The sequence below is a fragment of the Paenibacillus macquariensis genome (assembly GCF_900156375.1).
GTDB lineage: Bacteria > Bacillota > Bacilli > Paenibacillales > Paenibacillaceae > Paenibacillus_AQ > Paenibacillus_AQ macquariensis.
The window spans coordinates 1-115343 of record NZ_FTNK01000012.1 but is presented as its reverse complement, the minus strand read 5'-3'; the positions used below and the strand labels follow the sequence as shown (position 1 = coordinate 115343).

The following is a 115343-nucleotide window of genomic DNA, read 5'->3' as shown; positions in this document are numbered from 1 at the left end:
TTAAATATTTGTGGGAACAGTACAGCGTGCTCTTTGCACTAATTGTGTTGATCATCTTTGCTTCTATCTTGAGCGAGCATTTCCTGAGTATTACCAATATTACGAACGTTCTAAGACAGGTTTCCATTGTAGGTATTCTATCTTTAGGTATGACGTTTGTTATTATATTGGGCGGAATCGACCTGTCGGTAGGCTCAGTATTAGCGATGTCAGGTACAGTTGTCATGGCATCGCAAGTGACTTATTCGACCTCTATTCCGGTTTCAATCGTGTTGGGTTTAATGTGTGGACTTATTATTGGCTTAATTAATGGACTAATGGTCACTTATGGAAAAATAACGGCGTTCATCGCCACACTTGCAATGATGACAATCGCCCGATCAATAGCTTTATTTTATGCAGATGCGGGCGCTATATCAGGACTGAATTCGACCTATGCCAAAATCGGCAACGCCTATGTATTTGGTATTCCCATCCCGGTTATTATTTTTGTGATTATGGTGTTCCTCTCGTATATCGTGCTTGAGAAGACGGTATATGGAAGACATGTATATGCAGTTGGTGGCAATGCGCAAGCAGCTCGTTTATCTGCCATTTCGGTGTTCCGTGTCACAATCATATCTTATATGATCTGTGGTTTTACAGCGGCTGTAGGCTCTATCATCGAGACATCCCGTTTAAACTCAATATCCACTTCAACCTCAGGGAATATGTATGAGCTGGATGCGATTGCTGCAGTTATTATCGGGGGCGCGAGTTTATCTGGAGGTAGAGGACGAATACTAGGTACCTTGTTTGGCGTCTTAATTCTGGGAGTGTTAAGCAATACTATGAATTTGCTCAATATTTCTCCTTACTTGCAGGGGGTGGTAAAAGGCCTGATTATCGTGGCGGCTGTCTTGCTTCAGAAACGTGATTAATTCCGGTTGAATTTATCGTACGTATACAAATTCGAATTTATTGGAGGGTCAGTTCATGTTGAAAAAAGTGAAACTATTTCCAGTGATCTTGCTTGTTGTTTGTACTGTAATCTTTTCCGGCTGTACGAGTCCGAGTACACCCGAGCCTGCTGAAACAGCCAAGAACACGCCAGTTGAGGGACAACAGGCTGCTAAAGGGGAGTATACCATTGGGATTTCTCTTCCTGCTGCTGATCACGGCTGGATGGGCGCACTGATTGCGAACGCCAAGGCTGAGGCGGAAAAACATACAAATGTGAAATACCTGCTCTACACGGCTAAAGACCCGGCGAAACAAACATCCGATATCGAAGATTTGATTACGAAAAAAGTCGATGCCGTAGTCATGCTACCAATGGAGTCCGCAGCTTTAACGCCTGCAGCTGAAAAACTAGCGAAAGCAAACATCCCATTAATCGTGCTTGACCGTGCAGTTAATACAGAAAGCTATCGTACTTATGTAGGCGGCGATAACTACGGCATCGGTTACGGCGACGCTAAATATTTGGTGGAAGAGCTTACTAAGAAAAAGGGTAAAGCGGAGGGGAAAGTGGTTGAGATCTCCGGTGTTCCATCCACAGTTACCGATTTGAGATCAAAGGGATTCCGTGATTACATTAAAGATTATCCGGGTGTACAGATTATAGCTACACAACCCGGTGATTTCACGAGAGAGAAATCGTTGAAAGCGATGGAGAACATTTTGCAAGCCAATAAAGAGATTGATGCTGTTTATTCTCAGGATGACGATATGACGATCGGTATCGTTCAAGCGATTCGTGATGCTAAGCGCGAAAAGGATATGTTCATTGTCAGCTCAGGCGGTATGAAAGAAGTGTATCAAATGATGAAAGAAAAGAGCTTACCGGAAGTCATTGTATCTTTAACTTACTCACCTACAATGGGTGGTACCGGCGTCAACATGGCGGTTAAAATATTGCAAAACGAAGGATTAGACGGTTTCTGGGAGAAATCGGTTCCTCATCATATTATTTTGGAAGCAACACCAATTACACCAGCCAATGTAGATCAATATCTAAAAGCAGACGCTAATTATTAAGCCATCGAAAGGAACGGTAGCTATGAAATTAGGGGTATTCACCGTATTGTTTAGTGATCGTCAATTGGAAGAGGCACTGGATACTGCGCAAGCAGCAGGATTGCAGGCCGTAGAAATTGGAACAGGAGGCTATGTGGGCAAGGCCCACTTAGCCCCTTCTGAACTTCTTCAAGATAAAGACGCGATTGAACGAATAAAACGGTTAACTACTGAGCGTGGTCTTACGATATCCGCTCTTAGCTGTCACGGTAATCCACTACATCCGAATAAGGAGAAGGCGGAGTCCGACCATAGAGATTTTCGGGATACGGTTAAGCTAGCTGCTCTTCTTGGAGTAGATACGGTCATTACTTTCTCTGGGTGTCCCGGAGACTCTGAGCACTCTTTATATCCTTCCTGGGTAACTTGTCCTTGGCCACCGGATTTTCTTCAAGTGTTGGAATGGCAATGGACGAACAAAGTCATTCCTTACTGGAGGGACCAATCCGACTACTGCCGTCAATACGGTGTTCGAGTTGCCATTGAAGCTCATCCTGGTTTTGTGGTGTACAATACGGAAACTGCACTGCGTTTACGCCGTGAAGCGGGAGATAATATCGGTGTAAACTTTGATCCTTCGCACCTATTCTGGCAAGGAATGGACCCCGTTGAGTGCATCAAAGTGCTCGGTAGTTCTATCTATCATATGCATGCCAAGGATACGAGTATAGATAGTAGAAATACCGCATTAAATGGTGTATTGGATGTCAAACCTTACTCGAATGAGTTGGAACGTTCATGGATTTTTCGAACAATCGGTTACGGTACTGATGAGAAGGTTTGGAAAAATATAATCAGCACGCTCCGTAAGGCCGGTTACGATGGTGTAATAAGTATCGAGCATGAGGATAGTCTGATGTCCGTGGAAGAAGGGTTGTCCAAGGCGGTTCATTTTCTGAACAAGATTATGATTGGCGATAAAGCAGGTGAGATGTGGTGGGCTTAAAAAAACCATTAAGAATTGGGATGGTCGGCTACAAATTCATGGGTACAGCCCATAGCCATGCTTACAAAGATATTGGCATGTTCTTCGATTTGGAGCATTCTGTTCAGATGAAAGCAATCTGCGGGCGAGATGAGAAGAGTGTGAAAGAAGCAGCGGAAAAGTTCGGCTGGAGTGAATATGAAACGGATTGGCGTTCCCTGATCATCAGAGACGATATTGACCTTATTGATGTGAATACGCCAAGCAATGCGCATAAGGAGATTATTATTGCTGCCGCTAAAGCAGGAAAGCATGTTTTTTGCGAAAAGCCACTCGCTTTAACGCTAGAGGATGCGAGGGAAATGCTAGAGGTTGCAGAGGAGAATGGTGTTGTTCACGCAGTATGCTTTAATTACCGCTATCTGCCTGCGGTACAATTAGCGAAGCAATTGATTGATGAAGGAAGAATTGGTGATATTCATCATTATCGCGCATCCTATTTGCAGGATTGGCTGGTTGACCCCAAATTCCCTCTTGCTTGGCGATTGCAGAAGGAGTATGCGGGCTCGGGCGCTCATGGTGATCTCAATGCACACTGTGTTGATCTTGCAAGGTATTTGATCGGGGATTTTGAGAAGGTGGTCGGTCAGCAGAAGACATTTGTCAACCAACGACCGATTCCCACATCGATGACAGGATTAACCGCTGTTGCGTCAGATGACTATGGGGATGTGACCGTAGATGATACGACTTCTTTTCTAGCACAGTTCAAAAACGGAGCTTTGGGTATATTTGAAGCCAGCAGATTTGCAACGGGATGGAAAAACGGCAATACGTTTGAAATTTACGGTAGCAAGGGTGCCATTCGCTTTAATCTGGAAAGGCTGAATGAGTTGGAAGTTTTTCTTCGGGAAGACGAACCCCATCTTCAAGGCTTTCGAACGATTTTGGCAACCGAAAGCGCGCATAAATACGCCGGTAATTGGTGGCCTCCGGGACATACTATTGGCTACGAGCATGCTTTTATCCATTTAATTTATGAAATTATTCAGAGCATGCGGGAAGGCAGTACAAGAACTTATCCTGACTTTTATGACGGCGTAAAATGCCAGCAAGTGCTTGAAGCTGTAGAGCAATCGATTCTCACTCAAGCTTGGGTGAACGTAGACAGCCTGTGAGTAGTTCAAAGCTATTTAAAAGAACCGCCAGGGAGAGCTCTCCTGGCGGTTCTTCTTCATCATACGACCGGTAGTGTGTAAATGACTAATGGCGATTGATCAGATAGGGAGTTGCCCTGTTATTATTAATCATCTTCAGGTATTACTACGCTGATAGGAGGAGGTACTGGACCAACAGAAGGCTCGAAAGCAACAACTTGTACCCCCGGAGAATGGAACTTCCATCGCATGCTTGGCATCCAGCGTTTTTCGGAGTAAAACAAGAAGCGATTATGAAGAGTGGTATAGTCGTAACCAGTCTTATGGGGGATGCTAATGTAGCAATCGAGAGAATCTACATTCCAATTAACGATTTTGTAGCCTTGTTTCTTAGCCATTTCATCTGTTCTTCGGTAATATCTCCATAAGGTGGGCGTATGAGCCTCGGGTTGTAACCAAAGATATAATGTATGATCGCATCCGTTGTTACAATCTGTTTCTGAAATTGTGACAAAGGTCTTGGTGTCATGCTTAATGCGTTAGCAGATTCTGCTGCAACTAGAAGAGCCATTGGGTTAGCTAATGTTTGGCTAAAGGAGTAAATTAAGGCTCTTCGTAAATCCGGAGGGAGAAGCCTAGTGATTTCACTAGGCTTTTTGTGTGCTGGTAATCGTGGCCTACTACAACAGGGGAAGGCTCTGAAGAAAGATATGTTGCGGCCTGACCAACTTTGGTTCTGGATTATTTTCTATGATATTGTAATAATGTAAACAGTTAAGCAAACAAAGAATTAAGTATATTAAATAATTGCCGTGTTGATAATAAAATGTATTAGTTTATGAGCAAACTCTTCAGGTTGGTCTTCTTGTACATACGTTAGTACGTTTTCTACAACCTCAAATTGTGCATCTGGAAAAATGGCGCGTACTCTTTTTCCCAACTCTATAGAGAATAATTTCTTATCATCAGCTCCCCAAATAACTAAAACAGGGTTATTGAAGAAAGAAAGTTTCTCAACTGCTTGATTGGTGAAATGTGGTGACCATCCTTTAACGACTTTTGTAAAGTCAGCTCGAGGGATACTTTTTGCTTCAGAAGAAGTTGCTACCACGTATGATTAATCATCGAATCAGGGAAATTCGTATCTTTTCCATTTATTATTTCTTGGGTAATCGCAGGAAAGCTATAGATTCGACATCTGTAAGATAGATCGTAGTCGAAGAATTAACTTGTTTGTCCTCTGAGTGAATTTTTCATATTTTTCATTACTTCTATCTAAGGTTTTGGACAATTCTTTATTGTGTGATGCATTTGGTTTATCAACGAAGAGAAAGAGACAGATTCAATGGCTAATGTAGAAGGGTTGTGATGATAGTCAACCCTTTTATCTATTTACAGGTATACGTAATAATTCTGGCACGGTCACGAAGATATAACCCTTCTTTCGAAGATTCTGAATGACTTCCGGTAGCGCTTGGATGGTGCCAGTTAGATCTGATCCGACACCTCCGCCTGCATGTTGAAGAATGATTGAACCACGACCTACAGAGGAGAGTATATTCTTCTTCACTTCATTTTTACGAAGTCCTTTCCAATCGAGAGAATCTACATTCCAGTTAACGATTTTGTAGCCTTGTTTCTTGGCCCATTTCAGCTGTTCTTCGGTAATATCTCCATAGGGAGGACGCATGAGCCTTGGGTTGTAACCAACGATATTGTGTATGATCGTATCCGTTGTTACAATCTGTTTCTGAAATTGTGATAAAGGTATCTTCGTGAATAGTGGGTGATCATAGGAATGGTTACCAATAGCATGACCTTCGCGTTTCATACGAGCGACGAGACCGGGGTATTCCTCTGCACGTTTACCAACAACAAAAAAAGTAGCTTTCACATGATATTTTGAGAGTATATTTAACACAGCTGGAGTGAACCGTGGATCTGGGACATCATCGAACGTAAGCGCAATTTTTTTGCTTCTAGGTCCTTTGGTAACAATCGTCTCTGGGAATTTACGATAAAGCTGTGATAACGATAGACCTTTGTTCTTTCGTTGATTTCGATGGTTAGAGTTCACTTCTTTAGCGTGCTGTTTAGATTGTTGTTTATGTAATATAGGATCGGATGCAAGGCATAACTTCGTTAATGTAGGAATAGACGTACCCTGTATCTCAGTATGAGCTTGGGGGATTACACCTAATATTAGAGAGAACATGAAACATAGGGCTATTTTCTTAAGCATTTAAGAGGGACTCCCTTCGAATCGAAACTGCGATGAACAATCCTTGTTGTTATTTCCGTAGTGTGTTGAAATTATGCTTGCAAAGTTTATAATAATGACAGATATGGAGAGTGCGAAGGGAGAAGATAGACGATGACGGATTTATTTACACCTTACGAACTTAAAGGGATGACATTGAAAAATAGAATTGTGATGCCGCCGATGTGCCAATACTCGGTTCATGCGGAAGATGGAATTCCGAATGCATGGCACAAAGTCCATTATATTAGTCGTGCTGTTGGAGGCGTAGGTCTCATTATTGTAGAAATGACTGGAGTAGAAGCTGAAGGACGTATTACATTTCAAGATACAGGGTTGTGGATTGATGAACAAATCCTTGCACATCAAGAGATTGTTCAAGATGTTCATCGTTATGGCACCAAGATTGGGATTCAGTTAGGACATGCGGGTAGAAAAGCTCAAGATGCACTTCCACCAGTTGCCCCTTCGGCTATACCCTTTGATGATCGCTCAAAAACCCCAAGAGCACTTACGACATTAGAAGTAAAAGAACAAGTTCAACATTTCCAAGATGCTGCTAGACGTGCTGTAGAAGCAGGGTACGACACGATAGAAATTCACGGCGCACATGGGTATTTGATCCATCAATTTCACTCGCCTCTTACGAATCAGAGAGAAGATGAATATGGAGTCGATCTGGCATTGTTCGGAGAAGAAGTTGTAAGAGCTGTGAAGGAAGTAACACCGGGAGATATGCCTATTATTATGCGTGTATCTGCAATGGAGTATGTTGAAGGTGGTTATGATCTAGCGTACTGCGCTAAAATATGTGAGCGATATCGAGATGCAGGCGTGGACTTATTTCATGTATCATCAGGTGGAGAGGGACCTATCGGATCGAATGGTGGACCCAATGCAGGGCAAGGATATCAAGTCGAATTAGCTGAAGATTTACGTTCATTACTATATGTTCCCGTGATTGCGGTTGGAAGATTGGATTCGTTCGAAGATGCTAATCAAGTGATTGAAGATCATAGAGCGGAATTGGTCGCTGTTGGACGAGGGATGCTGAAAGATCCTTACTGGGCATTACATGCTGCACAGGCATTAAATATCTCAGGGCAGATTCCTAAGCCGTATTTGAGGGGATTCTAGCAATTCCAATGTGAGGTGTGGGTATATAAAGATTTATCTCACTCAAAAAAAGAGCCTTAGAAGAGATTCTAAAGGCTATTTATCATATAAACTATTAACTGGCTTAAAGATTTGTAGTTATTTAAAGAAAGTATAGATTAGTATTTCGCCTTATAAACATAGCGATTCAAAACCTGGATTTACCATTTAAATGGTGTAGCAACCAAGTATCTGCAACATTATTTGGCTTGGTTCCGTTACTTAGATAGCAAGGAATATGAGAATACAACGTCGAACAAGAAAAATATGCTGGTAACCTTCTGCCTTTTTAATGTAAATGAAACTAATACTACTCTTCGCAAAACTTCTTTTTCAATCTAAACTAATGGGCAGATATTTCATTTATGATTACATTCTCTATTTAGGAGGGATTCGTTATGTCAATTAGTAAAAGGAAACTTATGATTTCAATTTCATTTGGTTTAAATGTTATTTTTATTGTGTGCTTATATTTGTTGTATCAAGAAAATACTGATATGAAAAAAGGAGTTATCCTTCAATATGCTATTCAGCAGAATGAAGTGCTTCTAGATTTAGAAACAGCAATTAACCATCAAGATGACAAAGTAGATTATGTTAATTCGCTAGTCGGAGCATATGCAAACATTTATCATAACTTTAATTTAACCAAAAAATATGCTTCTGTTGGTGGGTACGTGAAGATTCCTGATAATATAAATAAGTTCAATTCCCCTATGTCATCATCACCCGTAGGCTATTCTTTAAGTAACAGCGTAGCTGATGTGTCAAACGATGAAATGAAACGTAAATTTGAAATATATACCTCTTATGTTTCTCAAGTTGTAAATACACTGGATCTTCAAAATAAAATTATAGGCAAAAGTTTAAGAGAACAGTATAAAACATTAAACGAAGTTAGCGACTTAATCGATGAATTTAATTTAGAAAAGTAATAATTTATCATTACGAGTTCTAAAGGAACCTGACTGCTAGTTACCCTTTACCTTAATACATACAATAAATGAAACGTCACGGTAGAGAAAACCTCATCCGTAACGTTTTTTTGCTGTGCTGTGAAAAAGATCACTTATTTTCATAAATTCATAAGCTATCTTTAAGTAACTGGATTGTGGTTGATAGAGGAGGCTTATTCCCATGGGGAAAGTAATATCTAATGAACGTGTAAGCGAACAAGTGTATTTGTTGAAGGTAGAGAGCAACGATAACTGTCGTATGGGACAATTCTATATGTTACGTGCGTGGGGGAACTATCCGTTACTCTCACGTCCAATAAGTATATTCAACAAGAATGATGAAGGCTTAGAGTTTCTTATTCAAGTGGTTGGGGAAGGGACAGCTCTTCTAGCTGCCCTTCGTCCGGGAGACCCGGTTACTGTGGAAGGTCCATACGGGAATGGTTTTTCTGAGACACAAGGTAGAGTGGCATTGATTGGTGGTGGAATCGGCATTGCACCATTATATTACTGCGCGCAACAAATCCCGAATGCGGATATCTATCTAGGGTTCAGTAAGGAGCCTTATTTATTAGATCGATTCAGTTCTGTAGCGGGTAACCTTCATACTAATGTGGGGGGATATATCGTGGATGATGTTGATTTCCATCAGTACGATACGATTCTAACTTGTGGACCCCAAGGCATGATGAAAGCGGTCCAAACGAAACAACAATTAACAGGTTGCTCTGCACGAGTCTATGTCTCATTAGAGAATCGCATGGCTTGTGGCATCGGGGCTTGTTTAGTATGTAGCGTGTCTTGTATAGATTCTCGTAAAAAAGCTTGTACAGATGGGCCTGTGTTCGCAGCAGAGGAGGTTTTGTTCAATGATTGATTTAACATGTCGAGTAGGAAATATTGATTTTAAGAATCCGATCGTGATGGCATCTGGTACGTTTGGGTTTGGAAGAGAATACGGTCAGTTATATGATATTTCAAGGCTTGGTGGTATTAGTGGGAAAGGACTAACCTTACATCCCAAGGCGGGTAATGATGGACTAAGGGTATATGAGACGCCATCTGGCATGTTAAATAGTGTAGGGCTTGAGAATCCGGGCATTCCTTATTTCTTAGAACAAGAATGTGAGGATTGGGAGACGCTAGATACGGTTCGAATCGTTAACCTAGGTGGAAACAGTATAGATGAATATGTGCAGGGAGCTATATTAATTCAAGAAGATTATGATAGAAGACAAGCACTAGGTCGTAAAGCGGTAGATATGATTGAATTGAATATATCCTGTCCTAATGTAAAAGAAGGCGGAATAGCTTATGGTGTGAAGACATGCGCTGCACGTGAAGTAGTTCGTCAGGTGAGACAGGCTATCGCCCTTCCACTTACGGTTAAGTTATCCCCGGGAGCTGAGAATCTCGTAGAAATGGCCATGATGTGTGAATATGAAGGGGCAGATGCACTTTCTCTTATCAATACCATTTCAGGTATGAAAATAGATGTACATCGTCGTTCTAGCGTATTTCGTAACCTCTATGCAGGGCTGTCGGGTCCAGCGATCAAACCGATCGCATTACGAATGGTACATCAAGTGGCTCAACATGTGGCTATCCCCATTATGGGCATAGGTGGGATAGTCTGCACAACGGATGTCATTGAGTTCATCATGGCTGGCGCATCCGTAGTGCAGGTTGGAACTTATAACTTCATGAATCTTCGAGCTGGGGAAGATCTTATTGAGGGACTACAGCAATTCATGCAAGATGAGAATATAAAATCTTTGGACGAAATACGTGGAATATTATAGAATATTATATAGATCTTGCTGTAAAAGAAAGGCTGAAGAAGTATGCACGAATACAATCCAGAAGATATTGTAGTAACTGAAGTCCCAATCGGACGGGATATGATGTTAATCGTCACAGGAGGAACTGCACATATTGGTGCTGTGTCTACGGCATATGTAGGTCCGAGCGGTGAGATTGAAGTACAAACATCGGAGGTACCAGGGCATAAAGAACATACCATAAGTGAAGATTTAGCACTTAAAGCTGCACGGGTGCTCAATCGAACCGTAACCGTAGCGATGGGTATTCATTATGATAATATTTCGAAAGAAGAAATCATGGATATCATTGCAATCGTGAACGGTAAAATGGATGATTTTTTACGGCAAGGATCCAAACTTTGAGCTTGAATAAGGAAAAATATAAAAAAAATGAAACATTATTTTTTTTAATGCGTAAACCTTATTATAAAAAACAAACATTTTCCTAGGAGGAAACAAATTATGTCTATGTTCAAAAGATTACGCGATTTAACGATGTCAAATATTAATAGTATTATCGATAAAGCAGAAGATCCAATCAAAATGACAGACCAGTACATTAGAGATATGCATGAAGATCTTGAAGATGCTGAGAAAGCTGTAGCAGCACAAATCGCTATCGAAAAGAAATTCAAATCACTTTATGAAGAACAAGAAGCACTAGTGGCTAAGCGTGGTCAACAAGCAGCTACAGCTGCTCAAGCTCAGAACATCGATCTTGCTCGTCGTGCGTTGGAAGAGAAGAAAGCAGCCGAAGTGAAAATGGGCGAATACAAAACGAACTATGATCAGAATAAAGCAGCTGCTGACAACTTGCGTGGTAAGCTAGATGAAATGCGCAAGCAATTGACAGAGATGAAAAATAAGCGTGAAACTTTAGTAGCTCGTTACAATGCTGCTAAGGCACAGAATGAAATTAACAAAGCAATGACAGGATTCAGTACGGATTCTGCAGCAAGTGGACTTAAACGTATGGAAGATAAGATGATGCAAATGGAAGCGCAAGCTGAAGCAAGTAATGAATTAGCTTCAAGTGAGAAATCATTGGATGCTGAGTTCGAAAGCTTAAATAAAGATCAAGCGGTAGAAGATGAACTAGCTGCTCTTATGAAACAATTCGAAAAGAAATAATCTTCTAATCCATTGTGTGAATATGAGGTTTCAACAGGCGAAGGAGCCAATTTACTAAATAGGCCTCCTTCGCTTTTATATGATTAAAATAGGTCTGATGTGTAATTTGATGATATGGGGTGACGAGTTTAATGGATTTTGAGTATGTTCTAAGAGTATTAGTCTGGACAGGTGTAGGCTCAGTGTTATTGTTTGTTCTACTCTATGTAGACTCCTTATTTACGAAATACAAAGATTTCGAAGAGGTTAAAGCAGGAAATATGGCAGTTACAACACGGATGATGATGAAGCTACTAGCACAAGGATATATTCTATCAGTATCCATCTCTACCTCTAATGAACTATTAGAAGCGATCGTAGTGTCGATCATCTCGTTCCTTGTTCTTCTCGTATTGGAGAGTATCGTACGTGTATGCTTACGTGCATGGGCTAAACTCGATCTAGATTTAGGAACACAGCAAGGTAAACTAGGGTATGGCCTATTTGGTGGGATGCTTCACGTTGTAGGTGCTTTAATTATTACGTCATGTTTGTAAAAGAATACTATAGGTGAGGAGTCATAAATGATGAGTATGTTTAAACGAATTGGTAACTTATTTAATAAATCAGAACCTCCTATGAAGGAGAAAAGCATGTTAGGGCTTGCACCTGGTGATATATGTGAAGTATCGCTTGTGACATATGAAGTCGTGGGTAGAGTCCACAATCGAAGTCGTAATGCCGTTGTACTTACGTTACAGGATGGTCAGGACCTCGCTTATCTTCATATTGAAGAAAGAGAGACCTTGCAGTATGCGTTGTATAAACCTATTGATGGTAGGTTAGACAATCCTAACGAGGTTCCAAGTATTATTGATTTGGATGACAAATCTTATCATCTTGAGGAAGAATACGAAGGAAATGTGTTAGTGACTGGACGGGCACCATTTATGCAAGGTGGGGAGCAGCATGTATGGCAATATCAATCTGATGATAATTTTCTGCTTCGCATTGAATGGCAGAATGGGCGATTCATGATGTATGATGGAGAAAGTTTAATATCAGCAGATGTTAAAGTCATTCGCGCAAGCTAGGAGTGGATCATGTGAAGAAACGTTCAGTTCTTTCGATGAAATTATTGATTGTTCTTAGTTTACTTATATCTTTATTGAGTGGTTGTGGATCACCGGGCGATTTATCGAAATCCTATCCGCTTGAATCTGTGAATAAAGAGGGTACAGCAACCTCATACGTATATAGAGCTGTAGGGCAGACGGTACCGGAAGTAGCGAAAGACCTTACGGATGATCGTAAGCCGGATCAGATCTCGCCTGAAGATCCTGAACGAATGTTCCTTGTCTACGATAAAGAGTGGTATCACTTACAACAGGACCCAGTCAAAAAAGAAGATACACTTATCGAAGTGGATTCCAAAGAATATGTTCAGAAGAACTATGATTCAAGCTTCTTGCAAGGTTATATCGCAGCAAGTATCATTGGCAATCTGTTCGATTCCGTAGGTAGAAGCGGCGGTTCTTATCGTGGATATTCCAGCAAAGATGTCTATCAGCCGAAACAAGGTTCGTACCGTCAAGCAACGGTGAATGATAAGAAAATCTCTCCTCCATTAACCGTTGAGAAAAAAGGTGCGATTACCCGACGTGGAACGAGCAATAGTAGCACTACTAATGGTAAAGACGACACCATTTTCAGTCGAGGTGCGAACGATTCAACGACGAGTAAGGGTACCATTAAGCGAGGTAGTAGCGAAGGTGGATCGAGTATCTTCGGTTCTTCCAGCAGCTCCAGTAATTCCAAGAAGTCTATCAGTAAACCTAAGACCAGGTCTGGTTCAGGTAAGATAAGTAGGCGAAGTAAAAGAAGGTAAAGCGTGAAGGCGTTATTAACTATTCTATAGACAGTATACGAAGTGAGTTTTCGTATACTGTCTTTTTTATCTTTTCGTAAAATGATATGTTATATAAGACTTATATACCTATCGGAGGTTACAACATGACAGATTCTATATATAACTCTTCTAAATTTAAGCGAAAAGCACTTCAGGTAAGTGCCGCTCAATCCATGATTTCACAATACATAAACGCTGGTGCTATCGAGACGGTTACGCTGCAAGAGAGCCACGGAAGAACGTTAGCGCAAGAAATATCAGCGCCTCATCCGTATCCTCATTTTCGCCGCTCTGGCATGGATGGGTATGCGATTCGATCTGCAGATACAGATGGATGTAACAGTGATCAACCCATATGGCTCGAAGTGATCGATGAGATTCCTTGTGGTAAGGTATCCGACAAAAGAATTATGCCAGGTACAGCCTCACGTATTATGACAGGCGCACAAGTCCCAGAAGGGGCGGATGCAGTCGTTATGTTTGAAATGACAGAGGTACGCGTGGAAGAGGGAAGATCTGTTGTTGGACTGAAACGGTGTATCGAAATCGGGAAGAATATCACACCCATTGGACTGGAACTTCAGGCAGGAGAATTGATTCTTAGCCCAGGGATCAAGATTTCAGCTGGTGAAATATCGGTGTTAGCAACGTTTGGCATTCATCATGTGGCCGTATATCGGCAACCTCAGGTAGCTATTTTCTCAACAGGATCTGAGCTATTATCGGTAGATGAACCACTTCAACCAGGTAAAATTCGTAACAGCAATACGTGGATGTTAGCTTCTCAGGTCATCGAGGCAGGCGGAGAACCCGTTATTCTAGATGCCATTATGGATGATTTGTCTTTAGCACGAGAGAAGGTAGAAGAGGCACTGAATCAGTATGATATGGTCGTTACAAGTGGCGGTGTATCGGTTGGTGATTATGATATTATGGGTGACCTCGTACGTGGTGATAGTGTTGAGATGTTATATAACAAAGTTGCTATGCGCCCAGGTAGCGTGACGACAGCAGCAGTCAAAGATGGGAAGTTACTATTCGCTCTTTCTGGTAATCCAGGTGCTTGTTTCGTTGGGTGTGAATTATTCGTTGCACCAAGTATCAGAGGGATGATGGGCAATCAGAATCCTTATTTAGTGGAGTGGAGCGGGACGCTCGGAGCAGATTATTCTAAGATCAACAGCTTCACTCGTTATGTTCGGGGGAAAGTTGAGATCCGAGACGGTGTCGTATTTGCGATCCCAACCGGTATAGATGAATCAGGTGTGATGATAACCATTAAGGATAGTGATTGCTTAATTGTTGTGCCCCCAGCCCAAGAAGGATTGAAGAGTGGCGCTAAAGTTCGAATGTTGATGTTGAAATAGTGTTGTCTTTAAATTTATTGAGTAATCTCAAGCGATCAATACGCTTTGGATTACTCATTTTTTTGTCCGGAATTTGTTATTACTTTTCTCAGTAACTAAAAGACTGTTCACTAAAAAATGGAAAGTGGCACCAAAAGCGTAGGATTAAATGTTAAAGTATAGATGAGTTTGGAAAATGTTGGCTGAAAGGGATGAGATACATTAGTCCATTTTAAATCTGATCTTCAAAGGAGTCTATTCAGTGAAGCGTGTCATGAGTGCAGTTACTGCCTTTAGAAGGCTAATCATTGTTATATTCGGGATTTTATTGATTCCACAAGCGATGAATCTTATTCCATCCGACTATGGAGACAAAGCAAACATCAAACTCTTACAAGAGGATGGTCCCGTCACCACGTATGTAATCGATAAAAAAATGGATATGGATGGGGATGTATTTACGGTTGAGGATATCTACATTACGTCTAAACAGGTCGTTCTCTAGTATTCCATTAAGAAGCAAGATCGCAATGGTTGGTCATTTCCAAATACAGCTCTTACGCTAATTGATTCTAATGGAGAAGAACTGGTTTCCCATGGAGGAGGCAGCAGTGTAAGAGCGTGGGGTGAAAATTGCATCATGTATTTTGATAAAATGAAGGATCCTAATGGAGATTTGATCATTAAATATAAATGGTATGACAGAGAAGCGCTATTAAATATATCCTTGCCGAAGGAGGGTGAGGGACGATGAGAAGAAAGACTGTCATGCTCGTCGTGGAATGGTGTGTTGCTATTCTCTTTGTTTTCCTTTTCTTTAGTGGAGATAATTCGTATGTAGGTAGTTTTAGTGCTAAGCAGGCACATGAGCTCTCCGAACGAAGTTATCATTATGGACCTTCTAAAGTCCTGCGGGAAGTTCCCTTTGGTGATGATATCACTATTTATTTAGGGAAATACAAGAATTGGTTTTCTGCTGACACCGTGATTAGAAGGACTCTTGGATGGTATCCGGGTGGAGGGGTTAATGGTGTTGAGATTGATCATAGTAAGCCACTCACTTACAGCTACTCGATATCACAGCATGATAAGAAACTGAGGTTAGCACAGTTTTATGGATATGTGACCGATTCTGAGATCACAACAGTCGTGTTGAATACAGAGATTAAGGATGAAGGAAAGAGTGGGGAAGTAAAGACATCCTTAATGAGACAGGTCATCAAAGAAGACCGGATGTTCTTATTTCTGTGGAATGAAGAAGAGCTAAAGCAGACGTGGACATCGATACAAGGGTTAGATAGGGATGGAAAGGTTCGATATGAGAAGAAATTGAACTGAGAAGCATTTCAATTTAAGGAGATTAGAGGAGGGTTATTATTATGAACAAGAGGAATATCATTGTCATTCTATTTCCTGCATTAGTCATGGCTATTATATCTATAATTACTTCAACTCAGATGTTTGGTCTGTCTGACCTAGATGCTAAATCGCTAATTTTAGCTGGATTAGTATTAATATTTCCTGTCCTATTTGTCTTACAAGGAGTCCTATGCGCTGTTACCCGTTCGAAGGTCGTAATAACATTAGTCGTTTCCATAGTTACTTACATCCTAATTATGTTCGTATTCTTAAATAGTTCAGCATTCATATACCTAATCGTGTATTTAGTCATGTGGGCCATTGGATATTGGATAGGTAAATATATAATTAGATCGAAAGCAATTACTAATAATTAGACTATTAAATGCAATAGAAATAAAAGGATCTCCCTTATTCATTAGGAGATCCTTTTATTTCGTAGATCAATCAATAGCAACTTCTATTGTTTTTCTTTCATAAGGATCGGCATAGAAAATTTTGTTATCTACGATGTGAAGATAAAATGTTTTATCATCTCCGAGCTTTTGTGTTTCATGGTCAATGAGGTTGATTCGGTATAACTTCTTGCTGTATTCGGAGTGATTTGTGTAATATAACCAGTCACCATGCACGTTAATATCTCGAGCATTGTGATCTGAGATTTTAGTAAGTGACTTCCCGTCAGTGCCCATTGAGTATAGCTTAGTATTGTAATTGAAGAATAAAGTATTCACTTTAACATCAACACCAGAGATAGACCCCTCTAATATTTTCTTTTTGTTGTTTCCGTCAACGTCCATAACAAAAAGTTTGGACAAATAGATCGTGTAATAGATTTTCCCATCTACCACAGCGATACTAGATACTTCATTCTTCTCAAGTAATTGGTTTGATGTACCGTCTGTCTTCATGCGATATAGTGGCATAAACATAGATTTTCCTTTTGTGTAATAAATCCAGTCGCCAACAACAGACATTAAGCGTGGCCCTCCCAATCCTAATTCCATCACAATCGCTCGGTTAGTCCCGTTAATATCTGATTTATATATGGTGTTTCCACTTACATAGTATAGTTTTCCGTTAACAATATTTAGGTTAGTTACAAATACATCATCGTTTACTTTTTGCTTATCAGTTCCATCTAACTTCTCCTTATAAATTGATCCTTGGTCAAGTGGGTTATTGAAAAATATCCAATCTTCGTAACTCGCATTCAAGCCCCCATTGTTAAGGTTTCCGATAGAATTGCCTGGGATAGCAGGGGATTGAATCGGAGACTCATGAGTAACAATGGACACATTATTATTGCTGTAATTTAGGTTTGCACCAAATGCTTCGGAGAGAAATCGAAGGGGTACTAACGTCCTGCCGTCTTTTACAATGGGGGCGGTTGTAAGTGTGAACTGTCCTTGATTCTTCTGAACTATCTTGGAACCAATAGTTAATGTAATCTTGGTGCTGTCCTTGTTCAAGATCAACTTTTTGTTATTCCATGTGGTTATTGTGCCTCCGAGCTCATCTACTACAAATCGTAGAGGAACAAGAATGGTACCATGATCATTCATTGGCTTTACATCGAATGTGATCAGATGGTCATTTACAGAAACTGTGGTCAACTCGTTGTTAGTCGCATTAATGATGCTTGTACCTGAACCTAATAAGTAAAAAGAGGAAAGTAGAACCATGATCCATTTCTTCAATAGAGAGACCTTCTTTCAATAATTTATTATGTAATATATAAAACGTATAGATCCGAAATAAGTTGCATCTACTAGACTTCAGCTCATTTTTGATAATTTAAATCTAGCGAAAGGCTTACGTACTAGCATTTTCTATTAACGGACATAGGATAAGAGTGTTATCAAATCCAATATTGCTAGGAGAGGTTTAAATGAGAGTACTAAAATCTTCAACCATCAAAAAAGCGGTGCGTAGTGTAAAGAGAATTACAAGATCGACAGCATTGGTGATGTATAGAAAACAATTATCACGGTTTCATAAGACTAAAGCTGGAAATAGCATTATCATCACTCAGCGTAATGTAGTTATTGGTACAGATGATACTTGGTTTAATGCAGTGCAAATTGATAGAAATCCTAGTTGGGTTGTGGTGCCAGATGCAAGATACGTCTGGAGTTCGCGTGATCAGGGTGCAGAGGTTGCTGTTATCTCCAAACAGTTCAGTCTCTCATCAAGAAGAAGTGTTCGAAACGCAAGCCTTTTACTGTCTGTAGATAATTACGCTATCGTGCTTATCAATGGACAATTCGTTGTATATGATACTCCGCAGGCTACGCCGTCTTTCTTTAATCCTGGACGTACTTTTGATGTACGGCGCCTCTTGCGCAGAGGTGAGAACGATATCGTAATCATAGCATTTAACTTTGGTGGCCGTAGAACGGTTGATAATCCAGCGGGTGTCGCTGCAAGGCTCTCTATTCGCCAATCCTAGAATTCACCAAAAGAAAAAGGATAGAGCATCAGATTATTTCTGACGACTCTATCCTTTTTTTTGAGTAAATTTAAGAGGTAGCACACTAACTGGCGAATATTATCGTATATGCTAAAACTCTATGTGGACTCCGCCCGACGCTCAATCGCTTCAGACATCGTCTTATCGGTTAGATGTGCATATACTTCAGTCGTCTCAGTGGATGCATGACCTAATTGTTCTTTCGTCTTATAGATATCATTCTGCAGATAATAGTCAGTTGCAAATGAATGGCGTAATTTATGAACGGTAAGGAAGGGTTTTCCAAATCGTGTAGCGTATTTAATAATCATGGCCTGAACGGCACGTTTGGTCATTCGTTTGCCTTCTTGTTGCCCGTTAGGAACGGTGAGAAATAGAGCCTTTTCTTTCTTAGGTGCATGATATCGTACATGTCTAAGGCTAAGGTAGAGGGCTAAATCATCCTTTGCTTGTTCACGGAAATAGACGGGTGTTTTATAAGTTTCATCATTGTTACCCTTACGGAATATGTATATCATTTTGTTATTGAAATCTAGATCATCCATGTTAAGATTAATGACCTCAGAGACACGTAGACCTGAATTTAGTATGAGACTAGCGATACAAGCATCTCGTTCTTTGTTTAGTGCATAGGAGTACAATGCTTGTTTGTTCTTAGCTACGTCTAACCCATACCCTTCGAGAATATATCCTATGAACTCAAGCAATTCTTCATCTTCAAGGATTTTACCTTTTAGCTTGGCTGCGGTGTCTTTAGGTTTGTGAATCCGTTTCACTTCCACTTTGGCCATGATATTGCGCTTCAATAGTGGGTAAAATTCCTCATCTTCGGCAATCTGGCTTAGATAATGGAACAATGACCGTAGGGAAGATAGCTTACGAGAAATGGTGACTTTAGCGTTGGCACCTTCACGTCGAGTTGTCAGATAAAGTCTGTAACTCACGATATTCTCCATACGTAACATTTCCAGTTCCGTCAGAGTTATCTTTCTATTATGATCGGCTTCTGAGAGAAGTTCTCCTCGTAACCAATTGAAGAATGTCTCGTAATCTCGAACATATTCTAGTAACGTTGAAGGCGACAGATCAGGCAACTTATAATCCATGAACTGCTGCACGAACCAAGGCATGTCAAGAACCTTTTCATCTAGTCGTTTGCGATCGCTTATCTTTTGAACATTCACTGACATCACCCCTTGCTAGTTAGAACTCTAGTTACTATTTTACCATAGGAAAAGAGAGAAGTCTTAGTCGTATAAAGTATAGGTTCAAGGGCATATTGCGAGGAGGGACTAGAAAGTTATATAGTGTAAACATACAAGTATATGCCAATGGAGTGAACCTATGGAAATGAAGATGGAATTGGTGCAACCTGAGCGTAAGGAAATAATCGATCACTTAATGCAGTTCTATTTATATGACTTCACGAGCTACTTGGATATGGATGTCGCACCGAATGGGAAATTTCATCCTTATCCGGATTTGAATTCGTACTGGAATAACAGGGAAGGCAGATATGCCTATCTGATTACGGTTCACAATATACCGGCTGGATTCGCATTAATTGAACAACTTCAGAATTCTCTAGAGGGGGATTATTATATGACGGAATTTTTCATTATGAAAAAATATCGTCGAAGCGGGTTAGGCACGTGGGCAGCGAATGAGTTGTTCTCACGACACAGAGGAAATTGGAAAGTGACTCAAGTAAGTAATAACATCACGGCGCAAGCATTTTGGCAAAATGTAATTCGTGCTTACACCGGGGGTGATTTCAGACAAAAGACACGTTCAGACAACGGGCATCTCAGTCAGTATTTCAAATCTTAGTCCGCTTGAATGATAGGCTGCTGTGAAATTCAGCATACCATCGAAGTGGTTAAATAGAGGTACGAGCATATTTGGATTTTGATCGCATAACCTACAAGAAGCTTTATTTATGTGGGTCACGGGATACTAGACGAATTATGCTAAGGAGGTTACTAGATGGAGCAAAGGTTATTTGGACAGACAGGAATGAAAGTAAGTACGCTTGGCTTGGGTGGAGCTGCGTTTGGGCAAGAACAGGATTTCAATAAGGTGGAAAAGATATTGCACAATGCATTAGATGTAGGTCTGAATGTAATTGATACCGCCGAATGTTACGCACAAAGTGAAGAATTCATTGGCAAAGCACTTACTTCTCGTCGAGATGATTTCTATTTGTTTACGAAATGTGGACATGCAGCGGGGTTGGATTATCCCGATTGGGACCCGGTACTGTTAGAGAAAAGTATTGATCGTAGCTTAAAGAGATTAAATACGGAATATGTGGATGTTATCCACTTACATAGTTGTTCGGAAGAAGTATTACGTCAAGGTGCTGTCATAGAAGTGCTAGAACGTGCTAAGGCTCAAGGTAAAACAAGATTTATCGGTTACAGCGGTGACAGCACTGATGCTTTATATGCTGTGCAAATGGAGGTATTTGATAGCCTCATGATTTCTGTGAATATAGCAGATCAAGAGGCGATTGACGTCACCTTACCTGAGGCACAGAGACGTAACATGGGGATTATTGCAAAAAGACCCATTGCCAACGTAGCATGGAGGTATGATACATTACCTGAAACAGCGTATCCATATGCTTACTGGGAGCGCCTTCATGAATTGAATTATGATTTCCTTGACAATATGGAGGAAAGCGTTGACATAGCCCTTCGTTTCGCGCTAAGCACTCCTGGTATTGCTACAGCAATTGTAGGAACAAATCAACCGGATCGTTGGGTACAGAACGCAGAACTTCTCAAGAGGGGACCTCTCGCTCAAGATGTATACGAAGAGATTCGTGCGCGTTGGAAAGAGGTAGAACATGAAGATTGGGTTGGGAGAACGTAACTTAATACGAATAAAGAAAAGGTTGGCCTTTAAGTTTCTGAGGCCAACCTTTTTAGCGATTATATAGATAAAAAACATCATATGAAAAATTGAAATAGGAAGATTATTTATTGTTTAGATGTTTTGAATAGTGCCCTAGCTTTATCGAAATTTTTCTTCTGATCTTGGTTAGTAGAATCGGTGAATCCAAAAGTTACTTTTCCTTCTGCTGTTAAGATAATAATGTCTTTGGTTTTTCCAGTGCTTTCCTTGGATTGGATTAGAACATAGGATCCTTTTTGACCTTTATCTTCGAAAGGAATAGACTCAACGACTACTGGATTCACAAAACGGTTTTCCTCTTCGGTAATGAGGGACTGTGCCATTTGAAATAAGGGTTGCATATCAGGATAGACATCTTCTTGCACGAACTGTTTCTTTTTCTCAATATCTGTCCCATTTAAATAGACCGTTACATACTTCAAGGCTAATGTTTCATCTGAATTTAATTTCTTTGTTTTTTTCTTTTCCTCTTTGACTGGCTTTTTTGTCTCTTTGACTTCTTTTTCTGGTGTAGCTGCTGGAATCGTAGTTGGCTTGTCCACTTTAGATGTGTCTTTAACCTTAGTATCGTTAACCTGGGTCACCGTTTCGTCTGCCTTGTTAGAAGAACAACCGGCGATCAATAGTGTTGCGATAAATATAGATGATGCTACTTTAGTATAAGATTTCATATAGCCCTCCGTAAAACGTATTTTGACAAAAACTAGTCTATCAGAATTAGGAAAATATATCCATGATAGAATTCGACAATTTATACTACAGTTCAATGGATAGCTCTTATTAAACGCTGGAATGTAAATATCAAATGCCAACCTTTTTAACGACTATGTAGATAAAAAAACATCATGTGAAAAATTCATAACAGTAATACGAAGTTATATATGTAGTTACTCATTCTCAGAGATCGTCTTTCACATGTATCTATTCGCAACGTGTTTAGAAAAAAGGTATGCTAAATTCATCCGTCATTCTAGCTAATAAAAAAGTAGTCTCTCGACTACCAAGTGAGTAGTGCACTATTAATTTTATTTTCTTGATCACATTATCAATTTGTATGCCATATGTTGTCTCGCTAAGTTCAGGGGTTTGGGTTACCGTATCCACGTTGCTGTAATAAAGTACGAGGTATTGATGGGTCTGATAGATGATTGGTGCATGTGAACTGAGAACTTGTTGATTCTTCGTGAAATGTTCCTGACCAAGTTCCCTTTGATCGGTTGAATCAAATTCAAAAATCCGTATGACTTCTTCGTTATCAAGTAGGTAACTTATGGGTAGAATACCATCAAGTTCACTTTCAGCAGGTGACATTGTTTCAGTCAAATGAATCCCATTTGAGGTTATTGATTCAACAAGTGACAGATCACTTTGTTGCTTGGAACATGCACTTAGAACGATTACACTAATCATTAGAAGGATAATAGCTATTCGCTTCATAACAATTCATCACCTTTCTTAATCATTGTATAGTAACATATTTTTTAGGGATATGACATTAATTGACACTTGAAGGTAAGAACTCTATATTATATACCACATACAACAAGTTAAGGAGATAGATCATGGGGAAGTGCTGGTGGAACGGAACCATCTATACGATGGAACACGAAGGGCATACGGTAGAAGCGGTATATACTGAGCATGGCTTAATTGTAGCTACAGGCAGTAAAGAAGAAATCGAAGGAAGATTTCATGATCATATTGATGAAGTCGTTGATCTGCAAGGGGGTACGATGTTTCCGGGATTTGTGGATAGTCATATGCATCTAATCGGACATGGAGAAACCTTTCTTAAACTTGATCTTTCCATAATGAATAGTAGAGAAGAGGTGCTTCAAGCTGTCTCGAAGCGGGTTGCAGTGATGCCAAAAGGTTCTTGGATTATAGCCGAAGGATGGAATGAGAACCGTTGGGCGGATAAGAGTCCGATAACCAGACAACAATTAGATGAAGTTGCCCCTGATCATCCAGTCATGTTAAGAAGAATTTGTCGACATGTATTAGTGGTGAATGCACGAACCTTGGAAGCTGTACAAATAGAGGAGTCACAGATAATAGATGAAGGCGATGCAACTATGGACGCAACGGAGTATGGAACAACACACTATGGTATTTTTAAAGAGAATGCTCAAGATCTTATCCTTCATGCAGTTCCCGATGTGACGGAAGCATATCTACAAGAAGCGTTGAAATTGGCCATTCAACATGCTTGGAGTCAGGGCTTAGTCGGAGGTCATACCGAAGATTTAAGTTACTATGGGAGTTGCAAGAGAACGATAAATGCATTCAATCACGTTATTCATGTGAATTCTATGAAGTTCAGAGCACATTTACTTATACACCATATGGTTGTAGATGAGTGGAAGAACGATGAACTAGTAGCTACCATGAAATCGTCAATGCTGGAGTTTGGAGCGATGAAGATTTTTGCGGATGGGTCACTAGGAGGACGCACAGCTCTATTAAGCCATCATTACGCGGACGACCCTAAGACCAATGGAATAGCCATTCATACGGATGAGGAACTTAATGCGTTGGTTCAAAAATCAAGATTCTATGGAATGCCGATTGCAGTGCATGCCATAGGTGATTTAGCTGCAGAGAAGGTGCTAGATGTTATGGAACGTTATCCAACATCTGAAGGAACAAGAGATCGATTAATTCATGGACAAGTGTTAAGCCAGGATTCGCTTGAACGGATGAAGACTTTACCCGTCGTGATTGATATTCAACCCACATTCGTCGCATCGGATTACCCATGGGTGATGGAACGCGTAGGCGTAGGGACGGACATACATATGTACGCTTGGCAAACGATGCTTGATAATGGTCTCCACTGTGCAGGCGGATCGGATGCACCAATTGAACACGTATCACCGCTTCTGGGGATGTATACAGCTATAACTAGGACGAGTTGTGAAGACCCAACACAGACGGTCTATCAACCAGAAGAGCGTTTAAGTATGTTTGACGCCATTTCCTTGTACACTACAGGGAGTGCTTATGCGAGCGGTCATGAGCATGACCGGGGGCTTATACGGGAAGGTTATAGTGCGGATTTCACTGTACTGAAAAGAGATCCTTTTCTGAATACGTCGATTAGGTGGTTAGAAGAGGGGATAGCAATGACCGTAATCGATGAATCCATCGTGTATAAGCGGGATTAAGAGAATAAGAGCGTCAATTCTTTAAGAATTAGAACGAATCTAAATAACTGTGCATACGAAGTTAAAACGCCTTAGATTAAGCGACACCTGATCTAGGGCGTTTCTGTGGCACTGTAAATATAATTTCATCATATGAAAAATTCACAACAGTATTCTAAAAAATTATTATCTAGTTCATCTCCATACATCCATCATATTCTGGTATCTAGCTGAATAATAGAAATCATCTTCGATCCAAGTCCAAATAACAATAGGCAGACCCGATTTCATAAGAATGAATAAAGATAAAAACGATCACACCCCGAATATAAGAACGGGAAGTGATCGTCTTTTACAATGAGATGGAACCTATCAGTATAGCAACTTTATCTACTTCGTCTGTAAATGGAGTAATATTCTGTAGGTGATAATAGCGACTTCTGCGCGAGTCAGTTTACCCTTAGGATTAAAGTTCTGTTTAGTATCTCCCTTAAGGAAACCTTGACTAGTTACGAAGGCAATGGCTTCGAGAGCATTACTAGAAATACTCTTAGCATCTTTAAAAGTAATCTCTACTGTTTCTTTGGAATCCCCACGAAGTGAATTAGCAAGTAGAATGGCAGCTTGTTCGCGAGTTAGATTATTTCTTGCCCCTTGCTCCCCGATTCGGTCTGTCCAAGTTGAGGTAGAAGACAGTAGTCGATCAAGAATCGTGTTTAATTCAGCTTGATTGACTTGATCATTTGGCTTAAATGTATTTGTTGTCCCTTTTCCTGTGACTAGGAACTGAGAAGCTAAAATGTCGATTTCATGTTTAGCCCAATGATTGAGAATATCTGTGAAGCTCTTTGTTACTTCCGCCGTTGTAAAAGATCCCAAGGATGTAGTCGAGAATTGAATAGAAGTGGAAGTACTGTGGTTCAGAGTTCCCAAATGTGTCCAGACATTGCTCGAAGAGAGGGAGTAAGAACCCACTTTAAGAATATCAGTGTAGTTCGCTTTATCAAGATTTAGTGTGATCTTGATAGGTGTACTAAGCTTAGTTAATGTTTCATGAATGGTGAGGACGGGGGAAGTTAACTTAGCGGTTCCACCCTCAGGAGCTTTGATCGATTTACTAAGATCTGCTTTTGTAAAAGATAGAGATAGATTGAATCCATCTTTTGAACTGAAATTTGTGATTGTTTGATAAGGAATTGTAATTTCAAAATATTTACCAACGAGCACTAGATCTTTCTTAGTAGCTTGCAGTTGTGCTGCGACAGAGCCATCTATGTGAATTGTAAATGTATCATAGGTATCTACCAACACATCACTCATATCCAATGTTACTACCTTAGCATCTGCATTCTTGAGTTGATCAGTAATAACGGAGGAGGCTACGTTAAATACCCCAGTGTGTTTCCCATTCGTATCTGATTCAATCAAGGAGCCTTCTTTAAATTTCAGTGTCTTAGATGTGGGAGATGGTGTAGGTGTAGGTGAATAATTACTGCCGGTTGAACCTGAACCATCTGGATCTGGCTGCGATGGTGGAGTTACTTTAACAGTAACCGGCGACAATCCATATACCTGAATGGGTATATTATTAATATCCTGTAGGTCGATATTTGAAATGCTAGTTGTATAGTTTCCTTGTTGTGATCCAACGAATGTAAGTTGAACTAAAGAACCTTGTGTTCCGCCATTCGGAAGAGATACTTTATATTTCAATTGTTTCTTATTGGTTCCGACAACATCGGTGATGTCTAGTTGTGAGAAATCTGCATCCGTATAAACATCGTTGGTAACCGTGGAAGTAACTTTTTTCAAGGTGAGTTTAGAGTCGTAGGTCACGTTGAATGCTGCTGAATAGACATCTTCAGTAACAGCGTAATTTACGTTAACATCAAAGGATTCTCCAGTATTTACTTCAGTCTTAGATGCAGACAAGTTCACTTGACTACTGCTAGGGTCGAAGTTGTATTGGATGACTTTGGCTGGGTTCTCTTTGCCATTCGAAGTGGAATCATATGCGTATAAAGAATACGTATTGTTTCCCTCATGAAGTGGTACATCTATTTCGAAATAACCATCTTCATAAACCGTTCCATTAAATTGCTGCTGAACTCCCTCTGAGGTCTCAATAACGACACCTACAGCAATTAATTCTGACAAAGATTTATTTATATTATTCAATCTAAGGAATTCAAGAAATGTAAAATGTAAATCATTGATTATATATCCGGATATCGTACCTGTTTCTGGTTGAACTGTACTCGGAATAAGCTTAACGCTATCTAGGTCGATCTCAGGCGGACTAAGGTCAACGAAGAATGCAGACATAGATGTAGTTAATTCAGTATCTGTGTCCAAGAGAACAGGGACAATGACATAAAACCCTTCTATTAATGAAATATCTTTATTATTCTTTGAATCGTGGACTATACCATCCCATTTGAAATTGTAATAATTCACTTCGTGAGTTGATTGTACGGATGTAGAGTCATAAATAGTACCTACCATCTCTCCCGTTTCAGCGTTTTTTACGCGGAATGTGAATTCTTCTAGTGGTTTATTTACAGCAAATGAGATATCTGTTGTATCCAAGAAACCATCCCCATTTGGAGAAAAAATATATTCCGAAAAGTCGATATCTGTAATCTCATTGCGATCATATTTAGAACCTACAAAAACAGCGAATGGAACTCTTAGCTGATGCCCATTTCCTTTTTGTGTAAGAACAACTTGACCATCATATTCACCATCCGGGGTACCTGCCGAGACATCTAATTCAAGGTTGAACGTAGTTGCTCCTTGGTGAAGATTTATGGTACTCACATCAGGGGTAATGATGACGCCATCGTTATTGTACCAATCAACTGAAATATCGTACTGTTGGTCAGTATTACTAATGTTATCAACCGTGAAGAGTTTGGAGTCATGACTTCCTGCTTTTTGCTGACCAAATGAAGCACTGCTTGTATAATATGTTGCATTAGCATTGCCTTGAAGGTAACTTGGCAGTGGTTCTTCTACCTTAACGATAGCTTCTGCTGTTGAGCTTTCAACTAAACTAACGCGCCCAGCGCCTTGCACATTCACTGCGTAAGGAGCACCTTTGCGATTCTTTATAGGGACAGAGTTGTTGGCTAGTAGTGATTTCATCTGATCTGGATTTAAGTTCAGACCGTCTTTTGCTGTCTTCTCAAGCATTAAAGCTGCAGCTCCTGCAATATGAGGAGCTGCCATACTCGTACCCTGTAGATCTTCATATGCATCAGAATAGTCACCTGTATAAGAAGGAATAGAAGAACGGATACCAACACCTGGAGCAGATAAGTCTGGTTTAATAGAATAGGAAGGTAATGAAGGACCTCTTGAGCTGAAATCTCCCATTAGATCTTGTTCATTAATCATTGAAAATGTAATGTGAGTATTGCCTTTTGTTAGCTCATCCTTTAAATCTAGACCGTCTTTTTGAGTAATCGTATAGGTTGGAATGTAATCTTCTTCTGCTCCACCTAATTGAGCAGCGATTTCTCCAGTTGTATTATTATGAATAATAAGAGCCTTTGCCCCAGCTGCTTTAGCATTAATTGCCTTATCTGCAAAGCTGAGCGTTCCACGAGACACAAGAACGGTCTTACCCGTAACATTCAAATGCTTATAATCATCTTCCGAACCTAAATTAGCATACACCAGATCTAGATCTTGACCTGTTGGTGTTAACTCTGGTGCGTCAATTGCATGTTGTGCATAAATTCGATCTAACTTTGTAGAGTCGAAGACTGGTGTATGAACTGGAGGAGAGGAGGCACCTACAGAGATACCTAATTGAGAAGTAGAAGGACTTCCTACCGTGCCCGCGGTAGGTCCATCATTACCATTAGCTAGAACAACAGTAACACCTACAAGTGAAGCGTTATCTGCCGCTTTAGAAGTAGCGCTATATTGATTATTAAGAGTCGATCCAAGAGATAGATTGATTACATCCATTTCGTCACTTACGGATTTTTCGATAGCAGCAATAATATCTTCTGTTGTTCCTGAACCGTAAGGTCCGAGCACTCGATATACATAAAGATCAGCACCTGGGGCAACGCCTCTTACCCAACCTTTACCTGCGTCAGGATGTGCTGGATCACCTTGTCCTACAATTGTACCGGAGACGTGAGTTCCGTGAGAGGTATCATATGGGTTACCATTTTTGATTGGTTTCGTGTCATCTGGTAAGGTTTCCATAGGATCGCTATCCTCGTCTACAAAATCGTAACCACCTTTATATGCGTCTTTCAAGCTTGGATGATTGTAATCGATTCCAGTATCAATAACAGCAACTTTGACACCTTTACCGGTATAACCTGAGTCCCACATCTTATCTGCCCCAATGAAAGGCGCACTCACATTCATGGAAGGTGTGAACCCTTCTGACTGAACGATATCTAACGCATGATATTCATCGTTAGGATAAATGGATTTAACACCAGGAAGATCAAGTAATTGATCAACTTCATTTGAAGGAAGTGTGATGGAGTATCCATTAAATACTTTGGTATACTCGCGGTTAAATTGTGCGATCGATTTACTTTTGACCACAGATTTGAAATTTGAATGTTCCTTACGCAATATATTCGTATGACTAGCTAGACTGGATCTAGCAGATGAAGGAACCGTAGCTTCATAAACCGTTGTTGGATCTGATTCTAACTCAACGATAACCGTGATAGGCTCAGTACTATCGGTCGCTGGGACATAGTTCTGAGGAGTCTCAGAATTAGTTACTTCACGAAGTCCGAGAGAGTCAAGACCATTGAGCTTGAGATGGTTTATTTGATCACTTAAGTCTAATTTCCCAAGAGGTTTGAGTGTTGATTTAATGTGCGCCGTGGCTTGTGAAGTATCTTCCACATTGGCGGCATTCGAGATGTTTGGAAATCCAATGCCTAATACGAGCACTACACTTAGTAAGAATATGAAATAACTACGAATTAAACGTGCTTTGTTTCTCACAATAGAGCCCCCTTCATCATAAGTAATGTATTCGTCTTTATAACTTCACAAGATGTAATCTAGGACTGGCTAACCCTCCTTCATAACAAAATAGTTGTACAATCGATAAACATCTCTCTCATTTTACATTTAATAGGTTATTTTGATATATAGGGCTTTAAGACTGGTTATTCAACTTTTTTTAGTTGAAGTGGATGATAGAATCGTAACCGCTTTATAGGAAACTCTATTATATTAGTATGCTAGATAGAAGAATGAACAAGGGGATTTTATAGAATTACGAATAATGCGAGGAGGTGGCGAAGACGGTGTGGATATCATTAGGCAAGGAAGCAACCTATTCTGATAACACAACGTCTGGAATATTAAGGGGGATTGCGAATGATGGGGAATAGGATGAAGTATTCAAAATCTTGGTTAACAACATTCATAATATTTCTACTTATAACAGGATGCACGAACACAAAAGTAACTGGGTATCAACCTAATGTAAAACATACAACCTTAGGGGAATCGTTGAAGGAATACACCTATAAAGGATGGCAAGCCGCATTAGATGGTAATCTTTTAGCCTATTTAAGTGGAAATGGTCAGCAATTGACTGTGATGGATCTTGATAAGAATCAAGAACTAGTTCAGATTCAACTTCCATCTTATGAATGTGGATTCGATATTTCGGGTGATTATATCGTATGGTCTGATCTGAGGAATGAGAAGAAGAATATATCGGATTTAGGAAGTGTGGATATCGCAAATGCTGATATCTTCCTTTATGATTTGAAGACCGGACAACAACGACCGTTAACAGAAGATACGTCTTCACAAGTTAATCCAAAGATTTGGGGACATTACCTCGTGTGGATGGACAATAGGAATGATGCTGATAAAGATTATCCTTCAGACTGGCAAATCGCATTGTATGATCTTAATACGGATGAAATGAAAATCGTAACCAATGCACCAGGCGGACAAACGGACCCAGATATAAATGATGGATTCATCGTCTGGGAAGATGGTCGGAATGTTAAAACAAAGGGGATACGAGCAGGATCTAATCTTCCTGAGAATAATACGGACATATATTTGTATGATATTGCAAAAGGAAATACAATACCCATAGCAACAGGTCCGAAGAAAGAGGGACGACCACAGATATCTGGTAATCGAGTCGTATGGGAGGATTATAGTAAAGGTACGTACAGTGCTGATGTGTCCGTATATTATTTGGATACACAACAAAGTGGACGTATTACGAATCTGCAACAAGACCAAAGCGAGCCAGTCATTTATGGGGATTACATTGCTTGGATGGACGAGCGAAGAGGAACCTCAACGAATGATGTAATCGAGAATGGACAGAAGCCCAATTCAGATATTTATCTGTATGATTTGAATACGAAGACCGAAATGCTAATGACAGGTGACGAGCCGCAACTTCAACCTTTACTGTCTGATCATTGGCTCATATATACAACTTCAAGACAGGTGGATCCAGAGTTACATGCGGTACGTTACAAATAATAGGGATTTCGTAATATAGGAAAAACACCACTATGGAATTCCTTCCAATAGTGGTGTTTAAGAAATATCTATTTCGCCGATCCCGCTACCGACTTTTTTTCCTTATTAATCTCTACGTTGAAATACTCTTGTAATTCCGTGAGTTTTCTGGGATCTTCAAGAGAGGCCTTATTCAAAAGAAAACGTTCAAAGAGATTTTCCCACGTAAGAGGTATCTTTTGCAATGTCATCGAACGAATGGAGTTCTTAACCAATCTTCGTTCTTTCGCATTGGAGTATACATCTACGAACTGTTGTGTATGTGCGAAGTCTAACTTATCGAATATAGCTCGGAATACCTCAGAAGTCATCTTAGCGTCATCCAATGCACGATGTGCAGATCCTGAGGGAGCAATATTAAGGTCTAGTAGAGCGCCTTCGACACTAACATCATTTGTGATATTCTTATAGCGTACGAATCCCTTCAACAAATCGAAGTAGTTGGCTGACATCCAGAAAACGTCGTCCATCTTATGCATACGCGTATCATATATGATTCTTTTTAAATCCTCGCCACCCCAAGTAAAGAGTAGGAAGGATTCGCTACGATTTAACCAGTTCATAAAGTCAGTGATGACTTTTCGGAATCCAGCAGCTTGATCAATATCTTCCTGAGGAATTCCAGTTTTCTTCTTAATAAAGGAATTTAATTTTGAGAAATATACGGGTTTTATTAATGCTGAGAATTCATCCACATATCGCAATTGTGAGTCCAATCGGACAGCACCGATCTCGATCACTTCCATGGGTAGGTCGCTTGCAAACTTGCGACCATTGAATTCAATATCCAAAATAACATAATCCACAATGGTGCCTCCGTTCTGTAACTTGTTCTATTTTATCAGGGACAATTGGTAGTGTCTATGGTTAATCAGTTATAATCATGAATTGAATGAATAGTAGAAGGCGCTCTATAACTAATATCTTTAATTTAATATGCTCCATTAATTGCACTTGTAAAAGGATTGGATTTATGATACTTTAATAAAGTAACGAATGTAACCGGTTACACATGGAGATGATATATTTAATGACAACGATAAAAGATATAGCAAGAATAGCTGGCGTGTCCGTGGCTACCGTGTCACGAGTTATTAATGAATCAGGATATGTCAACGCGGATACACGTAAAAAGGTAGAAGAAGCAATTAAGTTAATGAATTATTCACCTAATGAAGTAGCTCGTTCTTTATACAAAAGAAAATCTAAATTAATCGGATTGCTGTTGCCTGATATAACTAATCCATTCTTTCCTCAATTAGCACGTGGCGTAGAAGATCGGTTACAAGAACATGGATATCGATTGATATTTGGGAATAGCGATGAGAATGAAGATAAAGAATTGGATTACATTCGCACTTTTGTACAAAATAATGTAATCGGTGTCATTTCTTCAACCAATTTCCCAGACAGCGATACTTACCTTAAATTGAAAATCCCAATCGTGTTCTTAGATCGTACTTCTAATGAAAGTCCTTCCGTATATGCAGATGGTAGAGAAGGCGGACGTATGGCTGCGCAAGAGATCATAGCGCGTGGAAGCAAACATATTACGATATTACAGGGCCCGGCACATATCAAACCTGCTCAAGATCGGTTTCAGGGTGCGGTAGAAGTACTTGAAGAATTGGGTATGTCATACCATGTGATTCAGACGTCATCCTTTTCCTATGCAGAAGCTGGACATTGGGCCACAATATTGTTTGAACAACATTTAGAAACAGATGGAGTTATTGCAAGTAACGATATCGTGGCGACGGCAGTACTTCAAGAAGCACATCGTTTAGGCAAGTCAGTTCCACAAGATGTGCAAATCATCGGATATGATGATATTCCGCTAAGTAGCTTATTGTCGCCTTCGCTATCTACTATTCGCCAACCAGCGTATGACATGGGTCGTGAAGCAGCGAGGTTACTTATTGAGCTAATTGAACAAGATAAGGTAGACGAGAAGATTATTCAATTACCTGTTAGCTTCGTAGAGCGGGAAACGACTAGGAGAAAGTAGTGGAATTACAATATATATATAATATGCTCAGAAAGGTTGATAACTATGGCTAAGATTTGTGTGATTGGAAGTAGTTCAATGGATTTAGTGGTGACTTCATCGAAGCGCCCTTCCGCTGGCGAGACGGTTCTTGGAGACAGCTTTGCAACAGTACCTGGAGGGAAGGGGGCGAATCAAGCGGTTGCAGCCGCTCGTCTTGGAGCTGAAGTGACCATGATCGGGTGCATAGGCGACGATTATTATGGTAAAGCTATGATGGATAATTTCAAATCCAATGGCATTCTTATCAATTATGTGGAACCGGTTACAGGTGTGGAAAGTGGTACGGCTCATATCATTCTAGCTGAAGGCGATAACAGTATTATTGTCGTCAAAGGTGCAAACGATCATGTTACTCCTGCTTTTGTAGAGAAAGCACTTGATACGATCCGTACTGCGGATATGGTCCTCATCCAGCAAGAAATACCAGAGGACACCGTTTCCTATGTAAGTGACATTTGCCGTGAATTCAATGTACCGATGTTGCTTAATCCCGCTCCTGCACGTCCAATCAGTAACTCAATTATAGAGAATGCCAGCTATTTAACGCCGAATGAACATGAATGTTCTGTCTTATTTACTGGAATGAGTACAACAGAAGCGCTACGGAAATATCCTAACAAGTTATTTATTACTGAAGGTAGCAATGGCGTACGCTTTTACGATGGAGAGCAAGAAGTTCTTGTTCCAGCTTATAAAGTAAATGCTATAGATACGACCGGCGCAGGAGATACTTTTAATGCAGCATTTGCAGTAGCCTTAGCTGAAGGAAAGTCATTGCAGGATAGTGTGAAGTTCGGTAATCGAGCTGCTTCTTTATCCGTTACCAAATTCGGTGCTCAAGGCGGCATGCCAACACGTGCAGAGGTAGAGGAGAGTCTCTAATTATGAAGAAACATGGGACATTGAACAGTCATATCTCCAAAATCCTTGCTGACTTAGGTCATACGGATACCATTGTCATTGCCGATGTTGGACTACCTGTTCCAGCAGGTGTTCTCAAGATTGATCTAGCACTTAAGCTTGGCGTTCCAAGCTTTCAAGATGTCGTAGATATGTTGGCAGAGGACATGGTTATTGAACAAATAATCGTGGCAAAGGAATTAGCTTCTGCCAATGAAGAAACATCGCGATATATAAACAATAAATTCAAGGAAATACTTATAGATGAGGTTTCACACGAGCAATTCAAATTACTAACCCACAATGCCAAAGTTATTATTCGTACGGGCGAGGCTAAACCATACGCGAACTGCATATTACAAGCCGGTGTCTTTTTCGGTTAATGAGGGGGTTCTACAATTATGCACATTACAATGCAAGGTATTCATAAATCCTTCGGTGCTAACCGTGTACTGATAGGAGTCGATTTCGATCTGCAAGCTGGTGAAGTTCATGCCCTGATGGGTGAGAATGGTGCTGGTAAATCGACGCTGATGAACATTCTGATTGGACTTCACCAACGTGATCAAGGAACCATTGTGATTGATGGTCAAGAAACATACTTCGCGAATCCGAAAGAGGCGGAACGAAGTGGCATCGCTTTTATCCATCAAGAACTGAATGTGTGGCCCGATATGACGGTTCTCGACAATCTGTTCATAGGTAAGGAACGCACATCTAAATTTGGAATATTGAATATGAGTGAGATGAGAGCATTAGCAAATGAGCAATTTAGTAAACTCTCTGTCACAATTCCTTTGAACCGTGATGCAGACGAATGTTCTGTTGGTGAGAAACAAATGATCGAGATAGCCAAAGCATTAATGACACATGCCAAAGTGATCGTGATGGACGAGCCTACGGCTGCCTTAACAGAGAGAGAGATACAGAAGTTGTTCGAAGTCATTGCCTCATTAAAAAAGGAAGGTGTCTCCATCGTCTATATTTCACATCGAATGGAAGAGATCTTTGCGATATGTGATCGCATCACCGTGATGCGTGATGGGAAGACAGTAGACACGAAGGCTATACCAGATACGAATTTTGATGATGTTGTTAAAAAGATGGTTGGTCGAGAAATTACGGACCGTTATCCTGAACGTAATTCAAATCCCGGAGAAATCGTGCTTGAAGTCAAGAACGCTTCGAAGAAGGGTCAATTCAAAGATGTTAATTTCTCAGTACGATCGGGTGAAATTGTTGGTTTCTCTGGCCTAATGGGATCAGGACGTACAGAAATTATGAGAACCTTATTCGGGTTAGATTCATTAGACAAGGGTGACATTTGGGTGCGTGGTAAACAAGTATCGATACGTAACCCTGATGATGCGATGAAAGCTGGGATTGGATTTGTTACGGAGGATCGGAAGGACGAAGGGTTAGTACTGGATTTCTCCATTCGAGACAATATGGTTCTTACGAACTTGTACAGTTTCGCACCCAAAGGATTAATCAACGCTAAGAAAGAGCAAGAATTTGTAGACGTGCTTATTCAACGTTTACAGATCAAGACACAGTCATCAGCAACGTTAGTTCGCAATCTATCTGGAGGTAATCAGCAGAAAGTAGTTATCGCGAAATGGATAGGTATTGGGTTAAGTGTCCTTATCTTGGATGAACCTACGCGTGGGGTTGATGTTGGAGCTAAGCGGGAAATATATCAACTCATGAACGAATTAACGGAACGTGGTGTCGCGATTATTATGGTATCTTCCGAGCTACCTGAAGTGTTAGGGATGAGTGATCGTATCATCGTCGTACATGAAGGAAAAATCACTGGAGATGTTTCGCAACAAGAAGCTACGCAAGAGAACATTATGACGTTAGCTACAGGGGGACAATAGTTATGACGACTATCAAAGACGAACAAATGAAAAAAGGCTTTCAAATCGGACAAATCACACAGAAACTCGGGCCATTACTAGGGCTGCTAATCTTGATTATCATCGTAACCGTATTAAATCCAAGTTTCTTGGAACCGCTTAATATATTGAACCTATTAAGACAGGTAGCCATTAATGCGCTGATCGCGTTCGGTATGACCTTTGTTATTTTGACAGGGGGGATCGATTTATCGGTAGGTTCGATTCTTGCACTATCTAGTGCGATTATGGCAAACCTTATGCTCTCGGGGTTAGATCCAATATTAGCGATTGTAATAGGCTGTTTGCTTGGTGGTGTTATGGGGATGGTCAACGGACTCATGATAACCAAGGGTAAAATGGCTCCATTTATCGCAACGTTAGCGACGATGACTATTTTCCGAGGATTAACGCTTGTCTATACGAATGGTAATCCAATTACAGGTCTAGGCGACAGCATGATGTTCCAATTGTTTGGGCGTGGTTATTTCTTAGGTATTCCAGTTCCTGCAATCACGATGATTATCGTATTCTTCGTCTTATGGGTAGTCTTGCACAAAACACCATTTGGTCGTAAAACATACGCAATTGGTGGTAATGAGAAAGCATCCATCATTTCAGGTATCAAAGTAGATCGTGTCAAAATCATGATTTATTCATTAATAGGTATGCTATCTGCGTTGGCTGGAGCAATCTTGACTTCAAGACTGAACTCCGCACAACCAACTGCCGGTACATCGTATGAGTTAGATGCCATTGCAGCAGTTGTATTAGGCGGCACGAGCTTAACTGGTGGGCGTGGACGTATTGTAGGTACATTAATAGGTGCGCTTATTATCGGAATATTGAACAACGGATTGAATTTACTCGGCGTATCGTCATTCTATCAAATGGTAGTTAAAGGTGTCGTTATCGCGATTGCTGTACTAATAGATCGTAAGAAAGCTGCATAAGAGGGGGATTCCAACATGAAGAAAGTTAACTTAATTCTGATTTCCATGCTTTTAGTACTGATGACAGGATGTTCATTAGAGCCACCCGAGTGGGCTAAGCCGAATAAAAGTGGTGATTTGAACAATATAAAAATTGGACTATCAATTTCTACGTTGAACAATCCCTTCTTTGTCTCATTGAAAGATGGCGTTGTGGCAGAAGCGAAGAAACAAGGAATGGAAGTTATCGTAATCGACGCGCAGAATGATTCTGCCAAACAAAGTAATGACGTAGAGGATTTAATGCAACAAGGAGTAAATGCGCTGTTAATCAATCCAACAGATTCATCTGCCATCTCTACGGCGGTTCAGACAGCCAATAGCTTGGGTATCCCTGTTATTGCATTAGATCGTTCCGCTGATAAAGGAAAAGTTGAAGCACTCGTTGCATCAGATAATGTTAAAGGTGGCACATTAGCAGCAGAGTATATTGTAGAACAACTTGGTAAAGATGCTAAAGTCATCGAGCTAGAAGGCGTGCCAGGTGCTTCAGCGACTCGTGAACGCGGTAAAGGATTCCACGAAATAGCGGACGCTCAGCTTAAGGTGATTGCGAAGCAGTCGGCAGATTTCGATCGAACCAAAGGCTTAACGGTTATGGAGAACCTATTACAAGGAAACCCAGGTGTACAAGCAGTCTTCGCTCACAATGATGAAATGGCACTGGGTGCGATTGAAGCTATTCAAAGTTCAGGTAAAAGAATAGCTGTTATTGGGTTCGATGGCAATATAGATGCACTGAATTCAATCAAAGCAGGTAAGTTAACAGCGACCGTGGCTCAACAACCTGAATTAATAGGACAACTATCCGTGCAAGCGGCTAAAGATGTCCTTCAAGGAAAAACAGTGGAGAAGTCCATTCCTGCGCCACTTAAGTTGGTTGTGAAAGAGTAACAGAGTCGGGAAGAGTTCCTTTAAATTCATCATCAAAAAGCACTGCGTTCGCCTTATGGGTGAGTGCAGTGCTTTTTAATGGATAATTTGGGATTTAACCTTGATCTTCTTTTGAGTGAATATGGTCTATGGCTTCCATCGTAACTTTGGACTCGCTTCTCATGCGCAGCTTGAATTCCCTAGGTGAGCACTGATTATGTCGTTTGAACAGTTTATAGAACTGAGCCATATTAGAGATGCCTACCTCGTAGCCAACTTCCATAATGCTAAGTTCACTTGTAAGTAATAACAGCTCGGATCTCTTGATTCGTTTGTAGTTGATATATTCCACGAAAGATATGCCCATGGTTTTCTTGAAATATTTGATAAAATAATGATAACTCAAATTAAGTAAAGCACATGCATCTTCGACACAGAGTTTGTCATTCAAATGTTCGTCTATATAATCAAGAACGGGTCTTAATCGACTTAATTCAGTTTCCCCTGCATAGTTCAGAACGTTACGACTATCGTTTCTTAATAGTAATAGGATCATTCTCTTGATCGTAGAGCTAACGGCGATTTCGTAACCTCTCATCCGTGTTTGAGATTCTTTAAAGATATCCATAATAAAAGAATAGGCTTCACGTTTGGCTGACTCGTTGTCGTCGAAAATATAATTTAGTATATCCAGCGGCTGAGTCAATTCCGAGAAGCAATATAAATAGGGCATGGTACTCTGGTCGAAATGTTTACTCAGATCAATTTGAAACACCACATAGTGCAATACATCTGAAAGTGGTTGATGAGAACGATGTGGCTGTGAAGCCCCCAACACGATAACGTCGCCCGGACCGAGAACAACGTAATTGTGCTTACTTTGCACACCTAAGTGACCTTCAATGACTGCAATGAATTCTACCTCTTTATGGTAATGCCATGGGTAGTTTTCCACAGCATTGCAGTAGTGAGGCTCTAAGGAGATCTCCCATATTTTTAGAAACAGTAACGGATTCTGATAAATAACTTCTTCATTGATAGCATCGGAATGCGTATCGAAATTGTTTTCGAATAAGGACATGAGCATTCCCTCCTTTTTGGAGTATAACACTTTTGAATATAAAATTGGCATGATTAAGTATTTCATTCACGCAATGAATTATCTATACTGAGAACAGTGTTAATACGAGAAGGAGTGTTCATACAAATGGTAAAAGTTACAGTATGGAATGAAAATCGTCATGAGAAAAAGAACTCGCTTGTAGGTGAAATATATCCAAATGGAATTCACGGTGCTATTGCAGGCTTTCTAACAGAAGCAGGGTATGAAGCTGGAACCGCTACGCTTGATGAACCAGAACATGGTTTAACAGATGAGGTATTACATAATACGGACGTATTAATCTGGTGGGGACACCTTGCCCACGGTGAAGTAACAGATGAAGTTGTCCAAAAAGTACAGCAGCGAGTGCTTGATGGAATGGGCTTGATTGTCCTTCACTCTGGTCATTTCTCTAAGATTTTCAAAGCATTAATGGGTACAAGTTGTGATTTGAAATGGCGTGAAGTGGGTGAAACGGAACGTCTTTGGGTTGTAGCGCCAAGTCATCCGATCGTGGAAGGCATTGGAGAATTCATCCAACTTGAGCAAGAAGAAATGTACGGAGAGCATTTTGATATTCCTGCACCAGACGAGCTTATCTTTACAAGTTGGTTTGAAGGAGGAGAAGTGTTCCGAAGCGGATGTACCTTCACACGTGGAAACGGCAAATTGTTTTATTTCAGACCGGGACATGAGACCTATCCAACATACTATAACAAAGACATTCAACGCGTCATTGTGAATGCCGTGAAATGGGCACAGCCAGTAGATCGCAAACGTCCGGTCTATGGGAATGCACAGCCATTAGAAACCATACAAGCTAAATAAACGAATATGCTAGATAGCCCGTATTATTAAGCAGCTCAAGCCGAAATATTGCTTGGGCTTTTTTGCTTTTCAGAGGGAGGATAAGTTCGTTCGGGTTGAACTAGCTGGACAGCCTCATACGCATTGGCATTGAGAGAAACCGAAGGATTTATCAAAATTGTGGCGAACCCGACCTCAGGAATCGTGATTGGTGCACAAATCGTTGGGTGAAGGTATGGAGGTATCTACATTCTGTCCTCAAACCCTACTTTGACTGGAAGGTTTTTTCATTTTAGAGTGGAATTTATATCTATAGTGAATAGTTGGAGGTGTGCTCGATGAAATAAAGTCTTCATGAATATCAGGTCTACGCGACGGAATACATTCTCACCCATTCGATTACGAGCAGCGTAAAATAACTCTTCTTCAAAGATCACGGGTTTACATAAGCCAGATTATATATTTTGAACCAAGAGAGGAGAAAATAATGAACACATTTGAAAACTTCAATTGGCTTAACAAAAGCCAGACTAATTACAACAATGGAGAATTAGTTATCTATGCACCAGAAAAAATTGATTTTTTCTGTAACAACGGTGCAATTGCAGAGGAAGGTATTACGCCTGAATCATTGCACAATGCACCATTTTATTATACAGAGGTTAATGGAGATTTTGTAATGCAGGTACAGGTCAGTCATGATTTTAAAGATACTTATGACTCAGCTTCAATTATGGTAATGAAAGATTTGAATGTATGGGCCAAAGCATGTTTTGAAAAAACAGATTTTGATACACATGCTGTGGTTAGTGTAGTTACCAATCATACGTCAGATGATGCAAATGGCTGTAATATTGATGGCAATGAGGCATGGCTTCAGGTGGCCAGAGTTGGAAATTCATTTGCTTTTCACTATTCAACAGATGCTGAGAATTTTTATATGATGCGTTTCTACAATTTGCCTGTAGATGAAACAATTAAAGTTGGATTAGTCGCACAAGCTCCGCAGGGAAAAGGTGGCGACAGGCATTATAAAAATTTCTCATTACAAAATAAAACAGTGAAAAATATCCGAATGGGAAAATGATTGTCTAATTATGTTCCCGAGAACGTAAGGTCATTAAAATCGCAAAGACATCAATGATTCGCAATGCTTTTCTATTGAATTGGGCAAATAGTGGGATGACGGGACATAATCCCATCGCTCTCGGTATCAGTTTTTAGGTTTTCATATAAATGAGCAGATTCATAATGGATACAACGATAAAGATTTAAAGATAACTGTCATTTTTTATAGCTGTAACGGCTATAAATGTGGCAGTTTTTTTGAGTTCTCAGCTGCTTACATGTGCCATGAGCGCGAAACGATGTCAGCCCCGAACGCTACCCTCCAACCTTGTTTTATGTTCTACCAGCAGCATTCCGCATGAGCGTAATACAGTCTATTGATAAGTTAGGGCAATACTATTCTGCAGTGCCATCATGACCAGGAATGCCTACAAGGATAATTATATCGAACGGAATTGGATCCATTGACAAACCAACTGTATTACAAGCATAATACATCTATAACGTATGAACCACTTAGTACACACACTATAAAAGAATGCGAGGTGCAGGATGAAAATGAATGAAGGCTGGACGGATGTCACTTTCAATGGCCGGGATCCGGTATATTTGCAGGTTGTCCGTCATTTCAAAGAACAACTTGCAACCGGTCGGCTAGAAGCCGGGCAGATCATTCCATCACGGAGGGAATTGGGGGCAATGCTAAAGATAAATCCTAATACGGCACAGAAAGCTTATAAAGAAATGGAGGAACAGCAATTGATCATAACCGAAGGGAATTCACCAAGTCGAATCACGCTTGACGATGATCTGCTTCGTAGTATTCGTTCTGAATTAATTAGCGATGCTGTTGATGCCTTTGTGGTATCGGTCCGTAAAATTGACGTTCCCGTAGAAGAACTTTTGGATATCGTAAAGCAGAAGTATCTTGAAAGTAACGAAACAGAGCGACAAGTTCAAGAAGGAGGAGACCAGGCATGATTGAGGTTGTAGACATACATAAGCGATATCGTGGTCGGTCTGTGTTAAACGGTGCCTCCTTCACTGTGGAAAAGGGACAAATAACATGTCTCATCGGCATTAACGGAGCGGGTAAGTCAACGATTCTAAAGGCAATTATGGGCTTAACACCTCTGAAATCAGGCACAATCCGGATTGACGGTCAACCCATGGATAAGAACCTATATGAAAGCATAGCATTTATCCCCGATCATCTAACGATGCCTCCTGGAATGAAGCTATCTGAGGGACTTCGGTTCATGCAAGACTTTTATCAGAGCTGGAATGCGAATAGAGCCGAAGAGCTTATGAAATTCTTTAGCTTGGATCAAACAGAGAGAATTGGAAATCTTTCGAAGGGAACAGCAGCTAAATTTAATCTGGTGCTTGGTCTTGCACAGGATACAGAGTATGTCTTAATGGATGAACCATTTTCGGGCATAGATATGTTCAGTCGAGGCCTGATTGCCGAGGTATTCTCTAGCCACTTGATCGAAGATCGCGGCGTACTTCTGACTACGCATGAAATTGGTGAGGTAGAGCATTTGATCGATCGAGCATTGCTGATGAAAGATGGATCCATCTGTCGTGACTTTCAATGTGAACAAATACGTAGCGAGGAAGGTAAGTCCATCGTTGACGTTATGAGGGAGGTGTACCAATCGTGAACAGATATTTAAAGCTTGTACATATGGAAGTTGATCGCTTTAAATACATATTAGCAGGCTTAATGAGTCTAACGCTGGTTTGTCAGTTTGGAGCTGTGATCTGGATGACTATGAGCGCCGTATCCTATCGAAAAAGTGGAGCTTGGAGGAATGGGGGTTCCATGGATTATAGTTATTCTTCTTCCCCAACCGGAAACTTGTCATTTACTGATGTGATGTCTACTACACAATCCATATTCATGATTCCAATCCTGCTTAGCATTGGTGTGCTTGCGATATACGTATTTCTAATTTGGTATCGCGATTGGTTTGGTAGAAATACATTTATTTATCGTTTGTTAATCCTACCAACTGCAAGACGACATATTTATTTCGCTAAATTAACGGCTATTCTTATTTTTATATTTGCACTTGTATCTTTTCAATTGGCCGTGTTACCTGTTGAAAAGTCAATTTTCAACCTGATCGTTCCTTCCGATCTGAGAGATCCTTCTTATTTCTCGGATATTATTTATTCGAATCCAGCGTTGGGTATGCTGATACCTTGGCATTTCGATTCGTTTCTCGTCTATTACGGAATAGGAATAATAGCAGTGATAGCAATATTTGCGGCCATTCTGATCGAAAGAAGTTATGGTCGTCTAGGCATTCTATATGCCATTCTATATTTAGGCATAAGTGTGATCTTACTCTTATTTCCTATGTTCGGTCTAGGATTGGATGATGTGAATGGATATTTATATCCTAATGAAATATATACAATCGAACTAGTTATGTGTGTAGTTGTTATGTCTGTGTCGGTATGGCTTGGTTGTCGACTTATTTCCAAAAAGATAACAGTGTAAGGAGGATGATCATGAGACGTTATTGGATTTCTATCGTATTAAGTGCTTTCATTATTGTTGGATTGGGTACGTATTATGTATATGGTGCAGTGGTAGATTTTCCGGGATATAAGATATCGAAAGTATCGGGAGATGTTAACGAGGGAAGCAAGATTAGTGTTCAAGGCAACTTTGCGAATGGAGGAAGATATCAGTTACTTATTGCTACGGCTGAGGGTAGCGATTATCCGAATAGGAGATCTGCTTATAGCCAATTCTTCTCAGGTACACGACCATGGATGAACGACCAGGCTGATATCCGTCAGATTCTCAATGATCACCGCTCTTTTATGAGAAGTAAAGGTAATATTAATAGCTTCTATAAAGATGATGAATGGATTATTTATGCGGATGCTGTATTCAATAATGCTTTTGGTGTCAAGTCGGAGATTGTTTTAAGTATTGACACTCTAAATCAGACTTCAGGTGTAGTTAAACATTATGAAACCATTGTGGAGGATCCAATGGACTATTCTCAAATATTTGTTGAGGATGTACAGTTGATTGGTGAGCAGATTCACATGTTTATAGGTCAACATTCGAAGACAAATCAGAATAAGGGGAATTCAAATAGTTCAAAGGTGGAGTATCATGATTATGTTGTAGATATGAACAGTGGAGCATTAATGAACAACATAAGCCTCGCATTAGGAGATAACACGAAGGACAATGTTGAGCTATTTGATCGGAGTATTATGAACACAATTTATTCTGCTCCTAGTGATCATGCTATATTAATAGTTTACGATGAACAAAAAAGAGTAAACGACTATATGGGGATAATTGATGAGCATCTCTACTCCTATGCGTATAAGACCGGTGTGTTAACGGATCTGTCAGATACAATGTTGAAAGCAGGAATCGATGATATCGGGGATATTCGTTTAGATGGTCATATTCTCACTATCCTGAATTATGAGGAAGACTTTATTAAATTATCACGTTACAACATAGATACAGAGAAGGTTACAAATGAAGACATCTCCTTATCTGCCCAGCAACTGGGTGCTGAGAAAATCATAATGGGCACAACGAAGAATAATAAGTTATATATTCTATTTTACAAAAATGATATACCCAAGGTTGCTGTATTAGATGCCACGAATGGAGCGATTCTATACACAGGTGAGGTTGTGTATGAAGGAGAGGCATCAGAAAGTAAGTGGACAATGAATACCGAGGGAAGACTGTATATGCAAATTGCTGATTAGAGCTCCTATATGTAATGTAAATCATTAAATCAACATCATAACGTACAGGCGAGGTAGATATTATGAGATCAACAGATTATTTTAATAGAACAGTAGAAGTATTAAGGCGGTTGGAAACGTATGGCTATCAAGTGGCGTATTATATCCTCCAAGATGAAGATCTAGCGATGGATGCAACGAAAATAGTCCTGTTAGCCTTAGCGCAGGAAGACACACTCTATAATCTACCCGTATCTGTACAACGTGATTTGATGAAAAGAAAGATTATGAAACAATCCATGTTGCTCAAATACGAAGTCCTAAGCGCATAGTGAGCAGAACTGGATAATAGCGAAATCGAAGCCTTTGGAGCACAACGCCAGAGGTTTTTTGATGGTTCAATTTAACGTAGTACAGGAAAGATATAACTTTTAACGAATATATATGTAAAAAATGATAATTTATCATATATTGGAGGTATCTTACTTGAAGTTAAAAGAACTTGTTGAGCAGTTAAGAATAGTATCCGTTCAGGGCGAGTTGGACGTTGATATCACGGGGATCACTATGAATTCACGCGAAGTGAAACAAGGTGATTTATTTGTATGTATAGCAGGTATCCCAGGACTTCAAGAAGATCGTCACCTATATATTGATCATGCGATAGAAGCGGGAGCCGTGGCTTTAATTGTCGAACGGGATATCGTCGCACAGGTCCCTACAATAAAAGTACCGAATGCTAGATTCGCATTAGCCATGTTGTCCACACATTTCTTCGGTTACCCAAGTCATAATCTGAAGTTAATAGGTGTTACAGGGACCAACGGAAAGACAACGACGAGTCACATGATTGAAGCGATCCTAGCTCATGCTAATTATCGGACAGGACTCATGGGTAATATCGGCACAAAGATAGGTAACACCATCGTCAAAAGTAACATAAATACACAAGAACCGCATAAGCTTCAAGCGAATTTAGCGAAAATGAAGAATTGTTCGACAGACTACTGTGTGATGGAAGTGACGTCACAAGGTTTAGATATGGGACGAGTTGTGGGATGTGATTTTCGAACAGCCGTCTTCACGAATTTAACAAATGACCATCTAGATTATCATGGGACGATGGACAAGTATCTGATGGCAAAAGGATCTCTATTCTCAAGAATGGGGAATTCATTCTCGTATGAACATTCCAAACATAAATTCGCTATTCTTAACGCAGATGATCCGGCATCTGAAGTATTTCATGGTCTAACAACCGCACAAGTGATTACATACGGTATTAACAAACAAGCTGACGTAATGGCTGAAGACATTCAACTAACGGTAAAAGGAACAACATTCAGACTCGTCTCCTTTGCGGGAACGGTAACGATAGAATGTAGCATGATAGGTGCCTTTAATGTCTATAATGCACTTGCTGCTATTGCAACGGCTCTAGCTGAACAAATCCCGCTTCATCTCATCCAACAAGCATTGTCTGAATTCAGGAATACGAGTGGGAGAATGGAGATTATTGAAGCCTCTCAGGACTTTATTGTCATTGTTGATTACGCCCATACACCAGATGCATTTAGCAACGCGTTGTCAACGCTTCGCGAACTTGCCGATCAGCGCGTGATAACGGTGTATAGCTGTGAAGATGATCATGATGAGGGAACCACATTTTCACGGATAAGGGATATCGCAGCTAAGCATAGTGATGTAGTAATCCTTTCGGCAGAACATTTATCTAAGGAAACCACGAATAGCATGACTCAGGAAATAGCAAACGGGCAGGGGATTTATGCTACATCGAATAATACAACATGCGAACTGATGCCAAATGGGCCACTAGCAATAAAAAGAGCCATTGAACTAGCAACAACAGGAGATATTGTGTTCATTGCAGGTCATGACTATAAGACAGAAGTTCAGCATATTTTAAAAGAATATCAGAACCGCCATTGGGAAGAAGTAGGGAATGTTGTTCGGACAGAGGACATCCCTATACGTGCTTAATAGATATAATTGGGAGACGATGTTATGCAAGAACTTGTTGGCTACTGTATAGCATGTAAACGAAAGATTTACTGTAATGATGGATTTATTAACGGGATAGTATTAGAGGATAAATCCTTAATATGTTTCGATTGTTCGGAGGAAGAACAATAATCGTATAAAATGATGTGGAATTGTCATGAATAGGGGTTAGAGATGGATATTCATTGGGGAACTTTATTGATTTCGATAGTTTTGTTTGGATTAGGTTTGGGACTGTTTATCCTGTTCCTTTATAGCCTTATCCGCTTAATAAGAAATAGGACTAAATCTGAACCATGAAACATAAGTATGTTTGTTTCTAGTACTACTTAATCGAGGCCTTGGGTGAATGATATTCATTCCTAGGCTTCTTTCTTTTCTCTTGTCTATGTAATCGTAATCCATCGAAAGGTCAGTTAACAAGGGTTATGGCGGCTTAAGTAAAGATTGGAATTATTGTTGAATGGATAACATTATATTGGGTCATGTGTTATTATATGGATGATGTTTTCGCCGAGGAGATGATACATTGTGTCAATTAAGAAACCACTTGGTTATGGATCACTTTCTTTAGGCCTTATATGTTTGGGAATTTTAATAAATTTGAAGTTTGCAAATGAATTAATTGTAAGTAATTATCTCTTTAATTTAATTGGACTAGATATATATTCAAACGTGTCGGATGGTTTTCACTATCCATTTTTAGCGGCCATACCATTTTGGGCAGCGGCAGTATGGGTTTCTAACAAGTATTACAACGATTTTGGAGCAACTCTTAGTAATAGGCTTGGTGAATTCTTATTTACTGTAAGTGTAATTGCTACGATACTTTACTTTGTACCTCCTATGCTGTGGAAATTTTTCAAGTGGATCTTAATAGTGTTGAACATTTGATGGTAATGAGATTCGCTTCAGGAATATGTGTTATTATATGGAAGATGAATTTGAGCATTTGGGGTGAAATAATTACTATGCAACAAATAACGTTTCCTAACAGTAAATTTAAGATCAGGTATCCTTCAGTGATTGTACCCATCATATCGTTTAGCATTATGTTGATATTACACATAAGGTTATTAGTCATATTAATGAAGAACGACAATATTTCTTGGAGCCTATTTTATATCGAATGTATTCCGCTTTTGATATTAGTAATTTGGCTGACACTCATGATCTTTAGGGCATTTATTAAACCGGCTGTTCTACATATAAATCCAGAATCATTATTCATTAATGGGCGTACAATTGAAGCTAAGCAGATTAAGATTGTCATGGTCATGGGATACTTCAAACCGATTCTAGGAATTAAACCAACCAACAAAAAAAATGTACCGACCCATTTGTGTTTTCGGTTCATGGAGGAAGAAGATAAGGGAATGAAAGAATTGAAGAGCTGGGCAGAGCTCAATCAGATTCCTTTTGTCCATAAACGTTTCGGTAGGTTATAACTTAAGATCAGAAAGGATTACGTCAATGACAAAGCAATATACAGAACTTCTAATTGAAGGTACTACGATAAATTTACGGCTCGCGCGGGAGTCTGATTTTCAGTCATACCATGCTTTTCTGTTGGAACCTGAGAGTAACCGCTTGACCGGGACACAAAGAGATTTCTCACAAGATGAAATATCCGATTGGATTAAGAACATTAGTAAGATACATGAGGATCGTGTTGACTTCATGATCATATCGAAAGATACGGATGAATTTTTGGGGGAAGTTGTATTAAGTGAAATTGATTCTATAAACCGAAATGCAAATATTCGTATAGCTATTGGAATGCAACAAAGTGGGAAAGGTTATGGCACGGAAGCTATGAATCTTATGCTTAGATATGGGTTTGAAACGTTGAACCTACATCGTATTGGTCTTGAAGTGTATGCATTTAATCCGAGAGCCATCCATGTTTATGAGAAAATTGGATTTCAGCGTGAGGGCGTTCAAAGAGATTGGCTGTATTCAGAAGGGAAGTTTCATGACTTGATTATGATGTCTATCCTCGAGAATGAGTTCCAACGCATATGTGAATAACGAATGTATGCCCATTTTGGGTAATTCAAAGTGCAAGGAGTGAGATCACTAACATGCAGCAAATGATGTTACAGAACACTAAATTTAAGATCCAATACCCTTCCGGGAATTCACAGATATTAGGCATTAGTATGTTGTTAATAATATCGATGACTTGGCTAATCCGACAGATTCAGAACGACTATACGCCTCAGAGCATTTTGTATCTTGGTGGTGCCCAGATACTTATATATACCATTGTGCTAATCATCTTTATCTATAGGAAATCTATGAAAACGACTCTCTTAATGATTAGTCGGGATTCCCTATTTATTAATGATCGCATTGTTGAAGCTAATGAAATCAAGATGCTAATGGTTACGGGGTATTTCAGACCCCTTCTAGGAATTAGACCAACCGACAAGAAATACGTTCCTACCAATTTGTGTTTTCGATTCCTTGAGGAAGAAGATCAGGGGATGAAAGAATTGAAGAACTGGGCAGAGCAGAATCAAATTCCTTTTCTCCAAAAAGGGTTCACAAGATGGATATAATGGCGAATTCTAGTTTAGAGATTTTACGATTTTAGATAGATTACGATAGGAGAGGACATATCAAGAATGGAACAGAAGATACTCCAAAGTAGTTCCTTCAAGATCGAAAATCCATCAGGTATCTTTGATTTCATATTCATTAGCTTCTATACTGCTCTGATATTGACTTGAACCTAGCCAGATTAAGAGCTTGATGGTGATGAAGAGTATACGAGGAAAGAAATACGTCTTAGGAATTAAACCTAAGAACAAGATGATGGTACCTATCTATTGGTGTTTTCAATTTCATTTGGATGAAGACAAGGGGATGGAAGAACTTACGGGTTGGGCGCAGTACAATCACATTCCTGTAATCTATAAAAAGAAGTTTGGTAGATGGTTCTAACGTTGACAAGGGAGGGCATTAAATGAACTTTAAAAAACCTCTTTTTAGTGCTGTTGTTGCCTCTGTCGGATGTATTATTCTTTGTCTTGTATTATTGTTCTGGAATCCGTATTCAAAGACACCAGCGAGAAATGATACCATACTAATTATTTCTATCATGTTAATATTACCGGCATGTCTAGGCATCATTGCTTCGTTACTGAGAAGTGCAATCTTAATGTTCATCGTATTGGTGTGGTCCTTGCCTTACGGTCTTTATTTATCTCTTGTAGTAATACCGAGTTTATGGAATTTGTTTGGTGTAGTCCTTATTCTATATCTTGTGTCAGCCATAAGAATGAGAAGAAGCTAGTCTAAAAGTGATCCTTGGATCATTTTTTTTGTATTTAGGGAACTGTTTCAATCCCTATATACTTTCATCTGTATACGTAGTTCTTACTTTCTTCTCATTTGAAGACAACACAATATTAGTTGAAGGTGTTCCATATTTCATGGATTCGTCGATAAATACCTCTAGACTCTCCACAGAATGCGTCGCTACTTTTGCAATATAGCTAATTGCCCCAGCGACCCGATAGCATTCCAATACGTCAGGATGATGATTACAAAAGTGTGCAAGAGCTTTGCAGTCCTTTGATTCAAATAATATAAGAGCTACGATGTTCCGACCTAATTGTTGTAGAGATACACTCGCATGATATCCTTCAATCGTATTATTATCTTCTAACTTTCTTACTCGTTCAATGACAGCTGGTGAAGACAAATGAACAATGTCAGCCAAATCTTTCATTGAAATCTTAGCATTCTTCTGTAATTCAGTTAATATTCTCTCATCAATCTTATCCATTCGTACACAACCTTTTTTTATTAAGAATACTAGATCAATCTCTTAAATAAGTAAAGTTAAACGGTAGTTTAATCGTTCCTAGCTTATGTTATTAGCCTTTATTTCTGTCTAATATAATAACAAAGGAGGGTGAATGATGAAAAAGATATTGCTATTATTAGCAGATGGATTTGAAGCTGCAGAAGCTAGTGTATTCACAGACGTTTTTGGTTGGAATAGGTGGGAAGGTGATGGAACTACAGAGGTAGTGACTGTAGGATTACGAGAACAAATAAAATGCACTTGGAACTTCACGATCATCCCTGAAAAGGTGGTATCAGATATAGATTTAGAAGAATTTGATGCTCTAGCTATCCCTGGTGGATTTGAAGAAGCTGGATTCTACAATGACGCCTTTGATGAAAGGTTTCTCGGCGTTATTAGGTACTTTCATGCTAGACAAAAACCGATTGCTAGTATTTGCGTAGCATCTTTAGCTTTGGGCAAAAGTGGGATATTACAAGATAGAAAGGCAACTACCTACAACGATCCAACGAGTCATCGACTAGATCAATTATCATCATTTGGTGTAAACGTTCAGAACGCTCCTATTGTGCACGACGGCCATATTATAACTTCATCAAATCCAGCGACTGGATTTGATGTTGCTTTTCTCTTACTTGAACAATTAACTTCACTCACAAACGTCAATCATGTGAAAGAATTAATGGGATTTGCAAATTAATATTGACTACTTGAACAAGAGTTTATATTGATGGGAAGCTAGTAATATAAGCTCTTGTTCGTTGTGGGTTCCTAAATTGATGATGCCTTCATTCTCTTTTATGATAATATTATCTATAATCTTGTAAGTAAGCTCACAGATAGGAGTGAACTCAGAAATGGCGATCATATATATGCTATGTGGCAAAGTAGGGAGCGGGAAGAGTACCTATGCCAAGACATTAAAAGAACGTCATCAAGCGATGATTTTATCCTGTGATGATTTAATGCTTTCGCTGTTTGAAGAAGAATTGGGCGATCAACATCAACGCATCCTTCGTAAGAGTAGTGCTTACCTATATCACCTTGCAGAGGAATTAGTATCTATAGGTGTAAATGTAGTTCTGGACTTTGGCTATTGGAGTAGGAAAGAAAGAACAGAAGTCAGACGACATTTTTCAAGTAAAGGAATAACGACTGAACTGCATTATATTAACACACCAGACATACAAATTCAGCAACAATTACATAGGAGAAATCAAGATATAGCCAATAGACAATCGACTGTATATCATATTGATGATGAGATGCGACAATATTTCGATTCTAAATTTGATGAACCCACGGAAGATGAGATATCTGCACGGATTACCTATATCGATGAACAGTAAAATAAATGGAGAATCACTACAGTCATTACCCTTATTGGTATTCCAGCATATTGTATATCATCTTAGAAGCCTCCTACCGCATTTTATCCAAGAATATGGTATATTAATGACTTAGGTAGCAGCCACCACTCAGCAAGAAAAAGGAGTATATATGATGAAAGTAACACCATATCGGATTGGCATTGTCGACATCGGTTCCAATTCCATTCGGTTGGTCATTTATGATACAACACCCGATGGAGGATACAAGATTATTAAGGAATGTAAACATTCCGCCCGTTTGAGTGCGAAGATTAATGAGCAGGGAAGTCTGGACAAGATAGAAATGTCTACTATTGTACCGATTCTCAAACAATTCAGACAGGTTTGTAACACCTTCGGAGTGGAAGAAATCCGTGCTGGAGCAACTGCAGCGATTCGTAATGCTACGAATTCTCAAGAAATCATCGAGTTCCTGTCACAGGAATCCACTATAGATATTACACTTGTTTCAGGGGAAGAAGAGGCATATTTCGGGTTTCTAGGTGTTATTAATTCCTTTGATATTGAGGATGGGTTCATTGTCGATATCGGCGGCGGCAGTACAGAAATCACGTTATTTGAGAACCGCATTTTCAAGAAAAGTGTGTCATTACCCTTTGGAGCAGTAAATACTAACGTTAAGTTTGGCAACGATGGGAATTGGAATGAAGAACAGATCCTTAAGCTACGTGAATATGTGCTTAGCATGCTTGAAGAGCATGAGTGGATGCAATCGAGATATCAGTTACCTTTATTTGGTCTAGGTGGAACGATACGCTCTCTCGGTAAAATAGACCAGAAAGACGCTCATTACTCTTTGCCAATCTCGCACGGATATACACTGACAACAGAAAGTGTAGATCAGCTCTATAACATACTCCCAAGCCTTCCTTTAGAGAAACGTAAACAAATTAACGGGTTATCCAAGAGTCGGGCCGATATTATTGTTTCTGGACTCATTATTGTCCATACGGTCTATCATTATATCCAAGCTAAACATTGTCTTATCAGTGGTGAAGGATTACGTGAAGGGATGTTACATGATCTCATCAATCCGGCACAGTCGGTTAAACCAAGTACGCTTGATTATAGTATCCAGACATTACTTACTTTTGAGGCTGAAGGTTCACGAGCGCATTTAGATCATGTCTATACACTATCCAATACGTTATACGAAACGTTGAGAAGCGATGGAGATAGCGAGGAGCATAAGAAGCTTCTGTACGTGTCTATTATGTTGTACCGGATTGGTGGTCACATCAACTACTATCAATACAATCGACATACACATTATTGGATCATGAATTCATCTATTCGTGGACTTACGCATAGGGAGATCATTCTTTGTGCCTTAATAGCCTCCTATAATACAAAAAGCCGGAAGCAGAAATTGTCCCTAGACCATCAGGACATATTACTTGCTTCCGACGAAGAATGGATCCATAAGTTAGGATCACTCGTACAATTGTGTATCGCTCTTGATCAAAGTGAGACGCAGGCTGTCAAAGAAATTCAGACTGAGATTCGAAATAAGACACTGTATCTCACCAGTCAGAGTGATGTTGAAACTTGGATCGAACAAGAGGAAATGGATAATGTAGCAAAAGTATTCAAAAGCTCTTGGGACCTCAAATTAAAGATTAATTTTTCTTCCATTTCTTAACCTTCATCGCTTCATACTGGCTCCTGAATGGAGCCTCTTTGTCGTCTGAGAACTCATAACTGCCGCTCGACTGTAGGAATCTAGATTTCACATTATCTTTAAGCGTTAATTGCAATATTTTGGAGACTAGATTCAGAATATTAGGATCATATACCGGACACATCAGTTCGATACGTCTGGTTAAGTTCCGAGTCATCCAATCCGCACTGGAGATCCATACCTCAGGCGTACCACCATTTTCGAAATAATAAATGCGTGAATGTTCCAGGAACCGGTCAACAATACTCCGTACCGTAATGTGTTCGCTTAAACCAGGTACACCAGGTCTTAGGCAACATACGCCACGCACAATGAGGTCTATATGAACTCCCGCTTGGGATGCTGCATACAACTCGTCAATCATTTCTTGATTCGATAAGGAATTCATCTTCGCAATGATACTAGCAGGTCTGCCAGCAGCTGCATGTTCAGCTTCTCTACGTATAAGTTTGAAGAGAGATTGACTCATATTGGAGGGAGCAACGGTAATCGCATCCCACTCATAATTGTTCGAGTAACCTGTCATCTGGTTGAATAACTCTGAAGCATCTATGCCGATGTCATGATTGGATGTGAATAGACTCAAATCCGTATACACTTTAGCGGTACTGTCATTGTAATTTCCTGTGCCTACATGAACGTAACGCTGTAAGCCATGGTCTTCTTGTCGCACGATGAGTGTAATTTTAGCGTGTGTTTTTAAACCGATGAGGCCATATACCACGTGGCAACCAGATTTCTCGAGCTTGCGTGCCCATGCGATATTACGTTCTTCATCAAATCTCGCTTTCAATTCCACCACAACGGTAACTTGTTTACCAGACTCTGCAGCAGTAGCTAAAGCTTGAATGAGCGGAGAGTTACCACTCACGCGATATAACGTCATCTTAATCGCCATGACATGCTCATCTTCAGAAGCTTGAATGATAAAGTCTGTCACAGCTTCGAATGATTCATAAGGATGATATACGAGTACGTCACGCTCTCTGAGTACCTCGAAGAAATCCTCATTCTCATCAAATTCCAAAGGATATACAGGTTCGATCGGGCTATTGCTTAAATGAGAGAACCCCTTCAGTGATCCTGCAAAACTATGGAGAAAGCTGAGGTCGAGTGGACCGTCAATTTCAATGATGAAGTCGGTAATTTCAAATTCCGATTGTAGCTGACTTAGAGCGTAAGGGTGGATTCCTTTTTCAACCTCTAAACAAACAGGTGAACCCCATCTACGCTTGCGTAATTCCTTCTCAATCTCTTCCAATAGATCTTCGGCGCCTTCTTCATTGATCGTAAGATCAGAGTTACGTGTGATGCGGAATTCATGAACAGCTATAGGTGAATAACCACTAAATAGTGTGTGAATATGCTGTTTGATCAGATCTTCGATAAATATAAATTGGCGCTTCTTACTGTTGCTACGATGAGGAAGGGCGATACAACGCGCTAAGTTAGACGGTATTTGTAAAATAGCGAAATAAGGCTCTTCCCCCTCATTTCCTACTCGGCTTAGCACCACAGACAAATAAACATATTGACTATGAACAAGTGGGAAAGGGCGGCTTTGATCCACGGCCATAGGTGTCAATACTGGGAAGATAATATCTTGATAATACTGATCCATAACTTCCTGTTGAACATCATTTAATTCGTCATACGTGGAAAAGACGATACCCTCTTTGGACAGTAGTTTAGATATATCTCGAAACGTACGATACTGTTCATTAATCATTTTGGATACTTTTTTCAAAAGACGTTTGTACAGTCCAATGGGTGTGTAGCCTGTGAAATCCTTTTTAGTGTAGCCAGCTCTAATCTGGTCTTGGATACCTGCTACACGAACACTCATGAATTCTTCTAGATTAGTAGAGACAATGGCTAAAAAGTGAGCCCGCTCTAAAAGTAAATTGTCTGTATCCTGAGCTTCCTGAAGGACACGCCAGTTAAATTCAAGCCAACTTAGATCACGGTTTAGATATACGGATGGTAAGGTGCGATTTAATACTGCTTTTTCGTCTGAGATCATAATTCCTCCACCATGCTTTGTTATTATCGTCTTTGTTCTTTATTAGCTTACATTATAATTGTAAACGCTGTGTAAAAATATTGAATAAAACATGAAATATTTAGTAGTTATAGTATAGATATTCACAATTAGTTTACATAATAATTATTACGTAAACTAAGGTGATGGTAAGAGATATTTTAATCATATGAATTTGTTAATTTATGTATGTATTATTTCGGATATATGATACAGTACATCTTGAGAAACCGGTTCCAAGATTCTAATCACATTTTCTCATTCATATAATCATGGTGTGAAAGTTTAAGCGTTTTAACTTATGTTTACAAACCGATTGAATAGAGCTGTAAAATTAATAAAACAAGTCGATTTATGGCATTACACCAAACATCCATGTTCTATACTATAAATATATTAACAATACATTAACAAGAGGGAGTCTATGATGAGAAAAAGATGGTTTGCAGGAATTTGTACTACCGCACTTTCATGCAGTTTGCTTGTAGGAGGTAACGGGGTTACATACGCCAATGCTGCAACGACTACAACGGATGCTTCACCAAACAAGCAGGTAAAGAACGTTATTCTGTTTATTACGGATGGTATGAGTCTATCTGATGTAAATCTGACTCGTTGGTATCAGGGTGGTAAACCTCTTACGATTGATAAGTATTTCAGTGGATTGGTTAGAACCTATTCGACAGATTCAATTACGACGGATTCAGCAGCAGGAGCTTCTGCTTACTCAACAGGGCATAAGATCAAGAGTGAAAGCGTAGCAATTCTTCCTGATAAAATAACGATGCCTTTTGTGGATGCTGTTAAGCCAGGCGACTTGAACAAACCGCTTCCTACGATTATGGATGCGGCTAGACTAGCAGGTAAAAGTACAGGAACTGTATTTACATGTGAATTAACGGATGCTACACCAGCAACTTTCTTAAGTCATGCCTATACCCGCGATAATGCAGATTCTATTTCAGAACAAATGGTGTATAGCGGTGTAGATGTTCTTCTCGGGGGTGGAGCGGGTTACCTAGTACCGGGTAAGGAAGATATCAATCGTAAAGATGGCGAAGATTTAACGAAAGTACTTAAATCCAATGGTTATGAATATGTCACTGATAAAGCAGGATTAATGAATTCGAAAACGAATAAAATATGGGGTCTATTCAATACTGAAGCATTAGATGCTGACTTTGATTTGAACCCTAAAGAGCAACCAAGTCTTGCTGAAATGACTAAAGTCGCTGTCGATAAATTGTCTCAGAATGAGAAGGGCTTCGTCTTGATGGTTGAAGCAAGTCAGATTGACTGGTATGGCCATGATAACGATCCAGTTGGGATTATCAGCGAAACATTGGCGTTTGATAAAGCTTTCAAAGAAGCGATTGATTTTGCCAAGAAAGATGGAAATACAGCTGTATTATCCGTCTCTGACCATGCCACAGGTGGACTGAATATGACTAACTACGACTCTGCTACAGATTTAGTATCTGTATTAAAGAAAGCGAAGCATACCAGCTATGGCATTGAGGGTATCATTAATGAGAAGAATTTCAAACAAGTCCTTGCTGAAAATTATGGACTTAGCGATTTGACGAAAGAAGAAGCTAAAGCCGTTCGAGAAGGATTGAAAGATAACCTCTCACCTGTCATTGGTAAAATAATTGGAGAAAAAATAGGTGTAACGTTCTCTACAGATGACCACACATCGGAAGAAATCGGATTATTCGCGTATCATCCAGCTAATTTCAAACCAACTGATTTCGCTCAAAGTGGCGTGATTCAGAACACGGATGTGAATAAATACATTCAAAATGTTACAGGACTTGATCTGACTTCGCTTGAGAATACACTGTTCGTATCAGGTCAAAAGTTCAAGGATAAAGGAGCTACGGTTACAATCGATAAGACAGATAAAACAAATCCTGTCGTACTCGTGAAAAAGGCTAGCCAAACACTTAAGCTACCGATTGATAAAAACCTAGCTATTGTGGACGGTAAAACCATCAAATTAAATGCTTTGACTGTCATGATCGAAGGCAAAATATGGGTATCACAGGAAGCAGTAGATTTGATTAAATAATGCACTAATGTCTAGAATGCTCATATGTTGTATACAATAGTCACTTATCTACAAAAAAACTGCCAGCGTGTTACCGATACTTCATCGGAATACGCTGGCAGTTGCTATATACTGATTTAACTTGTTGATCCTCTAATGTCCTTATCCTTGGGTAGAAAGATAGCTAGAAGCCCGAGTAAAGGTAGGTATGACGAGATATTCATTATAAAAGGAATGCTTGTGAAATCCGCAATATTCCCCATAACAGCAGATCCTAATCCACCTAGTCCAAAGGCTAAACCGAAGAATAATCCGGATATTAATCCGATTTTACCGGGTACAAGCTCTTGTGCATATACGACAATGATGGAGAACGCTGAGGAAAGTATGAAACCCGCGCATATACTTAGAACAGCTGCTAAACCCAATGACACATGGGGGAGAAGGATAGAGAATGGGGCTGTGCCTAAGATGGATAACCATATGATATTTCTCCGTCCGAATCGGTCAGATAAGGGACCCCCAAAGAAGGTGCCTACAGCCGCTGCGGCAAGGAAAGCGAATAGAAAGTATTGTGCTTGCTGTACTGTTACCCCATGCGTTTCGATTAAGAAAAATGTGTAATAGGACGTGATGCTAGACATGTATACATTTTTCGAAAATACGAGAAATACCAATATAACAATCGTCCATATTACATGGGCACGGCTTAATCCATGAGTACGAACTTCCGCAGATGCTTTGTTCTTCTTAGCAGGTCGAACATGAAGTGGGAGCTTGCCGTACCACTGTGCTACTCTGTATTGAATGGCAATCGCAATGACAGCCGCTATGGAGAACCAGATGACGCCAAACTGACCAATTTTTACGAATATGAGTGCGGTCATGATTGGTCCTAGTGCACTCCCGATATTCCCCCCAACTTGGAAAATTGATTGAGAAAGCCCTCGTTTGCCTCCACTCGCTAGGTATGCAACACGTGATGATTCGGGATGAAATACCGCTGATCCTATGCCGATCGAGATCACAGACAGTAATACAAATGCGAAATTCGGAGCTATGGACAACATGACGACACCCAACAGAGTGAAACAAACACCTAATGGCAGTATGTAAGGTCGGGGTTTGATGTCGGAGAACATACCAACAAGAGGTTGAAGAAGAGATGCCGTAATATTCATTGCGAAGGCAATCAGACCGATCTGGCCGAAGGTTAAGCTCATAGAATCTTTAAGAATTGGGAAGAGAGCAGAGACGGTTGACTGCATCGTGTCGTTCAAGAGATGAACAATACTGATCGCAAATAGTATCGGGTATACTGTATTTGCTGTTGATGCTATGGGTGACGATTGTGACTTGGAACTTGCCAAAAATAATAACCTCCTATGTATGATAACTGAATTATGAAAATCAAATTGCGATTTTACTATTACATTATTATGCTCAATTTGATTTAGTTTGTCACGAAGTATATAGAAAAATGTGGAACGAAACAAAATAATTATATATACTCTACATAAATAGCCCGGGCATAAATGATAACTAAGTTGTATAGATGAGGAGGTGAATTACGTGTCAGATCGCCATATTGACTATCCGATGGTGAAAATTCCAGGTGGAGAAATAGAGTTGAGAGACGATAGAACACAAAAGAAATGGAAGGCCGAAATAAGCCCCTTCCTTCTTGCGCCATATGCTGTGACTGCAGAACTATATCATGCGATTACAAAGAAATTTCCTTACTCAGATGATAGAAATCTCAAGCCGGTTGTGAATATATCTTGGCATGATGCGATTACCTTTTGTAATCTACTTTCTCAACAGGCGGGATTGAAAGCGTGTTATTCAATAGGTGCTGATGGTGAAGATATCATCTGTGATTGGGAATCAGATGGGTATCGCCTTCCTTCGGAAGCGGAGTGGCAGTATGCGTGTAAAGCGGGTACGACAGGATATAGATATGGAGAGATAGATAAGGTTGCCTGGTATAATCAGAATTCCGGAGGGAACAGCCATGAAGTCGGAGGGAAGGAACCGAATGCATGGGGGTTGTATGATATGTTAGGAAATGTGTGGGAATGGTGTTGGGATGTATATGATGAGAATGTATACGGAACATACCGAATCTTTCGCGGTGGTAGTTGGGCTGAAGAGGAAAGAGGGTGTGGGGCAACATGTCGTCGGCGAAGCCACCCAACATTTAGTATCGATGATCTTGGGTTTCGACTTGCTCAGACTTTAATAGTGAGGGATTACGCTGATTGTAAGGAAGCAACTGAATGAGAAATAATATAAACCCTCACAATAGATTGGTGCATTGTGGGGGTTTGTTGTTAGTGAAATGTGTGAAAATACAATGGGAATCATAATGTGGTAGCTTTTAGCGTGGTTTTGAGTCATTACATAATAACTACATAAGTAAATGAAATCACTCTAAAAGAGCTCTTGAAAAACAGCGTATAACATAAATTATACGCTGTTTCGATTGTGAGCTGTTTTTTAAATGAATCACGACCTAATACCGACAACTTCAGCGCACTATTTATTACTTTTAATGGAAAAATATCATTTTTGTTACTTTTGATGAGCTGAGGAAAATATTCGATGATAAACATAAAAACCTCTCAAAATTTAAGAGGTTTTTTATATGGTGTAAATATCCAATTGCTTATTATTATTCTATTTGCAGATCGACCGCAATGTGAGAGGGATCAATGAGAAGTGATGAATTGATTATCAAAAATGGGGGTCATAGAGTATGCTGGATAGCCATTATCTTCGCAGGAATATGTACGAACTTTTTTGAAGATAAAAGAAAGTTTATATTATTTATCACTTTTTCCAAGCATGTGGTCTTAAACATTCCAATTTTTCACTAAAGTTTAAATAGTTCACTATACTGACATCCATTGGCCATGATATGAATCATATTACATACGGTTAAGACATTAAAATTTAAAATAAAAGATTGGAGGATGAATTACATGGGAAAGCAGTTGATTAAACGAAGGTTTACTGTAATGGTAACTGTTTCTGCACTGATTTTTTCACTTTGTGCACCATTTCTCCAAAGGACTGTAAGCGCTTCATCTTACACTGCCACCGTAAACCCGGATAAGCAGTATCAAACCTGGGAAGGCTGGGGTACTTCATTAGCTTGGTTTGCGAACCGGGTCGGAGGCGCATCGGATACAACACGCAACTGGTATGCAGATCAATTATTTGATGTGAACCAAGGTTTAGGCTTTAATATTGTTCGTTACAATATCGGCGGCGGTGAAAATCCTCAGCATAATTTTTTGGAACTTCGTGCAGCCGTTCCGGGGTTTAAGGCGAGCCCAACGGCGGACTATGATTGGAGCAGCGATGCGAATCAACGTTGGATGCTGCAAGCCGCCAAAGCAAGAAACCAACCACAAGAATTTATCGCCGAAGCTTTTGCAAACTCGCCCCCTTGGTGGATGACGAATAGTGGCAGTGTTACAGGCCCAGTAGTACCATTAACGGATAACCTGAAAGGCGATATGTTCGATGATTTCGCGGATTATTTGACTACTGTCGTTCAACATTTTAAGGACAATGAAGGGATTACATTCAGAACACTTTCTCCGATCAACGAACCAGACGGGTTCTGGGTGTACAGCAACCGTCAAGAGGGAGCCTTCTACTCGCAGTACAGCAGAGGAACGATTATCCAACACGTACATGATGCATTAGTGCAAAAGGGTTTGCCGACAACCCAAAGCTCCGCGGATTCGAACGCCGTTTTTCTAGCGCGAGACACGATCAATGCCTATACAGATACAACGAAGTCTATGATAAGTCAGTACAATGTCCATACGTATTACGGGAACGATTCTGAGCGAAAACAAGTCTTCTATGCCGCGGGAAACAAACCGATTTGGATGGCTGAGCACGGCGATGGCGAAGCGAACGGGATCGAAATGTCGAGATCCATCGTATCGGACATCAAGTACATGAAAAACTCCGCTTGGGTTTATTGGCAAGCCGTAGAGGACAATGCCGCTCCCGGGTGGGGGATGATTGAGACCGATTTAAACGACGCAAATAACAACGCTTTTACTCCAAATATTAAACAAAAATTTTGGTCCATGGCCCAATGGAGCAAGTTCATTCGTCCAGGGTATAAAATCATCGATATAGAAGATGGCGATTCCATTGCGGCATACGATGAAGCTTCCCAAAAACTAGTCATCGTCACGGTTAACGATCGCAGCTCTTCTAACGATGTTACTTATGATCTGTCTAAATTCGGTGATATTAACGGGTCAGTAACGGCGTATCGCACAGTAGCTCCCTCCAATGGTGTAACGCCGGAAAATTTTGCAAATATCAATGTGGCATTGAACAACAAGTCGTTCCAGAATACAGTGCCTGCTTATTCTGTAACTACTTATGTAGTCGATGGTGCGAACCTTAAAGATCACATGTCCAGTGCAGCAATTGATACATCTGCATACTACAAAATTGTGAATAAAAATTCCGGGAAAGTAATGGATGTCAAGGGTGCCTATCTTGACGATAGCACGAGTGTCGTTCAATACGCAGATAACGGCGGAACCAATCAACAATGGCAATTTGTAGATATGGGCAGAGGCATTTATAAAATCAAAAACCATAATAGCGGTAAAATGCTAGAAATTCAAGGTGAATCCACGTCAGACGGAGGGCAGGCCGTCCAGTACCACGATACGGAATGGCGGGGTGTCAATCAAGAATGGAAGCTCATTGACGCAGGTGGAGGTTACTACTCCATTGTGAATATCAATAGCGATAAAGTACTTGATGTTAAAGGTGAATCTACTTCCAATTCGGCTTCAATTATCCAATACACCGGGCGTGGTTCGTCTAACCAGCTCTGGAAATTGGTGAAAGTGAATTAATAAGGTTAAAAGGAGACGCTATCCGAATTATCGGGATGGCGTCTTTGTGTTAATTAAATATAATCTATTGTGAATTCTCCGGGAAAACAACAACAATTATACCAACGTACGCTAATTGGTATACATAATAAATAATATGTAAACTATTATTCATGAAGGGATTCATTTGATATCTAATAAATGGGGCGAAATGAATATAAGTCGTATAAATGTCCAGTTATCATTATCCAATCTATGATAGAATGGGTTGTTGTATAGAAGTGGAGGTGGAGAAGGCGTGAATGATTATAGTGAAGACTACGAAGAAGCGCTGGACGCTTTTCTTATTTGGATGAAGGATGCAGGTTATACAACGTATACACAGAAATCTTATCTCAGTGACGTGAAAGAATTCTTGGATGCGCTTGGAGGTAAGTCACTTGAAGCTGTTAAGAAGTTTCATGTTGTTTCTTATTTATCTTCTGTCCGCGAACGCGGTGTGAGTGACGCGACACGTAACCGTAAGCATGCTTCGGTGTCTTGTTTTTTTAAAGCTTTGATTGAATTAGAACTACATAACGTAAATCCGGCATTAGATATTAAGAAATCTAAGACAGACAAGAACCGTGCGCCGATATATTTAGAGGAAGCTGAAATGTTAAGGTTTTTTAGTGCAGTAGAAGGAAAACATCGAGACCGAAATCTTGCTATTTTCTTATTAATGGCCTATATGGGGCTGCGGGTTGGAGAAGTTCATGCACTGAATTTAGGTGATTTCAATGCAGAACGCCGATCGCTGAGTGTATTCGGGAAAGGTCGTAAATGGCGTACTGTTCCTATCCCTGAAGTGGTATGTCCTATGTTAGAGCGGGCAGTTAATGAACGCCTTGAGCCTAAACGCAACAAAGAAGTGGCCATGTTCATATCGCAAAAAGGGCGCAGATTATCGATTCGTTCGATTCAGCAGGCAGCCTCAGATACCTTTGATCGATTTCAGAGTGATATCTCCCCATTGCAACGAACACTGTACTCCAGCCATAAGTTACGCCATTCCTTTGCGACCATGATACTACGTAAAGGCGCGGATATACGAACGGTTCAAGAACTACTGGGTCATTCCTCCATTCAGACAACAACCGTATATACGCATATTACGAGTCGTGAGAAAGAGGAAGCGATGTCGAGGTTGACATTAGATCTACCGTTATTTTCAGAAAATGGACAAGGTATTGATGAAAATAAAGATGAATTGATAAGTCAGCAGATATGAATCCAAACAATAGGTTAACATAATATTTATTATGTTAACCTATTGTTTGATTATCCATATAAAGTGATTATTTTATCTAGACCTTATTCAAATCCGCCTAATCAAAAATCTCTAAGGATCAAAATACCACTGAAATGGGATTAGTAATAGATGATAGAGAGGGAATATACCAATATAATTCTCTTGCTATCAAAATCAATATGCAATATATTAGTTTGATGGATACTAACAATAAGTTTCAAAAATTAAAGAGATCTACGCTGCGTGATCAGATTTATGATGCACTCAAGAGCGGGATCGTGACGTTACAGTTCACTCCAGGTCAGAAACTTAATGATGCGGAATTAGCTGTGCAATTCGGTGTGAGTAGAACACCAGTTCGAGAAGCTCTCAAACGCTTAGAAGATGAAGGGCTTATTCAGTCATTTGCGGGCTCCAATACCCGTGTAGCGCCGTTAAATGAGACTGAAGCGACACAAACACTAGTAATCGTTGCTGCGTTGCATGCACTCGTAGCTAGAACATCAGTTCCTATGCTAACAAATGAGCATATTTTGCGACTAGAAGCGACTAATCAACGGCTTCTACAAGCCTTAGAAATGAAAGATTCAGAACAAGCAATTAAAGAAGATGATGCTTTTCATGCTATATTCGTGCAGGCAACGGCTAATCCTGAAATTGAAGCTGTCTTGGAACGCATTACACCTAAGCTACGCCGAATTGAATTAGCTAGATTTAGTTCACAGTGTGAATTAAGCGCAGTCAGCGAACATGAAGCTATTATTATGGCTTGCCGTGAAGGTAATCCTGATGCCGTAGCAGCTCTGACAGAACAGAATTGGCTTAGCCTTGGACGATTGTTTTCATTATAATAGCTTTCGATCTTAATCCTTACCTATTATATGTAATAGCGATCACTTTTATCAGATTACCCGATGAGAATCAATCAAATTAAACAATAACATTCATACTAAAAAGGAGTTCATCATGCGATTTAACGTACAGTACTTATCTTTTTTTGTCATACAGGTGGAAAGCCGTGACGGTCAAGCTGTCAAGAGTTATAAGCACTTTCAAACACTGGATGAACAAGAATACGTCGATAGCGAGATCAGTAAGTTCCTCGATGGTGAATTCGCTCGAACGGCCAAACGTAAGGTGGAGAAGAATCCGAATAGTGAACAACCACCTACCAAAATCGGTCGCTTTATTGTAGAGCCAGGACATGATTTGGATAGTAATCCCAACTTTAATTTGTTCTTAAGACTTCGCACCACAGATAATAAAGAAGATTACAAAAATGCTTGTGACGATCTTCTACGAAGTTACTTGGATACCAGTGCTGTTCGTGGTGGGGCGTTGATTATCGTTCAAGCGGTATTAGCGACGCATTTGGATGATCCATTTATTTTTGTCTTCAAATGTGATTTCGAACAGAAAATTGCTCGAATTTCCGATGAGAAAAGCTTGGTAAGTCAAGTGGAGATGGCTATTAATGCCAAGAACATGAAATCGATTCAATATCCGTATATGCCGGAAGAGGGTATCGTGGAAGATTGGGAACTGAAAATCCATCAATCTTCACATGCGCGATATTTCGAGGATTTCTTGAAGTTCGTGACCTATGAGCAATCGATTCCAGAAATCGTGAACGAGCATGTTATGGAATTTGTTCAGACTTATGTAGAGAATAAATGGCCGGATTCAAGCCACGAGGAACGTCATCAGGAAGAGCGGGAGTTGGAACTTTGGGCTGCAAGTGACAAGCGTAATTTACAAGAGAAGTGGGAACCAGAGCAAGTGGTGGAAGCCGCGAAAAGTATTATCGAGATCAAGCCAGAGATTGAGATTAAATTCAAACTTGGAGAGACGTTCATCAAAGGTTTCCTAGCTGACTATGGAGATAAAATACATTTGACAAAGCTGCGCGACGGCTACGCTGTTATTATTGAGGGAGACGCGTTTACTTTTGATAAAAGTTACTCGCCTGTTGAATTACTACAACCTGAAAGCTTCCGCGCGGTCGCAGACCGGTTGCTTCAATCACAGAATGAAGTAGCGGATGATATAGAAGAGGAATAATCAGAACACATATCGCATACATTTAATTACATTAATTATATAGATTAAACTAAAGGTGGCATTCACAAGTTCGATCATTCTAAATTATATATTCAAATGGGACAGCAGCTGCAATATATAGGATTAGGATTGAAATTACTGACAACGCAACCCTAGTATGTTTAAGATAATTTTGTAAAAATGCTAGAATAGATGTATAATTATTTCTTGTATCTATTAAAATCATAATTTTTTAAAGGAGAAGATGAAGTAGTGGAAAGTGGCAGGCCGGGGTTAAATCTAGTATTAATCGCTATATTAATTGCATTAACAGCTTTTTTCGTAGCGGTGGAATTCGCAATGGTTCGTCTTCGTTCTAGTCGAGTGGATCAGATGATCAGTGAAGGCCGAAAAAATGCATTAGCTGTAAAAAAAGTAATTACCAATTTGGATGGTTATCTATCTGCTTGTCAATTGGGTATTACGATTACATCACTCGGATTAGGTTGGTTGGGTGAGCCCACAGTAGAGAGTATTCTACATCCTGTATTCGCAAAAATGCAGTTATCCCAAGGTTTAAATGATCTCATTTCTTTCATCATCGCATTCGTTGTTATTACGTACTTGCATGTTGTAGTAGGTGAATTGACACCTAAGACAATTGCTATCCGCAAGACGGAGACTATTGCATTATTAACTGCCCAACCTATCATATTGTTTGACAAAATAATGAGACCTTTTATTTGGACATTAAATGGCTCGGCCAATCAATTAGTTAGAATGTTCGGTATCAAACCTGCTTCAGAACATGAAGAAGCACATTCCGAAGAAGAGCTTCAGATCATTATTAATGAAAGTTACGAAAGCGGTAAGATCAATAAGAATGAACTTGGATATGTGAATCGTATCTTCGCTTTTGATAATATGCTTGCTAAAGATATACTCGTTCCACGTACAGATATGGTGTGTTTATATACAGATAAGACCCAACAGGAGAATATGGAGATCATAAAGAGAGAGCAGTATACTCGCTTTCCTGTAGCACACGAGAACAAAGATAATATTATAGGAATTATTAATACTAAGCGCTTCTTCTTAGCCTATGATGATAATCCTGACGTTGAAGTCTCAAGCCTAATGCAACCAGTCATGTCAGTACCAGAGACGGCTTCTGTGGATGCATTGTTGAAGAGAATGCAACGTGAAAGCACACATATTGCGATTCTAGTGGATGAATATGGTGGAACATCAGGGATGGTTACCATTGAAGATATATTGGAACAGATTGTCGGAGAGATTCGGGATGAATTCGATAGCGAAGAAGAGCAGGAAATCACAAAAGTCGGTGACAATCATATTATTGCTGACGGTAAGGCTTCCTTAACACTTATCAATAATCTACTCCCAACAGAGTTTGAAACTGAAGAGTGGGATTCTATTGGTGGATGGCTATATGGTCATCAATCGGAACTAGAAGAAGGCGATCAATGGCAACATGAGAATGTAACCTTTACCCTTCTAGAGAAAGATAAACACCGCTACTGTAAAGTTGAACTCTTGGTGGTATCTTAATAGTATGGATACGAAAGCAGCCCTTGTGGCTGCTTTTTTTGTTGCACGGATTTCTATTTATAGGTATAGGTTGATTAGTTATTGGAGAAGATAATATATTGGCTCTTATAAATTTGAACGCACATATTATTACCGTATTTTCTCAATTGACATAGCACATGATATTAGATAATAATAACAAGCGGCTTTTAAGATGCAATAATGCAATAAGGAGAGAGAACATGGATTTATTTCGTAAAAAATCAGCGGAAAGTTATATTGAAGAGGGACTTGCTGGAGATCAATCAACAAAACTAAAAAAAACACTAGGCGCTATGGATTTGACCATTCTAGGCGTTGGAGCCATTATAGGAACTGGGATATTTGTACTCACCGGCGTTGCGGCAGCTGAACATGCAGGACCTGGTCTTGTACTGTCTTTTATCATAGCAGCTATAGCGTGTGTGTTAGCAGCTCTTTGTTATTCTGAATTCGCATCATCTGTCCCTGTATCGGGAAGTGCATATGCGTATAGTTATACTGCTTTTGGTGAGATGATTGCCTGGATTCTGGGTTGGGATCTTGCACTAGAGTATGGTGTGTCAGGCGCAGCAGTGGCTAGTGGTTGGTCTGGTTATTTAAAAGGGTTATTAGATGGATTCGGCATCCAACTGCCTACCGCGATCTCTGGAGCCTTTAATATGACGGAAGGAACCTATATAGATCTTCCAGCCGTTGTAATCGTCCTCTTAATTACCTATATGTTAACTAGAGGAATTCAGGAAACGGCTCGATTCAATACGATTATGGTTGTGATCAAGATTGCAGTCATTTTACTATTTGTAGTTGTCGGAGTATTTTATGTGAAACCATCCAATTGGTCCCCATTCTTACCTTATGGGATGTCTGGCGTATTTAACGGTGCGGCAGCAGTATTTTTCGCCTATATTGGGTTTGATGCCCTATCTACTGCAGCGGAAGAAGTGAAAAATCCACAACGAGATTTACCAATTGGGATCATATCTTCGCTTGCAGTATGTACTGTTCTGTATATTGTTGTGGCTCTGGTTATTACAGGAATTGTTCCCTTTGGACTTCTTAATGTGACAGATCCTGTTGCCTTCGCACTTCGATTTGTTAACCAGAACTTGGTAGCAGGACTTGTCTCAGTAGGAGCAATTGCAGGTATGACCACGGTACTCTTAGTGTTATTGTATGGACAATCAAGGTTGTTATTTGCAATATCACGTGATGGAATGTTACCCAAGGTACTGTCTAACATTCATGTGAAGACGCAAGTTCCAGTCGTTGGTACATGGGTAACTGGCGTCCTAGTTGCCCTTCTAGCTGGACTAATGCCGCTGGAAAAGCTAGCGAGTCTTACAAGTATTGGAACGCTGTTCGCATTTGCAGTCGTTTCATTAGGTATCATCGTCATGAGGATTACAAGCCCGAACCTACCGAGAGGGTTTAGAGTTCCTTGGGTGCCCTTTATCCCATTGTTGAGTGCTGGAGCCTGTTTCTATTTAATGCTCAATATAGATAAAGAGACATGGCTGGGGTTTCTGTTATGGTTATTAATAGGCATCATAATATACTTCGCTTATGGTTACCGACATAGTAAGTTGAATAAGTAATACGAATAGCTAACGCAGAGTAGACCATGAACTTCAACGTTCATGGTCTTTTTTATATTTATAGAGATAAGAATTGTTTACATAGTGGTAGTAATTGGGATAACATAGTATATCTACATTTGATCCGAGTATCCCTGAGTTTAATCAGATTAGAGCTCAAGTGGGACAGATAAATGCTATTTATGATATCAAATACGAATATAACAACATCGAAATAATCAACGTTGAGAAAGATACAGCATCTTTAAAATTAACACAAACGTCTAGAAAAGTTGCGGGTCCGGAATTTGTAGATAACCAAATCGACTTGATCATGAATCTAAGTAAAATCAATGGGGAATGGAAAATGACGTTGATCCTATGGGTTTTTTATCTGATTAATATTTAACATAGTTAATAGATTTGAACTCTACTGTTCCTAGTTTAATTTGTTATTAATAATCGATTTCACATATTGTGATATAATGTTCACTTAGATTATACTTCATCTAATATCAGGTAAACACAGACTAGGGTTATTGATAGCGTACTTACTCTTAAGGATTTATAGGAAGCTCGTATGACGGAGGTAGAAATCATGAAGTCACATAAACATATATATCTAACCATAACCATTATATTAGGCTTGCTACTTACGGCTTGCTCGAATAATAAAAACGTAGTATTAGATGCTCAGCCGTTGCAACAAGCACAAGAGGATCCTACTGAACTGGGACAGACCTTGAATGTAGTCACTGTATCCACACCTGAAGAACAGGAACAAGAACAGTATCAGATTCAGACGCGATTACTTGGTTTCCATCTACTTAATGAGACGACAGGACTAGCATGGGGATTAACAAGAAATTCGTTTAGAATATATACTACCGAAGATCATGGAGGAAACTGGGTTAACATTTCTCCTGCAGCCAATGTACAATTCGCTTCTAGTCCTAAGTATGGAAAAGATGTGTTCTTCCTAGATAAGAATCACGGTTGGGTTGTTCGTAATGTGAAAGGGACGCAAGAAACGGTGGTACTTCGTACCAGTAATGGTGGTCTTCATTGGAAGATATCCTCTTTGCCTAAATCGGATGATATCAAAGGCATTTCTTTTACTTCTACTAAGCGTGGGTGGATTCTGACTTCATCAGATTCTTCTATGGGAAAAGAAGAGAAGTACTTGTACAGAACGGATGACGGTGGAGCAAATTGGACGAAAATTATGCAGAACACTGGCTCACGAAACGCATCTAAAGATACGCCGTTTGCTATTTCTTATCAAGGTAATGTAATGGATATGTCTTTTGTAGATTCTCTGCATGGTGTTGTTACCCTTCAAGACGAGGGAATGGCAACATTATATACGACAAAGGATGCCGGTAATTCATGGGTTTCTGCACCTAATCTCATTGATCGTAGCAAAATGGTTGTATGTCGATCATTGACTCTAGGGAATCCGCAGTTCACTCTGGAATCGAGTAATCATGGATTTATACCATTGGCTTGTACAGATGGCAATCGCACCAAATTGAATGGATACTTTACATCTGATAAAGGTGTGACGTGGAAATTCACTCCATTCGATCTAGGTTGGTCAACGGGGCCGAATCAAATGCTGAATCCAATCTTTATAAATCAACAAGAAGGCTGGTATCTTCAAGGATCAACGATTTATCACACGATGAATCAAGGGAAGAATTGGAATGCTTTGCCTGTTAGTAGAAATCTACAAGAATACATTGAAACGTACCCAAGTGTTGTCAAAATGGAATTCATCTCCTCTAAAACAGGCTGGATACTTTTAGAGAATAAGGAGACCAAGCGGTCACTGTTATTACAGACCTTGAATGGTGGTATGAGTTGGAAAGTGTTGTAATATAAGTATTCTTCAATAATAAAGCTAATTAATTTTAGCTTTTAGCATACTTTGTGAATTATATCACAATAATTAACTTATATTTATGGTATCTTTAATTTGTAAACAAGATTGATAAGACGATAGGAGTGGGAACGATGACAACTTTCAATTATGAAACAGACCTAACAAGTAAAAAATTACTCCAATTCTGCTATACATGTGAAGATGCACATTTATGTAATTCCGAAGAGAAATGCAAAGCTTGTTGGACAGAACAAGGAATGTTAGTAGAAGAAGATGAAATGAACGAGACGCAAGTATTATTACAACTGATCCATGCATAACGTATATACGAATAGGATACTGATAAGATGAGTAGCGCAAAGTGTAATTTAACCTTTGTAATGCTCATCTTTTTTTGTGTGTATAATTGTTATATAAACCTACGAATAAATGATCAATTTCTGAAGACGGATGCATATACTTGATAATGGAGAGCCCAATAGATAGGAACACGAAGTTATTATTTCACAAAAACCAACATCGACTTCCTCTCCGAGCCAATACTTTCGAAGCTTGTTAAGAAAGATATAACCTTGAGGTAGCCATTTCAGCGAGAAATATAAGCAAAGGTTGGCGATATATGAAGGGGGGAGAAGTATGGGGACTGACTCATTTTGGATGTTCGATTTCGTAGGTACGGTTATGCCGATCTTTATCATTGTGATCATGGGTATCTTGTTATTGAGTGTTGGAAAGGGTATATTACGGTGGAATAATAACAATAAACAACCTCAACTTACTGTGGGATCATCTATAGTGAGTAAGCGCAATGAAGTTAAACAACATCAGAATCATCAGAATGATCAGATATCAAGTTACACACGAACTTGTTATTATATAACTTTCGAGGTAGATAGTGGTGATCGAATAGAGTTCGTCGTCAATGGTGAGGAATATGGTCTATGTGCTGAAGGGGATACGGGGCAATTAACGTTTCAGGGAACCCGTTATATGGGATTTCAACGTAATCCCCGCTTCACAAGGCAGGAAAATGCACGTTCCCAGCGAAGAGGATATGAATAACTGCCGTGCCGCCTTAATATAAGGCGGCTTTATTTTGTAGCTGTAATTCTAGAGAAAGTATCTTTGTTTACGAAGAAAAGTATGATGAGTGAGTATATTGTCTGATTAATACTTGTTGAGGAAGATTAGAGGTTTCTTAAGATGCGTCCTAGATGTAATAATAAACATAGCGAATTTTAATTACTTAAAGGAGGTACATCATGTCATTTAAGAATAAGGTAGTCGTCATTACTGGTGCAGCTCAAGGAATCGGACAAGGTATCGCCCACATGTATGCATCAAGAGGAGCGCGAGTCACTATAGGTGATGTTGATGCTGATAAAGGGGCTGCAACGGCTGCAAACATTCGCCGAGAGGGTGGCACGGCGCTATTCGTTACCTGTGATGTAAGGTCAGAAGAAGAGATACAGAAGTTAATGGCTGCAACCGTTGAGGAATTCGGAACAATCGATATTCTGATTAATAATGCGGGGGTATCCCGCTTCAAGTCCCTTTTTGAATTAACCGTGGATGAATGGGATGATCTATTAAATACAAATGCTCGCAGTTGCTTCCTAGCGACACGTGAAGCGGCAAAGATCATGAAGAGTCAGGGAACCAGAGGTTCGATCGTGAACATCTCCTCAACTCGCTCCATGATGTCTGAACCGGACTCTGAGGCCTATGCAGCATCGAAGGGGGCTATCCTTGCTTTATCGCATGCAATGGCGATCTCACTTGGTAAAGACGGCATACGAGTGAACAGTATTAGCCCAGGTTGGATCGAGACCCATGACTATGATGCTCTAAGTACTATAGATCACGAACAGCATCCTTCTGGAAGAGTGGGGACACCAGAGGATGTCGCAAGAGCTTGTTTATATTTAACCGATCCAGACAACTCCTTCATTACAGGTACGAATGTTGTACTGGATGGTGGTATGACACGTAAAATGATGTATGAAGAATAGCCCACCATATATAGAGACTAAGACACCTCCCATTTCGCCGCAAGCAGCGGTTAAAGGGAGGTGTCTTTTTTTAAATATAAGAAAGTATATGTTTCACTCTTATACTAACGCTTATATTTCAACGTTAAACGTTGCTATAACGGCACAATCGTTTATGCCTGGAAAGGATAACTATTTACTTACGGTCTGATTATATTCCTGTATCTTGCTTGTAATCGCCTTAGCAGCGTCATTCAATGCCTCTCGAGGTGATTTACTGTTGTTAAGTACTTCTTCAATGGCCGTCTCTGTCAATTGACGCGCTTCAGGGAATACGCCCATGACTGCTCCTTGTGTGGAAAGACTTGGCTTCGTTTGATGAAGCTGGTCGACAGCTGTTTGGAATTGTGGATATTTAGCCAGATTGTCTTTGACATTCTGCTCATCGTAAGCTTTTTTAGTGATAGGGAAGTATCCTGTATTGATATGCCAGTTAGCTTGTGTCGTGGGTTGTGCCAGGTATTTGATAAATTCCCACGCACCTTGTTGTTCTTCCTGCGAACGATTATTCATTATCCATAAGCTAGCACCACCTACCACAACGCCGCCTTCATTTGAACCCTCAGGTTTAGGTAAGAAAGCAGTACCTACTTCGAATTTACCTTTTGTTGAACTAACGATCCCACGAAGAGAAGCTGTAGAATCAAGTGTCATCGCAATTTGTCCCGCAGCGAATGCTTTCTTGGTATCGTCCGTTTTACGACCAAGATTAATGATCGATTTATCATCTAGCATTTGCTTCCACCACGTTAGGGTTGAGACGGCCGCTTCACTATTTAACAAAGAGGACGTAGCAGGAGATGTTCGGCCATTCCCGTTGTCGATGAGTTCCTTTCCTTGATTAGCTAGCAACTGTTCCATAAACCATCCGTAGATGGCAAAGGATGCACCTGATTTACCTTCAGTCGTTAATGCCTTTGCAGCTTTTGCTACGCCTTCATATGTGGTTGGTGGATTCTCTGGATCTAGACCCGCTGCTTTGAAGGCATCTTTATTGTAATAAAGAATTGGATTGGACGTATTAAATGGCATCGAATACAACTGGTTATCAAATGTATAATAGTTCAAAATATTAGGTTCAAGAGAAGTCGTGTCATAATTTTCTTTGTCTATGAATGTTTGTATTGGCGTTACTGCTTTGGTATCAATCATGAAGCGACTGCCGATCTCGTAGACCTGCATTAACGTTGGGCTGCTCTCAGAATCCATAGCAGCTTTCAACTTGTTTAAACTCTCATCATAGGTTCCTTGAAAGACAGCTTCAACCTGAACAGCTTGTTGTGAGCTATTGAAATCAGATACAAGTTGGTCCAATGTCTTTCCGAGTTCGCCACTCATGGAATGCCACCAGACCACTTTAACCGGTTCATTTTTCTTTACCGATTCCACCACAGGTTCACTACCTGAGGTAGCCTTGGTTGTGTCACTAGATGCGTTATTACTGATCGTTGATCCACAAGCAGAAGTCAGCAACATCATCCATACGATAAATAGAAGTGCCATAGGTCGTCTACGCATTGCTTTTAAATTCATGGTTTCTTTGTTCTCTCCCTTTTGGATCTTTAATTTTATCTGAAATTAGACATGTCCCATAACGACAATGTTCTAATATCGGAACGAATGAAGAATAACCTGGATGGAGTTAATCGTTCTCTTAGCCCTTAAGTGCGCCAGCGGTAATACCTCGCACAAGCGGCTTTAGACCAAGAACAAGCAGTAATAGGGAAGGGATCAGGACGGTAACTACACCCGCTAAGACCAGATTCCATGACGTCATTTCTTCAAACTGTAGCATGCTGATCCCAATCTGGACGGTTCGCATTTCTTCTTTATTGGTAATGAGTAGCGGCCATAAATACATATTCCAATGGTTCAAGAATGAATATACGCCTAGCGTCGCGATCGCTGGTGTAGAAAGAGGTAGTACGAGTGAAAGAAAGATACGAATATGTCCGCAGCCATCTATACGTGCAGCTTCAAACAATTCACCTGGCAACTGTAAGAAGGATTGTCTTAATAGAAACGTACCAAATGCAGATGCGACAAAGGGGATGATCAGTCCTGTATAACTATCAAGTAGATTCCAATTCTTTATAGTCAGATAATTGGGAATCATGATTACCTCCCAAGGGATCATCATGGTAGCAAGGAACAAGGCGAACAAAAATGTTTTACCAGGAAAGCGAAGGAATGCAAAGGCATAAGCTGCCGTGCTTGCGGTTACGATCTGCCCAATCATAATCAGCGTGGATACTATGAAGCTGTTTCCAATGAAACGCATGACAGGAATGGTCTGAATGACATTCATATAATTATCCCAGTTAAGATGACTTGGTAACATTCTGGGTGGATAGGTTGCGGATTCCCCATTGGTCATGAATGAAGATGACAGTGTATACAACAAAGGGAATAAGATGAGACAAGAAGCTATAAGTAACACGAAATACAGCAGACCTTTGTTCATCCGATTCATGATCATTGATAATGCACCTTCTTCTCTAAGACCTTGAACTGAATCAACGTAAGAATCAGAACAATAAAGAACAGAATCAAGGCTTGTGCACTACCTGTCCCGAATCGATAATTCATAAATGCATCCTGATAAATATTGAACACCATGACGTTGGTGCTGTTCATAGGGCCTCCTTTTGTCAAAATATTGATCTGTCCGAATGACTGAAAAGCACCAATCATGGATACTACCGTGACAAAAAATATAGAAGGCGTAATTAAAGGGAGCGTTAATTTGAAGAAGGTCTTTAGAGGACCCGCTCCATCGATCTGAGCACTGTCATATATATCTTCTGACACGCCTTGCATCCCACTCAGTAATACAATGAATTGAAACCCAAGGTTCATCCACACGGTCATGAGTGCGACAGAGAAGAGCGCCCAGTTAGGGTCAGAGAGCCAATTAATGGGTGCGATATGTAATAGACTCAGGAAGTAATTCAGCGTTCCTAGTGTCGGATGGTATAGAACCATCCAGATGATGGAACCTGTACCTACAGAGATCGCCATGGGTAGTGAGAATATAAAACGAAATAGGTGTATTCCTCGTAATCGGGTCTGTGCCAGCCAAGCAAGGATGAGCGAGAGAATAATACCCGTTGGCACAGTTAAAAGGATGAAACTTAATGTAACGGTTATGCTTTTGTAAAAAAGTTCTGATGTAAGTAAGTCAGTGAAGTTACGAAGACCTACGTACTGTACGACACGGCCACGGGGGTCCGTTAAATTCATGCTCAAATACACCGATTTGAGCAGAGGATAGAAGAGGAAAATACTGAACAACAATAAAGATGGAGCAAGAAATACAAAGGCAAGTATGCGTTCTAACCATCGATTGGTATGCATGGAGCGGGTAGAGAATACAGGCAGGAAGGTCGTTCTTTTCAGCATGTGCTGGAGCGTTACATTTTTCTCCATAATCAGGTGTGCCTCGCTCTCTACTAGTCTTATATCTAAATAGAGCATAAGGCTTGGATATTTTGGCAATGTCATGATGATGTTAAATGACAATCAATTATTTTATTTGTCACCAACTGGGCGAATGTACATAAGATACTGTGAAGTTAGCAAGATTGTAAACAAGGAGGTGTATTAGATGCCAGCTGTTAAAGCGACTTCTGAAGACATTAAAGTGCTCGCACGTTTAATGAGAGCAGAAGCTGAAGAAGATGGAGAACTAGGTATGCTTATGGTAGGTAATGTTGGGGTGAACCGGATCTTAGGGGATTGTTTGGACTTCAATAATGTGCGTAATATTTCGGATATGGTATATCAAAGTCCAGGGGGATTCGAAGCTCCTCAAAAAGGATACTTCTATCAACGAGCTCGTGAAAAAGATATCCGACTTGCTGAAAGAGCTATACGTGGAGAACGTACTTGGCCTGCAAGCAATGCTCTTTGGTTCTTCAGACCCGTAGGGGATTGTCCGCCTACTTGGTACGACCAACAAAACACAGGAAGATTTAAAGCGCATTGCTTCTTTACTCCAACGTCCGCGGATTGTCCGACAGTCTATTAACAAAACCAAGCACTAAACCATTAAATTATTGTTTTTTAACATAAGGAGGAATTATTATTATGTCAATGCAACCTTTTCAACCGGTATCTTATCAAATTGGTAACGAACGTGGAGGGTTTGGTGGTGGTCAAATGAATCCAGGAATGGGTGGTGGTCAAATGAATCCAGGAATGGGAGGATCCTATATGATGCCGCCTCAAGTATCTGCAGGAAACCCAATGACACCACAAGGTAGTGTTATTCCAACCAATGCCCCTGTATTTGAGCAGTCTTATGTTGAGAATATTTTGCGCTTGAATCGTGGGAAAACAGGAACATTCTATATGACTTACGAGAATAATAAAGAATGGAATGCTAAGATCTTCAAAGGTATAGTAGAAGCAGCAGGTCGTGATCACATCATTATCAGTGAACCATCGGGTAAAAGAGTCATCTTGTTAACGATATATTTGGATTACATTACGTTTGATGAGGCAATTAATTATCAATACCCAGGTACACAAGGAAATCAAATTCAACCAAGACGCTAATATCGTATAGAGAAATGTCCCAAAGGGGTGCCATATCGTCGCAATTGACGAAGGCACCCCTTTTAGCGTTGTAAATCGCTGTTTACACATTAAAAGTCATTGTTTCTGTGAAATACAGTCATACCCTAGCGTTTGACTGTGTAATGTATAACTATATAATTAATTATATAGTTTAAATTCAGGATAACTGGGAGATGAGTCGCTTGGGAAAATGACGCTGTATTGTGTAGGTTTGATAATTCAACCGCATTACATTTTTGAAAAACGAAGGAGGTGTACCTATTCGTCAGTGAAGGATTACGATGAATAGGTTAAAGATTGGACCCATTACCGAGTAGTATAAGTTTAATTTGGGTTGTTGCTTTAATATTATTAAATGGTTTTTTCGTCTCAGCTGAATATGCGATGGTGAAAGCAAGAAGTAGTCGAATTGATACACTTGTAGCGGACGGACGTAGAGGTGCAATATTAGCTAGAAACATTACGAACAATCTTGAATCATACTTATCAGCATGCCAACTTGGAATTACATTAGCTTCATTAGGACTTGGATGGATTGGTGCACCGGCCATCGGTCGAATATTACAGCCACTAGTTAACTTACTTGGTTATAGTGAAGCCGTAGTACATGGTATTTCTGTGGCCATTGCATTTATCATTATTACAGTACTTCATATTGTATTAGGTGAATTAGCACCCAAGACGATAGCCCTGAGAAAGTCGAATTCAGTCACACTATTGTCAGCAGCACCGATCACATTATTCTATAAAATAATGTCGCCATTTATCTGGTTACTCAATGGATTAGCTCATCAAATATTGAAGTTTCTACACATCGAACCTGAGTCTGAACAAGATTCTGCACATACGGAGGAAGAAATACGAATCTTGATGAATGAAAGTAATAAAAGTGGATTGATCAATAATACAGAACTCGCACTTGTAAATAATATCTTCGGATTTGCGGAGACGACCGCACGCGAGATCATGATCCCTCGAACGGAAATGATCTGTCTATACAAACATGTTCCTAGAGAAGAGAACATTGAATTAGCATATGACGGGATGAGAACGCGTTATCCCCTATGTGATGGAGATAAAGATAACATTATCGGATTTATTCATATTAAAGACTTGTTAAGAACAAGCGAAATAGAATATCCGAACATTGTTCGCCCAATCATTACGGTACCAGAGTCTATCCATATCAGTGCATTGCTCAAATTGATGCAAAGAGGTAAGTCACAAATCGCCATATTAATTGATGAGTATGGTGGAACATCGGGACTTGTAACGATGGAAGACATCATGGAGGAGATCGTAGGCGAAATTCAAGACGAATTCGATGAAGAACGACCAGGGATTGAGAAGATAAGAGATGACGAATACTCTATTGATGGATTGATGTTAATCGATGAGATCAATGAACGTTTCGGACTTGAGATGGACACCAATGATTATGACACAATCGGTGGCTGGCTCTATTCAAGACTTGAAACGATTCCACCTCAGAAAGGTCAATCCTTGGAATTCGACAATCATATATATATCGTAGATGAAACGGATAACAAACGTATCTCCCGAATTCAATTAATTAAGAAGCTTCTTTTAGAAGAAGAAGGAGCGTAAGAATTCATAGTTAAATACTTATTTTTAATTATGTTGTATAAACATGTAACTTTCTCTCTTAATAGGCGTTTCTATTATATCCCAGGATAATATCTATATAACGAGAGGAAGTTTTATTTATGAAAAGAATCATGCCAAAGAAGTTTCTTACATTAACATTGTTAATGGCGCTAGTAAGTATGTTGTTCTCTATTCAAGTGAGTGCAGCGGATACGCAACAAGCGCTAGCGCCAGGTGCGCTAACGACAGCTCCACCAGTAACGGAGAGCATAGTGCCCAATGCTGTTAATTCTAGTTTTAAATACATTTATTATACTGATCTTGGAATAACTAATCCGAGTAGCTTGAAAGTGAGACTCAATGCGACTATTTCAGCTTATGAGATTGTGAACTCTATAGGTGCTAATGTTTCCTTAGAGCGCTATAATGGATCTATTTGGGTGCCTGTTTCGGGTACGGGTAGTTCACTATCTTCTGTCTCAACGGATTATTATAGTGGAAATGCTGAATATACGGTAACGTCAGGTTATTATTACCGTGGTAAAGGTGTTCTTTGGGTAAAGAAAGGGACTATAGGTGAAGAAACTACGCTTTACACGGGATCCGTTTTAGTTACGCAATAGAATATAATAAAGGGGAGTATCAGTTCACTGATACTCCCCTTTATTTATTACACTAGAAGTTTCTTTCATTTCTTCTTCAGAAGCACAGCAAACGTTACAGTCAATGTCATGTGTTAAGACCTTAATCGATCTAATAATAAAGCAACCGCGCCATGATGAGTTGGGCGGTTGCTTTATTATTAGAACAGATGAAGTTATTAAGAATTACCTACCTTGGAAGGCTCTCTGCCATCTTTAGAAGCTCTTCCTTCGTTACATTCCCATATATCCAAATTTTCATTCCATTATAAAGAAATTGAATATCATTAAAACGGCCAGGAGTATAGTATGCTTCAATGTCATTCTCTAATGTTAATATTTCTGTATCCTCTGAACCCGTAGAAGAGGATACTGTTGGATAAGCGAAAGAATGTATTATTATTCTCATCGTTTCATTATTATCCGTTTTATAGGTCATGGTAACATCATCAGACTTCTCTACGGGAGTTGTCGTGGGTAGCTCAGAACTTTTCAACTCAAATCGTTCAGGTATATTGTGTATGTTGGGATACGTAAAGGATATATAATTCTGCACTTCTTCAAGTGATAATACTTTGGACTGATACTCAGTCACACTTTCCAATATCGCTGAAGGGTTCTCCTCGGTTTCATTAAAATAACCAGGTGGTGGTGATGTCTTAGCTTTTTCCAAATTAGAGTGGTCAGTGGTTCCGAAAACAATATTGATAACGCCGTCGCCCCAGTCTTTAATGGTCGAGTACACAGGGGAACCAGCTTTTGTTATTGCGGGAGGATTGAAGATAATTGCGCCTGCAGTAACAGAGGCAGCAACGACAGCGGCAAGCTGAAAATGACGCTTTCTCTTTTTGAGCATATTCATTTTTTCAATCTTAACCTGGACCTTTTTCCATGATTCCTTTTTCGATTCCTCCGAAAAGAGGCTAGATGATGAAACTGAGTTATCAAAGGCATCATCAAACCATTGATCAAATCTTTCGTCGTTCATCTAGTACACCCCATTCTTTATGCATCATTTTTTTAATGTTCTCCCGCGCTCGGAATAGTCTTTGCTTAATGATATCTTCACGAAGATCTAAAAGTTCTGACATTTCCTTATAGGATAAACCTTGTTTCCAACGGTATTCAATTAATACGCGGAACTCTGGTTTTAAAGAATTGATATAGGTAAGTATAGAATCCTCCATCATTTTACTCTCAACGGAGTGCTCTACAGAGACTGGTGACTGCAATACTTCATCTATATATGTATAAACGCTGTCAATATCTAGTTGGTTACGGTGTTTTTTGTTTTTTCTTAAAAAATTTATGGAAGTATTCCGGGTAACTACTTTTAACCAAGCTTTAAGTTTGATCTCGTTCTCAAAGATAGGCTTCTTCGTAATTATTTTTATAAAAGCATCTTGAATAATATCTTCTGTAGTCGCATGGTCTTTAACGATACAATAGATCATGCCATAGACGTATTCATAATACTCATAATAGATTTTTTCTTGTAGTTCTTCACTAATTTGACTGAAGTCAGCTGCTACTAAAAGATTCAAATTGTTCGACATGATACTCCCCTCTCTAACAAAGACCTATCTAAAAGTAAAAGTGGTAATATTTTCTTAACTATTACATATTACATTATTTAAATGGGTGTGCCTATCTTAATTGATAGTTTGAATATGTGCTTACTTCTTTGGATAACGAAAAAATACATGGTATGATATACCTATTATTTCAAAAATCATCTAGGACTTAACGAAGTGAGGCTACTATAATTTTAGGAGGAACTTATGAACACTCAATATTCGGCATACGAAACCGACTTTCAGGGAGAAAAGGCAATATGGCTTAAGCATGGACGATTGGAAGTAGCTGTCTTACCTGAATTAGGTGGAAATCTGATTTTATTCCGAGATACTGATAAGGGCTACCAATTCTTACGTGAACCGAAAGCGAATGAAATGGAACATTTTAAAGCTAATCCTGGCATCTATGGGATTCCTATTTTGTTCCCTCCCAACCGCTTCGAAGATGGCAAGTTCCCATGGGAAGGGAAGGTATACCAGTTACCAATCAACGAGGAAGCGAATAACAACCATTTACATGGATATATGAATACCCTTCCATGGAATGTAGTGCACTTTTCTTCCGATTCCTATGAAAGTAAGGTCATACTTTCACAAACCGTGCGTGAAGGCCATTTATATAAGACGTATTTTCCATTTGAATTTACCATTACACTAACATATACCCTGAGTGAGGCTGGACTTCAACAACAAGTGAACGTGAAGAATGACGGTAAAGAACGCATGCCTAATTTAATTGCTTTTCACACAGCTATCAATGCACCATTTGTTACTGATAGCGTTGCAGCAGACTATCGTGTGAAGCTCACGATAGGTGAGAGAATAGAACTGAATGATCGTAGCTTGCCTACAGGTCATGTTCTACCGCTAAGTCCGGATGAAGAGCTAATGAAAGGTGAAGGTGTTAATCCATACTTTGATGGCTTGGATAACCACTATACATCACAGCCTCAGAATGGACGTAACATGATGGAACTTACACATACAAGAACTGGTGACAAGCTCATTTATGATGTAGGTACCTCCTATAAGTACTGGATGATCTGGAATAATGGAGCTTGTGGAGAGTTCTTCTGTCCTGAGCCACAAATGAACCTTGTGAATGCCCCTAACATTAAAGGGAGAGACGCAGAAGAGATTGGATTGATTGGAATTCAACCTGGTGAGAGCTGGGAAGAGTCGAGTCGCTTGTATTACATTCAGGGGTAATGACATAAAAAGATAGGTAGCGTAATAGCTACCTATCTTTTTTTAATGACTTCGTTAATCATGTCTATAATTGATGTCCACAAGTTTTACAGAAATGATCTGTTGACATAACGGAGCTTCCACATTGCGTACAATGTCGATTTGAATTGACATGTTGTGCATTTGAAGATCCCTGTCCACTAGGAGGGACAGTTCGTACCTTGACGACATGAAATTGTTGTCCGCAAAAAGGGCAGTATGTGGCGTCCGCTGGCAACATTTTACCGCATCCACATTCTTTCTGACTTTGAATCTGTTGGATTTTTCGCTGCATCAGTTCTAGTTCTTGTTCAAGATTTAGGATGACTTTTTGGAACTTCTGAATATCAGCAATCGGAATGGTGCTTTCTTTACGTGCTACGGATTGGTGAATGATACGACCAATAGCGGAATAGTTCTTATCTATTTCTTTTTCCTTCGTAGTCATTTGAATTTTTAGAGTAGCCGCTTCAACGGTATTTTGTGCTTTTTTGCTAACATCGGTAACACTTTGTTTCATTTTATTGAAGAAGTGTGACATCTTGTTCCTCCTTTTAGGGATGGTATATAGGGATCCCCTTGAACAACTTAAATACACGGTTCATAATTATATTGTATGGTCTTAGTCGGTCTTGTATGACCTTCGAAGTTTCCTTGATTTTCTTTGTATGACTAGAGTATAGGTGACATATAAGATGTCACTAATCCTTTGCTATAATCATGAGAGGAGGGGTAATAATGAAAAGAGTAGACCGATTAATGGCGATCATTATGGCATTACAGCAACAAGGCGAGACGGCTTCATCTTTGGCGAGCAAAATGGAGGTGTCCCGTCGGACTATTTTGCGAGATATTCAATCTTTATCTGAGATGGGTGTTCCTTTGTATGCGATAAGTGGTCCTCAGGGTGGATTTAGACTGATGGAGGGTTACCACCTTCCACCTCTTCAGCTTAATTCGCAAGAGGCTCTAACCGTATTGTTTGCGCTACAAGGCTTAATGGAGTATTCAGACACACCATTTAACAGCGAACGTTGGACAGTAAGAGACAAGATCAAGAATATCCTTCCTAAGAATATGATCGATCAGATTCATCCTTTGCTTCAAACATTGGAAATGAATGTTCCTACTCGGAATTATGTAACACCATATTTGTCACCCTTAATACTGCTAACAGCAGAGTCTAAGTGGATCTCTACACTTTACAAATCCATGAATCATCATAGAAGACTCATCCTTCAACCTCATAAAATATATGCTGCACACGGGTTCTGGTATTGTGAGGCTTATTCTCCTACACACGGTGAAATAAGGGTGTTTAGAGTAGATCGAATGGAGGAGGTTAAAGAAGAACAACCTCAAGAGATTCCACAGCATAAATCCCTACACGATCACGAACATAAGAAAGAACCAGTATCCATACATATTCGTGCTAAATTGACTTACAAAGGAATGCTTCAGGTCGAGCGGGACGAGCATATCGGAGAGTCTATTAGATCTATCGGTGAAGATGAATGGTTGGTTGAATGTGATCTACCAGATTCAGAGATCCCGTGGGCTATTCAATTGTTCTACACACTTGGAATGGATGCAGAAGTCATGGAACCTACGTCACTTAGAGACGGAATCCGTTCTAAATCAAGTGAAGTGTATGATCGATATAACCAATAGTCTAAAGAATAAGGAGATGGAAATAGATGAACATAGAAACGGATCATGACTATGAAATTATACATACCTATGAGGAGGCAACACAGCTTATTGAGCATGTTGGTATTCTTCCTCTTGCGTCACTGATACCTGGACACCCTTCTCTTTCAAGTGTGACTGAGCCCAGTCAATGGCATTCAGGTACAGACCAAGATCCTTGGTCGTGGAGAGTTCGATTCCCTGGGGATGGTTCAGCCGCTTATGGGAAAATGATCAAAAAGAAAGCAATTCTCGTATCACGAGAATGGTTTCCCTATATTCATAAAGTTCTGGGACTTCCAGATGTGCCAGATACTCGTTATAGGGAAGGGTTATTATCCAAAGCTGCATTAGATGTATTCCAATGTATCCAGCATAATGAAGGTATTGATACGCGCGAATTGCGTTCTCAAGCTGGTATGAAAGCCAAAGAAATGAAATCGACATTCGATAATGCTCTAATTGAATTACAGGGGAGTCTAGATATCGTTATCTCAGGAGTTAAGGAAAGAGTAAATGAGCTAGGGGAAGTAAATGGTTGGAATAGCACCTCTTATGAAACCGTAGAACATTGGATGGCATCTTCAAGTGTTATAGAACTTTCAATAAGTCGTGAAGAAGCAGCTTCTGTATTACAAGATAAACTTGCGAGCGTATGTAGTTCTGAGGCCTTTACATATCTTCAGAAACAATTTCATTTAAAATAATTTGATAAGGGGTTGAATTCATTGTTGACGTCTGAACAAATGAATCGTGCAAGAACGTTTGTCTATTCGAATGCTAGATTACTGGATCGCAAAAGGTATGAGTATCACTTCGAAGGCGGATCTGCGGAGGCTGTTGTTACAATATTACGTACGTATCAAAATCCAGATGGTGGATTTGGAAACGCATTGGAACCTGATATTCGGACAGCTATCAGTCAGCCTATTCCGACTGAAATGGCGCTTCTGATTATGGATGAAGTGGATGCATTCAATCTTGACATCCTTGAGGGGATTGTAACCTTTCTTAAGGGAATTACAATTCCTATAACAGGTGGAGTTCCACGAGCATTTTGTAGTCTAAATGCAGATCCCCATGCACCATGGTGGACAACAGAAGAAGATCATATAGGTTCAATGAATCCAACAGGATCCATATTAGGATTACTATATAAACAGTCTGTATTAACTTCTTTCTATAAGGAACCATGGTTCGAACAATCTGTTCAATTTGTTTGGGATAATATGACTAAGATCGATACCAAAGACTATCATGATCTGATTCAATGTATTACTTTCTTGGAAAATACACCTGATCGAGATCGAGCAGTTCCTATGTTACGCTGGTTAGATGAACAACTTCAGCAACATGGAACCATTGAATTGGATCCCGAAGCGGGTGGGTATGTCCATAAAGTATTGGACTTTGCACCAAGATCAAGCAGCTACTGTCGTAAATGGATATCTCCAGAAATCGTGACGCAACATTTGACCGCACTGGTTAATGAGCAAAGAGAAGATGGTGGATGGCCGATCAGATGGCCTGCACTTAGCCCCGGTAATGAAGCAGAGTGGAGAGGTTCCATAACGGTTGATCGAATGCTTACACTGCGAGAATAATAGCGAGAATACAAGAAGAGGCCAAGTTATCCCACGTAGGGTAACTTGGTCTCTTCTTGTGCTAAGTGAGTGAATAGTCACTACATTCTTCATTTTTATAGAGATTAATTTCATACTTCATCGGGAGGATACGAAGTGATCCTCCCGATGAAATTCTGGTATTCCCCCGCCTTAAGTCGGGGGAACGCTCCGTCAGAAGTCGGATTTCATAACCCGTCGCATGGCCGTTGTTACGACTTTCTAAACCATCTATATTTAACAAAGTACATAGGAGTTACCATATTTTGAGAGGGGATTAAATGGAATGGGATGGTTAACAAAGTGGTCATTTGCAAATAAAGCAGCTGTAGGATTACTGGTCGTTATGGCGCTTGTAGTTGGAGGGATAAGCTACACGACACTTCCAATGGAATTCATGCCTGAGGCTGATAACCCACAGGTGAGTGTTATGGTAATGGGACCAGGACAGAATGCCGGTTCCATGGAGAATAAGGTTACTAAACCAATTGAAAGTGCTGTAGGGTTAGTGAAGGGGAAGAAGGAGATACTCTCTACTTCGGGAGAAGGGTATGCGAAGATTGATATCTACTTTGATTCCAATACGAATATGAAAGAGGCCTCACAAGAGGTTCAAAAAGCATTGGATCCATTACAGTTACCTGAAGGTGTGATGAAACCATTCGTACTTCAATTAAACACTTCTATGATTCCAATTTCTCAAATCACAGTATCATTTGATGAAGGTTTGACCGAAAGTAATCTGGCCGTTGCAGAGACAACGATCCTCCATGAGTTGCAAAATATTAAAGGGGTCTCAAATGTTGGACTTTATGGTAGACCTGCCTCACAGATCAGTGTTAGTGCAGACCAGACCAAGATGGCTCAAAAGGGAGTCTCCTTCACGCAACTGATGAGTGTGCTCAAAGGTCGTAACGTAGAAGCTTCCGTAGGGGCACAAACGATTGGCGGACAAAATGGCAATTGAATGTTATATCACAAATTGACAGCATTGATACGTTGAATAAGCTGCCGGTAATGGAAGGTGTAACACTCCAAGATATAGCAACGATCGAGCTGAGGCAGGATCATGAAAGTATTAGTCGATCTAATGGTAAAGATGTGCTATTCGCAGTGGTGACTAAAGAAGCCAATGCAAATGCAGTAGATGTCGGTAATAAAGTGCAGGAAGTCGTTAATGATATTAATAACACGGTGAAGAATGCAGATGTAGCCGTCGTATTCAGTACTTCAGATATGGTCGTTGACTCGGTAAACAGTATGATGCGTGAAGTTCTCATGGGCGCATTGTTCGCGACGATCATCATTTTATTGTTCCTTCGTAATTTACGAGCGACGTTAGTTACAGTGATTTCTATTCCTTTATCCCTAGCAGTTACCTTGTATTTGTTGAAAGTATCTGGTGTGACCCTGAACATTATTACACTAGGGGGTGTCGCTGTTGCAGTAGGGCGTCTAGTGGATGATAGCATAGTCGTTATCGAGAATATTTACCGTCGAATGCAAAAAGAATCCTTCTCCGTTCAGATGGTGATTAGTGCAACGAAAGAAGTGGCTCAAGCCATTACATCATCTACGATTGCCACGGTTGCTGTATTCCTACCGATGGGGCTGTTAAGAGGCGGGTTACAGGCTTTCCTTCTACCGTTTGCCTTAACGATAACGTATTCACTCATTACATCTCTGGTCGTAGCACTGACGGTAGTTCCATTACTTAGTTCATGGTTACTACGGAGTTCTCGCCTTAAAGAAGAGAAATCTTCGAAAAAGTTCGGAATGTTTCTGGCATGGAACCTTCGTCATAAATGGGTAACTTTATCCCTAGCATTTTTCGTATTTGCCGCTTCGATTGCAGCTTATGTATATATGCCTAAGGGTGCTCTTGATGCATCCGATGCAGGTTATGTCGTGGTGAAATTGAAATATGCGAATGATGTACCGGTTAAAGAGGTTCTTGATAGTGGTAAAAAACTTGAAGATTATATGATGAAGCAAGATCAAGCCGATACGGTACTACTTCAATATGGAAATAGTGCTGAAGAAGCACAGTGGGGGAATGTTTCCTCGCTCGCAGAGGTTAACTACACAATTATGATGAAGGAAAACGCTGATGCGCAGGCGTTCATGGAAGCAGTTCGAGCACAAAAGAAAAATTATGACGGAGCGACTTTGACAGCAAATGAAACAGGAATCATGAGTTCAGGTTCCACAACCGAATATGTTGATATTGTGGGTGATGAATTCACAGCAATTTCGTCGGTAGCCAAAGAGCTAACGGCTAAGTTACAAACAGTGGATGGTGTAGAAAAGGTCACTAGCAGTGGTGATGATACAAAGCCAGAATTTGCTTTCAATGTTGATCCACTTGCAGCTAATGGTCAAGAAATTGCGATGCAAATTAGTGCGATGCTTAATCCCATGCCCATTGGTCAAATTGAACTAGATCATGTCTCAACATCAGTAGTATTGGAACCATCGGTTAAACCTACAACTGAGAAGGAACTAACTAGCCTGACGTTAATGACTGCTGGAGGAATGGTACCTCTATCCAAGCTTGCGACACTTGAAGTTCGGAATGAGCCGGCTATGATTTATCACAAAGAAGGTAAGAAGTACCTTCGTATTACGGCAGAAATAGATCCGAAGTTGGTATCGAAGATTGGTGCTAACATTCAAAAGGAAATAGACACAATCAAGGCTCCTGACGGTGTACTGATATTAGCGGGTGGTGCATCTGTCGACCAATCTGATGATTTTGGAGACTTGGGGATGACGGCATTGATATCGATCGGGTTGGTTTACCTAATCATGGTGCTTACGTTCAAGACTTTACGGGCTCCGCTTGCGATTATGTTCTCACTCCCGTTAGCAGCGATTGGCGCGATTGTTGGACTCCTCATCTCAGGCGTAACACCAGACTTCACAGCCTTGTTCGGTGCATTGATGCTCATCGGTATCGTAGTCACAAATGCGATAGTTCTCATTGACCGGATTAAACATAATGAGCAATATATGACGATTCGTGAAGCGATTATCGAAGCAGCATTAACACGGATGCGTCCGATATTAATGACCGCAATTGCGACAATCTGTGCTATGCTGCCACTTGTATTCGGGCATTCAGAAGAGGGTAGTATCGTCTCACAAAGTTTAGCGATTGTCGTTATCGGAGGGTTGACCGCCGCAACGATTCTGACTCTAATCGTGATACCCGTCATTTATGAACTATTCTACTTCCGTAAGTCGGCTAAACAGCGTATAGGGAAGGTTGATTCGGCAAACCATTCGATAAGTAGCCTCTAAATGTTCTCATAATACAAGTGATAGTTACGTTCAGACTCCAAGTTAAATAACGTGAATAAATAAAAAGGGAAAAGGCTGAGTTACTCCGTGTGGGAGAACTCAGCCTTTTCTTGTGCACGTCGGAGAAGGAATATTGCTAAAGAACCCTACCTCGAATCGATCTTTTGGTTTAAAGTGTGATTCTTATACTCCCGAGAAAATGCATGACAGAAGAGAAGGCTGCACCAATCATCGTGCCGCGGCTACCTAGCTTGGAAAATGTAATTTGAAGCTGCTGCTTGTGGTAGGGAAGTGTACGTTCAGCTACAACTTCATTCATGGATGTTGCTAACCATGGCTCAGCCTCTGACAGAGCTCCACCAATAATAATCAATTCCGGATTAAAGCTGTTAATTAAATTGGTAACGCCAACACCAAGGTATCTACCCATTTGCTCGAAATGGCGAATGGCCTCAATGTTCCCTTGTTTAGCACAACGTATCAGATCCTGTGTATTGTGTGCGGGTAGTTTAAACACGGACGTGTCATAGGTTTTCTCAGAGGCATACAATTCCCAACATCCTCGACTGCCACAACTGCAGGGTTTGCCATCTGCCTCAATACACATATGTCCCGTCTCACCGGCATATCCTCGAGCACCCTTGTATAACTTTCCGTCAATGATGATGCCTGAACCGATCCCTGAACCTGCACTGACGTATAGTAGATGACTCACATCTTGTGCCGCTCCAAAGTTCAATTCACCGACTGCCCCGGCATTCGCTTCATTATCAAGGGTCACGGGAATAGCAAAATAAGTCTCTAGTATCTGTTGAAGTTCAACCATCTCCCAACCAAGATTGGGCGCAAATAAAAGGATTCCTTGTTCATCAACCATGCCGGGCACACCGATGCCGATCCCTACTGTTCCATAAGGAGTAGAAGGAGCGACGGATATCAATTCAGCAATAAGGTCTTTCATTGTATCTAACACATAGGCTAGTCCATGGTGTTCCAATGTGAAATCACGTACGAGTATGATATCGCCTTTCAAATCGCATAGAACAGCAGATAACTGTTTAACACGCAGCTCAATCCCAATCACAGTGCCTGCCATATTGTTGAAATGCAGCATAAGCGGTTTACGACCACCACTAGATTGTCCAGGACCGACCTCAATGACAAGCTGTTGCTCACATAGTTCTGCAACAAGCGTAGACACGGTGGCTTTATTTAAGCCGGTCATGACCGATACGCTAGATCTTGATAGGGGGAAGTGCTTTCGAACGGTATGCAGCACTAGCGATTTGTTGATTTTTTTGACCAATGCCTGATCCCCGGTAACTTTCACAAACGACACATCCTTTTTAAACATTCGGTTAATAAGCTTTTAACATTATATCGTAAGTCTAGTATACACTAAATAAAATACTTTGTTTAACCAATATACAAAGTCGAAAAGTTATGATACGATACCGTTGTAAACGCTTGCGAATGTTCTAAATTTGAGGAGGATACATTACATGGCCTATTTTAATTCCGTTAGTAAGATTGCTTATGAAGGTAGTCGTTCCACTAATCCTTATGCATTTAAGTTTTATAATCCGCAAGAAATGGTAGCTGGTAAGTCGATGGAGGAGCATCTGCGTTTCGCTATGGCGTATTGGCATACCTTAACAGCTGGCGGATCAGATCCGTTTGGTAAAGAGACTGCAGTACGTGCTTGGGATTCATGGACTGGACTTGATTTGGCGAAGGCACGCGTGGAAGCGGCTTTTGAATTTTTAGAAAAAATGAACCTTCCTTATTTCTGTTTCCATGATATAGATATTGCACCAGAAGGAAGCAGTCTACGTGAGTTTTATAGCAACATAGATATCATTGTAGATCAAATCTCAGAGGGTATGAAATCAACAGGTAAGAAACTGCTGTGGAATACAGCAAATATGTTCTCTAATCCACGTTACATGCATGGTGCAGGCTCAACCTGTAATGCTGATGTATACGCACATGCCGCTGCGCAGATTAAAAAGGGCCTTGAAGTCGGCAAACAACTCGGTGCAGAGAATTATGTATTCTGGGGTGGGCGTGAAGGATATGAGACTTTACTAAATACCAATCTAGAGCTTGAAATGGATAACATGGCACGCCTGTTCACGATGGCTGTAGATTATGCGAAAGAAATCGGATTTGATGCTCAGTTCTTGATTGAACCGAAGCCGAAGGAGCCAACCAAACACCAGTATGATTTCGATGCGGCAACAACGATCTCATTCTTGCAAAAATATAAGTTGGACGGTCATTTCAAGCTTAATCTTGAAGCAAACCATGCAACACTTGCAGGACATACCTTTGAACATGAACTACGCGTTGCCCGTATAAACGGCATGTTAGGATCACTTGACGCTAATCAAGGCGATATGCTGCTTGGATGGGATACTGATGAGTTCCCTCTCAATATTTACGATTCAACACTAACACTCTATGAAGTGCTGAAGAACGGCGGTATGGGTCGAGGGGGTATTAACTTCGATGCGAAAGTGCGTCGTCAGTCTTTCGAACCAGAAGATTTGTTCTTAGCTCATATTGCAGGTATGGATACCTATGCCAAAGGTTTGAAAGTAGCGGCAAGATTGATCGAAGATCGTGTGTTCGATGATTTCATCGATCAGCGTTATAGTAGCTTTAATGAAGGCATCGGTGCAGAGGTGATCAATGGTAAAGCGACGCTCGCTTCACTTGCTGAATATGCTATGAATAACGATAATCCTCGCAGAAATGAATCAGGTCGTCAGGAAATGTTGAAGGGTATACTGAATCAATACATTCTAGCTGAGTAGGAGTGCACTATGAAATATGTCATTGGAATTGATTTAGGCACAAGTGCGGTGAAGACAGTACTGCTTAGTAAGGAAGGGAACATCGTCTGCGAGCAAGCACAGTCTTACCCCTTGAGTAGACCGGAAGCGGGATGGAGTGAGCAAGATCCGGAAGATTGGGTTCAGCAAACGCTGATCAGCTTACGCCAGCTTATGGATACATCCAATGTGAATCCTGCAGATGTAGAAGGTATTAGCTTCTCTGGACAAATGCATGGACTCGTGCTGATTGACGCTAGTGGGAATGTGATTCGCCAAGCGATACTTTGGAACGACACACGTACAACCGAGCAGTGTCGTACGATCGAGAAGACCCTTGGAGATAGACTTCTAAATATTGCATGTAACCGTGCGCTAGAGGGGTTCACGCTTCCCAAATTATTATGGGTGAAGGAACATGAACCTGAGTTGTTAGAGCAAGCGAGTCTATTCCTACTGCCTAAGGATTACTTGCGTTATCGTTTGACAGGAAATCTAGCGATGGATTATTCGGATGCAGCAGGAACACTGCTATTAGACGTACGGAATAAATGTTGGAGTTCAGAAATTGCAGAAGCCTTTGATTTACCACTGTCTCTGTGTCCATCACTAGTCGAGTCGTTCGAACAGACGGGTACACTGTTACCTACAGTTGCAGAATACACGAAGCTTCTACCTGAGACAAAGGTATTTGCTGGGGGTGCTGATAATGCTTGTGGTGCTATTGGTGCAGGCATTCTGAGTGAAGGCAAGACCATGTGTAGCATAGGAACTTCAGGTGTTATTCTCTCTTATGAGCAGCGCAAGGAGCTCAAGCTCGACGGTCGTGTTCATTTCTTCAATCACGGAGAACAAGATGCTTTTTACACAATGGGCGTGACTTTAGCTGCGGGACACAGCCTGACATGGTTCAAGGAGACATTCGCGAAGGATCTTAGCTTCGATGAATTACTTCAAGATATTCATTTAATCCCAGCAGGCAGCGGAGGGATATTGTTTACACCGTACATTAGCGGAGAACGTACACCTCATCCTGATGCTGATATTCGTGGTAGCTTGATTGGTATAGACGCTGGGCATACGCTATCGCATGCTGCTAGAGCTGTGCTTGAAGGTATTACTTTTTCACTACGAGAATCACTTGAAATCATGCGTCAATCAGGTAAGGATATTACTGAAATTGTAGCTATTGGCGGTGGGTCTCTTAACGAGACATGGCTGCAAATGCAGGCAGATATCTTCGAAGCACCTGTTGTAAAGCTAGAGAATGAACAGGGACCTGCGATGGGAGCAGCGATGCTAGCAGCCTATGGTTGTGGTTGGTTCTCGTCACTTCGTGCCTGTGCCGAAGCCTTCATTCGACCAGCACGAGTGTATAGTCCGAATCCGCAACAAGCTGAAGAATATCGCGGTCTGTTCTCACTCTATCGGCAGGTCTATGGGTTAACGTATGAATTGAACCGAAAGCTTGCGGTATATCGCAGATAAGGCGACGAGCCTTGATAAGTCTGAAATAATAGATGCCTTCCGCATGATTAGCGAAAGGCATCTATTTATTATATATTGCAGATTGTCTATTTCTTTTGTAAGGTATGGATATTCACACAAGTAGATTGAGAGGATCGTGAAATCCGAATAAGAGTTGGAGGCAACCGCTATGTGGCACCAGAATAATGTAGGCGTTGTACTTCCAACCAGTACATATGACAGTATAAGAAAAAGCTGAGTTACCCATTTGGGAGAGCTCAGCTTTTTAAATTGGAACAAATAGATAAGTCAGATTATATAGATGTCAAACATGCTATTAAATCGCAGGCATCACATTTCCACCATTAACGGGGATATATGCTCCTGTAATAAAGCTTGCTAGATCAGATGCAATAAATGCTACGACATTCGCTATTTCTTGATCACTACCTCGACGTCTCAAAGGTACGGTCTGTGAATAGCCTTCACTGACCTCCGTGTTGTTGAGTCTGTCATTCTCACTTATGGTCCATCCTGGAGCAATTTGATTGACAGTAATTTGATGTTCGCCAATTTCTTTAGCAAGCACACGATACACACCATCCATGCCTCTTTTACCAGCAACATAGGCTGATTGACCGGGAGCATTTTGCATCGAGCACTCCGTATTAATACCAATAACACGTCCAGCCTTACGATCGATCATTGAAGGAACGAACGCTTTTGCTAAGTAGACACTTTGCATAAGGCAAGAATCGATCTGACTCGTATAGTCTTCAATGGGTTGTTCAAGGATAGACTTCCATTCATATTGAACAACAGCATTGGCTACTACAATATCAACTGCATCGAAATGTTCGAGTATACGATCCTTCATGCTCATTACATCATCGAATTGGGTGACATCAGCTCGAACGATCATAGATTGTCTACCTATAGACTCAATCTCTTGTTTCAGTTCGTTAGCTTTACCTTCATTCCCATGATAATGAATAATAATATTTGCGCCACAATCTGCGAGCGTTCGTGCCATCACTCTACCTAGTTGTCCTGTTGCACCTGTGATTAGAGCTGTTTTTCCAGTTAAATCGACATTTAACATACCCGTTGCTCCTCTCCAAGTAGCAGATCATTGGGTCACTCTATTAGAATGCCCAGTTTCCATCGGTGAAGATTTGAACTTTAGCTCCATCGTGTGTTACCCCGTATATGTTCATCTCCGGCGATCCCATCATAAAGTCAACATGAGTTATGCTCTGATTCATTCCTTTGGCTGCAAGATCTTCAGAAGACATCGTCTTTCCGCCTTCAATGTTGAACGCATAAGAACTTCCAATAGCTAAATGACATGAGGCATTCTCATCGAACAAAGTCGTGTAATACAAAATATTACTTTGCGAAATAGGGGAGTGGAAGGGTACAAGAGCAACTTCTCCCAAATAATGAGAACCTTCATCCATGTTCACTAGGCGATCGAGTGTTTCATAACCTTCCTCAGCACTGAAATCAACGATACGTCCATTCTCGAAAGATATTGAGAAACGGTCAATAATATTTCCGCCATAGCTAAGAGGTTTGGTGCTCGTTACTTTACCATTAACACCATTCTTAAGTGGAGCCGTGAATACTTCTTCTGTAGGGATATTCGCTACGAAAGTAGTTCCTTGTTCATTCACGCTACCTGCTTGTGCCCAGATATGACCCACAGGTAATTCAACAGTTAGATCTGTCCCTGGTGCAACAAAGTGAAGACTATGGAATTTCTTATGATTGAGTTCATCTGATTTAACTTGCAATTTGTTGATGTGGTCATGCCAAGCTTGGATAGGGTCTGGTTGATCCGCACGTACTGCTGCAAAAATAGCGTCCCAGAGCATGTTTACCTGATCTTCAGGTGCTGCATCAGGGAATACTTTTGCCGCCCAATCTGGAGAAGGGGCCGCTAGTCCATTCCAGCTCACTTTATCCGCTTGTTGATATTGACGGTACTTGGCCATCGCTTGACCATAAGTACGTTGATGATTTGCGATCCGCTCAGGTGCAACACCTTTTAAGAGATCAGGACTTGAAGAAATAACCGTAAGGAATGCGGCACCATTCTCAGCCAGTTCAATCATTTCTCCTGCGAACCATGTTGGAGCTTCAAGAAAAGATTCGTCAGATGCATGTTCGTAACGCATCCGTGACACTGCCTCATCATTGTAAGTTACTTTTACGAGCTTAGCACCCGCTTCATAGGCTTTACGTACAATAAGTTGCACAAGTTGGGCTGAATCAATCATCGCGCTGATTACAAGTGTCTGTCCCGGTTGTACATTAACCCCAATTTGGACGGCTAAAGTAGCGTAATTATCTAATTTTTGTTCAAAATTAAGCATGATGTCATTCCTCCATTGTAGTTGATATATTAAATTGCCCAGTTTCCATTACGGAAAAGCGGTTCTTCCTGTCCATCTTCAGTAATGCCGTTAATGTCCATTTGTGCAGATCCAATCATGAAATCTACGTGCGTGATGCTCGTATTTAAGCCCCGTTCTAACAATTCTTCCTGTGTCATATCTTTGCCGCCCTCAAGACAGAAAGCATAAGCACTACCGATGGCTAAATGGTTCGATGCATTCTCATCAAACAACGTGTTGTAGTAGAGAATGTTCGATTCCGAGATAGGGGATTGATGAGGAACAAGTGCAACTTCACCAAGATAATGAGATCCTTCATCCATTGCGACAAGATGCTCAAGTGTCTCTTGACCTTGTTCAGCAGATACACTAATAATTCGTCCGTTCTCAAATGTAACTGAGAAGTTATCAATAATATTACCGCCATAACTAAGAGGCTTTGTGCTGCTTACCGTACCATTAACACCTGTTTTTAAAGGAGCTGTGAACACTTCTTCAGTTGGCATATTCGCCACGAAATGATGTCCTTGTTCATCTGTACTTTCGCCTGCTGCCCAGATATGGCCAACAGGTAGTTCAATGACCAAATCCGTACCTGGAGCTATATAGTGAAGTTTCTTGTACTTCTTGGCATTGAGATAGGACGATTTAGTAGACAAGTTCTCAAGATGTGTCTGCCATGCTTCCACAGGATTATCTTGATCTACACGAACGGTATGGAAGATAGCTTCCCATAGTTTTTGAACCTGTTCATTCTGAGGGAGGTCCGGGAATACTGCCGCAGCCCATTCTACCGATGGGACAGCTACTATACTCCAACTGAATTTATCTGACTGTACATATTCGCGATATTTCTTTAATGCTTGACCTCTTGTTTTTTGCGCAGTTGCGATTCTTTCCTGAGGAATACCCTTTAGAAGATCTGGATTCTCCGCTAGGACGCTTAGGACAGCTGCACCATTCTCAACGAGTTCAATAATTTCCCCTGCATACCATGTTGGAACAATTGTAAAAGCTTCATCAGCGGCTAATTCATACTGAAGACGAGTAACAATTTCATCGCTCCAGTTCACTTTCACGAGCTTAGCACCCGCTTCATAAGCTTGTTTTACAATTAATCTAACGAATTCAGCTGAAGAAATAGGGGCATTTACAACGAGTGTCTGTCCTGGGTGTACGTTAACGCCAATTCTAACTGCCAAATCGGCATATTTGATCAACTGTTGTTGAAAATCTGTCATATGTATTCCTCCAAATGTAATTAGTTTCTTTTATATTGTACTAAATTGGATAACATAATGAAAATGTACTTGTATCGATTGATTGAACAAAAGTTTATACGCCCATCTATAGTTCATTCTATATAGATCAAGAAGATGGTATACTATAAATATATTTAAGGTAAAAGGAGATCACAATTAATGAACGTACATATTGAACATGTCGATATGAAGAAAGATGAGGATGATCATTATATTGGTCATGCATCATTTCGTCTAGAGGATACAAAGGATTTATTCGAAGTTACGTTCCATAGTAAGAGAGGGACGAATTGGGACTACAGCATTAATTTCGCCAAGGAACCCGGAAACGAAGAAGAGTTGTTTAGAATAGATACGCTTCTTATCGAAGACGAGACATTATTCGACCATTTGTTAGATGCAGCGCTTGATACGATGTATCCAGCTGGTTCAGAAGTAGACGATTCAGAACACATTGATTCGTATTGATCCATAAATAACCCAGACACCACAAAACAACCGTGTATATGCACGGTTGTTTTGTTTGACAGTTAGCTGACCTTCGCTTTATAATACCTATGGGGGTATCCCCATTGTGGAATATTAGTCAGATAGGGGATAGAAATATGTGGTGGGTCAGTGTTGTTATCTTTATCGCAATCGTGGTAGCCATTCGAAACCTGTGGCCTTCAGAAGATTTACAAGAAATTCCTTGCGAGACTTTAAAGAACAATAATTCAACCATTAAGTTACTTGATATAAGGGATGCCCTAGATTTCCAAGCAGGTCATGTGCCTGGAAGTGTCAATATTTCGCTAGGGAGACTACCTTATGTAGCTAATTTAGATTTAGCGCATGATCATTCCGTTATTATAATGGGTAATAATGATAGAAGAAGTAAAAAAGCTGCTCGTATTTTAAAGAAAAAAGGATTTCAGCATATATACATCTGCATGAAACCAGTCACATCTTGCTACGATAATGAACATTCGATGTGCTCTTAGTACCGATAGGAGGAAGAACAAATGAACTATGATGAGACCATTACACGTCGCTTGAAAAGATTAGAAGGACAAATTCGCGGTGTGTTAAAAATGATGGATGAAGGGAAAGACTGTAAAGAAGTTGTCTCCCAATTATCTGCAGTTCGTAACGCGTCTGATACAGCCATAGCTTATATTGTTGCTACGAACCTTGAGCATTGTATATTGGAAGATATGGAAAAGGGAACGGATTCACGGGAACGGATTCAATCAGCTGTGCAGTTGCTTATTAAAAGTCGTTAATCATATTAATGATAAATGATGTGAATAATAAATTGGATGAAATTCCAACTTGAGAAGAGCAGGAGTCAACTGACCTCCTGTTTTTTATTTCTTTATCCAATACATATTTTTAAGGGGATGATCAATCATGAGAACTAAGTACATAGCAAGCTCTTCCTTGATCGTGATGGGAATTGGCTTTGTAATCACGTTATTTATGCCACAAAATATTGCTGTTCGATTACTCCAAGGTGGATTTGAAGCTGGGCTCGTTGGGGGATTCGCCGATTGGTTCGCTGTTACGGCCTTATTCCGTCATCCTATGGGTATTCCAATTCCTCACACATCTCTACTGCTGAATAACCGAGATAAAATCATTAACTCATTAATTTCCGCTATGGAAACCGAACTTTTAAATAAAGAGAGTATTAAACGTAAACTCAGTCAGACTAAAATATTTAAGGCACTTGCTAACGGTATTTTCAAACTCATTCGTAAACGTGAGCTAAGAAAGATGATGATTACGTCTGTTAAATCGGTCGTTGAGACGCTCCCTCTCGATAAGGTATCCACGTCACTTCAGTCGATTCTTGTAGGATATGTCAGAAACAAAGAATTAGACCCCATCGTAGCTCAGACTGCTGTATCCATTGTGGAAAGTAAATATGACGAGAAGGTATTAGATTATGCCCTGGCATATGGTAAGCAGTGGGCAATGAAACCGGACAGTGAAGTATTACTTGGCAATTTGGTACACGGTAAACTACAAGAGATACAGCTTGGAGGTATGAAAGGGTTCGCTGTTCAAGCTTTTCTAGGATTTATGAGTGAGGAGAAATTGGGTTCATTACTTACGGGTATGATGATTTCTTCTATTGATGATCTAGCCAAGCCAGATAGTGAATACAGAGAACGTATTCTACATGAAATAAGAATGCGACTAACTACGGCTGCTTTGAATCCGAGCGTTACACTTCAACTTAAATCATGGCTGGATACGAAGCTAACCAATCCAAGTACACAAGTATTCTTATTGAATCAGTTAGAAGAGTTGCGGGTTCAATTACTTAATAAATTAAATAGTGAATATGATAATGGTGGTCGACTCATCGTGAGCGGATTCCGGTGGATGACTACTACACTCAATAAACATGAACCACTGGTTCAGAAGTGGGAACAAAGCATCTTGACACTCATCGTAAATATCGTGGAGAATAATTACTATAGACTGGGTCTGTTGGTCAAAGACAATTTAGATCAAATGGATGACCAAACGCTTGTAAGAATGTTAGAGGATAAAGTGGGCAATGATTTACAATGGATTCGAGTCAATGGTGCCTTATGTGGATTTATTATCGGAATTATACTTACCGTGCTACATATGCTTGTGTAAGATATATTTGTACAGAAGAGGAGGGTCTATCAATGAAAAGATCAAAATTAGGTTCATCTGATTTGTTGGTCAGTGAAATTGGCCTTGGATGTATGTCACTTGGGACAGAGGAAGTATCCGCGATCCGACTCATTCATGAAGCGTTGGAGCGAGATGTTAACTTCCTGGATACTGCCGATCTATATGATGATGGACGTAATGAAGTTATCGTTGGAAAAGCCATCAAAGGCCGTCGTCATGATGTGATCCTAGCTACAAAGGTAGGAAATCGCCGAATTTCCGGTCAAGAGGGTACGACATGGGATCCTTCGAAGAAGTATATTATTTCGGCTGTGAAAGAGAGCTTAACTCGTCTTCGAACAGATTATATAGATCTGTATCAACTTCATGGTGGAACACTAGAAGATCCTATGGATGAGACGATTGAAGCCTTTGAAATGTTGAAACAAGAAGGTCTTATCCGCCATTATGGCATATCATCTATTCGTCAAAATGTTGTCAGAGAATATGTCTCACGTTCCAACATCGTCAGTGTGATGAGCCAATATAGCATTCTAGATCGTCGTCCAGAAGAAGAGATATTACCATCATTAGCTGCTAATGATATCAGTATGATTGTGCGTGGTCCTGTAGCCAAAGGTATTCTTTCCTCACGAGGCGATCAGAAAACAGAAAATGGTTATTTAGATCACAAGGCTGAAGAATTACAAAAGATACGTGGAGAATTGCAATCTCTTGTTCATGAGGATAGAAGCATGGCTCATATTGCGATTAGATATGTATTGTCTGATCCAAGCGTTGCTGTTACAATCCCTGGGGCTAGTTCACTAGATCAACTTCTGCACAATATTGCTGCTGGAGATGTAACCCCATTAACAGAAGAAGAAATAGCCATCATTCGTGATTTCAGTAAAGCCAATCATTACGCTGAACATCGCTAAAGTAGAAAGTTCGTTATTATAAGAAGCTTGCCTTGTGCAGGCTTTTTTTTATGTTGTCAGAACGACTAATAACCCGTAGACTATGTAAATAGTACTAGGCAGAGGTTGAGATCAATGGAATTAAATCATCAAGCCATACAAAAAGACAGTTTTATTCAAGGTGTAAAAGATTGTGTCCCGACGCTTCTCGGTTACTTAAGCATAGGGTTTGCCGCTGGTGTAGTAGGGAAAACATCGGGCATGAGTGTGAGTGAAATTGCATTAATGAGTGCTTTACTCTACGCGGGATCAGGTCAATTTATTGCTGCGGGTATGATCGCTGCAAGTTCACCTATTTCGGCTATTATTTTTACGATCTTCTTTATTAATTTACGACATCTTTTACTAAGTGCTGCGATTGCCCCACATTTCAAAGGATTATCTTCTTGGAAGAATTTAGTGATCGGTTCTCAATTAACGGATGAATCATTTGGAGTCGCCATGAATCATGTCGCGAGTGGGAAGACCATAGGATATCGTTGGATGCTTGGGCTTAACATGACAGCATATCTGAACTGGCTACTAGCTACGATAGCAGGAGGGTTACTTGGTAAGTGGATTCCACATCCGGAAGTGTACGGACTTGATTTTGCCTTACCTGCGATGTTTATTGGGTTACTTGTACTTCAACTTCATAGTAGTAAAAAGTTATGGGTTCCTATGATCGTAGCATTGAGCTCTGTATTGATCGTGATTGGTGCCAGTTATATTTTTACCGGAAGTATGGGTGTTATTATAGCCGCCGTTCTTAGTTCAACGATAGGAGCTGTCATTCAGAAATGGACATCAGATGGAACATCTTAATTATTATTATGGGTTCTGCACTAGTAACGTTAATTCCTCGCGTACTCCCATTAGTTGTACTCAGTCGATTCCAACTACCTAATGGACTAATTCGTTGGTTACAACATATCCCAGTTGCAGTCATGGCCGCGCTAATTGCTCAAGAACTGTTAATACAGAGGGGCATTTCGCATTCAATCAACTCGAATGGTTAGCTGCGCTACCTACGTTCGCAGTTGCCATCATCACACGTAGTCTACTTGGTACAGTGATCGTAGGGTTGGTATGTATGATGTTGCTTAGATGGTTATTCTAAGGGTGACGTGACAAAAAGAAATAAGACTGCCGATATGCAGTCTTATTTCTTTTTGTCATGTAGTTATCTTCTGATGCATCTAGACTTTAACTTTAATAACTGACATTATCAACAATGTTCACTTGCGGTTCGATCAAAGGGTCTTACATCAACGAGTTAAAGTGTATGTTAGCTCTTCAGTACCTTTGTTAAATAATTGTGTGTGTTTGAAAGTGAAGGTATCGCCATCCCGTTTCACAAATTGGAGTCCATCGCTAAGTGGCATGAAGACCGACTTATCCGCTTCATCAAAAAGTTTCTGATCTTCTTTGGACAGAAGCTCCTTGTATAATACAACGGGGGCATCAAGCTTTGAATCGATAAATAGTAGGGTTTGTGATTCATAAGGACGGATGAGCAGAATGCCATCCTTAGAAGAAGCATATTCTACCGTATATTCTTCATCTAGTTTACCTAACTTCTTCAAATCATATTTCTGTTCTACCGTACCGTTCGAACGTATAAGTAATAGATCAGAACCATTTAGCATGACGGTTAATCCATTTGCTTCATCGATACTTTCTACCTGACTTCCTCCGTAGTAGCTAACATGAGACTCTTTGACTAGTTTGCCGTTATAAATATACAGCTTATAAATATCATTACCAAGGTGTGGCTCACCATGATTATAGTTGACTTGTAAGACACTCGAGCTAATATCTACATGGATCACTGACATGTCCGCATATTCAATAGCTCTCACAGCTGACTGACCAATATTATGTGGCATCTGGGAACCGACAGCCGTATATACAATTCCATTATCTTTTCTTACCCAGTACCAGCCCTTAGCATCACCCGATAAGGCATGAAGAATCGGATAAGATACAGTAATCTTGTTAGTATTGTTTGATTTGATACTGCCACCTGACCAACTTAAAAGGTCGCGAAGGGGTAAGTTGATGTCACCATTCCGCTGTAACAATGGAGCAGACATCAGGCGCGATTTCCCATTAAGTGTTGCTGTCTTGCTACTGACTTTCCAACTTAATGTTCGGTTCGGTCCACTTACATTCAAATATCCGGTCTTCTGATCATAGGACCACACCAGGTCTCGAAACATTTCAGAAGCTTGTTTATAAGACAGATATGCAGTACCATTCTTGATGAAAAAATCATTACTTGTATGCTTAGTGTCATATTCCCAAGTGTTCGGTACGATCTCAACCGTAGGAATAGTCTTTGTTGTTGTAGTCGTGGGGGATACAACAGAGGTAGCTTGAGCATGTACTTGTCCCTGATTAGTCACTAGTACAGCAGTAATTGCAATGGTTATCAGCAGTGTTGTACTTATTCGGATCGATTTCCGCGTCTTCATAAGCTTGACAATCTCCTCCTTATTCTTTCTCGGTATTAAGACGCTAAATTCTGTTCGAATGTTCCAAAATATGTGAAAATAAAGGAATAGGCGAATTATCTTTCTGTGCTCAAATAGATTTCAAAATCGATAACGATGGTCTACATTTCACAACATCAGTGTTGACAAGAGGGTATGCACAATTTAAACTATATTAGTAGTTGATAAAGATTATCATTTTCAATGACATTCGTCATAACATTCATTATTTTCTTACATAGCATCGTAACTTAAGAGGAGGATCATTATATGGAATTAACACAATTGATTAAAGAGAGAAGATCTATTCAAATATTTGAGGAACGCGAGGTTTCGCTTGATCTTGTTAAGGAACTATTGGACACTGCTGTGTGGGTCCCTAACCATAGAATGACTCAACCTTGGAGATTTATCATTGTCCATGGAGAAGCACGTAAACGCATTGCCGAATTAAAAGGTAAACCTGGTGACGCTTCATTTAATGTGAATTACTACAATAAAATGATGGGTGTTCCCATGTTCATCGCAGTAGTTATTCAGGAAAACCCTGTATTGGGTATTCGTGAAGAGGATTATTCCTCTGCAAGTTGTATCATTCAGAATCTCAGCTTACTCGCTTGGGAACAAGGCTTAGGTATGATTTGGAAAAGTTACGGTCATATGCATGAAGCAGCGTACCGAAATGCTCTAGGAATTCAACCTGGCGAAAGAGTCGTGGGTAGTCTTCACGTAGGATACGCGAGTCAAGTTCCAAATGCGCAACCAAGAATTCCAGCAACCGATCGTATCACAGTAATTGATCAAGCATAAACTTACCTGATATATGATTTTTCAATTCTATTAGTCCTAATATGTCTTTTGATAAATTCGGTAAAATCATGAATTTGCAGGTTTATTGGGGTAAAGAAAGATTTACATTTCTCATAAATATCAATAATTAAGCCAAAGAACCTATGTAACCTATGAAAGCAATGAGTTTCATTCATCGCAATCATAGGTAGCATAGGTTTTTTATGGTGTTGCAAAGCTTATTTATCCAAAGAATAAGAATGAGTCCAACAGAACAATACTATCGCTATGGAATATTTGGAAAAGACATTTGAATGAATGGGGAAGTGATGATATGAGTCAAGCGGATTTCGATGCCGCGCGCAAGGCCGAAGCAATCTATCATAATGAGTTATATAGTGCGCATGAGATTTTAGAACCGGGAACATGGATGTCCAAGCCTAATCCTGTAGTTATGGAATTATTGGATCGTCTATTACTACATAAGGATCAATTAACCGTACTGGATCTCGGCTGTGGTGCTGGTCGTAACACGATTCCTATTGCAATGCGACTTCAAGAGACGGATAGTAAGGTATTTGGATTGGATTTACTCTCTGAAGCTGTAGATAAGCCCGTAAGTATGGCGTTACGGATATTATACAAGCTAAGGAGGTTGATATTGAACACGCTGACATATTTAAAGTAACTTATGACTATATTCTGGCGTGCGGTTGCCTCGAACATGTCTCCTCAGAGGTTGCGTTCATACAGGTGCTTGAACGAATGAAGCAAGGTACTCAAGTGGGTGGAATCAATTGTATTTCGATGAACACAGAAATTCAGGAAGTGGAGCGAGATACGGGACGAATGTTAGATACGTTGATCGAGCTCAATTTGCGGAAGGATAAGGCCTATTCTATACTTGAAGCCGTATATAAGGGCTGGAATGTACTTGAACAGAAGACCGTCATTCACTCGGTTGATGAGGATAAATATGATGTACCTACGCAGTTTCGTAGTCAGTCAATTACTTTTGCTGCTCAGAAGCTAAGAGCAACCTAATACTAGGTTTACGATAAGAATATATGACATCCGATTGGATAAATCCAGTCGGTTTTTTTAATGAAAAAACAATTATTTTAGTAGGATTCCCCCATGGATTGAGGTCCCTATGCAAGTTCATGGTATAATAAAACGATTATATTGTGAATTGAAATAAGGTTACTAAGAGACGTGAAGTAGTACGTCAAATTTAGCAGTGAATGACTTGAAAAGGGGCTGGGTATTTGAATGTCATACAGTTAGGACCATTGGTTCTAAATCTAGAATTACTGATATTTATATTGTCTGCTTTCACCGGTTATTTGGCCTTGAAATACCGCTTGAAGAAGGCAAGGGTTACAGTTGAAGGGAATATTAGCGATAAATTTGTGAACGCTCTCATCTTAGGTTTTGTGATATGGAAATGTAGCTTAATCCTATTTGATCCCATGTCAGTGATAAAGTACCCAATGTCACTGATTTACTTTAGTGGTGGAGATAGAGGGTTAGCGTTGGCCATCGTTATTTCAGTTATTTATCTATGGATTCGTACACGTAAAGACGGTACAGACATCATTTTGAATCTGGATGTCTTATTGGTTGGCTGGATGGCGAGCAGTAGTATGTGTCATCTCTTGCTCTTAGTGCTACATAAGGAAAATGTATTGTACCATGCACTCTACATAAGTCTGAATATCGTGCTCGTGTTATATTTTTATACTAGAAAAGTAGAGGCTGGGGATTCAAGTGTTCTAAGCCGTATTATGATCTGGTATAGCTTGGTTATGATCGGAATCTCATTCATTGAAAAGGATAGAACGTTGTTTGTATTCGGATCCACGAAGGAACAAATATTCTATGTAATCATGTTTATCTTAGTCTTATGGATTGATAACGTGATGGATAAGCAGAAGAGAAAGGAGAGTCATTGATGGAGAATACATCGGTTATTGTAGCGCTGATTGCCGGCATTCTATCTTTCCTTTCACCTTGTGTTTTTCCGCTGATTCCTGCGTATGTATCACATTTAACAGGTTCCTTCGTACAAGATAATCGAGTGAATGTCGAGAAAAAGTTACTTATGATGCGTTCAATAAGTTTTATTCTGGGATTTAGTGTGATATTCGTAGCGATGGGTGCATCGGCTAGTTTCATAGGTCAATTGTTTAACGGTAACAGAGATCTGGTTGGCAAAATCAGTGGATTATTGATTATCGTATTTGGTCTTCAAATGGCTGGTGTGCTGACATTACGTTTTCTTATGTTTGAGAAAAAGTGGGTTACGACTGATCATTCTAAAAAAGGAAATGTGAGTTCTTTTATATTAGGACTAGCCTTTGGTTCTGGATGGACACCCTGTGTCGGGTTAGCTTTATCCTCGATCTTACTGCTTGCCGGATCAACTGACACGCTATATAGCGGTATGTTCCTGTTGTTTGTATATTCTATCGGACTAGGAATTCCTTTTCTGATATTGTCCTTTATGATTACACGTTCCTTAGGGATATTGAAAAAGATAAATCGATGGCTACCTACACTTTCAATCCTGAATGGTTGGATTTTGGTCGTAATGGGATTGTTACTGTTCTCAGGTAATTTGCAAAAGATAAGCGCCTATTTGGCACAATTCAGCACATTTAGTTATTAAAAAGGAGTACACGATACGATGCGGAAAAATGGGATTGCGATCATCATACTACTGATTCTAGTCGTATGGGGAGTTTACGATTACACCAACAATAATGGACAACAAAATAAGCAAGGGAGTACTTCGGGGGCAAAAGTCGGCATTGCAAAGGGAAATATGGCACCCGATTTCAATTTGCTCTCTCTGGATGAGAAAGAAGTGAAACTTTCGGATTTCGTGGGTAAGAAAGTGATTTTGAACTTCTGGGCTACTTGGTGCCCTCCCTGTAGAGTGGAAATGCCACACATGGAGAAGGTCTTTAAGAATGATGGGGATAATGTGATCGTATTATCTGTGAATCTAACTCAAACGGAAAAAGGCGAAAGTGATGTTAGGGCGTTTGTTGAAGATTTCGGACTTACCTTTCCAGTAGTGATGGATACAAAGGGTGACGTCGCCAGTACCTATCAAATATCCGCATATCCGACGTCGTATTTTATTGATTCCCAAGGGATCATTCGGGAGATATTTAAAGGTGCAATTAATGATGAGATCATGGAAAAGGCACTATCCAAAATAAATTAAAAGTATGTAATGGCATAAGGGACCCGAAAGATAGATACTTTTATGAGAAGTACTTGTCTTTCGGGTATTTCATTAGGAATGGAAGATTCGTCTGGTTAAGTTACGATATCCTCGGATAAAGAATAAAGGAATGACATCCATAAAACCGTTAAGTTTATAAACAGTGATACTAATAAAGAATGACAAGACTATAGCACCTGCAATGTCTCCCGGATAATGAACACCAACGTAAATTCTAGAGATCCCCGTAACTACCGCTAAAAGTAGCATCCAAATCCCTAGCTTGCGCTTAACAAGTAAGACGCTAAAAGCAATGGAGAACGCCAAAGTAGCATGATCGCTTGGAAAGGAAGCATCGGGAGCATGTGGAATTAATTGAAGGACCTGGTGTTCGACGAAAGGTCTAGCGTGGTTAATCGTTGGAGAGATGACCATGCTCGCGATTAACAATGCAACGGATGCGGAGAAGAACGAATAGAAGACTAGCTTTTGATTAGATTCATTACCGGTAAACCACAGAAATACCATGGCAGCAAGCATAATCCATACGATATCTTGAGCAAATATCTCCATAAGATCATCAATCCAATCGAAATGTCCGGCAAGATGGTTAAAGAAATAGAACAACGAGTAGTTCATGTAGGTATACATCCTTTGTTTTTTCTTAACACTATAGCGAAGGTTTCTGAGATTTTGATGAGAGATAGATATACAATTTCAACCAAAGGGAGTATTCTCATTATTATTTCATTTAAGTTAGATATACTTAAAGGTGAAACCTAGAGTAATAGTGTCTTACCCTGAAGGAGTTAGGAGGAAGAACCATGAAGAAAGTTCTTATCGTTGAAGATGAACTGAATTTTTCCAGATTTCTTGAATTAGAGCTTAACCATGAATCTTATGAAGTCACTGTAGCTTATGATGGGCCGAGTGGGCTACATTTAGCACTTGAACAAGAGTGGGACATGATCTTGCTTGATGTCATGCTGCCTGGGATCAACGGAATAGAGGTCTGCAAGGAAATTAGGAACGTCAAAAAAACGCCCATCATTATGCTTACAGCCAGAAATAACGTGACGGATCGAATACTCGGTTTAGATTGTGGGGCAGACGATTACATTCCGAAGCCATTTGCGATTGAAGAATTATTTGCCCGCATGCGCGCAATTTTCCGAAGATACGAGGACAGCGAACAACGGGTATCCATTCTTACTTTTCATGATCTTGTACTTGATCTCAATGCTAGGATAATTGAACAATCTGGTGAAATGCTAGATCTTACGAAACGAGAGTTCGATTTACTTGTTTTTTTTATGCAAAATATTAATTTAGTTCTCTCTAGGGACACTTTATTGGATAAAGTATGGGGCTATAATACAGAAGTTGAATCTAACGTCGTCGATGTCTACGTTAGATATTTGAGAAATAAATTGAACGATTGCGGAGACGATAAGTATATTCATACCCTTCGAGGCATTGGATATGTGATGCGATCATGAGAGGTGGACTAACTAAAATAAACGCTCTTCCGATCAAGTGGCGGATAACGGTATGGACTTCTTTATGGATGTGTATTTTCTTACTTCTGTACAGTTCGGTTCAATACCTTGTTCTTGACCGATGGTCGCTTCTCGAAGAAGAGCATGCGATACAGAAAAGCATGGATGAAATTGTTGGGTATTATACAGATAATGATTCAAGAGATATAACTGCTAGTAGAGGCTTTCTGGAGAAAGCAAACCAGAAGGATCAATTGATACGTCTTGTAGATCGTGATGAAAATTCGTTATTAACGATTAGTGACAACTTGCCAGATCAATGGGTGTTACCGAAGAGCGTTAATACAATGACTTTGGAAAGCGTCTGGCATAACCAAGAGCATTTGCTTATCCTGAGAAATCCAATTCATATCGGTTCATTTACTGGAACGTTAGAAATGGTGCGTAATTTAGAAAATTATGAGAAGTTAAATCACATTCTACTTCTAGTGATGATTATCGGCGGGGTCTGCGGTATTGCCTTTAGTACTCTCGGAGGTGTCTTGTTAGGTAGACAATTCATAAAACCCATTGCTAAGTTATCTACAACCATGGGAAATATTCAACACAATGGGTTAGCCGAGAGAGTCGACTTCATTGACAATCAGGACGAGTTATCTAAGTTAAGTCATATGTTTAACGAGATGATGGATCGCTTAGAAGCTTCGTTCAAACAACAAAACCAATTTGTCGAAGATGCATCTCATGAATTAAGAACACCAATAGCGATCATCGAAGGACATCTGAAGTTACTCTCACGTTGGGGCAAAGATGACCCCGCCGTATTAAATGAATCTCTACAAGCTTCTCTAGAAGAATTAGCGAGGCTAACGAAGTTAACGCAAGACTTACTTGCTTCATCACATGTAGAAGCTATTGGCATAGAGAACGATCAAGCCGAACTTTCAGTAATATTAATGAAAGTTGTGAATGACTTTACTATCGTCCATCCGAATTTTATATTCGACGTGAACTATCACTCCTTATCTAATATCCATCTAGCGGTGTCCGCGAATCATTTAAAGCAAATCCTGATGATTGTCATCGATAATGCGATTAAGTATTCTGGGAATCAAAATACCATACGGATTGCTGGAGGAACATGGACAGATAATCAAGTGCAAATACAAATCGCAGATAGGGGGATTGGTATTTCGGAAGAACATATTCACCATGTATTTGATCGATTATATCGAGTCGATGAAGCAAGAAGCCGCAAAGTAGGTGGAAGTGGATTGGGACTTGCCATCGCCCGCCGTTTGGTTGAAGGTTATAGAGGACACATTCATCTCACGAGTGCATTACAACAGGGGACAGTCGTTACGATAACCTTACCAAGGAGTACTTAAGTGTACTTGTGATGGACACTCCCCTCTTCCTGACTTTGGTCTTGAGCCTTCATTTCTCACAGTATTCTCATAATGCGGAGGTATATTGGTAGAGTAGTGAAATATTACACTCAAACATATGAGAGAGGGGAAATGAAACTTGAATCAGAATACTTCATCGAAGATATCGAATGAATCCTTAAGTGTCCCACTTGGTGGACGGAAGTTATTAAACAAGGTACCGGAAGTGATGATCTTCTTCTGGATTATCAAAATTATGGCCACCACAGTGGGTGAGACAGCTGCAGACTTCTTGAACGACAATCTGAATTTAGGGTTAACTAATACGACCTTGATCATGAGTGCCCTCTTGTTGATTACACTTATTCTCCAGTTCAGGACAAGTACCTACGTACCTTGGATCTATTGGCTCACAGTCGTGTTAATCAGTGTTGTTGGTACGTTAATCACAGATAATCTTACCGATAACTTCGGTGTACCTCTGCAGGTATCTACAATGCTCTTCACGATCTTACTGGGGGTGTCCTTTGCAGCTTGGTATGCGAGTGAGAAGACATTGTCCATTCATTCAATCTTTACTTTCAAGAGAGAAGTATTTTACTGGTTGGCCATCCTATTTACCTTTGCTTTGGGTACTGCAGCTGGCGATCTTATCGCAGAGGGTCTGAATGTTGGATACTTGATCTCCATGCTCCTCTTTGCTGTACTCATCGGTTGCGTGACGCTCGCTCACTATATCTTCAAGCTGAATGCCGTGCTATCTTTTTGGATTGCTTACATCTTAACGCGTCCTTTTGGTGCTTCATTCGGGGATTTTTTATCTCAACCTCGTGATGCAGGGGGCCTTGAACTGGGAACGACAGGAACCAGTATCGTCTTTCTAATCATTATTGTGGGGTTGGTCATCTATCTAACCAAGATGAGAAAATTAGAAACGATGAACCTTGAAGAGCTTTGGAATGTAGATTGATGTTTCTTGAAAAAAATGTGTGACTACGATAAGCTGTGAATGGACTTTGTTCATTTAATCAGAGAAAGGAAGAGTAGTTATGCATCAAAAAACAGAAAAAGAGAAAATGATTGATGGCGAATTATATATTGCTGGAGACCCACAATTAACGCAAGACCGTGAGAATGCTAGAAGATTAACACGGTTGTATAATCTAACGATAGAAACAGAACATGACAGACGTGTTGAGCTTCTTAAAGAGTTGTTCGGTTCAACAGGTCCTAATCTTTATATTGAACCATCATTCCGTTGTGATTATGGCTATAATATTCATGTAGGCAACAATTTCTACGCGAATTTTAACTGTGTCATTCTAGACGTATGTGAAGTTCATATCGGGGATAATTGTTTCATTGCACCTGGGGTACATATCTTTACTGCGACGCATCCATTAAATCCATATGAGCGAATTAATGGGACCGAGTATGGTAAACCTGTGACGATTGGAAATAACGTATGGATTGGTGGAGGATCTATTATCAATCCTGGCGTTACCATTGGAGATAATGTCGTTATAGCTTCTGGTTCAGTGGTCACGAAAGATGTTCCTAATGATGTGGTCGTTGGAGGCAATCCGGCTCGATTCATTAAACACATTGATGTGAGCAATTCTGAATCTTAAACAATAAGATGTTGCAAACATAAAGTCATATTTCGGAAAATGTACGTTTGTATTCAGGCTGTATTTGTTGAAATTTAATAACAGGTATGATATCATACTTTCAAACTGATGATTGGAGTGAAAAGTATATGTAGGATTTCTTGCAACCAATGTAAATGAATAAAACACGGACTGCGATTTTTCGCATGTTTTATTTTTTATATGCAAGAAAGTTACTATATCTTTTCACTCAAACAATATATCCTAATCTAACTCTATCTTCATATGCAATGGGGAGGGTTGGATTATGTATTTATTTGAGCTACAAGAAAGTAACTTTCTTGTAGCTCTTATTTTTTTATACAGGAGGATATTTGTATGTCATTAATTAATGTTACTAACCTGACGTTTGCCTATGAGGGCAGTTACGATAATATATTTGAAAATGTAAGTTTTCAAATCGATACCGATTGGAAATTAGGTTTTACGGGAAGAAACGGTAGAGGTAAGACATCATTTCTCAATTTGTTGTTAGGTAAATATGAATACAGCGGAAATATATCTGCTCATGTTAGTTTTGAATATTTCCCTTTCCATGTAGAGAACAAGCAAAGTAATACGATTGATGTAATCAACGATATTTTCCCGGATTATATTCACTGGAAGCTCATGCGTGAACTTTCATTACTAAAGGTTTCTGATGATGTTTTATACAGATCTTTTGATTCATTGTCTAATGGAGAGCAAACGAAAGTATTACTGGCTGCATTATTTATAAAGGACAATAGTTTTCTGTTGATAGATGAACCTACCAACCATCTGGACATGACTGCAAGAAAACTTGTCAGTGATTATCTCAAGACCAAAAGTGGCTATATTCTGGTATCTCACGACAGATCATTCCTTGATAACTGCGTAGACCACACCCTTTCTATCAATAAGACCAACATAGAAATTCAAAAAGGTAATTTCTCCGCTTGGTGGGAAAATAAAATGAGGCAAGATAACTTTGAGCTTGCAGAGAATGAGAAACTTAGAAGAGATATAAACCGCTTGTCTGGTTCCGCTAAACGAACGGGTAACTGGTCGCATGAAGTGGAGAAATCCAAAAACGGAACAAGAAATTCCGGATCAAAAGTAGATAAAGGTTATATTGGGCATAAGGCTGCTAAAATGATGAAACGCTCTAAATCAATTGAACAAAGACAGCTAACTGCCATTGATGAAAAGTCTAAACTTCTTAAAAATATCGAAAACTCGGACAGCTTAGAGATTTCACAACTTGATTTTCATAAGAACTTACTTGCTGAACTAGATCATGTTTCTATTTATTATGGTGAGAAAATGGTGTGTGAAGATATAAGTTTTACAATTGAACAAGGAATGCGAATAGCACTTGCGGGTAAAAACGGATCAGGAAAATCTAGTATTATCAAACTTATTTGCGGCGAGGATTTAAATTACACAGGTAACTTCATGAAGGATAGTCAGTTGAAAATATCCTACGTATCACAAGACACATCTCATCTTCATGGGAATCTATCTGACTACGCTGCAAATAACGGGGTTGATGAAAGCCTATTTAAATCAATTTTAAGAAAACTTGATTTCTCTAGAGTTCAATTAGAGAAGGATATATCAGATTTTAGTGGAGGGCAAAAGAAGAAAGTATTAATTGCAAAAAGTCTTAGTGAGAATGTTCATTTACACATTTGGGATGAGCCGCTTAATTTTATTGATGTTATATCTCGCATGCAGATTGAAGAGTTACTACTTGAATACGAACCAACCATTCTTTTTGTGGAGCATGATAAAGAATTTTGTAACAATGTTGCAACTGAAATTATTGATCTCTAGTGTTAGAGTGTTATTGATCTGATATGTTCAAATATTATTGCAGCCTGCGGACTGTTGATGTGGAGCATCTTATACCTGAGAAGAACTCTAATAAGACATATAGGTGTCTAGTTAACTATGTTATGCTCTTGAAGTATAACAGTTCGCAAATTAAAGGAGCTACATCATGGCAGAACCATTGAAACATATGTACAATGAACAATTTTTAAGAGGATTTAGCTACAAGTTACACGATGTATATGATGCTTTTGATATAGATGGATTTATGGCTACAACGCTGGATGACACATGGGAAATACTTGAACTTAAAGCTCGAATGAGACGGATCACAACATCACTCGGGACATATCTTCCTTCTAGGTACGAAGATGCACTAGAGGTGTTGTTCAAGATTGATAAGTCATGTATCGGATTCCCGTATTTGTTCTTCCCTGATTTCATTGAGGTGTACGGCCAGGGTGAGGAGCATTGGGAAATTTCGATGATAGCAATAGAGAGATTCACTTCGAAGTCATCGGCAGAATTTGCGGTGAGACCCTTTCTACTTCGTGATCCCATCCGGATGATGTCCCAAATGTTGAAATGGGCCGAACATCCACAAGAGCATGTTCGTCGTCTTGCTAGCGAAGGGTGCCGGCCGCGTTTACCATGGGGACAGGCACTGCCAATGTTCAAACATGATCCATCGCCGATTCTGCCGGTGCTTGAGTTATTAAAGGCAGATCCATCACTGTACGTACGTAAAAGTGTTGCGAACAATCTAAATGACATCGTGAAGGATCATCCTTCCGTCGTGATCGATATTGCAAGACGCTGGAAAGGGAAGGACCTACATACGGACTGGATTGTGCGTCACGGGTGTCGAACCCTAATTCGTAAAGCAGATCCTGAAATTATGTCGTTGTTCGGATATGCTGAACCTACAGATGGAAGCCACTCTATAGCTACCTATGCATCAATTTCCGTTGCCACAAAGGTACTATCTATTGGGGGGGCATGTGAACTACAATATGAGCTTCACGTTCAGGATGGTGAACCGGCACATGTTCGCATCGAATACGCAATCGATTTTGTGAAGGCTAAGGGGAATACATCACGTAAATCTTTCCTCCTGTCAGACAAGACAGTTGTTGGAGGCACACGACTTCAAGGAATTCGTAAGCACAGTTGGAGGGATTTAACTACCCGCCGACACTATCCTGGAGAGCACCGAATTTCACTATTGGTCAACGGACGTGAAGTTGCTAACACGTTATTAGAGCTTACTGAATTTTAAATTGTAATGCGGTTATTCTGAAGTGTAGTTAATTGGAACCTCTATACGTAGAGGTTCTTTTTTTTGTTCAAGACATTCTAGATGTTGAAGGCGACACTAAAAAGAAGTAATTAAATCTATAAAACAGTTACAAAAGAACCCTCATTAAATGATATGCTCCCCTTATAGTAGACAGAAAAAAGCAAGCCGATTAATCTGTCTATTATGGAGGGGATTTTTTTATGGGCGAAATTAGGAAGACTTACGATGTTACATTTAAGAAAAAGGCAGTCAATCTCTATCTCAAAAAGGGAATGAGCTACAAGAGTGTAGGTAAAGAATTGGATATCGACCATTCCTTAGTCCGACGTTGGGTGAATCATTTTCAAGCGGAGGGAATGAAAGGACTGGAGGAGAAAAGAGGCAAAGCAATAGGCCCTGGAGTTGGTAGACCGAGAACTCGATCAGAAGATCCTGAGGTTAAGCTAAAGCGCCTTGAAGC

Annotated in this window: 115 protein-coding genes and 2 pseudogenes (1 of these 117 running past the window's edge); 92 read left to right on the top strand and 25 right to left on the bottom strand. The window is 40.0% G+C overall.

Annotated elements, in window-relative coordinates:
• The 5 genes from BW961_RS19895 to BW961_RS19875 form a co-directional block, all read left to right on the top strand.
• A protein-coding gene (locus tag BW961_RS19895) for an ABC transporter permease (protein ID WP_068586361.1) crosses the window boundary here: on the top strand, positions 1 to 920 show its 3' portion. Its footprint begins 55 nt before the window's first position; 920 of the gene's 975 nt are visible here — the last part of the coding sequence; the start codon falls outside the window, past its left edge; its stop codon occupies positions 918 to 920.
• Between the two features lie 55 nt (positions 921 to 975).
• Positions 976 to 2019: a substrate-binding domain-containing protein gene (locus tag BW961_RS19890; RefSeq protein WP_211269766.1), complete on the top strand. Its 1044-nt coding sequence runs from the start codon at positions 976 to 978 to the stop codon at positions 2017 to 2019.
• A gap of 22 nt (positions 2020 to 2041) precedes the next feature.
• The gene (locus tag BW961_RS19885; protein ID WP_068586363.1) at positions 2042 to 3004 is read left to right on the top strand and encodes a sugar phosphate isomerase/epimerase family protein; all 963 of its coding nucleotides are present in this window, start codon (positions 2042 to 2044) and stop codon (positions 3002 to 3004) included.
• 20 nt (positions 3005 to 3024) lie between these two features.
• Positions 3025 to 4161, top strand: a complete 1137-nt coding sequence (locus BW961_RS19880) for a Gfo/Idh/MocA family protein (RefSeq protein ID WP_068586661.1) — start codon at positions 3025 to 3027, stop codon at positions 4159 to 4161.
• A 212-nt stretch (positions 4162 to 4373) separates the two neighbouring features.
• On the top strand, positions 4374 to 4568 hold the full coding sequence (locus BW961_RS19875) for a hypothetical protein (protein ID WP_068586364.1): 195 nt from the start codon (positions 4374 to 4376) through the stop codon (positions 4566 to 4568).
• On the opposite strand, the gene BW961_RS31765 is transcribed toward BW961_RS19875, so the two are convergent.
• From BW961_RS31765 to BW961_RS19865, 3 genes are all read right to left on the bottom strand, one after another.
• The gene (locus BW961_RS31765; protein WP_326111187.1) at positions 4496 to 4669 is read right to left on the bottom strand and encodes a polysaccharide deacetylase family protein; all 174 of its coding nucleotides are present in this window, start codon (positions 4667 to 4669) and stop codon (positions 4496 to 4498) included. The genes BW961_RS19875 and BW961_RS31765 overlap by 73 nt on opposite strands.
• A 270-nt stretch (positions 4670 to 4939) precedes the next feature.
• Positions 4940 to 5251 (bottom strand): alpha/beta fold hydrolase, encoded by a 312-nt coding sequence (locus tag BW961_RS19870; RefSeq protein ID WP_068586366.1) that lies wholly within the window; start codon positions 5249 to 5251, stop codon positions 4940 to 4942.
• A 273-nt stretch (positions 5252 to 5524) separates the two neighbouring features.
• The gene (locus BW961_RS19865) at positions 5525 to 6382 is read right to left on the bottom strand and encodes a polysaccharide deacetylase family protein (protein ID WP_068586369.1); all 858 of its coding nucleotides are present in this window, start codon (positions 6380 to 6382) and stop codon (positions 5525 to 5527) included.
• Between the two features lie 132 nt (positions 6383 to 6514).
• On the opposite strand from BW961_RS19865, the gene BW961_RS19860 reads away from it, so the two are divergent.
• The 13 genes from BW961_RS19860 to BW961_RS19800 all read left to right on the top strand — a co-directional run bounded on the left by BW961_RS19860 (position 6515) and on the right by BW961_RS19800 (position 16435).
• Positions 6515 to 7537 carry an NADH:flavin oxidoreductase/NADH oxidase gene (locus tag BW961_RS19860; protein ID WP_068586372.1) on the top strand — a complete coding sequence of 341 codons (1023 nt, stop codon included), beginning with the start codon at positions 6515 to 6517 and terminating at the stop codon, positions 7535 to 7537.
• A 416-nt stretch (positions 7538 to 7953) separates the two neighbouring features.
• On the top strand, positions 7954 to 8490 hold the full coding sequence (locus BW961_RS19855) for a hypothetical protein (protein WP_068586377.1): 537 nt from the start codon (positions 7954 to 7956) through the stop codon (positions 8488 to 8490).
• 202 nt (positions 8491 to 8692) lie between these two features.
• Positions 8693 to 9388 carry a dihydroorotate dehydrogenase electron transfer subunit gene (locus BW961_RS19850; RefSeq protein WP_068586380.1) on the top strand — a complete coding sequence of 232 codons (696 nt, stop codon included), beginning with the start codon at positions 8693 to 8695 and terminating at the stop codon, positions 9386 to 9388.
• Positions 9381 to 10313 carry a dihydroorotate dehydrogenase gene (locus BW961_RS19845; RefSeq protein WP_068586383.1) on the top strand — a complete coding sequence of 311 codons (933 nt, stop codon included), beginning with the start codon at positions 9381 to 9383 and terminating at the stop codon, positions 10311 to 10313. The genes BW961_RS19850 and BW961_RS19845 overlap by 8 nt, the downstream gene beginning before the upstream one ends.
• Positions 10314 to 10355: 42 nt before the next feature.
• On the top strand, positions 10356 to 10697 hold the full coding sequence (gene lpdD / locus BW961_RS19840) for a prenylated flavin chaperone LpdD (RefSeq protein ID WP_068586386.1): 342 nt from the start codon (positions 10356 to 10358) through the stop codon (positions 10695 to 10697).
• A gap of 99 nt (positions 10698 to 10796) precedes the next feature.
• Positions 10797 to 11465, top strand: coding sequence for a PspA/IM30 family protein (locus BW961_RS19835; protein WP_068586390.1), 669 nt, complete (start codon positions 10797 to 10799; stop codon positions 11463 to 11465).
• A gap of 131 nt (positions 11466 to 11596) precedes the next feature.
• The gene (locus BW961_RS19830; protein ID WP_068586393.1) at positions 11597 to 12001 is read left to right on the top strand and encodes a DUF350 domain-containing protein; all 405 of its coding nucleotides are present in this window, start codon (positions 11597 to 11599) and stop codon (positions 11999 to 12001) included.
• Positions 12002 to 12031: 30 nt separating this feature from the next.
• Positions 12032 to 12538, top strand: a complete 507-nt coding sequence (locus BW961_RS19825; protein ID WP_068586396.1) for a DUF4178 domain-containing protein — start codon at positions 12032 to 12034, stop codon at positions 12536 to 12538.
• A gap of 11 nt (positions 12539 to 12549) precedes the next feature.
• Complete coding sequence (locus tag BW961_RS19820; protein ID WP_068586399.1) at positions 12550 to 13332, top strand: DUF4247 domain-containing protein; 783 nt, start codon at positions 12550 to 12552, stop codon at positions 13330 to 13332.
• A 125-nt stretch (positions 13333 to 13457) separates the two neighbouring features.
• A complete protein-coding gene (locus BW961_RS19815; protein WP_068586403.1) occupies positions 13458 to 14720 on the top strand; it encodes a molybdopterin molybdotransferase MoeA in 1263 nt (420 codons plus the stop codon).
• A gap of 241 nt (positions 14721 to 14961) precedes the next feature.
• Positions 14962 to 15204 carry a hypothetical protein gene (locus BW961_RS19810; protein WP_068586407.1) on the top strand — a complete coding sequence of 81 codons (243 nt, stop codon included), beginning with the start codon at positions 14962 to 14964 and terminating at the stop codon, positions 15202 to 15204.
• A 245-nt stretch (positions 15205 to 15449) separates the two neighbouring features.
• A complete protein-coding gene (locus BW961_RS19805) occupies positions 15450 to 16037 on the top strand; it encodes a hypothetical protein (RefSeq protein ID WP_068586411.1) in 588 nt (195 codons plus the stop codon).
• Positions 16038 to 16078: 41 nt separating this feature from the next.
• A complete protein-coding gene (locus tag BW961_RS19800) occupies positions 16079 to 16435 on the top strand; it encodes a hypothetical protein (protein WP_068586414.1) in 357 nt (118 codons plus the stop codon).
• Positions 16436 to 16501: 66 nt separating this feature from the next.
• Here the strand turns inward: BW961_RS19800 and BW961_RS19795 are convergent, their stop codons facing one another.
• The gene (locus tag BW961_RS19795; RefSeq protein ID WP_068586417.1) at positions 16502 to 17758 is read right to left on the bottom strand and encodes a DUF5050 domain-containing protein; all 1257 of its coding nucleotides are present in this window, start codon (positions 17756 to 17758) and stop codon (positions 16502 to 16504) included.
• Positions 17759 to 17949: 191 nt separating this feature from the next.
• On the opposite strand from BW961_RS19795, the gene BW961_RS19790 reads away from it, so the two are divergent.
• On the top strand, positions 17950 to 18510 hold the full coding sequence (locus tag BW961_RS19790) for a hypothetical protein (protein ID WP_068586421.1): 561 nt from the start codon (positions 17950 to 17952) through the stop codon (positions 18508 to 18510).
• Positions 18511 to 18629: 119 nt separating this feature from the next.
• On the opposite strand, the gene xerS is transcribed toward BW961_RS19790, so the two are convergent.
• Positions 18630 to 19715: a tyrosine recombinase XerS gene (gene xerS, locus BW961_RS19785; protein ID WP_068586424.1), complete on the bottom strand. Its 1086-nt coding sequence runs from the start codon at positions 19713 to 19715 to the stop codon at positions 18630 to 18632.
• Positions 19716 to 19875: 160 nt separating this feature from the next.
• On the opposite strand from xerS, the gene BW961_RS19780 reads away from it, so the two are divergent.
• Positions 19876 to 20361 (top strand): GNAT family N-acetyltransferase, encoded by a 486-nt coding sequence (locus BW961_RS19780; protein WP_068586426.1) that lies wholly within the window; start codon positions 19876 to 19878, stop codon positions 20359 to 20361.
• Positions 20362 to 20517: 156 nt separating this feature from the next.
• Positions 20518 to 21408 (top strand): aldo/keto reductase, encoded by an 891-nt coding sequence (locus BW961_RS19775; RefSeq protein ID WP_068586428.1) that lies wholly within the window; start codon positions 20518 to 20520, stop codon positions 21406 to 21408.
• A gap of 107 nt (positions 21409 to 21515) precedes the next feature.
• Here BW961_RS19775 and BW961_RS19770 read toward each other — a convergent pair whose 3' ends face one another.
• The gene (locus tag BW961_RS19770) at positions 21516 to 22121 is read right to left on the bottom strand and encodes a hypothetical protein (RefSeq protein ID WP_068586432.1); all 606 of its coding nucleotides are present in this window, start codon (positions 22119 to 22121) and stop codon (positions 21516 to 21518) included.
• A gap of 265 nt (positions 22122 to 22386) precedes the next feature.
• Positions 22387 to 22887: a hypothetical protein gene (locus BW961_RS19765; RefSeq protein ID WP_068586436.1), complete on the bottom strand. Its 501-nt coding sequence runs from the start codon at positions 22885 to 22887 to the stop codon at positions 22387 to 22389.
• Between the two features lie 125 nt (positions 22888 to 23012).
• Between BW961_RS19765 and BW961_RS19760 the strand changes: the two genes are divergently transcribed.
• Entirely contained in the window at positions 23013 to 24617 is a 1605-nt protein-coding gene (locus BW961_RS19760; RefSeq protein ID WP_068586439.1) for an amidohydrolase, read from the top strand.
• Between the two features lie 369 nt (positions 24618 to 24986).
• Here the strand turns inward: BW961_RS19760 and BW961_RS31605 are convergent, their stop codons facing one another.
• The gene (locus BW961_RS31605; RefSeq protein WP_068586441.1) at positions 24987 to 29588 is read right to left on the bottom strand and encodes a S8 family serine peptidase; all 4602 of its coding nucleotides are present in this window, start codon (positions 29586 to 29588) and stop codon (positions 24987 to 24989) included.
• 381 nt (positions 29589 to 29969) lie between these two features.
• Here BW961_RS31605 and BW961_RS19750 point away from each other — a divergent pair, with 381 nt between their 5' ends.
• Positions 29970 to 31109, top strand: a complete 1140-nt coding sequence (locus BW961_RS19750) for a TolB family protein (RefSeq protein ID WP_068586444.1) — start codon at positions 29970 to 29972, stop codon at positions 31107 to 31109.
• 68 nt (positions 31110 to 31177) lie between these two features.
• Here BW961_RS19750 and BW961_RS19745 read toward each other — a convergent pair whose 3' ends face one another.
• On the bottom strand, positions 31178 to 31954 hold the full coding sequence (locus BW961_RS19745; protein ID WP_068586447.1) for a 3'-5' exonuclease: 777 nt from the start codon (positions 31952 to 31954) through the stop codon (positions 31178 to 31180).
• 224 nt (positions 31955 to 32178) lie between these two features.
• On the opposite strand from BW961_RS19745, the gene BW961_RS19740 reads away from it, so the two are divergent.
• The 6 genes from BW961_RS19740 to rbsB are packed head-to-tail and all read left to right on the top strand — an operon-like array spanning position 32179 to position 37885.
• Positions 32179 to 33156, top strand: a complete 978-nt coding sequence (locus BW961_RS19740; protein ID WP_068586450.1) for a LacI family DNA-binding transcriptional regulator — start codon at positions 32179 to 32181, stop codon at positions 33154 to 33156.
• 45 nt (positions 33157 to 33201) lie between these two features.
• Positions 33202 to 34080 carry a ribokinase gene (gene rbsK, locus BW961_RS19735; RefSeq protein ID WP_068586453.1) on the top strand — a complete coding sequence of 293 codons (879 nt, stop codon included), beginning with the start codon at positions 33202 to 33204 and terminating at the stop codon, positions 34078 to 34080.
• Between the two features lie 2 nt (positions 34081 to 34082).
• Entirely contained in the window at positions 34083 to 34481 is a 399-nt protein-coding gene (gene rbsD / locus BW961_RS19730; protein WP_068586456.1) for a D-ribose pyranase, read from the top strand.
• An 18-nt stretch (positions 34482 to 34499) separates the two neighbouring features.
• Entirely contained in the window at positions 34500 to 35981 is a 1482-nt protein-coding gene (locus tag BW961_RS19725) for a sugar ABC transporter ATP-binding protein (RefSeq protein WP_068586459.1), read from the top strand.
• A gap of 2 nt (positions 35982 to 35983) precedes the next feature.
• Entirely contained in the window at positions 35984 to 36952 is a 969-nt protein-coding gene (locus tag BW961_RS19720) for an ABC transporter permease subunit (RefSeq protein ID WP_068586462.1), read from the top strand.
• Positions 36953 to 36967: 15 nt separating this feature from the next.
• The gene (gene rbsB, locus BW961_RS19715) at positions 36968 to 37885 is read left to right on the top strand and encodes a ribose ABC transporter substrate-binding protein RbsB (protein WP_068586467.1); all 918 of its coding nucleotides are present in this window, start codon (positions 36968 to 36970) and stop codon (positions 37883 to 37885) included.
• 94 nt (positions 37886 to 37979) lie between these two features.
• Here the strand turns inward: rbsB and BW961_RS19710 are convergent, their stop codons facing one another.
• Positions 37980 to 38945 (bottom strand): helix-turn-helix domain-containing protein, encoded by a 966-nt coding sequence (locus tag BW961_RS19710; RefSeq protein WP_068586470.1) that lies wholly within the window; start codon positions 38943 to 38945, stop codon positions 37980 to 37982.
• 126 nt (positions 38946 to 39071) lie between these two features.
• Here BW961_RS19710 and BW961_RS19705 point away from each other — a divergent pair, with 126 nt between their 5' ends.
• The 15 genes and pseudogenes from BW961_RS19705 (at position 39072) to BW961_RS19635 (ending at position 49905) form a co-directional block, all read left to right on the top strand.
• Positions 39072 to 39794, top strand: coding sequence for a ThuA domain-containing protein (locus BW961_RS19705; RefSeq protein WP_068586473.1), 723 nt, complete (start codon positions 39072 to 39074; stop codon positions 39792 to 39794).
• 120 nt (positions 39795 to 39914) lie between these two features.
• Positions 39915 to 40001: pseudogene (locus BW961_RS31600) on the top strand (hypothetical protein); the annotation flags it as partial.
• Positions 40002 to 40260: 259 nt separating this feature from the next.
• Positions 40261 to 40860, top strand: a complete 600-nt coding sequence (locus BW961_RS19695; RefSeq protein WP_068586476.1) for a DUF1349 domain-containing protein — start codon at positions 40261 to 40263, stop codon at positions 40858 to 40860.
• Positions 40861 to 41393: 533 nt separating this feature from the next.
• Positions 41394 to 41822 carry a GntR family transcriptional regulator gene (locus tag BW961_RS19690; RefSeq protein WP_244556005.1) on the top strand — a complete coding sequence of 143 codons (429 nt, stop codon included), beginning with the start codon at positions 41394 to 41396 and terminating at the stop codon, positions 41820 to 41822.
• Positions 41819 to 42508, top strand: coding sequence for an ABC transporter ATP-binding protein (locus BW961_RS19685; protein ID WP_068586483.1), 690 nt, complete (start codon positions 41819 to 41821; stop codon positions 42506 to 42508). The genes BW961_RS19690 and BW961_RS19685 overlap by 4 nt, the downstream gene beginning before the upstream one ends.
• Positions 42505 to 43353, top strand: coding sequence for a hypothetical protein (locus BW961_RS19680; protein ID WP_082867500.1), 849 nt, complete (start codon positions 42505 to 42507; stop codon positions 43351 to 43353). Before BW961_RS19685 ends, BW961_RS19680 begins: the two co-directional genes overlap by 4 nt.
• An 11-nt stretch (positions 43354 to 43364) precedes the next feature.
• Positions 43365 to 44603, top strand: coding sequence for a hypothetical protein (locus BW961_RS19675; RefSeq protein WP_068586490.1), 1239 nt, complete (start codon positions 43365 to 43367; stop codon positions 44601 to 44603).
• A gap of 62 nt (positions 44604 to 44665) precedes the next feature.
• A complete protein-coding gene (locus BW961_RS19670; protein ID WP_068586492.1) occupies positions 44666 to 44914 on the top strand; it encodes a hypothetical protein in 249 nt (82 codons plus the stop codon).
• Positions 44915 to 45068: 154 nt separating this feature from the next.
• Positions 45069 to 46583 carry a UDP-N-acetylmuramoyl-L-alanyl-D-glutamate--2,6-diaminopimelate ligase gene (locus BW961_RS19665; protein WP_068586495.1) on the top strand — a complete coding sequence of 505 codons (1515 nt, stop codon included), beginning with the start codon at positions 45069 to 45071 and terminating at the stop codon, positions 46581 to 46583.
• A 552-nt stretch (positions 46584 to 47135) separates the two neighbouring features.
• Positions 47136 to 47498 carry a hypothetical protein gene (locus BW961_RS19660; RefSeq protein WP_068586499.1) on the top strand — a complete coding sequence of 121 codons (363 nt, stop codon included), beginning with the start codon at positions 47136 to 47138 and terminating at the stop codon, positions 47496 to 47498.
• A 77-nt stretch (positions 47499 to 47575) separates the two neighbouring features.
• Positions 47576 to 48052, top strand: coding sequence for a hypothetical protein (locus BW961_RS29975; protein WP_156510142.1), 477 nt, complete (start codon positions 47576 to 47578; stop codon positions 48050 to 48052).
• A gap of 25 nt (positions 48053 to 48077) precedes the next feature.
• On the top strand, positions 48078 to 48635 hold the full coding sequence (locus tag BW961_RS19650; RefSeq protein ID WP_068586505.1) for a GNAT family N-acetyltransferase: 558 nt from the start codon (positions 48078 to 48080) through the stop codon (positions 48633 to 48635).
• A gap of 53 nt (positions 48636 to 48688) precedes the next feature.
• Positions 48689 to 49168, top strand: a complete 480-nt coding sequence (locus BW961_RS19645; protein WP_068586508.1) for a hypothetical protein — start codon at positions 48689 to 48691, stop codon at positions 49166 to 49168.
• A gap of 199 nt (positions 49169 to 49367) precedes the next feature.
• Positions 49368 to 49553 (top strand): hypothetical protein, encoded by a 186-nt coding sequence (locus BW961_RS19640; protein ID WP_068586511.1) that lies wholly within the window; start codon positions 49368 to 49370, stop codon positions 49551 to 49553.
• 22 nt (positions 49554 to 49575) lie between these two features.
• Positions 49576 to 49905: a hypothetical protein gene (locus BW961_RS19635; protein WP_068586514.1), complete on the top strand. Its 330-nt coding sequence runs from the start codon at positions 49576 to 49578 to the stop codon at positions 49903 to 49905.
• Positions 49906 to 49959: 54 nt separating this feature from the next.
• Here BW961_RS19635 and BW961_RS19630 read toward each other — a convergent pair whose 3' ends face one another.
• Positions 49960 to 50400, bottom strand: coding sequence for an Lrp/AsnC family transcriptional regulator (locus tag BW961_RS19630; protein WP_068586518.1), 441 nt, complete (start codon positions 50398 to 50400; stop codon positions 49960 to 49962).
• A 136-nt stretch (positions 50401 to 50536) separates the two neighbouring features.
• Between BW961_RS19630 and BW961_RS19625 the strand changes: the two genes are divergently transcribed.
• The 3 genes from BW961_RS19625 (at position 50537) to BW961_RS19615 (ending at position 53457) form a co-directional block, all read left to right on the top strand.
• Positions 50537 to 51124 (top strand): DJ-1/PfpI family protein, encoded by a 588-nt coding sequence (locus tag BW961_RS19625; protein WP_068586522.1) that lies wholly within the window; start codon positions 50537 to 50539, stop codon positions 51122 to 51124.
• A 157-nt stretch (positions 51125 to 51281) separates the two neighbouring features.
• Positions 51282 to 51773, top strand: coding sequence for a P-loop nucleotide/nucleoside kinase family protein (locus BW961_RS19620; protein ID WP_068586525.1), 492 nt, complete (start codon positions 51282 to 51284; stop codon positions 51771 to 51773).
• Between the two features lie 151 nt (positions 51774 to 51924).
• Complete coding sequence (locus BW961_RS19615) at positions 51925 to 53457, top strand: Ppx/GppA phosphatase family protein (RefSeq protein ID WP_082867501.1); 1533 nt, start codon at positions 51925 to 51927, stop codon at positions 53455 to 53457.
• On the opposite strand, the gene ppk1 is transcribed toward BW961_RS19615, so the two are convergent.
• Positions 53435 to 55519, bottom strand: a complete 2085-nt coding sequence (gene ppk1 / locus BW961_RS19610; RefSeq protein ID WP_068586530.1) for a polyphosphate kinase 1 — start codon at positions 55517 to 55519, stop codon at positions 53435 to 53437. The genes BW961_RS19615 and ppk1 overlap by 23 nt on opposite strands.
• A 442-nt stretch (positions 55520 to 55961) precedes the next feature.
• Here ppk1 and BW961_RS19605 point away from each other — a divergent pair, with 442 nt between their 5' ends.
• The gene (locus BW961_RS19605; protein ID WP_068586533.1) at positions 55962 to 57608 is read left to right on the top strand and encodes an alkaline phosphatase; all 1647 of its coding nucleotides are present in this window, start codon (positions 55962 to 55964) and stop codon (positions 57606 to 57608) included.
• A 116-nt stretch (positions 57609 to 57724) separates the two neighbouring features.
• Here the strand turns inward: BW961_RS19605 and BW961_RS19600 are convergent, their stop codons facing one another.
• Entirely contained in the window at positions 57725 to 58957 is a 1233-nt protein-coding gene (locus BW961_RS19600; RefSeq protein ID WP_068586535.1) for an MFS transporter, read from the bottom strand.
• Between the two features lie 229 nt (positions 58958 to 59186).
• Here BW961_RS19600 and BW961_RS19595 point away from each other — a divergent pair, with 229 nt between their 5' ends.
• The 12 genes from BW961_RS19595 (at position 59187) to BW961_RS19535 (ending at position 72865) form a co-directional block, all read left to right on the top strand.
• Positions 59187 to 59870 (top strand): formylglycine-generating enzyme family protein, encoded by a 684-nt coding sequence (locus tag BW961_RS19595; RefSeq protein WP_068586663.1) that lies wholly within the window; start codon positions 59187 to 59189, stop codon positions 59868 to 59870.
• A gap of 701 nt (positions 59871 to 60571) precedes the next feature.
• The gene (locus BW961_RS19585) at positions 60572 to 62491 is read left to right on the top strand and encodes an RICIN domain-containing protein (protein ID WP_068586539.1); all 1920 of its coding nucleotides are present in this window, start codon (positions 60572 to 60574) and stop codon (positions 62489 to 62491) included.
• Between the two features lie 277 nt (positions 62492 to 62768).
• A complete protein-coding gene (locus tag BW961_RS19580; RefSeq protein WP_280175212.1) occupies positions 62769 to 63740 on the top strand; it encodes a tyrosine-type recombinase/integrase in 972 nt (323 codons plus the stop codon).
• 134 nt (positions 63741 to 63874) lie between these two features.
• A complete protein-coding gene (locus BW961_RS19575; RefSeq protein ID WP_342190434.1) occupies positions 63875 to 64612 on the top strand; it encodes a GntR family transcriptional regulator in 738 nt (245 codons plus the stop codon).
• A 115-nt stretch (positions 64613 to 64727) separates the two neighbouring features.
• Positions 64728 to 65822 carry a DUF3900 domain-containing protein gene (locus tag BW961_RS19570; RefSeq protein WP_068586540.1) on the top strand — a complete coding sequence of 365 codons (1095 nt, stop codon included), beginning with the start codon at positions 64728 to 64730 and terminating at the stop codon, positions 65820 to 65822.
• A 252-nt stretch (positions 65823 to 66074) separates the two neighbouring features.
• A complete protein-coding gene (locus BW961_RS19565; RefSeq protein ID WP_068586541.1) occupies positions 66075 to 67373 on the top strand; it encodes a hemolysin family protein in 1299 nt (432 codons plus the stop codon).
• 221 nt (positions 67374 to 67594) lie between these two features.
• Positions 67595 to 68989 (top strand): branched-chain amino acid transporter BcaP, encoded by a 1395-nt coding sequence (gene bcaP, locus BW961_RS19560; protein ID WP_068586542.1) that lies wholly within the window; start codon positions 67595 to 67597, stop codon positions 68987 to 68989.
• Between the two features lie 160 nt (positions 68990 to 69149).
• Positions 69150 to 69377: a hypothetical protein gene (locus BW961_RS19555; RefSeq protein WP_068586543.1), complete on the top strand. Its 228-nt coding sequence runs from the start codon at positions 69150 to 69152 to the stop codon at positions 69375 to 69377.
• Between the two features lie 189 nt (positions 69378 to 69566).
• Entirely contained in the window at positions 69567 to 70847 is a 1281-nt protein-coding gene (locus BW961_RS19550; RefSeq protein ID WP_068586672.1) for a YCF48-related protein, read from the top strand.
• Between the two features lie 137 nt (positions 70848 to 70984).
• A complete protein-coding gene (locus BW961_RS19545) occupies positions 70985 to 71173 on the top strand; it encodes a hypothetical protein (RefSeq protein ID WP_068586545.1) in 189 nt (62 codons plus the stop codon).
• A gap of 316 nt (positions 71174 to 71489) precedes the next feature.
• Positions 71490 to 71915 (top strand): DUF2500 domain-containing protein, encoded by a 426-nt coding sequence (locus BW961_RS19540; RefSeq protein WP_068586547.1) that lies wholly within the window; start codon positions 71490 to 71492, stop codon positions 71913 to 71915.
• Positions 71916 to 72115: 200 nt separating this feature from the next.
• Positions 72116 to 72865, top strand: a complete 750-nt coding sequence (locus BW961_RS19535; RefSeq protein WP_068586548.1) for an SDR family NAD(P)-dependent oxidoreductase — start codon at positions 72116 to 72118, stop codon at positions 72863 to 72865.
• A 171-nt stretch (positions 72866 to 73036) separates the two neighbouring features.
• Here BW961_RS19535 and BW961_RS19530 read toward each other — a convergent pair whose 3' ends face one another.
• The 3 genes from BW961_RS19530 to BW961_RS19520 form a co-directional block, all read right to left on the bottom strand.
• Complete coding sequence (locus tag BW961_RS19530) at positions 73037 to 74437, bottom strand: ABC transporter substrate-binding protein (protein ID WP_068586553.1); 1401 nt, start codon at positions 74435 to 74437, stop codon at positions 73037 to 73039.
• Positions 74438 to 74558: 121 nt separating this feature from the next.
• The gene (locus BW961_RS19525) at positions 74559 to 75377 is read right to left on the bottom strand and encodes a carbohydrate ABC transporter permease (RefSeq protein WP_082867514.1); all 819 of its coding nucleotides are present in this window, start codon (positions 75375 to 75377) and stop codon (positions 74559 to 74561) included.
• A gap of 2 nt (positions 75378 to 75379) precedes the next feature.
• Positions 75380 to 76333, bottom strand: a complete 954-nt coding sequence (locus tag BW961_RS19520; RefSeq protein WP_425298688.1) for a carbohydrate ABC transporter permease — start codon at positions 76331 to 76333, stop codon at positions 75380 to 75382.
• Between the two features lie 178 nt (positions 76334 to 76511).
• On the opposite strand from BW961_RS19520, the gene BW961_RS19515 reads away from it, so the two are divergent.
• From BW961_RS19515 to BW961_RS19500, 4 genes are all read left to right on the top strand, one after another.
• Positions 76512 to 76934, top strand: a complete 423-nt coding sequence (locus BW961_RS19515) for a cell wall hydrolase (RefSeq protein WP_068586559.1) — start codon at positions 76512 to 76514, stop codon at positions 76932 to 76934.
• 56 nt (positions 76935 to 76990) lie between these two features.
• Complete coding sequence (gene gerQ / locus BW961_RS19510) at positions 76991 to 77464, top strand: spore coat protein GerQ (protein WP_068586562.1); 474 nt, start codon at positions 76991 to 76993, stop codon at positions 77462 to 77464.
• A gap of 318 nt (positions 77465 to 77782) precedes the next feature.
• Positions 77783 to 79093, top strand: a complete 1311-nt coding sequence (locus BW961_RS19505) for a hemolysin family protein (protein WP_068586564.1) — start codon at positions 77783 to 77785, stop codon at positions 79091 to 79093.
• A 119-nt stretch (positions 79094 to 79212) separates the two neighbouring features.
• Entirely contained in the window at positions 79213 to 79716 is a 504-nt protein-coding gene (locus tag BW961_RS19500; RefSeq protein ID WP_068586567.1) for a hypothetical protein, read from the top strand.
• Positions 79717 to 79924: 208 nt separating this feature from the next.
• Here the strand turns inward: BW961_RS19500 and BW961_RS19495 are convergent, their stop codons facing one another.
• Both BW961_RS19495 and BW961_RS19490 read right to left on the bottom strand, forming a co-directional pair.
• Positions 79925 to 80722, bottom strand: coding sequence for a DUF4367 domain-containing protein (locus tag BW961_RS19495; RefSeq protein ID WP_068586571.1), 798 nt, complete (start codon positions 80720 to 80722; stop codon positions 79925 to 79927).
• The gene (locus BW961_RS19490; RefSeq protein WP_068586574.1) at positions 80703 to 81290 is read right to left on the bottom strand and encodes an RNA polymerase sigma factor; all 588 of its coding nucleotides are present in this window, start codon (positions 81288 to 81290) and stop codon (positions 80703 to 80705) included. The genes BW961_RS19495 and BW961_RS19490 overlap by 20 nt, the downstream gene beginning before the upstream one ends.
• A gap of 225 nt (positions 81291 to 81515) precedes the next feature.
• On the opposite strand from BW961_RS19490, the gene BW961_RS19485 reads away from it, so the two are divergent.
• A complete protein-coding gene (locus BW961_RS19485; RefSeq protein WP_068586578.1) occupies positions 81516 to 82520 on the top strand; it encodes an aldose 1-epimerase in 1005 nt (334 codons plus the stop codon).
• Between the two features lie 64 nt (positions 82521 to 82584).
• On the opposite strand, the gene BW961_RS19480 is transcribed toward BW961_RS19485, so the two are convergent.
• Positions 82585 to 83079, bottom strand: coding sequence for a double zinc ribbon domain-containing protein (locus BW961_RS19480; protein ID WP_068586580.1), 495 nt, complete (start codon positions 83077 to 83079; stop codon positions 82585 to 82587).
• Positions 83080 to 83276: 197 nt separating this feature from the next.
• On the opposite strand from BW961_RS19480, the gene BW961_RS19475 reads away from it, so the two are divergent.
• The 5 genes from BW961_RS19475 to BW961_RS19460 all read left to right on the top strand — a co-directional run bounded on the left by BW961_RS19475 (position 83277) and on the right by BW961_RS19460 (position 89152).
• Entirely contained in the window at positions 83277 to 84209 is a 933-nt protein-coding gene (locus tag BW961_RS19475; RefSeq protein ID WP_068586582.1) for a helix-turn-helix transcriptional regulator, read from the top strand.
• A gap of 26 nt (positions 84210 to 84235) precedes the next feature.
• Entirely contained in the window at positions 84236 to 84934 is a 699-nt protein-coding gene (locus BW961_RS19470; RefSeq protein WP_068586585.1) for an AlkZ-related protein, read from the top strand.
• Between the two features lie 21 nt (positions 84935 to 84955).
• Positions 84956 to 85831: a hypothetical protein gene (locus BW961_RS19465; protein ID WP_244556004.1), complete on the top strand. Its 876-nt coding sequence runs from the start codon at positions 84956 to 84958 to the stop codon at positions 85829 to 85831.
• Positions 85832 to 86135: 304 nt separating this feature from the next.
• On the top strand, positions 86136 to 86816 hold the full coding sequence (locus BW961_RS31760) for an efflux RND transporter permease subunit (protein WP_326111118.1): 681 nt from the start codon (positions 86136 to 86138) through the stop codon (positions 86814 to 86816).
• On the top strand, positions 86813 to 89152 hold the full coding sequence (locus BW961_RS19460; RefSeq protein WP_326111116.1) for an efflux RND transporter permease subunit: 2340 nt from the start codon (positions 86813 to 86815) through the stop codon (positions 89150 to 89152). The genes BW961_RS31760 and BW961_RS19460 overlap by 4 nt, the downstream gene beginning before the upstream one ends.
• A gap of 169 nt (positions 89153 to 89321) precedes the next feature.
• Here BW961_RS19460 and BW961_RS19455 read toward each other — a convergent pair whose 3' ends face one another.
• Positions 89322 to 90482, bottom strand: coding sequence for an ROK family protein (locus BW961_RS19455; RefSeq protein WP_170878589.1), 1161 nt, complete (start codon positions 90480 to 90482; stop codon positions 89322 to 89324).
• 172 nt (positions 90483 to 90654) lie between these two features.
• On the opposite strand from BW961_RS19455, the gene xylA reads away from it, so the two are divergent.
• Both xylA and xylB read left to right on the top strand, forming a co-directional pair.
• Positions 90655 to 91971, top strand: a complete 1317-nt coding sequence (xylA, locus tag BW961_RS19450) for a xylose isomerase (protein ID WP_068586589.1) — start codon at positions 90655 to 90657, stop codon at positions 91969 to 91971.
• 9 nt (positions 91972 to 91980) lie between these two features.
• A complete protein-coding gene (gene xylB / locus BW961_RS19445; RefSeq protein WP_068586590.1) occupies positions 91981 to 93477 on the top strand; it encodes a xylulokinase in 1497 nt (498 codons plus the stop codon).
• 316 nt (positions 93478 to 93793) lie between these two features.
• On the opposite strand, the gene BW961_RS19440 is transcribed toward xylB, so the two are convergent.
• Genes BW961_RS19440 through BW961_RS19430 form a run of 3 tightly spaced genes read right to left on the bottom strand, consistent with a single transcriptional unit; the run spans position 93794 to position 97096 of the window.
• The gene (locus BW961_RS19440; RefSeq protein WP_068586593.1) at positions 93794 to 94558 is read right to left on the bottom strand and encodes an SDR family NAD(P)-dependent oxidoreductase; all 765 of its coding nucleotides are present in this window, start codon (positions 94556 to 94558) and stop codon (positions 93794 to 93796) included.
• A gap of 43 nt (positions 94559 to 94601) precedes the next feature.
• Positions 94602 to 95834: an aminopeptidase gene (locus BW961_RS19435; protein WP_068586596.1), complete on the bottom strand. Its 1233-nt coding sequence runs from the start codon at positions 95832 to 95834 to the stop codon at positions 94602 to 94604.
• A 29-nt stretch (positions 95835 to 95863) separates the two neighbouring features.
• Complete coding sequence (locus BW961_RS19430) at positions 95864 to 97096, bottom strand: aminopeptidase (RefSeq protein ID WP_068586599.1); 1233 nt, start codon at positions 97094 to 97096, stop codon at positions 95864 to 95866.
• 180 nt (positions 97097 to 97276) lie between these two features.
• Here BW961_RS19430 and BW961_RS19425 point away from each other — a divergent pair, with 180 nt between their 5' ends.
• From BW961_RS19425 to BW961_RS19395, 7 genes and pseudogenes are all read left to right on the top strand, one after another.
• Positions 97277 to 97585: a transglutaminase-like domain-containing protein gene (locus tag BW961_RS19425; RefSeq protein WP_068586602.1), complete on the top strand. Its 309-nt coding sequence runs from the start codon at positions 97277 to 97279 to the stop codon at positions 97583 to 97585.
• Between the two features lie 137 nt (positions 97586 to 97722).
• Positions 97723 to 98100: a rhodanese-like domain-containing protein gene (locus BW961_RS19420; protein WP_068586603.1), complete on the top strand. Its 378-nt coding sequence runs from the start codon at positions 97723 to 97725 to the stop codon at positions 98098 to 98100.
• Between the two features lie 21 nt (positions 98101 to 98121).
• Entirely contained in the window at positions 98122 to 98382 is a 261-nt protein-coding gene (locus BW961_RS19415; RefSeq protein WP_068586610.1) for a metal-sensitive transcriptional regulator, read from the top strand.
• Positions 98383 to 98509: 127 nt separating this feature from the next.
• Positions 98510 to 99754, top strand: coding sequence for a DUF445 domain-containing protein (locus tag BW961_RS19410; RefSeq protein ID WP_068586613.1), 1245 nt, complete (start codon positions 98510 to 98512; stop codon positions 99752 to 99754).
• Between the two features lie 32 nt (positions 99755 to 99786).
• Positions 99787 to 100695, top strand: a complete 909-nt coding sequence (locus tag BW961_RS19405) for an aldo/keto reductase (protein ID WP_068586615.1) — start codon at positions 99787 to 99789, stop codon at positions 100693 to 100695.
• Positions 100696 to 100809: 114 nt separating this feature from the next.
• Complete coding sequence (locus tag BW961_RS19400; RefSeq protein WP_068586618.1) at positions 100810 to 101538, top strand: AzlC family ABC transporter permease; 729 nt, start codon at positions 100810 to 100812, stop codon at positions 101536 to 101538.
• Positions 101514 to 101833: pseudogene (locus tag BW961_RS19395) on the top strand (AzlD domain-containing protein). The gene BW961_RS19400 and the pseudogene BW961_RS19395 overlap by 25 nt, the downstream one beginning before the upstream one ends.
• 148 nt (positions 101834 to 101981) lie before the next feature.
• On the opposite strand, the gene BW961_RS19390 reads toward BW961_RS19395, so the two are convergent.
• On the bottom strand, positions 101982 to 103190 hold the full coding sequence (locus BW961_RS19390) for a stalk domain-containing protein (RefSeq protein WP_068586621.1): 1209 nt from the start codon (positions 103188 to 103190) through the stop codon (positions 101982 to 101984).
• Positions 103191 to 103478: 288 nt separating this feature from the next.
• Here BW961_RS19390 and BW961_RS19385 point away from each other — a divergent pair, with 288 nt between their 5' ends.
• From BW961_RS19385 to BW961_RS19365, 6 genes are all read left to right on the top strand, one after another.
• Entirely contained in the window at positions 103479 to 104018 is a 540-nt protein-coding gene (locus BW961_RS19385) for a nitroreductase family protein (RefSeq protein WP_068586624.1), read from the top strand.
• Positions 104019 to 104331: 313 nt separating this feature from the next.
• The gene (locus BW961_RS29570; protein ID WP_082867506.1) at positions 104332 to 104685 is read left to right on the top strand and encodes a class I SAM-dependent methyltransferase; all 354 of its coding nucleotides are present in this window, start codon (positions 104332 to 104334) and stop codon (positions 104683 to 104685) included.
• The gene (locus BW961_RS29565; RefSeq protein WP_139331698.1) at positions 104634 to 105041 is read left to right on the top strand and encodes a class I SAM-dependent methyltransferase; all 408 of its coding nucleotides are present in this window, start codon (positions 104634 to 104636) and stop codon (positions 105039 to 105041) included. The genes BW961_RS29570 and BW961_RS29565 overlap by 52 nt, the downstream gene beginning before the upstream one ends.
• 224 nt (positions 105042 to 105265) lie before the next feature.
• Positions 105266 to 105952, top strand: coding sequence for a hypothetical protein (locus BW961_RS19375; RefSeq protein ID WP_068586628.1), 687 nt, complete (start codon positions 105266 to 105268; stop codon positions 105950 to 105952).
• Positions 105952 to 106668 carry a cytochrome c biogenesis CcdA family protein gene (locus tag BW961_RS19370; RefSeq protein ID WP_068586630.1) on the top strand — a complete coding sequence of 239 codons (717 nt, stop codon included), beginning with the start codon at positions 105952 to 105954 and terminating at the stop codon, positions 106666 to 106668. The genes BW961_RS19375 and BW961_RS19370 overlap by 1 nt, the downstream gene beginning before the upstream one ends.
• 18 nt (positions 106669 to 106686) lie before the next feature.
• Positions 106687 to 107232 (top strand): TlpA family protein disulfide reductase, encoded by a 546-nt coding sequence (locus BW961_RS19365; RefSeq protein WP_068586633.1) that lies wholly within the window; start codon positions 106687 to 106689, stop codon positions 107230 to 107232.
• A 72-nt stretch (positions 107233 to 107304) separates the two neighbouring features.
• Here BW961_RS19365 and BW961_RS19360 read toward each other — a convergent pair whose 3' ends face one another.
• Positions 107305 to 107871: an undecaprenyl-diphosphatase gene (locus tag BW961_RS19360; protein ID WP_169810301.1), complete on the bottom strand. Its 567-nt coding sequence runs from the start codon at positions 107869 to 107871 to the stop codon at positions 107305 to 107307.
• A gap of 185 nt (positions 107872 to 108056) precedes the next feature.
• Between BW961_RS19360 and BW961_RS19355 the strand changes: the two genes are divergently transcribed.
• From BW961_RS19355 to BW961_RS19325, 7 genes are all read left to right on the top strand, one after another.
• Positions 108057 to 108731: a response regulator transcription factor gene (locus BW961_RS19355; protein ID WP_068586636.1), complete on the top strand. Its 675-nt coding sequence runs from the start codon at positions 108057 to 108059 to the stop codon at positions 108729 to 108731.
• Positions 108728 to 110119: a HAMP domain-containing histidine kinase gene (locus BW961_RS19350; protein ID WP_082867509.1), complete on the top strand. Its 1392-nt coding sequence runs from the start codon at positions 108728 to 108730 to the stop codon at positions 110117 to 110119. Before BW961_RS19355 ends, BW961_RS19350 begins: the two co-directional genes overlap by 4 nt.
• Positions 110120 to 110258: 139 nt before the next feature.
• Positions 110259 to 111089, top strand: a complete 831-nt coding sequence (locus BW961_RS19345) for a COG4705 family protein (RefSeq protein ID WP_068586641.1) — start codon at positions 110259 to 110261, stop codon at positions 111087 to 111089.
• Between the two features lie 79 nt (positions 111090 to 111168).
• A complete protein-coding gene (locus BW961_RS19340; RefSeq protein WP_068586645.1) occupies positions 111169 to 111750 on the top strand; it encodes a sugar O-acetyltransferase in 582 nt (193 codons plus the stop codon).
• Positions 111751 to 112107: 357 nt separating this feature from the next.
• Positions 112108 to 113586: an Lsa family ABC-F type ribosomal protection protein gene (locus BW961_RS19335; protein ID WP_068586648.1), complete on the top strand. Its 1479-nt coding sequence runs from the start codon at positions 112108 to 112110 to the stop codon at positions 113584 to 113586.
• A gap of 166 nt (positions 113587 to 113752) precedes the next feature.
• Positions 113753 to 114862, top strand: coding sequence for a DNA alkylation repair protein (locus BW961_RS19330; protein WP_068586649.1), 1110 nt, complete (start codon positions 113753 to 113755; stop codon positions 114860 to 114862).
• A 221-nt stretch (positions 114863 to 115083) separates the two neighbouring features.
• A partial coding sequence (locus BW961_RS19325) for a transposase (RefSeq protein WP_076576964.1) occupies positions 115084 to 115343 on the top strand: 260 nt, incomplete at its 3' end.

What these genes read in the sequence shown, in the direction of transcription:
- BW961_RS19890 (WP_211269766.1), top strand. Translation starts at nt 976, where the DNA reads ATGTTGAAAAAAGTGAAACTATTTCCAGTGATCTTGCTTGTTGTTTGT.
- BW961_RS19885 (WP_068586363.1), top strand. Translation starts at nt 2,042, where the DNA reads ATGAAATTAGGGGTATTCACCGTATTGTTTAGTGATCGTCAATTGGAA.
- BW961_RS19880 (WP_068586661.1), top strand. Translation starts at nt 3,025, where the DNA reads ATGGTCGGCTACAAATTCATGGGTACAGCCCATAGCCATGCTTACAAA.
- BW961_RS19875 (WP_068586364.1), top strand. Translation starts at nt 4,374, where the DNA reads ATGGAACTTCCATCGCATGCTTGGCATCCAGCGTTTTTCGGAGTAAAA.
- BW961_RS31765 (WP_326111187.1), bottom strand. Translation starts at nt 4,669, where the DNA reads ATGACACCAAGACCTTTGTCACAATTTCAGAAACAGATTGTAACAACG.
- BW961_RS19865 (WP_068586369.1), bottom strand. Translation starts at nt 6,382, where the DNA reads ATGCTTAAGAAAATAGCCCTATGTTTCATGTTCTCTCTAATATTAGGT.
- BW961_RS19860 (WP_068586372.1), top strand. Translation starts at nt 6,515, where the DNA reads ATGACGGATTTATTTACACCTTACGAACTTAAAGGGATGACATTGAAA.
- BW961_RS19855 (WP_068586377.1), top strand. Translation starts at nt 7,954, where the DNA reads ATGTCAATTAGTAAAAGGAAACTTATGATTTCAATTTCATTTGGTTTA.
- BW961_RS19850 (WP_068586380.1), top strand. Translation starts at nt 8,693, where the DNA reads ATGGGGAAAGTAATATCTAATGAACGTGTAAGCGAACAAGTGTATTTG.
- BW961_RS19845 (WP_068586383.1), top strand. Translation starts at nt 9,381, where the DNA reads ATGATTGATTTAACATGTCGAGTAGGAAATATTGATTTTAAGAATCCG.
- lpdD (WP_068586386.1), top strand. Translation starts at nt 10,356, where the DNA reads ATGCACGAATACAATCCAGAAGATATTGTAGTAACTGAAGTCCCAATC.
- BW961_RS19835 (WP_068586390.1), top strand. Translation starts at nt 10,797, where the DNA reads ATGTCTATGTTCAAAAGATTACGCGATTTAACGATGTCAAATATTAAT.
- BW961_RS19830 (WP_068586393.1), top strand. Translation starts at nt 11,597, where the DNA reads ATGGATTTTGAGTATGTTCTAAGAGTATTAGTCTGGACAGGTGTAGGC.
- BW961_RS19825 (WP_068586396.1), top strand. Translation starts at nt 12,032, where the DNA reads ATGAGTATGTTTAAACGAATTGGTAACTTATTTAATAAATCAGAACCT.
- BW961_RS19815 (WP_068586403.1), top strand. Translation starts at nt 13,458, where the DNA reads ATGACAGATTCTATATATAACTCTTCTAAATTTAAGCGAAAAGCACTT.
- BW961_RS19805 (WP_068586411.1), top strand. Translation starts at nt 15,450, where the DNA reads ATGAGAAGAAAGACTGTCATGCTCGTCGTGGAATGGTGTGTTGCTATT.
- BW961_RS19800 (WP_068586414.1), top strand. Translation starts at nt 16,079, where the DNA reads ATGAACAAGAGGAATATCATTGTCATTCTATTTCCTGCATTAGTCATG.
- BW961_RS19790 (WP_068586421.1), top strand. Translation starts at nt 17,950, where the DNA reads ATGAGAGTACTAAAATCTTCAACCATCAAAAAAGCGGTGCGTAGTGTA.
- BW961_RS19780 (WP_068586426.1), top strand. Translation starts at nt 19,876, where the DNA reads ATGGAAATGAAGATGGAATTGGTGCAACCTGAGCGTAAGGAAATAATC.
- BW961_RS19775 (WP_068586428.1), top strand. Translation starts at nt 20,518, where the DNA reads ATGGAGCAAAGGTTATTTGGACAGACAGGAATGAAAGTAAGTACGCTT.
- BW961_RS19770 (WP_068586432.1), bottom strand. Translation starts at nt 22,121, where the DNA reads ATGAAATCTTATACTAAAGTAGCATCATCTATATTTATCGCAACACTA.
- BW961_RS19765 (WP_068586436.1), bottom strand. Translation starts at nt 22,887, where the DNA reads ATGAAGCGAATAGCTATTATCCTTCTAATGATTAGTGTAATCGTTCTA.
- BW961_RS19760 (WP_068586439.1), top strand. Translation starts at nt 23,013, where the DNA reads ATGGGGAAGTGCTGGTGGAACGGAACCATCTATACGATGGAACACGAA.
- BW961_RS19750 (WP_068586444.1), top strand. Translation starts at nt 29,970, where the DNA reads ATGATGGGGAATAGGATGAAGTATTCAAAATCTTGGTTAACAACATTC.
- BW961_RS19740 (WP_068586450.1), top strand. Translation starts at nt 32,179, where the DNA reads ATGACAACGATAAAAGATATAGCAAGAATAGCTGGCGTGTCCGTGGCT.
- rbsK (WP_068586453.1), top strand. Translation starts at nt 33,202, where the DNA reads ATGGCTAAGATTTGTGTGATTGGAAGTAGTTCAATGGATTTAGTGGTG.
- rbsD (WP_068586456.1), top strand. Translation starts at nt 34,083, where the DNA reads ATGAAGAAACATGGGACATTGAACAGTCATATCTCCAAAATCCTTGCT.
- BW961_RS19725 (WP_068586459.1), top strand. Translation starts at nt 34,500, where the DNA reads ATGCACATTACAATGCAAGGTATTCATAAATCCTTCGGTGCTAACCGT.
- BW961_RS19720 (WP_068586462.1), top strand. Translation starts at nt 35,984, where the DNA reads ATGACGACTATCAAAGACGAACAAATGAAAAAAGGCTTTCAAATCGGA.
- rbsB (WP_068586467.1), top strand. Translation starts at nt 36,968, where the DNA reads ATGAAGAAAGTTAACTTAATTCTGATTTCCATGCTTTTAGTACTGATG.
- BW961_RS19710 (WP_068586470.1), bottom strand. Translation starts at nt 38,945, where the DNA reads ATGTCCTTATTCGAAAACAATTTCGATACGCATTCCGATGCTATCAAT.
- BW961_RS19705 (WP_068586473.1), top strand. Translation starts at nt 39,072, where the DNA reads ATGGTAAAAGTTACAGTATGGAATGAAAATCGTCATGAGAAAAAGAAC.
- BW961_RS19695 (WP_068586476.1), top strand. Translation starts at nt 40,261, where the DNA reads ATGAACACATTTGAAAACTTCAATTGGCTTAACAAAAGCCAGACTAAT.
- BW961_RS19690 (WP_244556005.1), top strand. Translation starts at nt 41,394, where the DNA reads ATGAAAATGAATGAAGGCTGGACGGATGTCACTTTCAATGGCCGGGAT.
- BW961_RS19685 (WP_068586483.1), top strand. Translation starts at nt 41,819, where the DNA reads ATGATTGAGGTTGTAGACATACATAAGCGATATCGTGGTCGGTCTGTG.
- BW961_RS19675 (WP_068586490.1), top strand. Translation starts at nt 43,365, where the DNA reads ATGAGACGTTATTGGATTTCTATCGTATTAAGTGCTTTCATTATTGTT.
- BW961_RS19670 (WP_068586492.1), top strand. Translation starts at nt 44,666, where the DNA reads ATGAGATCAACAGATTATTTTAATAGAACAGTAGAAGTATTAAGGCGG.
- BW961_RS29975 (WP_156510142.1), top strand. Translation starts at nt 47,576, where the DNA reads ATGCAACAAATAACGTTTCCTAACAGTAAATTTAAGATCAGGTATCCT.
- BW961_RS19650 (WP_068586505.1), top strand. Translation starts at nt 48,078, where the DNA reads ATGACAAAGCAATATACAGAACTTCTAATTGAAGGTACTACGATAAAT.
- BW961_RS19645 (WP_068586508.1), top strand. Translation starts at nt 48,689, where the DNA reads ATGCAGCAAATGATGTTACAGAACACTAAATTTAAGATCCAATACCCT.
- BW961_RS19640 (WP_068586511.1), top strand. Translation starts at nt 49,368, where the DNA reads ATGAAGAGTATACGAGGAAAGAAATACGTCTTAGGAATTAAACCTAAG.
- BW961_RS19635 (WP_068586514.1), top strand. Translation starts at nt 49,576, where the DNA reads ATGAACTTTAAAAAACCTCTTTTTAGTGCTGTTGTTGCCTCTGTCGGA.
- BW961_RS19630 (WP_068586518.1), bottom strand. Translation starts at nt 50,400, where the DNA reads ATGGATAAGATTGATGAGAGAATATTAACTGAATTACAGAAGAATGCT.
- BW961_RS19625 (WP_068586522.1), top strand. Translation starts at nt 50,537, where the DNA reads ATGAAAAAGATATTGCTATTATTAGCAGATGGATTTGAAGCTGCAGAA.
- BW961_RS19620 (WP_068586525.1), top strand. Translation starts at nt 51,282, where the DNA reads ATGGCGATCATATATATGCTATGTGGCAAAGTAGGGAGCGGGAAGAGT.
- BW961_RS19615 (WP_082867501.1), top strand. Translation starts at nt 51,925, where the DNA reads ATGATGAAAGTAACACCATATCGGATTGGCATTGTCGACATCGGTTCC.
- ppk1 (WP_068586530.1), bottom strand. Translation starts at nt 55,519, where the DNA reads ATGATCTCAGACGAAAAAGCAGTATTAAATCGCACCTTACCATCCGTA.
- BW961_RS19605 (WP_068586533.1), top strand. Translation starts at nt 55,962, where the DNA reads ATGATGAGAAAAAGATGGTTTGCAGGAATTTGTACTACCGCACTTTCA.
- BW961_RS19595 (WP_068586663.1), top strand. Translation starts at nt 59,187, where the DNA reads ATGGTGAAAATTCCAGGTGGAGAAATAGAGTTGAGAGACGATAGAACA.
- BW961_RS19585 (WP_068586539.1), top strand. Translation starts at nt 60,572, where the DNA reads ATGGGAAAGCAGTTGATTAAACGAAGGTTTACTGTAATGGTAACTGTT.
- BW961_RS19575 (WP_342190434.1), top strand. Translation starts at nt 63,875, where the DNA reads ATGGGATTAGTAATAGATGATAGAGAGGGAATATACCAATATAATTCT.
- BW961_RS19570 (WP_068586540.1), top strand. Translation starts at nt 64,728, where the DNA reads ATGCGATTTAACGTACAGTACTTATCTTTTTTTGTCATACAGGTGGAA.
- bcaP (WP_068586542.1), top strand. Translation starts at nt 67,595, where the DNA reads ATGGATTTATTTCGTAAAAAATCAGCGGAAAGTTATATTGAAGAGGGA.
- BW961_RS19550 (WP_068586672.1), top strand. Translation starts at nt 69,567, where the DNA reads ATGAAGTCACATAAACATATATATCTAACCATAACCATTATATTAGGC.
- BW961_RS19545 (WP_068586545.1), top strand. Translation starts at nt 70,985, where the DNA reads ATGACAACTTTCAATTATGAAACAGACCTAACAAGTAAAAAATTACTC.
- BW961_RS19540 (WP_068586547.1), top strand. Translation starts at nt 71,490, where the DNA reads ATGGGGACTGACTCATTTTGGATGTTCGATTTCGTAGGTACGGTTATG.
- BW961_RS19535 (WP_068586548.1), top strand. Translation starts at nt 72,116, where the DNA reads ATGTCATTTAAGAATAAGGTAGTCGTCATTACTGGTGCAGCTCAAGGA.
- BW961_RS19530 (WP_068586553.1), bottom strand. Translation starts at nt 74,437, where the DNA reads ATGAATTTAAAAGCAATGCGTAGACGACCTATGGCACTTCTATTTATC.
- BW961_RS19525 (WP_082867514.1), bottom strand. Translation starts at nt 75,377, where the DNA reads ATGAATCGGATGAACAAAGGTCTGCTGTATTTCGTGTTACTTATAGCT.
- BW961_RS19520 (WP_425298688.1), bottom strand. Translation starts at nt 76,333, where the DNA reads ATGGAGAAAAATGTAACGCTCCAGCACATGCTGAAAAGAACGACCTTC.
- BW961_RS19515 (WP_068586559.1), top strand. Translation starts at nt 76,512, where the DNA reads ATGCCAGCTGTTAAAGCGACTTCTGAAGACATTAAAGTGCTCGCACGT.
- BW961_RS19500 (WP_068586567.1), top strand. Translation starts at nt 79,213, where the DNA reads ATGAAAAGAATCATGCCAAAGAAGTTTCTTACATTAACATTGTTAATG.
- BW961_RS19495 (WP_068586571.1), bottom strand. Translation starts at nt 80,722, where the DNA reads ATGAACGACGAAAGATTTGATCAATGGTTTGATGATGCCTTTGATAAC.
- BW961_RS19490 (WP_068586574.1), bottom strand. Translation starts at nt 81,290, where the DNA reads ATGTCGAACAATTTGAATCTTTTAGTAGCAGCTGACTTCAGTCAAATT.
- BW961_RS19485 (WP_068586578.1), top strand. Translation starts at nt 81,516, where the DNA reads ATGAACACTCAATATTCGGCATACGAAACCGACTTTCAGGGAGAAAAG.
- BW961_RS19480 (WP_068586580.1), bottom strand. Translation starts at nt 83,079, where the DNA reads ATGTCACACTTCTTCAATAAAATGAAACAAAGTGTTACCGATGTTAGC.
- BW961_RS19475 (WP_068586582.1), top strand. Translation starts at nt 83,277, where the DNA reads ATGAAAAGAGTAGACCGATTAATGGCGATCATTATGGCATTACAGCAA.
- BW961_RS19470 (WP_068586585.1), top strand. Translation starts at nt 84,236, where the DNA reads ATGAACATAGAAACGGATCATGACTATGAAATTATACATACCTATGAG.
- BW961_RS31760 (WP_326111118.1), top strand. Translation starts at nt 86,136, where the DNA reads ATGGGATGGTTAACAAAGTGGTCATTTGCAAATAAAGCAGCTGTAGGA.
- xylA (WP_068586589.1), top strand. Translation starts at nt 90,655, where the DNA reads ATGGCCTATTTTAATTCCGTTAGTAAGATTGCTTATGAAGGTAGTCGT.
- xylB (WP_068586590.1), top strand. Translation starts at nt 91,981, where the DNA reads ATGAAATATGTCATTGGAATTGATTTAGGCACAAGTGCGGTGAAGACA.
- BW961_RS19440 (WP_068586593.1), bottom strand. Translation starts at nt 94,558, where the DNA reads ATGTTAAATGTCGATTTAACTGGAAAAACAGCTCTAATCACAGGTGCA.
- BW961_RS19435 (WP_068586596.1), bottom strand. Translation starts at nt 95,834, where the DNA reads ATGCTTAATTTTGAACAAAAATTAGATAATTACGCTACTTTAGCCGTC.
- BW961_RS19430 (WP_068586599.1), bottom strand. Translation starts at nt 97,096, where the DNA reads ATGACAGATTTTCAACAACAGTTGATCAAATATGCCGATTTGGCAGTT.
- BW961_RS19425 (WP_068586602.1), top strand. Translation starts at nt 97,277, where the DNA reads ATGAACGTACATATTGAACATGTCGATATGAAGAAAGATGAGGATGAT.
- BW961_RS19420 (WP_068586603.1), top strand. Translation starts at nt 97,723, where the DNA reads ATGTGGTGGGTCAGTGTTGTTATCTTTATCGCAATCGTGGTAGCCATT.
- BW961_RS19415 (WP_068586610.1), top strand. Translation starts at nt 98,122, where the DNA reads ATGAACTATGATGAGACCATTACACGTCGCTTGAAAAGATTAGAAGGA.
- BW961_RS19410 (WP_068586613.1), top strand. Translation starts at nt 98,510, where the DNA reads ATGAGAACTAAGTACATAGCAAGCTCTTCCTTGATCGTGATGGGAATT.
- BW961_RS19405 (WP_068586615.1), top strand. Translation starts at nt 99,787, where the DNA reads ATGAAAAGATCAAAATTAGGTTCATCTGATTTGTTGGTCAGTGAAATT.
- BW961_RS19400 (WP_068586618.1), top strand. Translation starts at nt 100,810, where the DNA reads ATGGAATTAAATCATCAAGCCATACAAAAAGACAGTTTTATTCAAGGT.
- BW961_RS19390 (WP_068586621.1), bottom strand. Translation starts at nt 103,190, where the DNA reads ATGAAGACGCGGAAATCGATCCGAATAAGTACAACACTGCTGATAACC.
- BW961_RS19385 (WP_068586624.1), top strand. Translation starts at nt 103,479, where the DNA reads ATGGAATTAACACAATTGATTAAAGAGAGAAGATCTATTCAAATATTT.
- BW961_RS29570 (WP_082867506.1), top strand. Translation starts at nt 104,332, where the DNA reads ATGAGTCAAGCGGATTTCGATGCCGCGCGCAAGGCCGAAGCAATCTAT.
- BW961_RS19370 (WP_068586630.1), top strand. Translation starts at nt 105,952, where the DNA reads ATGGAGAATACATCGGTTATTGTAGCGCTGATTGCCGGCATTCTATCT.
- BW961_RS19365 (WP_068586633.1), top strand. Translation starts at nt 106,687, where the DNA reads ATGCGGAAAAATGGGATTGCGATCATCATACTACTGATTCTAGTCGTA.
- BW961_RS19360 (WP_169810301.1), bottom strand. Translation starts at nt 107,871, where the DNA reads ATGAACTACTCGTTGTTCTATTTCTTTAACCATCTTGCCGGACATTTC.
- BW961_RS19355 (WP_068586636.1), top strand. Translation starts at nt 108,057, where the DNA reads ATGAAGAAAGTTCTTATCGTTGAAGATGAACTGAATTTTTCCAGATTT.
- BW961_RS19350 (WP_082867509.1), top strand. Translation starts at nt 108,728, where the DNA reads ATGAGAGGTGGACTAACTAAAATAAACGCTCTTCCGATCAAGTGGCGG.
- BW961_RS19340 (WP_068586645.1), top strand. Translation starts at nt 111,169, where the DNA reads ATGCATCAAAAAACAGAAAAAGAGAAAATGATTGATGGCGAATTATAT.
- BW961_RS19335 (WP_068586648.1), top strand. Translation starts at nt 112,108, where the DNA reads ATGTCATTAATTAATGTTACTAACCTGACGTTTGCCTATGAGGGCAGT.
- BW961_RS19330 (WP_068586649.1), top strand. Translation starts at nt 113,753, where the DNA reads ATGGCAGAACCATTGAAACATATGTACAATGAACAATTTTTAAGAGGA.